Source organism: Streptomyces sp. NBC_01471 (assembly GCF_041438865.1).
Lineage (GTDB): Bacteria > Actinomycetota > Actinomycetes > Streptomycetales > Streptomycetaceae > Streptomyces.
The window spans coordinates 7565517-7680859 of sequence record NZ_CP109450.1 but is presented as its reverse complement, the minus strand read 5'-3'; the positions used below and the strand labels follow the sequence as shown (position 1 = coordinate 7680859).

Annotated in this window: 101 protein-coding genes and 2 pseudogenes (2 of these 103 cut by a window edge); 46 read left to right on the top strand and 57 right to left on the bottom strand. The window is 71.1% G+C overall.

Annotation, left to right across the window (positions count from 1 at the left end):
• From OG285_RS34740 to OG285_RS34710, 7 genes are all read left to right on the top strand, one after another.
• A protein-coding gene (locus OG285_RS34740) for an adenine deaminase C-terminal domain-containing protein (RefSeq protein ID WP_371793313.1) crosses the window boundary here: on the top strand, positions 1-202 show its final stretch. The gene continues 1523 nt to the left of window position 1, outside the view; only the last 202 of its 1725 coding nucleotides appear in the window; its start codon lies off the left edge, out of view; its stop codon occupies positions 200-202.
• A gap of 215 nt (positions 203-417) precedes the next feature.
• The gene (locus OG285_RS34735) at positions 418-1458 is read left to right on the top strand and encodes a glutathione S-transferase C-terminal domain-containing protein (protein ID WP_356832078.1); all 1041 of its coding nucleotides are present in this window, start codon (positions 418-420) and stop codon (positions 1456-1458) included.
• A 75-nt stretch (positions 1459-1533) separates the two neighbouring features.
• Positions 1534-1860 carry a hypothetical protein gene (locus OG285_RS34730; protein ID WP_356832076.1) on the top strand — a complete coding sequence of 109 codons (327 nt, stop codon included), beginning with the start codon at positions 1534-1536 and terminating at the stop codon, positions 1858-1860.
• Positions 1861-1920: 60 nt separating this feature from the next.
• The gene (locus tag OG285_RS34725; RefSeq protein ID WP_356832075.1) at positions 1921-2334 is read left to right on the top strand and encodes a nitroreductase family deazaflavin-dependent oxidoreductase; all 414 of its coding nucleotides are present in this window, start codon (positions 1921-1923) and stop codon (positions 2332-2334) included.
• Between the two features lie 72 nt (positions 2335-2406).
• Positions 2407-2898: a cupin domain-containing protein gene (locus OG285_RS34720; RefSeq protein WP_371793312.1), complete on the top strand. Its 492-nt coding sequence runs from the start codon at positions 2407-2409 to the stop codon at positions 2896-2898.
• Positions 2899-3053: 155 nt separating this feature from the next.
• Positions 3054-4556 (top strand): MFS transporter, encoded by a 1503-nt coding sequence (locus OG285_RS34715; RefSeq protein WP_371793311.1) that lies wholly within the window; start codon positions 3054-3056, stop codon positions 4554-4556.
• Positions 4553-5113: a TetR family transcriptional regulator gene (locus OG285_RS34710; RefSeq protein WP_356832069.1), complete on the top strand. Its 561-nt coding sequence runs from the start codon at positions 4553-4555 to the stop codon at positions 5111-5113. Before OG285_RS34715 ends, OG285_RS34710 begins: the two co-directional genes overlap by 4 nt.
• A gap of 129 nt (positions 5114-5242) precedes the next feature.
• On the opposite strand, the gene OG285_RS34705 is transcribed toward OG285_RS34710, so the two are convergent.
• Genes OG285_RS34705 through OG285_RS34695 form a run of 3 tightly spaced genes read right to left on the bottom strand, consistent with a single transcriptional unit; the run spans position 5243 to position 6932 of the window.
• Positions 5243-5653: a cupin domain-containing protein gene (locus OG285_RS34705; protein WP_356832067.1), complete on the bottom strand. Its 411-nt coding sequence runs from the start codon at positions 5651-5653 to the stop codon at positions 5243-5245.
• A 60-nt stretch (positions 5654-5713) separates the two neighbouring features.
• A complete protein-coding gene (locus OG285_RS34700) occupies positions 5714-6556 on the bottom strand; it encodes an SDR family NAD(P)-dependent oxidoreductase (RefSeq protein WP_356832065.1) in 843 nt (280 codons plus the stop codon).
• A gap of 52 nt (positions 6557-6608) precedes the next feature.
• Positions 6609-6932 (bottom strand): carboxymuconolactone decarboxylase family protein, encoded by a 324-nt coding sequence (locus tag OG285_RS34695; RefSeq protein ID WP_371793310.1) that lies wholly within the window; start codon positions 6930-6932, stop codon positions 6609-6611.
• Positions 6933-7154: 222 nt separating this feature from the next.
• On the opposite strand from OG285_RS34695, the gene OG285_RS34690 reads away from it, so the two are divergent.
• The 5 genes from OG285_RS34690 (at position 7155) to OG285_RS34670 (ending at position 12169) form a co-directional block, all read left to right on the top strand.
• The gene (locus OG285_RS34690) at positions 7155-8051 is read left to right on the top strand and encodes a helix-turn-helix transcriptional regulator (RefSeq protein WP_356832061.1); all 897 of its coding nucleotides are present in this window, start codon (positions 7155-7157) and stop codon (positions 8049-8051) included.
• A 195-nt stretch (positions 8052-8246) separates the two neighbouring features.
• Positions 8247-9497: a chitinase gene (locus tag OG285_RS34685; protein WP_371793309.1), complete on the top strand. Its 1251-nt coding sequence runs from the start codon at positions 8247-8249 to the stop codon at positions 9495-9497.
• Positions 9498-9639: 142 nt separating this feature from the next.
• Positions 9640-10260 carry a TetR family transcriptional regulator gene (locus OG285_RS34680; protein WP_356832058.1) on the top strand — a complete coding sequence of 207 codons (621 nt, stop codon included), beginning with the start codon at positions 9640-9642 and terminating at the stop codon, positions 10258-10260.
• 39 nt (positions 10261-10299) lie between these two features.
• Positions 10300-11067 carry an SDR family NAD(P)-dependent oxidoreductase gene (locus tag OG285_RS34675; RefSeq protein ID WP_371793308.1) on the top strand — a complete coding sequence of 256 codons (768 nt, stop codon included), beginning with the start codon at positions 10300-10302 and terminating at the stop codon, positions 11065-11067.
• A 61-nt stretch (positions 11068-11128) separates the two neighbouring features.
• A complete protein-coding gene (locus OG285_RS34670; RefSeq protein WP_356832054.1) occupies positions 11129-12169 on the top strand; it encodes an NAD(P)-dependent alcohol dehydrogenase in 1041 nt (346 codons plus the stop codon).
• A 160-nt stretch (positions 12170-12329) separates the two neighbouring features.
• On the opposite strand, the pseudogene OG285_RS34665 reads toward OG285_RS34670, so the two are convergent.
• A pseudogene (locus OG285_RS34665) lies at positions 12330-12716 on the bottom strand (hypothetical protein); the annotation flags it as partial.
• Positions 12717-13361: 645 nt separating this feature from the next.
• On the opposite strand from OG285_RS34665, the gene OG285_RS34660 reads away from it, so the two are divergent.
• Positions 13362-14810, top strand: a complete 1449-nt coding sequence (locus OG285_RS34660) for a PP2C family protein-serine/threonine phosphatase (RefSeq protein WP_371793307.1) — start codon at positions 13362-13364, stop codon at positions 14808-14810.
• Between the two features lie 46 nt (positions 14811-14856).
• Here OG285_RS34660 and OG285_RS34655 read toward each other — a convergent pair whose 3' ends face one another.
• Positions 14857-16356, bottom strand: a complete 1500-nt coding sequence (locus tag OG285_RS34655) for a hypothetical protein (RefSeq protein WP_371793306.1) — start codon at positions 16354-16356, stop codon at positions 14857-14859.
• Between the two features lie 233 nt (positions 16357-16589).
• Here OG285_RS34655 and OG285_RS34650 point away from each other — a divergent pair, with 233 nt between their 5' ends.
• Positions 16590-17729, top strand: coding sequence for an aminoglycoside phosphotransferase family protein (locus OG285_RS34650; RefSeq protein WP_356832048.1), 1140 nt, complete (start codon positions 16590-16592; stop codon positions 17727-17729).
• Between the two features lie 99 nt (positions 17730-17828).
• On the opposite strand, the gene OG285_RS34645 is transcribed toward OG285_RS34650, so the two are convergent.
• The 6 genes from OG285_RS34645 to OG285_RS34620 all read right to left on the bottom strand — a co-directional run bounded on the left by OG285_RS34645 (position 17829) and on the right by OG285_RS34620 (position 24289).
• Positions 17829-19160 (bottom strand): N-acetylmuramoyl-L-alanine amidase, encoded by a 1332-nt coding sequence (locus OG285_RS34645; protein WP_371793305.1) that lies wholly within the window; start codon positions 19158-19160, stop codon positions 17829-17831.
• 261 nt (positions 19161-19421) lie between these two features.
• On the bottom strand, positions 19422-19922 hold the full coding sequence (locus tag OG285_RS34640; RefSeq protein ID WP_356832044.1) for a hypothetical protein: 501 nt from the start codon (positions 19920-19922) through the stop codon (positions 19422-19424).
• Positions 19923-20162: 240 nt separating this feature from the next.
• Positions 20163-21362 (bottom strand): thiolase domain-containing protein, encoded by a 1200-nt coding sequence (locus OG285_RS34635; protein ID WP_371793304.1) that lies wholly within the window; start codon positions 21360-21362, stop codon positions 20163-20165.
• The gene (locus OG285_RS34630; RefSeq protein ID WP_356832040.1) at positions 21359-22405 is read right to left on the bottom strand and encodes a thiolase domain-containing protein; all 1047 of its coding nucleotides are present in this window, start codon (positions 22403-22405) and stop codon (positions 21359-21361) included. Before OG285_RS34630 ends, OG285_RS34635 begins: the two co-directional genes overlap by 4 nt.
• A complete protein-coding gene (locus tag OG285_RS34625) occupies positions 22405-23379 on the bottom strand; it encodes a Zn-ribbon domain-containing OB-fold protein (RefSeq protein WP_371793303.1) in 975 nt (324 codons plus the stop codon). Before OG285_RS34625 ends, OG285_RS34630 begins: the two co-directional genes overlap by 1 nt.
• Positions 23380-23488: 109 nt before the next feature.
• Positions 23489-24289 (bottom strand): crotonase/enoyl-CoA hydratase family protein, encoded by an 801-nt coding sequence (locus OG285_RS34620; RefSeq protein ID WP_356832036.1) that lies wholly within the window; start codon positions 24287-24289, stop codon positions 23489-23491.
• 206 nt (positions 24290-24495) lie between these two features.
• Between OG285_RS34620 and OG285_RS34615 the strand changes: the two genes are divergently transcribed.
• Positions 24496-26118 (top strand): acyl-CoA synthetase, encoded by a 1623-nt coding sequence (locus OG285_RS34615; RefSeq protein ID WP_371793302.1) that lies wholly within the window; start codon positions 24496-24498, stop codon positions 26116-26118.
• Between the two features lie 210 nt (positions 26119-26328).
• On the opposite strand, the gene OG285_RS34610 is transcribed toward OG285_RS34615, so the two are convergent.
• Complete coding sequence (locus OG285_RS34610) at positions 26329-27540, bottom strand: NAD(P)/FAD-dependent oxidoreductase (protein WP_371793301.1); 1212 nt, start codon at positions 27538-27540, stop codon at positions 26329-26331.
• Positions 27541-27960: 420 nt separating this feature from the next.
• Between OG285_RS34610 and OG285_RS34605 the strand changes: the two genes are divergently transcribed.
• From OG285_RS34605 to paaK, 4 genes are all read left to right on the top strand, one after another.
• Complete coding sequence (locus OG285_RS34605; protein WP_356832030.1) at positions 27961-29067, top strand: phage tail sheath C-terminal domain-containing protein; 1107 nt, start codon at positions 27961-27963, stop codon at positions 29065-29067.
• Positions 29068-29663: 596 nt separating this feature from the next.
• Positions 29664-29897 (top strand): hypothetical protein, encoded by a 234-nt coding sequence (locus OG285_RS34600; protein WP_371793300.1) that lies wholly within the window; start codon positions 29664-29666, stop codon positions 29895-29897.
• Between the two features lie 330 nt (positions 29898-30227).
• Entirely contained in the window at positions 30228-30881 is a 654-nt protein-coding gene (locus OG285_RS34595; RefSeq protein WP_356832026.1) for a TetR/AcrR family transcriptional regulator, read from the top strand.
• Positions 30882-31037: 156 nt separating this feature from the next.
• Entirely contained in the window at positions 31038-32339 is a 1302-nt protein-coding gene (gene paaK / locus OG285_RS34590) for a phenylacetate--CoA ligase PaaK (protein ID WP_371793299.1), read from the top strand.
• On the opposite strand, the gene OG285_RS34585 is transcribed toward paaK, so the two are convergent.
• The 4 genes from OG285_RS34585 to OG285_RS34570 form a co-directional block, all read right to left on the bottom strand.
• Complete coding sequence (locus OG285_RS34585; RefSeq protein ID WP_356832022.1) at positions 32293-33822, bottom strand: fatty acyl-CoA synthetase; 1530 nt, start codon at positions 33820-33822, stop codon at positions 32293-32295. The genes paaK and OG285_RS34585 overlap by 47 nt on opposite strands.
• A gap of 101 nt (positions 33823-33923) precedes the next feature.
• Positions 33924-35021: a calcium:proton antiporter gene (locus tag OG285_RS34580; protein WP_371793298.1), complete on the bottom strand. Its 1098-nt coding sequence runs from the start codon at positions 35019-35021 to the stop codon at positions 33924-33926.
• 126 nt (positions 35022-35147) lie between these two features.
• Positions 35148-36710, bottom strand: a complete 1563-nt coding sequence (locus tag OG285_RS34575) for an acyl-CoA synthetase (RefSeq protein ID WP_371793297.1) — start codon at positions 36708-36710, stop codon at positions 35148-35150.
• Positions 36710-37816, bottom strand: coding sequence for a nitronate monooxygenase (locus OG285_RS34570; RefSeq protein ID WP_356832016.1), 1107 nt, complete (start codon positions 37814-37816; stop codon positions 36710-36712). The genes OG285_RS34575 and OG285_RS34570 overlap by 1 nt, the downstream gene beginning before the upstream one ends.
• 170 nt (positions 37817-37986) lie before the next feature.
• Between OG285_RS34570 and OG285_RS34565 the strand changes: the two genes are divergently transcribed.
• Together OG285_RS34565 and OG285_RS34560 are read left to right on the top strand one after the other, a co-directional pair.
• A complete protein-coding gene (locus OG285_RS34565) occupies positions 37987-39828 on the top strand; it encodes a serine hydrolase (RefSeq protein WP_371793296.1) in 1842 nt (613 codons plus the stop codon).
• A gap of 166 nt (positions 39829-39994) precedes the next feature.
• Entirely contained in the window at positions 39995-40741 is a 747-nt protein-coding gene (locus OG285_RS34560) for a DUF4232 domain-containing protein (protein ID WP_371793295.1), read from the top strand.
• A gap of 117 nt (positions 40742-40858) precedes the next feature.
• On the opposite strand, the gene OG285_RS34555 is transcribed toward OG285_RS34560, so the two are convergent.
• From OG285_RS34555 to OG285_RS34540, 4 genes are all read right to left on the bottom strand, one after another.
• Positions 40859-43096, bottom strand: a complete 2238-nt coding sequence (locus OG285_RS34555) for a serine/threonine-protein kinase (RefSeq protein WP_356832010.1) — start codon at positions 43094-43096, stop codon at positions 40859-40861.
• Positions 43078-44025 (bottom strand): oxygenase MpaB family protein, encoded by a 948-nt coding sequence (locus OG285_RS34550; RefSeq protein WP_371793294.1) that lies wholly within the window; start codon positions 44023-44025, stop codon positions 43078-43080. The genes OG285_RS34555 and OG285_RS34550 overlap by 19 nt, the downstream gene beginning before the upstream one ends.
• 380 nt (positions 44026-44405) lie before the next feature.
• On the bottom strand, positions 44406-44792 hold the full coding sequence (locus OG285_RS34545; protein WP_371793293.1) for an excalibur calcium-binding domain-containing protein: 387 nt from the start codon (positions 44790-44792) through the stop codon (positions 44406-44408).
• Positions 44793-44796: 4 nt separating this feature from the next.
• A complete protein-coding gene (locus OG285_RS34540; protein ID WP_371793292.1) occupies positions 44797-45516 on the bottom strand; it encodes a hypothetical protein in 720 nt (239 codons plus the stop codon).
• A gap of 32 nt (positions 45517-45548) precedes the next feature.
• On the opposite strand from OG285_RS34540, the gene OG285_RS34535 reads away from it, so the two are divergent.
• Complete coding sequence (locus tag OG285_RS34535) at positions 45549-46661, top strand: type IV pilus twitching motility protein PilT (RefSeq protein WP_371793291.1); 1113 nt, start codon at positions 45549-45551, stop codon at positions 46659-46661.
• Between the two features lie 80 nt (positions 46662-46741).
• Here OG285_RS34535 and OG285_RS34530 read toward each other — a convergent pair whose 3' ends face one another.
• Positions 46742-47932, bottom strand: a complete 1191-nt coding sequence (locus OG285_RS34530) for an acyl-CoA dehydrogenase family protein (RefSeq protein WP_371793290.1) — start codon at positions 47930-47932, stop codon at positions 46742-46744.
• 221 nt (positions 47933-48153) lie between these two features.
• Here OG285_RS34530 and OG285_RS34525 point away from each other — a divergent pair, with 221 nt between their 5' ends.
• On the top strand, positions 48154-48987 hold the full coding sequence (locus OG285_RS34525) for an aldo/keto reductase (protein ID WP_371793289.1): 834 nt from the start codon (positions 48154-48156) through the stop codon (positions 48985-48987).
• A gap of 103 nt (positions 48988-49090) precedes the next feature.
• Here OG285_RS34525 and OG285_RS34520 read toward each other — a convergent pair whose 3' ends face one another.
• Positions 49091-50152: a medium chain dehydrogenase/reductase family protein gene (locus OG285_RS34520; protein WP_371793678.1), complete on the bottom strand. Its 1062-nt coding sequence runs from the start codon at positions 50150-50152 to the stop codon at positions 49091-49093.
• A gap of 104 nt (positions 50153-50256) precedes the next feature.
• Between OG285_RS34520 and OG285_RS34515 the strand changes: the two genes are divergently transcribed.
• On the top strand, positions 50257-50877 hold the full coding sequence (locus OG285_RS34515) for a TetR/AcrR family transcriptional regulator (protein ID WP_371793288.1): 621 nt from the start codon (positions 50257-50259) through the stop codon (positions 50875-50877).
• Positions 50878-50917: 40 nt separating this feature from the next.
• Here OG285_RS34515 and OG285_RS34510 read toward each other — a convergent pair whose 3' ends face one another.
• The gene (locus OG285_RS34510) at positions 50918-52969 is read right to left on the bottom strand and encodes a SpoIIE family protein phosphatase (protein ID WP_371793287.1); all 2052 of its coding nucleotides are present in this window, start codon (positions 52967-52969) and stop codon (positions 50918-50920) included.
• Positions 52970-53089: 120 nt separating this feature from the next.
• On the bottom strand, positions 53090-53596 hold the full coding sequence (locus OG285_RS34505; protein WP_356831973.1) for a DinB family protein: 507 nt from the start codon (positions 53594-53596) through the stop codon (positions 53090-53092).
• A gap of 284 nt (positions 53597-53880) precedes the next feature.
• Between OG285_RS34505 and OG285_RS34500 the strand changes: the two genes are divergently transcribed.
• Positions 53881-56310, top strand: coding sequence for a GH92 family glycosyl hydrolase (locus tag OG285_RS34500; protein ID WP_371793286.1), 2430 nt, complete (start codon positions 53881-53883; stop codon positions 56308-56310).
• A 146-nt stretch (positions 56311-56456) separates the two neighbouring features.
• On the opposite strand, the gene OG285_RS34495 is transcribed toward OG285_RS34500, so the two are convergent.
• From OG285_RS34495 to OG285_RS34480, 4 genes are all read right to left on the bottom strand, one after another.
• Positions 56457-56885 (bottom strand): hypothetical protein, encoded by a 429-nt coding sequence (locus OG285_RS34495; RefSeq protein WP_356831969.1) that lies wholly within the window; start codon positions 56883-56885, stop codon positions 56457-56459.
• Between the two features lie 236 nt (positions 56886-57121).
• Complete coding sequence (locus OG285_RS34490; RefSeq protein WP_356831967.1) at positions 57122-57793, bottom strand: DNA polymerase ligase N-terminal domain-containing protein; 672 nt, start codon at positions 57791-57793, stop codon at positions 57122-57124.
• Between the two features lie 20 nt (positions 57794-57813).
• Complete coding sequence (locus OG285_RS34485) at positions 57814-59313, bottom strand: MFS transporter (protein WP_356831965.1); 1500 nt, start codon at positions 59311-59313, stop codon at positions 57814-57816.
• 250 nt (positions 59314-59563) lie between these two features.
• Positions 59564-59767 (bottom strand): cold-shock protein, encoded by a 204-nt coding sequence (locus OG285_RS34480; RefSeq protein WP_164262258.1) that lies wholly within the window; start codon positions 59765-59767, stop codon positions 59564-59566.
• A 494-nt stretch (positions 59768-60261) separates the two neighbouring features.
• On the opposite strand from OG285_RS34480, the gene OG285_RS34475 reads away from it, so the two are divergent.
• The 3 genes from OG285_RS34475 (at position 60262) to OG285_RS34465 (ending at position 63687) form a co-directional block, all read left to right on the top strand.
• Complete coding sequence (locus OG285_RS34475; RefSeq protein ID WP_371793285.1) at positions 60262-61425, top strand: S1 family peptidase; 1164 nt, start codon at positions 60262-60264, stop codon at positions 61423-61425.
• Positions 61426-61761: 336 nt separating this feature from the next.
• Positions 61762-62595, top strand: coding sequence for a PP2C family protein-serine/threonine phosphatase (locus tag OG285_RS34470; protein WP_371793284.1), 834 nt, complete (start codon positions 61762-61764; stop codon positions 62593-62595).
• A 96-nt stretch (positions 62596-62691) separates the two neighbouring features.
• The gene (locus OG285_RS34465; protein ID WP_371793283.1) at positions 62692-63687 is read left to right on the top strand and encodes an MASE1 domain-containing protein; all 996 of its coding nucleotides are present in this window, start codon (positions 62692-62694) and stop codon (positions 63685-63687) included.
• A gap of 49 nt (positions 63688-63736) precedes the next feature.
• Here the strand turns inward: OG285_RS34465 and OG285_RS34460 are convergent, their stop codons facing one another.
• The 3 genes from OG285_RS34460 to OG285_RS34450 are packed head-to-tail and all read right to left on the bottom strand — an operon-like array spanning position 63737 to position 66503.
• Entirely contained in the window at positions 63737-64303 is a 567-nt protein-coding gene (locus OG285_RS34460; RefSeq protein ID WP_356831957.1) for an isochorismatase family cysteine hydrolase, read from the bottom strand.
• Complete coding sequence (locus tag OG285_RS34455) at positions 64300-66045, bottom strand: MFS transporter (RefSeq protein WP_371793282.1); 1746 nt, start codon at positions 66043-66045, stop codon at positions 64300-64302. Before OG285_RS34455 ends, OG285_RS34460 begins: the two co-directional genes overlap by 4 nt.
• Positions 66045-66503, bottom strand: a complete 459-nt coding sequence (locus OG285_RS34450; RefSeq protein ID WP_356831953.1) for a MarR family transcriptional regulator — start codon at positions 66501-66503, stop codon at positions 66045-66047. Before OG285_RS34450 ends, OG285_RS34455 begins: the two co-directional genes overlap by 1 nt.
• Before the next feature lie 327 nt (positions 66504-66830).
• Here OG285_RS34450 and OG285_RS34445 point away from each other — a divergent pair, with 327 nt between their 5' ends.
• The 3 genes from OG285_RS34445 to OG285_RS34435 all read left to right on the top strand — a co-directional run bounded on the left by OG285_RS34445 (position 66831) and on the right by OG285_RS34435 (position 71635).
• Positions 66831-68708, top strand: coding sequence for a hypothetical protein (locus tag OG285_RS34445; protein ID WP_371793281.1), 1878 nt, complete (start codon positions 66831-66833; stop codon positions 68706-68708).
• 401 nt (positions 68709-69109) lie between these two features.
• On the top strand, positions 69110-70978 hold the full coding sequence (locus tag OG285_RS34440) for an APC family permease (protein WP_371793677.1): 1869 nt from the start codon (positions 69110-69112) through the stop codon (positions 70976-70978).
• A gap of 171 nt (positions 70979-71149) precedes the next feature.
• Positions 71150-71635 (top strand): hypothetical protein, encoded by a 486-nt coding sequence (locus OG285_RS34435; protein WP_371793280.1) that lies wholly within the window; start codon positions 71150-71152, stop codon positions 71633-71635.
• An 18-nt stretch (positions 71636-71653) separates the two neighbouring features.
• Here the strand turns inward: OG285_RS34435 and OG285_RS34430 are convergent, their stop codons facing one another.
• From OG285_RS34430 to OG285_RS34415, 4 genes are all read right to left on the bottom strand, one after another.
• Positions 71654-72238, bottom strand: a complete 585-nt coding sequence (locus tag OG285_RS34430; RefSeq protein ID WP_371793279.1) for a hypothetical protein — start codon at positions 72236-72238, stop codon at positions 71654-71656.
• A gap of 105 nt (positions 72239-72343) precedes the next feature.
• Entirely contained in the window at positions 72344-73249 is a 906-nt protein-coding gene (gene htpX, locus OG285_RS34425; RefSeq protein WP_356831945.1) for a zinc metalloprotease HtpX, read from the bottom strand.
• A 192-nt stretch (positions 73250-73441) separates the two neighbouring features.
• Positions 73442-74656, bottom strand: coding sequence for a cytochrome P450 (locus OG285_RS34420; RefSeq protein WP_371793278.1), 1215 nt, complete (start codon positions 74654-74656; stop codon positions 73442-73444).
• 52 nt (positions 74657-74708) lie between these two features.
• Complete coding sequence (locus OG285_RS34415) at positions 74709-74900, bottom strand: ferredoxin (protein ID WP_356831941.1); 192 nt, start codon at positions 74898-74900, stop codon at positions 74709-74711.
• Between the two features lie 221 nt (positions 74901-75121).
• Between OG285_RS34415 and OG285_RS34410 the strand changes: the two genes are divergently transcribed.
• Entirely contained in the window at positions 75122-75583 is a 462-nt protein-coding gene (locus OG285_RS34410) for a MarR family transcriptional regulator (protein WP_356831939.1), read from the top strand.
• Positions 75584-75740: 157 nt separating this feature from the next.
• Here OG285_RS34410 and OG285_RS34405 read toward each other — a convergent pair whose 3' ends face one another.
• From OG285_RS34405 to OG285_RS34395, 3 genes are read right to left on the bottom strand one after another with little or no spacing between them, the layout of a single operon-like run.
• A complete protein-coding gene (locus tag OG285_RS34405) occupies positions 75741-77078 on the bottom strand; it encodes a M20/M25/M40 family metallo-hydrolase (RefSeq protein ID WP_371793277.1) in 1338 nt (445 codons plus the stop codon).
• On the bottom strand, positions 77075-78451 hold the full coding sequence (locus OG285_RS34400) for a cytosine permease (RefSeq protein WP_371793276.1): 1377 nt from the start codon (positions 78449-78451) through the stop codon (positions 77075-77077). The genes OG285_RS34405 and OG285_RS34400 overlap by 4 nt, the downstream gene beginning before the upstream one ends.
• Positions 78452-79405 carry a DUF1177 domain-containing protein gene (locus OG285_RS34395; RefSeq protein ID WP_371793275.1) on the bottom strand — a complete coding sequence of 318 codons (954 nt, stop codon included), beginning with the start codon at positions 79403-79405 and terminating at the stop codon, positions 78452-78454.
• 129 nt (positions 79406-79534) lie between these two features.
• Between OG285_RS34395 and OG285_RS34390 the strand changes: the two genes are divergently transcribed.
• The 3 genes from OG285_RS34390 to OG285_RS34380 all read left to right on the top strand — a co-directional run bounded on the left by OG285_RS34390 (position 79535) and on the right by OG285_RS34380 (position 82000).
• Positions 79535-80347 (top strand): IclR family transcriptional regulator, encoded by an 813-nt coding sequence (locus tag OG285_RS34390; protein ID WP_356832131.1) that lies wholly within the window; start codon positions 79535-79537, stop codon positions 80345-80347.
• An 81-nt stretch (positions 80348-80428) separates the two neighbouring features.
• Positions 80429-81157 carry a dipeptidase PepE gene (gene pepE / locus OG285_RS34385; RefSeq protein WP_371793274.1) on the top strand — a complete coding sequence of 243 codons (729 nt, stop codon included), beginning with the start codon at positions 80429-80431 and terminating at the stop codon, positions 81155-81157.
• A gap of 195 nt (positions 81158-81352) precedes the next feature.
• Complete coding sequence (locus OG285_RS34380; protein WP_356831929.1) at positions 81353-82000, top strand: phosphatase PAP2 family protein; 648 nt, start codon at positions 81353-81355, stop codon at positions 81998-82000.
• Positions 82001-82037: 37 nt separating this feature from the next.
• Here OG285_RS34380 and crcB read toward each other — a convergent pair whose 3' ends face one another.
• Both crcB and OG285_RS34370 read right to left on the bottom strand, forming a co-directional pair.
• On the bottom strand, positions 82038-82412 hold the full coding sequence (crcB, locus tag OG285_RS34375; RefSeq protein ID WP_371793273.1) for a fluoride efflux transporter CrcB: 375 nt from the start codon (positions 82410-82412) through the stop codon (positions 82038-82040).
• Positions 82409-82963, bottom strand: coding sequence for a CrcB family protein (locus OG285_RS34370; protein WP_356832129.1), 555 nt, complete (start codon positions 82961-82963; stop codon positions 82409-82411). The genes crcB and OG285_RS34370 overlap by 4 nt, the downstream gene beginning before the upstream one ends.
• A 338-nt stretch (positions 82964-83301) precedes the next feature.
• On the opposite strand from OG285_RS34370, the gene OG285_RS34365 reads away from it, so the two are divergent.
• Positions 83302-83997, top strand: a complete 696-nt coding sequence (locus OG285_RS34365) for a DedA family protein (protein ID WP_356831925.1) — start codon at positions 83302-83304, stop codon at positions 83995-83997.
• A gap of 18 nt (positions 83998-84015) precedes the next feature.
• Here OG285_RS34365 and OG285_RS34360 read toward each other — a convergent pair whose 3' ends face one another.
• Positions 84016-85317 carry a PP2C family protein-serine/threonine phosphatase gene (locus OG285_RS34360; RefSeq protein WP_371793272.1) on the bottom strand — a complete coding sequence of 434 codons (1302 nt, stop codon included), beginning with the start codon at positions 85315-85317 and terminating at the stop codon, positions 84016-84018.
• Positions 85318-85408: 91 nt separating this feature from the next.
• Positions 85409-86293 carry a hypothetical protein gene (locus tag OG285_RS34355; RefSeq protein WP_371793271.1) on the bottom strand — a complete coding sequence of 295 codons (885 nt, stop codon included), beginning with the start codon at positions 86291-86293 and terminating at the stop codon, positions 85409-85411.
• Positions 86294-86583: 290 nt separating this feature from the next.
• On the opposite strand from OG285_RS34355, the gene OG285_RS34350 reads away from it, so the two are divergent.
• On the top strand, positions 86584-86793 hold the full coding sequence (locus OG285_RS34350) for a hypothetical protein (protein WP_356831919.1): 210 nt from the start codon (positions 86584-86586) through the stop codon (positions 86791-86793).
• 109 nt (positions 86794-86902) lie between these two features.
• Here OG285_RS34350 and OG285_RS34345 read toward each other — a convergent pair whose 3' ends face one another.
• Positions 86903-87565: a DUF305 domain-containing protein gene (locus tag OG285_RS34345; RefSeq protein ID WP_371793270.1), complete on the bottom strand. Its 663-nt coding sequence runs from the start codon at positions 87563-87565 to the stop codon at positions 86903-86905.
• Between the two features lie 97 nt (positions 87566-87662).
• On the bottom strand, positions 87663-88127 hold the full coding sequence (locus OG285_RS34340; protein WP_371793269.1) for a hypothetical protein: 465 nt from the start codon (positions 88125-88127) through the stop codon (positions 87663-87665).
• A 197-nt stretch (positions 88128-88324) separates the two neighbouring features.
• Here OG285_RS34340 and OG285_RS34335 point away from each other — a divergent pair, with 197 nt between their 5' ends.
• The 3 genes from OG285_RS34335 (at position 88325) to OG285_RS34325 (ending at position 92210) form a co-directional block, all read left to right on the top strand.
• Positions 88325-89413 carry a cation diffusion facilitator family transporter gene (locus tag OG285_RS34335; protein WP_371793268.1) on the top strand — a complete coding sequence of 363 codons (1089 nt, stop codon included), beginning with the start codon at positions 88325-88327 and terminating at the stop codon, positions 89411-89413.
• A 158-nt stretch (positions 89414-89571) separates the two neighbouring features.
• Positions 89572-89838, top strand: coding sequence for a heavy-metal-associated domain-containing protein (locus OG285_RS34330; protein ID WP_371793267.1), 267 nt, complete (start codon positions 89572-89574; stop codon positions 89836-89838).
• A gap of 110 nt (positions 89839-89948) precedes the next feature.
• Positions 89949-92210, top strand: coding sequence for a heavy metal translocating P-type ATPase (locus OG285_RS34325; RefSeq protein WP_371793266.1), 2262 nt, complete (start codon positions 89949-89951; stop codon positions 92208-92210).
• A 231-nt stretch (positions 92211-92441) separates the two neighbouring features.
• Here OG285_RS34325 and OG285_RS34320 read toward each other — a convergent pair whose 3' ends face one another.
• The 8 genes from OG285_RS34320 to OG285_RS34285 all read right to left on the bottom strand — a co-directional run bounded on the left by OG285_RS34320 (position 92442) and on the right by OG285_RS34285 (position 103210).
• Positions 92442-93260 carry an MBL fold metallo-hydrolase gene (locus OG285_RS34320; protein WP_371793265.1) on the bottom strand — a complete coding sequence of 273 codons (819 nt, stop codon included), beginning with the start codon at positions 93258-93260 and terminating at the stop codon, positions 92442-92444.
• A 44-nt stretch (positions 93261-93304) separates the two neighbouring features.
• On the bottom strand, positions 93305-94582 hold the full coding sequence (locus OG285_RS34315; protein ID WP_371793264.1) for a PP2C family protein-serine/threonine phosphatase: 1278 nt from the start codon (positions 94580-94582) through the stop codon (positions 93305-93307).
• Between the two features lie 325 nt (positions 94583-94907).
• Complete coding sequence (locus tag OG285_RS34310) at positions 94908-95888, bottom strand: TIGR03557 family F420-dependent LLM class oxidoreductase (protein WP_371793263.1); 981 nt, start codon at positions 95886-95888, stop codon at positions 94908-94910.
• Between the two features lie 3 nt (positions 95889-95891).
• Positions 95892-96839, bottom strand: coding sequence for an NrfD/PsrC family molybdoenzyme membrane anchor subunit (gene nrfD / locus OG285_RS34305; protein ID WP_371793676.1), 948 nt, complete (start codon positions 96837-96839; stop codon positions 95892-95894).
• A gap of 71 nt (positions 96840-96910) precedes the next feature.
• Positions 96911-97933, bottom strand: a complete 1023-nt coding sequence (locus OG285_RS34300; RefSeq protein ID WP_371793262.1) for a 4Fe-4S dicluster domain-containing protein — start codon at positions 97931-97933, stop codon at positions 96911-96913.
• Positions 97930-101175 (bottom strand): formate dehydrogenase, encoded by a 3246-nt coding sequence (gene fdh, locus OG285_RS34295; protein WP_371793675.1) that lies wholly within the window; start codon positions 101173-101175, stop codon positions 97930-97932. Before fdh ends, OG285_RS34300 begins: the two co-directional genes overlap by 4 nt.
• A gap of 269 nt (positions 101176-101444) precedes the next feature.
• Positions 101445-102011, bottom strand: coding sequence for a DJ-1/PfpI/YhbO family deglycase/protease (locus tag OG285_RS34290; protein ID WP_356831899.1), 567 nt, complete (start codon positions 102009-102011; stop codon positions 101445-101447).
• A 200-nt stretch (positions 102012-102211) separates the two neighbouring features.
• The gene (locus tag OG285_RS34285) at positions 102212-103210 is read right to left on the bottom strand and encodes a YihY/virulence factor BrkB family protein (protein ID WP_371793261.1); all 999 of its coding nucleotides are present in this window, start codon (positions 103208-103210) and stop codon (positions 102212-102214) included.
• 509 nt (positions 103211-103719) lie between these two features.
• Here OG285_RS34285 and dhaK point away from each other — a divergent pair.
• The 3 genes from dhaK to OG285_RS34270 are packed head-to-tail and all read left to right on the top strand — an operon-like array spanning position 103720 to position 105743.
• Positions 103720-104712, top strand: coding sequence for a dihydroxyacetone kinase subunit DhaK (dhaK, locus tag OG285_RS34280; RefSeq protein WP_371793260.1), 993 nt, complete (start codon positions 103720-103722; stop codon positions 104710-104712).
• Between the two features lie 33 nt (positions 104713-104745).
• Complete coding sequence (gene dhaL, locus OG285_RS34275; RefSeq protein ID WP_356831893.1) at positions 104746-105342, top strand: dihydroxyacetone kinase subunit DhaL; 597 nt, start codon at positions 104746-104748, stop codon at positions 105340-105342.
• A complete protein-coding gene (locus OG285_RS34270; RefSeq protein WP_371793259.1) occupies positions 105339-105743 on the top strand; it encodes a PTS-dependent dihydroxyacetone kinase phosphotransferase subunit DhaM in 405 nt (134 codons plus the stop codon). The genes dhaL and OG285_RS34270 overlap by 4 nt, the downstream gene beginning before the upstream one ends.
• 165 nt (positions 105744-105908) lie before the next feature.
• Here OG285_RS34270 and OG285_RS34265 read toward each other — a convergent pair whose 3' ends face one another.
• Positions 105909-106535 (bottom strand): LAETG motif-containing sortase-dependent surface protein, encoded by a 627-nt coding sequence (locus OG285_RS34265; RefSeq protein WP_371793258.1) that lies wholly within the window; start codon positions 106533-106535, stop codon positions 105909-105911.
• Positions 106536-107007: 472 nt separating this feature from the next.
• On the opposite strand from OG285_RS34265, the pseudogene OG285_RS34260 reads away from it, so the two are divergent.
• A pseudogene (locus tag OG285_RS34260) lies at positions 107008-107877 on the top strand (family 16 glycosylhydrolase); the annotation flags it as partial.
• 166 nt (positions 107878-108043) lie between these two features.
• Here OG285_RS34260 and glsA read toward each other — a convergent pair.
• A complete protein-coding gene (glsA, locus tag OG285_RS34255) occupies positions 108044-109366 on the bottom strand; it encodes a glutaminase A (protein WP_356831887.1) in 1323 nt (440 codons plus the stop codon).
• 97 nt (positions 109367-109463) lie between these two features.
• Here glsA and OG285_RS34250 point away from each other — a divergent pair, with 97 nt between their 5' ends.
• A complete protein-coding gene (locus OG285_RS34250; protein WP_371793257.1) occupies positions 109464-110600 on the top strand; it encodes a chemotaxis protein in 1137 nt (378 codons plus the stop codon).
• Here OG285_RS34250 and OG285_RS34245 read toward each other — a convergent pair.
• Positions 110594-111088, bottom strand: a complete 495-nt coding sequence (locus OG285_RS34245) for a DUF5709 domain-containing protein (protein WP_371793674.1) — start codon at positions 111086-111088, stop codon at positions 110594-110596. The genes OG285_RS34250 and OG285_RS34245 overlap by 7 nt on opposite strands.
• A 446-nt stretch (positions 111089-111534) precedes the next feature.
• On the opposite strand from OG285_RS34245, the gene rho reads away from it, so the two are divergent.
• Positions 111535-112683 (top strand): transcription termination factor Rho, encoded by a 1149-nt coding sequence (gene rho / locus OG285_RS34240; protein WP_371793256.1) that lies wholly within the window; start codon positions 111535-111537, stop codon positions 112681-112683.
• Between the two features lie 33 nt (positions 112684-112716).
• Here the strand turns inward: rho and pgm are convergent, their stop codons facing one another.
• The gene (gene pgm, locus OG285_RS34235; RefSeq protein ID WP_371793255.1) at positions 112717-114357 is read right to left on the bottom strand and encodes a phosphoglucomutase (alpha-D-glucose-1,6-bisphosphate-dependent); all 1641 of its coding nucleotides are present in this window, start codon (positions 114355-114357) and stop codon (positions 112717-112719) included.
• A gap of 352 nt (positions 114358-114709) precedes the next feature.
• A protein-coding gene (locus OG285_RS34230) for a glycosyl hydrolase family 18 protein (RefSeq protein WP_356831879.1) crosses the window boundary here: on the bottom strand, positions 114710-115343 show its 3' end. 1121 nt of this gene lie beyond the right edge of the window; only the last 634 of its 1755 coding nucleotides appear in the window; the start codon falls outside the window, past its right edge; it ends in the stop codon at positions 114710-114712.

Here is a 115343-nt window from a genome sequence, read left to right as displayed (position 1 = left end):
GGCACCCGCCGAGGAGATCGCCGCGCAGTCCGGTGCGGTACGGACCGCGCTGACGGAGTGGGGCTGGGACCACCTCAACCCGTTCATGAGCGTGTCGACCCTGACGCTCGCGGTGTCACCCAGCCTCAAGATCACGGATCTCTCGCTGGTGGACGTGGTCCGCAGGGAGCCGGTGGGAGCGACGGTGCCTGCTTCCTCCTGACCCGGGGCCGCGGCCCAGGAGGCGGCGCTGCGGCGGCCGCGGCCGCCTCCCGCTGCGCGGTCGGGGCGAACGGTGTCAGCCTGGAGGGGTCGCGTGGTTCCCGCGGGGTCCGTCGGCGGGCCCCGCGGCGTCCTCGCGGGACGGGCGTCCGTGCGGGCATCGCTCCGCCGTACGGACGCGACACCGGGCACCCGCCAACGGGAAGGATCACAGTGATGAACCACCCCAGCGACAGCGGCGACGACGGCAACTCCGGATACGGCAGGAAGCCGTTCAAGCGGTCGAGGAGCCACTTCGCCGACCGCGTCACGGCCGACGGCCGCGACGGCTGGCCGGTCGAGGCCGGGCGGTACCGGCTGGTGGCAAGCAGGGCCTGCCCGTGGGCGAGCCGCGCGCTCGTGTCACGGCGGCTGCTCGGGCTGGAGGAGGCGCTCTCGCTGGGCATCACCGACCCGGTCCAGGACGACCGCAGCTGGCGCTTCACCCTCGACCCGGGTGGCCGGGACCCGGTGCTCGGCATCCGCTTCCTCAGCGAGGCCTACGACGCACGGGAGGCGGGCTACCCGGGCGGTGTCAGTGTCCCGGCGATCGTCGACGTACCCAGCGGTCAGCTGGTCACCAACGACTTCCAGCAGATCACGCTGGACCTGGCCACCGAGTGGTCCGGGCTGCACCGGCCGGGCGCGCCGGACCTCTATCCGGAGCGGCTGCGCGGCGAGATCGACGAGGTCATGGAGGGGATCTACCGCGACGTCAACAACGGGGTGTACCGCGCGGGGTTCGCTGCGGAGCAGGGCGAGTACGAGGACGCGTACCGCGATGTGTTCCGGCGTCTCGACCTGGTCTCCGAGCGGCTGACCGGGCAGCGCTATCTGGTGGGGAACACGATCACCGAGGCGGACATCCGGTTCTTCACCACACTCGTGCGGTTCGACGCCGTCTACCACGGCCACTTCAAGTGCAACCGGTCGAAGCTGACCGAGGACCCGGTGCTCTGGGCGTACACCAGGGACTTGTACCAGACACCGGGATTCGGCGACACGGTCGACTTCGACCACATCAAGCGGCACTACTACGGCGTCCACCGGGGCATCAATCCGACCGGCATCGTGCCGCTGGGCCCGGACCTGAGCGGCTGGCTCACCCCGCACTACCGGGAGGAGCTGGGGGGCCGCCCGTTCGGGGACGGCACACCGCCGGGACCGGTCGCAGCGGCCGAGGAGGTCCCGCCGGCCGGGCGTCCGCCGGAGCACTGACCGGGCCCGCGGTGGCGTCACCCCTGCGCGCGCCTCCAGCGAGCGCGCCACCGGGCATGCGGTGACTATGGGACGGTGACGAATTCTCAGAAACTGGATCATCTCGCCCAGGTGACGACAGGCTGGGTCGCGCGCGATCTCAGCTCTCCGCACGGCCGGCTCCGGGACGCTCTCGTCAACTGGCGCCAGGCGTTTCCGCCGTCCTTCACCACGGACTCGGCCGGTGCGAGCACCGCGCGGCTGGTGATCGCCCCGCCCGGCCCCGCGCATCCCGAGGACGCGATGCTCCTCCATCTGACGCGCGCCGAGGCGGACCGGCTGATCGGACTGCTGCACCAGGACACGGCACAGCAGCTGGACACACCCGGCAGTGTTCCCGCGCGGCTGGGCGTCGGTGGCTGAACCGCCCGCGTACCCGCGTAGCTTGGTGACACGGGGGCACCCGGAGGGTTCCGACAACAGATGGGGTCAGAGATGCTGTTCGGCAAGGAACACGTCGAGCGTTACGTCGCAACCGACGGCGCCGAGGGACACGACTGGCAGGGCACGACGACCCTGATTCTCACCACCACCGGGCGCAAGAGCGGTCAGCAGCGCAGCACCCCGCTGATCTACCAGGCGTACGGGGACGACCTGCTGGTCGTAGCCTCCAAGGGCGGCTCCGACGAGCCGCCGGCCTGGTATCTGAACCTCCAGGCCGAGCCCGAGGTGCGGGTGCAGGTGAAGGGCGACCGGTTCACCGCGCACGCGCGGACCGCCGAGCCCGGCGAGAAGCCGGGCATGTGGCGGACGATGGCGGCGGCCTGGCCCGCGTACGACGAGTACCAGACCAAGACCGACCGCGAGATCCCCGTGGTGGTGCTCACCCGGTCCTGACCGCTGCGGGCCGGCCCGGGGCGGGCGTACCATCTGCCCGCCCCGGCCGTACGTCCGCAGCAGGAGGATCCGTTGTCCCGCACCCCCGCTCCCGGTGCCGTCACCGATACCGCCCGTCTCTTCCGCGATGCCGCCGACGGGGACCGAGGTGCGCTCTGGCGGCTGGCCGAGCCGGGCCGGCAGCTGGACTCGAACGTGATCCGGCTGGCGCCGGAGGCCGGGGTCGCCGGTCATGTGGAGCCGGACCTCGATGTCCTCGTGTGCGTGGTCGGCGGCAGCGGGTGGCTGGAAACGGCCGGGGGATCCCAGCAGCTTGCGCCCGGCGCGGTCGTCTGGCTGCCGCACGGCGTCCGGCGCTCACTCGCCGCCGGACCGGACGGGCTCTGCTACCTGACCGTGCACCGTCGCCGCCCCGGTCTCACCATCGCGTCCGCCCCCGCCGAGCACGGAGGCGGCGAAGCGGCGTGTCTGCTCCAGCTGGTCTGCCCCGGCTGCGGGCACCTCGCGCAGGAGTCCGGCGCGCGTTTCTGCTCCCGGTGCGGTGAGGAGCTGCCGCCCCGCTGAAGCCCGCAGGCCCGCTCCGTCCAAGCCGTTTCCCCGATTCGGCGCAGACGGAGCGCCCCCATGGATGTTCACGTCGGCAGAGGTGAGAGACTCACTTGTCATCGCCTGATGACATCGGTTGATGACAACGCCCGACGACAGGAACGGTCCGCCCCGTGCATCCGATATCCGGCCCCGCCCCCTCCCCCTGGCAGCAGCGGGCGCTGGTCCCCGTACTCGTGTCCCTCGGCATGCTGGTCGCGATCATCAGCAGCCTCGGCGCCCCACTGATCCCGACCATCGCCTCCGTGGACCACGTCTCCGTGGCCGACGCGCAGTGGTCCCTCACCGTCACCATGCTGGTCGGGGCCGTCGCCACTCCGGCCATGGGACGGCTGGGAGACGGGCCCCACCGCAGGAAGGTGATCCTGACCGGTCTCGCCGTGGTCCTCATCGGGAGCCTGCTGGCGGCTCTGCCGCTGGGGTTCTCCTGCCTCATCACAGGGCGGGCGCTCCAGGGCGTGGGGATGGGTCTCGTTCCGCTGGCGATCGCCACCGCACGGGACTCCGTGCCGCCCGAGCGGGCCCGGTCGGCGCTGTCGACGCTCTCGCTCACGACGGCAGCCGGCGTCGGTATCGGCTACCCGGTCACCGGACTGCTCGCCCAGAGCCTCGGGATGTACGCCGGGTTCTGGTTCGCCGTGATCGCCACCACTCTGGCTCTCATCGCGGCGGCCGTCGTGCTCCCCGCGTCTCCGCAGCGTCCGGCGCACCCGATGGACGTACCGGGGGCGCTGCTCCTCACGCTCGGCATGACCGGGCTCCTGTTCGCCCTGACCCAGGCGGAACACTGGGGCTGGGGATCGCCCCGGCTGCTCGTGCTCGCCGCGGTCTCGGTGCTTCTGCTGGCCGGCTGGGTGCTGCAGGAGCTGCGTACCGCCCATCCCCTGGTGGATCTGCGGCTGGTCCGTGACCGTACGGTCTTCGCCGCGCACCTCACGACCATGATGGGCGGCATCGGCATGTATCTGCTGATCTCGCTCGTGACCCGGTACGTGCAGACGCCGTCGAGCGCCGGATACGGCTTCGGGTCCTCCGTGGTGGTCACCGGTCTGATCCTCGTGCCGTTCTCGGTGGGCAGTCTGGTGGCCGGCCGCGTGGTGCGGGTCCTGGTCCGTACCCAGCCGCCGGTCCGCCTGCTGCCCGTGAGCTGCCTGCTCTCCCTCGCGGCCCTGCTCACCTTCGTGTTCGCCCACGGCGGCCTGTGGGAGGTGTTCGTGACGATGGCCCTGGCCGGACTCGGCGTCGGCGTGAACTTCGCGGTCACCCCGGGACTCGTCGTCGGAGGCGTCCCCGCGCACGAGACGGGGAGCGCCATGAGTTTCAATCAGGTCGTGAAGTACATCGGTTACTCGACCGGCAGCGCCCTCAGCGCCGTGATCCTCCAGGCCGCCACCACGTCCGGGCGGGGTCTTCCTCCCGAGAGCGGTTACCGAACGGCCGGACTGACGGGCTGCGCGGTCTGGGCCGCCACCGCCGTGGTGGCCTACTTCCTGACCCGGTCGAGCGCGGGCCGCACGTCGGCAAGGGTCCGGGGCGGGCATCCCGCGCTCGCGGCCGACAACGGCCCGGTTCCGGACGGCGGGAGCCTCGTCCGGCCCACCGGGGCGGAGCAGTGAGCGGCGGCACGCAGGGGCGCCGCCGTGACGCGGCCCGCAGCCGCGACCTCCTGCTCGCGGCCGCGAGCGGCCTGTTCGCCGAGCGGGGGTTCGACCGCACCACCCTCCGCGACATCGGCGAGCGCGCGGGAGTCGACCCGGCGCTGATCGCACGTTACTTCGGCAGCAAGACCCTGCTGTACGTCGCAGCGCTGCACGCCGAACAGGGCGACATGGCTCCGGCCGACCTCTTCGACGAAGAGCGGCTGCGCGAGGTCCTCGACCGGGCCGACCGCCGCGGCCCCGTCCCGCTGCTCCAGGTCGCGGTGCAGCCACTGAGTGACCCGGCGGCACAGGAGGCCGCACACGCGGCGCTCCACACGCGACTCGTCGAGCCTCTTCACGAGCGCTTCGCGCGTGACGGGGCGGACCGGCCACAGCTGCGTGCCGAGCTGGTGGTGGCGGCCGTGACCGGCGTCCTGCTGGGCCGGCACTCCGGAGCCTTCGACGAACTGGCGCGGGCCGATTCCGGGGACCTGGTCGACCTGCTCCGGGACACTCTCCTGAGCGAGGGCTGACCCGCTTGCCGCGCAGCGGGTCAGGAGGCGGCGGCAGGAGGGGGTGTCGAGGCCGACGGTGGCTGCGGCCCGGTCCAGGCACCCGATGCCGGCGAGGTGGCGTCGACGCGGTCGGCGGGCCGGGCCCGGTCAGTGGCTGTCGGCGAGGGCGGCCGCGTACTGCTCGTCGGTGACGGGCTCCAGCCAGGTGGTCCCGTCTCCGTTGCCGTCACCGACCACGAGGGCGATGTGCGCCATGAGGGTGGTGTCGGTGGCGCCGTGCCAGTGCTCTTCGCCTGCCGGGCACTTGAGGGTCTCGCCGGCACTGATCCGCACGACACTGCCGTCTCGCGTGCCGACCAGGCCGACACCGTCGGTGACGTACAGGACCTGCCCCAGCGCGTGGGAGTGCCAGTTGGTACGGGCGCCGGGGGTGAAACGCACCAACCCGGCCGCGAGACGGGCGGGTTCGGTGGGGGCCTCGATCATGTTGAGGTACACGTCGCCGGTGAAGCGCCCGGCCGGGGCCTTCATGGTGGGGGTGGAGGTGATGTGCTCCATGGCTCTTTTCCTTGATCGTCAATGGTGAGGGGAGGCGGGACGGGGGTGGCGGGCTGACGCTCAGGCCGCGTCGCCGTGTGTGAGGTCTGCGCCCAGTTCGCGCGAGGCCTCGGCCTGCGCGAGCAGTTCCCTGGCTTTGGCGGCGACGGCCTCGATGGCATCGGAGCCGGCGACGAAGCGGGCCGGGGGCTGCTGCTGTCCGGCGATCGCCAGCACGGCGGAGGCGAGCTTGGCCGGGTCTCCGGACTGCTGCCCGTTCATGGACTGCCACTGCTTCCTGGCGGCTGCGGTGCGCGCGGCATAGTCGTCGACCGACAGCTCCGCCCAGGTGGTGGAGGCGTCCACCAGCAGCTCGGTGCGGAAGAAGCCCGGCTCGACGATCGTCGTACGGATGCCGAACGGCTCGACGTCGTAGCGCAAGGACTCCATGAAGCCCTCGATGCCGAACTTGGCGGCGGCGTAGGCAACGCAGAACTCCAGGCCGACGGCTCCGGCGAGGGACGACAGGGTGATGATGTGTCCGTCGCGCCGGGCGCGCATCACGGGCAGGGCGGCGCGGGTGACGTTCATCGGGCCGAACAGGTTCGTCTCGATCTGGGCGCGCATCTGCGCGTCGGAGATCTCCTCGAAGTAGCCGGCGTAGAAGTTGGCGGCGTTGTTGATCAGTACGTCGATGCGGCCGAAACGGTCGACGGCGGCGGCCACGGCGCTCTGTGCGGCGGCGGGGTCGGTGATGTCCAGGGCGGCGGCCAGCAGGTTGTCCTGCTCGCCGCCGAGGGCTTCGAGGACGCGTTCGGGCCGTCGGCCGGTGGCGACGACCTGGTGGCCTGCCCCGAGTGCCTGACGCGCGAGGTCCGCGCCGAGACCGCGCCCGGCGCCGGTGATCAGGAAGACCTTGCTCATGTGGGAATGCTCCGTTCCGGGTGAGGGGGTGAGAGGGCGAGGGGGACCGGGATCAGCCGGCGTTGCGGTCGTCGGCGATCCTCTTCAGTTGGTTGATCGCGGTCATGGCGTTGGGCCAGCCCGCGTAGAAGGCGAGGTGGGTGATGGCCTCGGACAGCTCCTCGACGCTCAGGCCGTTGTCCAGGGCGACGCCCAGGTGATAGCCGAGCTGCTCGGAGCGGTACAGGGCGGCGAGCACGCTCACGGTGACCAGGCTGCGGTCGCGCGGGGACAACCCGGGCCGCTCCCAGACGTCGGCGAAGAGGACATCGTTGGTGACCTCGACGAGCTTCGGTGCTATTGCGGCCAGTTCCTGGGGTGCGGACTGCTTCGGCATGGGAATTTCTCCTGGCGCGAATCGGGATGAATCCATCGGGGCCAGTCTCGGGTGGAGACCGCCCTCCGGGCAGCTTCCGCGTTGCGCACCGGTCTCGTGGCGCAGCCCCGCAGTCGCTGCCGATATCGAGGAAACCGCAGATGAAAGGGGTGGGGGAGGGTCTGACATAACAGGTACTGGCAGGACCCCCCACCCGTGCGACAGCCGACTTAGCCTTGATACGTGAGCACCGAGAGCGACATCCGTGAATTCCTGGCCACCCGCCGCGCCAAGATCACCCCCCAGCAGGCCGGGCTGCCCGCCTACGGCGGCAACCGCCGCGTGCCGGGACTGCGCCGCGAAGAAGTCGCCCTGCTCGCCGGCGTCAGCATCGACTACTACGTCCGACTGGAGCGCGGCCACATCGCGGGGGCCTCGGAGAGCGTTCTCGACGCCGTCGCGAACGCCCTCCAGCTCGATGACGCCGAACGCGCCCACCTCTACGACCTGGCCCGCGCTGCCGCCAAACGCCCCGCCCGCCGCGCCAAGCGCACCCGAGGACCGCTCCCGGACAGCGTCCTGCGCGTCCTGGATTCCATGACCGGCTCACCGGCGTTCATCCGCAACGGCCGCCTGGACATCCTCGCCGCGAACCCCCTCGGCCGGGCCCTGTACGCACCCCTGTACACCGACGACGGTCCGCGACCGGTCAACATCGCCCGCTACCAGTTCCTGCATCCCGGCGGCCGCGCCTTCTTCCCCGACTGGGACGAGTCGCTGAACACCACTGTCTCCCTGCTGCGCACCGAAGCCGGCCGCGCCCCCCACGACAGCGAACTGACCGGACTGATCGGCGAACTCGTCACCCGCAGCGAGGACTTCGCTGCGGCGTGGGGCAAGCACAACGTGCGCCTGCATCTCACGGGCAGCAAGTCGTTCCGCCACCCCGCCGTCGGCGAGATCACCCTCGACTTCGACGCCATGGAACTGCCCGCACAGCCCGGCCTCACCCTCACCGCGTACAGCGCCGCGCCCGGCACCCCCGACCACGACGCCCTGCAACTCCTCGCCAGCTGGGCCGCCACCGAGAACAATCCGCCCGCCACCAGCCCGGACTCGGCCGACCGGCAGAACCGGTGACCACGGCGCCACGATCACCCGGCGCCCGAAGACCTCCCCCGAACGACCAGGTGCGGGGCATCCGCCGGACGCGGGAAAAGCCGCCCGGCACTCCGGGCGATCCCCAAGGATTGGCAATGGTCTAGTCCAAGTCGTTGACGCGCACCCGACAGGCATCGATTCTGGCGGCCACTCCCCCATTCAGGAGACCGTCAGATGAAACGCATTCGCATCCGTGCCCTCTTCTGCGGTGTGGCGACCGCCGCACTGGCCGCCGCCGGGCTGGCCGCAATCGGCACCGGCCAGGCGGCCGGAGCGACCACCGGCACCAAGGCCGCCACCGCGCTCAGCAACCGCTGGTACGCGGCGGCCCCGTATCTCATGCCCACCGACAACAACCCGCCCGACGCCGGGGCGATCATGGACGCCACCGGGCTGAAGGCCTTCCAGCTCGCCTTCATCCTGGCCCCCAACGGCGGTGGCTGCAGCCCGACATGGGGCGGCACATCGGCCGTGTCGTCGGACACCGCGGTGAGTTCCGTCATCAGCGCGATCCGCGCCAAGGGCGGCGACGTCTCGGTCTCCATCGGCGGGTACGGCGGCACCAAGCTCGGCCAGGCCTGCTCCGACTCGGCCTCCACGGCCGCCGCCTACCAGCAGGTCATCACCAAGTACCAGCTGAAGGCCATCGACTTCGACCTGGAGGAACCGGAGTACGAGAACACGGCGGCTGTCGCGCACGAGATCGGCGCGGCGAAGATCCTCCAGCAGAACAACCCCGGCCTGTACGTGTCCGTCACCACAGCGGGCACGGCCGACGGCACCGGCTGGTTCGGCAAGCAGATGCTGAACGAGGCCAAGTCACAGGGGTTCACACCCAACAACTTCTCGATCATGCCCTTCGACGGAGGCTTCAGCGGGGCCGCCGCACAGACGAGCGCCCTCACCAACTTCAACACCATCCTCCAGTCGACCTTCGGCTGGGACGAGGCGACCGCCTACGCCCACGAGGGCTTCTCCGGCATGAACGGGCGCAGCGACACCGGTGAGTACTTCAGGCAGGCCGACTTCCAGACCGTCCTGGACTTCGCCACCAGCCACCACATGGACCGCTTCACCTTCTGGTCGCTCAACCGCGACCGCCAGTGCAGCCCGCCGGACAACGGCACCACGTCCGGAACCTGCAGCAGTGTGCCGCAGGCGGACTGGGAGTTCGCCAAGTACTCGGTGACATTCGCCGGTGCGACACCGCCCACCACGCCCCCGACGACACCGCCCGTCTCCACCTCCCCCACCCCGCCCGCCGGCACCTGCACGGCGGCGGCCTGGAGCAGCACCGCCACGTACACGGGAGGCGACACGGTCTCCCACGGCGGGCACACGTGGCAGGCCCAGTGGTGGACCCAGAACGAAGAGCCCGGGACCACGGGCGACTGGGGCGCGTGGCGGGACAAGGGAGCCTGCTGAACGGCCACGGCCCGAACAGCCCCCCCCCCAGCCCCCAGACCCCAGCCACCTGAGCACCTGAGCACCTGAGCACCTGAGCACTCAGAAATGTCCCACTGGGCATCATGTCCCAGTGGGACATTTTCAGGTGTACGGTGAAAGCATGAACGATGAGGGAACAACCGGTGACCGGCGGGTCCGCAAGGCCCGCCGGACCCGTGAAGCGCTTGCGGAAGCCGCGTGCACCCTCGTGTGCGACCGTGGACTCAAGGCCGTCACCGTCGAGGACATCGCCGACCGCGCCGACGTCGCCCGCCGGACGTTCAGCCGCTACTTCTCCAGCAAGGAGGACGCGGTGCTGGACTCCGTACGGGCCGACGGCGACCGGATCAACGCTGCCCTGCGCACCCGGCCGGCCGACGAGACCCCGCTCGCCGCCTACCGCAACGCGGTGGACGACTGGCTCACGGACGACGCGCACCCGGCCTGGCACCGGCGCCCGCGGATCTTCGAACTCATGCGGATCGCGGACCGCGAGCCGACGCTCTACGCGGCCTTCCAGCACATCCGGGTGGAGGCCCAGGCGGACTCGATCCGGATCCTGGCAGCCCGGATGGGCGTCGACGACGAGCACGACCTGCGCCCCGCCGTTCTGGTGGGCGCGGGTGCGGGAGCCCTCGTGGCGGCCCAGTCCGCCTGGGTCCGCGGCTCCCGTGAGGACGCTCTCCCCGGCATCGTTCATGCCGCGTTCGCCGCACTCACCGGCGAACTGCCGCAGTCGTGACACCGCTGCGGCGCACAGCTCGAAAGGAACACAGACACCATGAGCAACACCACCCCCACAGATGAGTTCGCCGGCCGGACCGCGCTGGTCACCGGCGGCGCGTCCGGCATCGGCCTGGCCATCGCCGGCCGGCTCGCCCGCGGCGGCGCCGCGGTCGTCGTGGCCGACCACAACGAGGAAGGCGCGCGCCAGGCCGCCGCCGGCCTTGAGGCGTCCGGAGCCCGCGCCACCGCCGTCGCCGTGGACGTCACCGACCCCGCGTCGGTGGAACGCGCCGTGCGCCACTCCACCGACACCTTCGGCGCACTGCACCTGGCCGTGAACAACGCAGGCATCGGCGGCCCGAGCCTGCCGACCGGTGAGTACGAGGTGGCCGACTGGCAGCGCGTGATCGACACCAACCTCAACGGCGTCTTCTACTCGCTCAGGTACGAGGTGCCCGCGCTGCTCGCGGCGGGCGGCGGCGCGATCGTCAACATGGCCTCCATCCTCGGCACCAACGGTTTCGCGGGTTCCCCCGCCTATGTCGCCGCGAAGCACGGCGTTGTCGGGCTCACCAAGACGGCGGCACTCGAATACGCCGCACAGAACATCCGCGTCAACGCCGTGGGTCCCGGCTTCATCGACACTCCGCTGCTGCGCGACACGGACAACCCGATGCGGGAGCAGCTCGTCTCGCTGCACCCGGCGGGCCGCCTGGGAACGGCCGATGAAGTGGCGGAGCTGACAGCGTTCCTGCTCTCGGACCGCGCCTCGTTCATCCACGGCAGCTACCACCTCGTCGACGGCGGCTACGCCGCGCGCTGACCGAACCACCCCGGCGGGCCGGTGTCGGGGACCGTCCCGCCGCTCAGCTGAGGAGCACACCATGAAGGCAGTCCAGTACCGCACCATCGGCGCCGCACCCGAGGTCGTCACCGTCCCCGATCCCGAGCCGGGACCGGGCCAGGTCCTGCTGAAGGTCACCGCCGCCGGTGTCTGCCACTCGGACATCGCCGTGATGAGCCGGCCCGCGGAAAGCCTGCCGTACGACCTTCCGCTCACCCTCGGGCACGAGGGAGCCGGTACGGTCGCCGCGCTGGGCGCCGGCGTCACCGGGCTCACCGTGGGCGAGTCCGTCGCGGTCTACGGACCGTGGGGCTGCGGCACCTGCATCAAGTGCGCCGAGGGCAAGGAGAATTACTGCCTGCGCGCCGCCGAACTCGGTATCCACCCGCCCGGCCTCGGTGCCCCCGGCGCGATGGCCGAGTACATGGTCGTGGACAGCCCGCGCCATCTGGTGCCGCTCGGCGATCTCGATCCGGTCGGAGCCGTGCCGCTCACCGATGCCGGCCTGACTCCGTACCACGCCATCAAGCGCTCACTGGCGAAGCTCACCCCGGGCTCCACCGCGGTGGTCATCGGTACCGGCGGGCTCGGACACGTGGCCATCCAGCTGCTGCGGGCGATGACCGCCGCGCGGGTCGTCGCGCTGGACGTCACGGAGGACAAGCTCGCGCTGGCGAGGACGGTCGGCGCCCATGAGGCCGTGCTCTCCGACGAGCACGCGGCCGGAAAGGTCCGCGCGCTGACCGGCGGGCTCGGCGCCCAGGCGGTCTTCGACTTCGTGGGTGTCCCGGCCACGGTGGCACTGGCCGGTGCGGTGGCCGGAATCGAGGCCGATGTGGCGCTGGTCGGGATCGGCGGCGGCACGCTGCCCGTCGGCTTCGGGGCGCTCCCCTTCGAGGTCTCCGTGGCCGCGCCCTACTGGGGTTCGCGTCCGGAGCTCACCGAGGTGCTCGATCTCGCACGCGCCGGATCGGTGGACGTCCACGTGGAGACGTACCCGATCGACGAGGCCCCGCTCGCCTACGAGAGGCTGCACGCCGGGAAGATCAACGGACGCGCGGTCATCCTGCCGCAGAGCTGAACACCACGGTGGAGCTGTTCAACGTGGCCAGCAGCACGGCCCCGGAGGGAAGTCCCGCCAATTCCACGGAACCGATATCGCCGCGCCCTCTGCCCGGTGCGTACGCCGGCAGAGGCCTGCGGTGCTCCGCCACTGATTCGGCGCCCGACGGGACGGGCGAAGGAATTGCGCGCTGCATCCGCAGTGCGTCGACCGATTCCGCGAGCAGTTCGTACTCGGTGGTGTCGTCATTGATCGCGAATCGCATGAGACCGCCGCTGGCCAGCACTTCAGCGGCCTTTTCCTGCTGCGGACCGCCGTCCCGCCAGGCGCGGAAGGCGCCCGGTACGTCGGGGGCGTCGGCGGGCAGTTCGAAGAGCGCCCGGACCGGGAAGCAGCCTCGGCCGGGGCTGGGATCGAGCCGCTCCGAGATCCAGGTCGCCCGGTCCCTCAGCCACCACAGGGCCAGCGGGAGAGTGGGTGCGCGGTAGGTGCCCAGCGGCACTCCGACGCGTCGCCCACCGCAGACTCCGTACGCGGTGACATGGCACAGGAATTCGTCGTGCACAGCCACTCCCCCAGGGCAGTTCGCGGCCAGGGCCCTGCTCCAGGACCGGTCGTTCCCGGGCCGGAGCGCGTGGGCCTTTCACTGGTGGATCACGGTTGAATCGAACGGAATTCAACCTTCCCAGTCAATGAGTATCTGCACTCCGAGCGCATTGTCACCATAGGGTTCTGGCCATATCTCTGGCATATTCGCTGTCGACCATGGCCGAAAAGATTCCGGCCACACGCCGACCGGTCGCACCGGGCGGAACGGGATGCGGCGGCGGAATACGGCGCCGGACACAGAAGAGCCCCGGCTGGTCGGGGGAGGCCAGCCGGGGCGGTCCGTGTGCGGGGACGGAGGGCCGGCGCCAAGGCGCTCCGCTCCGTTCCCACATATAGGTGAACGATGAACCAAGCCGGAATGTTCCAGCCATCTCCGGATGGAGGATGTGAGCTGCGGCACCTCGTGACTGCCGGTTCCCGGGGCTCGGCGCCCCCGGGCCCGCCCCACCACGACCCCACTCCCGTCGGCCGGTGGCATATGCCAGAAGCACCACCGCATCGAGTGTTGCCAATTCCCTTACGGGTCTTCGCTCCCTGTGCAACAGTCGTAACCGGTCCATTCCGCAGCCCTGGCCGCGCCGCGCCCGTATCGGAGTACGTCATGCCGTCCCATGTGTTCGCGGACCGTCCCGCCCCCCAGCCACCCGAGCGGGGCACGGTTGACGCACTCATCACCCGTACCCTCCTGCTGCGCGGGGACATGGACGCCGTACGGCGTGACGCCGTCGCGGACGACGACGATGTGCAGGGCCGCTGGCAGCGCGCGCTGTGCGATCTGGCCGTCCACCATCTCGACGACCTGGGCGCGCATCTGGGTCAGCTCAAGGAAGGACTGCCGGCGGCCGGGGCGGAGCCGCTCGCCGGTGAACCCTCCGGGCACGGCGCGCACGCCCACCCCGGGACCGGCGGCGGGCCGGGCTCCTTGCTCAGCCGTGTGGGCAGCGCCGAATGGGACCTGCTCACCGACGAGGTCAGCTGGTCGGACGAGCTGTACCCGATCTTCGGCCGCCCGCCGGAGAGCGGGCCGCTCTCCCTGGACGAACTCCCCTCCGTGGTGCTGCCGGAGGACCAGTCACGGCTCACCTCGATGGTCACCGACTGTCTGGTCGACGGAAAGCCGATCGACGGCGAGTTCCGGATCAGGCGGCCCGACTCGACCGTGCACACCCTGCACATGATGGGCGAGCCCGTTCTCGACAGCGACGGCTGCACGGCGTCCATGTGGGCCGTCCTGCGCGATGTCAGCGATCTGCGACGCAGTGAGCGCACCGTGCGCGAGACACAGGACTCTCTCCGGCGCAGGGAACAGATCGCCCGGACGGAGCGTCAGGTCGCCGTAGAGTTACAGGAGGCCGTACTGCCGCCCTGGCGCGGCCCGGTACGGCTCCCGCAGGGCGGCCCCGCGGCGCTCGATCTGGCGGCCCACTATCTGCCGTCCGCCGCACCCTCCCGTATCGGCGGTGACTGGTACGACGCGATGGCGCTCCCCGACGGCCAGTCGCTCCTCACGGTGGGAGACCTGACCGGCCACGGCGTGGGTGCCACCTCCGCGATGGCGATGCTGCTGGGCGCGCTGCGCGGAATGGCCGTGGCCGGGATCGCCCCCGGCACCCTCATGGGCCATCTCAACGAACTGCTGGACGCGTCCGCGCAGCCCGCTCTGGGCAGCGCGGTGTGCTGCCGTTACGACCCCGCGGCCCGGACACTGACCTGGTCCCAGTCCGGCCACCCCGCCCCCCTGCTCTTCCGCGGGGGTACGGGGCGCGCCCTCACGCCACCGAGCGGAGTGCTGCTCGGGGCGATGCCCGGAACGGCGTACGGACAGGCAGAGGAGCGGCTGCGGACCGGAGACGTGCTGGTCCTGCACACCGGCGGGCTGACCGCGCACCGCGGCGCGGACGCCGGCGAGGACGGACTGCTCGCGCTGGCACCGCGGTTCACCGGTGCCGGCACCGCACAGGAGTGCATGCGGGTGGTCGTCGAGGAGTACGGCCACACGGAGCGCCAGGAAGACGCCTGTGTGCTGATCGCCCGCGTCGGCGCCCCGTAGCGCCACTCCCCCGGCCGCCGCCCTCGCCTCCGCCCGCCTTCCCCGGCTACGCCTGAGCGTTCCGGTGCCGCTTCATCTGCTGGGGCATGGCGAGTTGGATCTCCTCCCGCAGCTCCTGGATGTTCCCGTGGCGCGCGTACTGCCCGGTGAGCCGGTACATCTCACGCAGCCGGTCCCAGGTGCGGTGCGACGAGGTCTCCCCCATCGACACCAGCGCGAGCCGGGCGTAGCGGTCGGCCTGTTCGGGGTCGTCCGCGATGAAGCAGGCGGAGGCCAGCGAGATGTAGTCGAAGATCTTCGACCGCTGGCGGCCGTTGTTCCGCAGTTCGAGTGCCCGCTTGGCGTGGCGCTGGGCGGTGCCGGCCGCGGACGGCTCGTGGTCCGCGAGCGTGCGGTACGCCAGTGCCTGCATCCCGTGCAGGTCCGCCTCGTCGAACATCTGCATCCAGCTCGGCACGGGCTCGTCGCCGCGGTCCGAGACGAACAGTTCCTCGGCCTCGCCGAGCGTGCGCCGCATCGCCTGGCCGTGGCCCAGCGACGCCTGCGCCCAGGCTTCGATGGTGTGCAGCATGGCGCGGGTGCGCGGCAGGTTGCGTTCACCGGAGCCGGTCTGCGCGAGCTTCATCAGATCCAGTGCCTCGTCCGGACGGCCCAGGTGGACCATCTGACGGGCGGCGCGCGACAGGGCCTCGCCGGCCCGCGGGCGGTCGCCGCCCTCGCGCGCCGCGTGGGCTGCGATGACGAAGTACTTCTGGGCCGTGGGTTCGAGGCCGACGTCGTGGGACATCCAGCCCGCGAGCACGGCGAGGTTGGCAGCGACACCCCACAGGCGCCGCTGGAGGGAGTCGGGGTGGTGGTAGGAGAGCATGCCTCCCACCTCGTTCAGCTGGCCCACGACCGCCTTGCGCTGGAGTCCGCCACCGCGTGAGGCGTCCCAGGCGCGGAAGATCTCGACGGAGTGCTCCAGCGCCTCGATCTCCTGCGACCCGATGGGCGCGGCCTCGTAGCGGTCGAAACCGGCGGGCTCGGCGTGCAGGGGGCGTTCGGAGCGTGGGGCGTCCGACGCGAGGGCCGGATCTGTGTGGAGCCAGTCGTGCAGGGCGCTGCTGAGTGCGGAGCCTGCGGCAAGCGCAGCGCCTGCGCCCGCCAAGCCGCGTCGGTTGAGCATGAGGTCCATTCCCGTGAATTCGGTGAGGACCGCTGCCGTCCGTTCTGGCGCCCACGGGAGGCCGTCCGGGTTCGCTGTCTCTTCCGCGTTCCCGGTGGCCTGCCGTTTCCCAGCGCGCCCAGGCCGCACGAACCCGAGGTCCTCGATGGTCACGACACGGCCGAGCCGCTCGGTGAACAGGGCTGCCAGCACCTTCGGCACCGGGTCGCGCGGGCTCTCGCCCATGTCGATCCAGCGCCTCACACGCGAGGTGTCGGTCGCCAGCTGCTGGTGGCCCATGACGGCCGCCTGCCGGTTCACGAGTCTCGCGAGTTCGCCCTTGGACCAGCCGGCCAGGCCGAACAGGTCTGCTAGGCGGGTGTTGGGTTCTCCGGTCACGTCAAGCCCCCAGGTTCTCGGCTGGTTTGACAGTAACCCCGTGTCAGATGCCTTGCGACTATTCGCCAGGGTTCGCCAGGGTCCGCCAGATGGTGTGCCACCCGCGGGCCGTTGTGAGGTAGGAACGCGCCACCCCGACCCGGTGGCCGGACGGTACTCCCCAGGGTACGCACCGGTCACCGGGGCGGGCAGCGCACGTAACCCGTCGGCACACGAAGGGATCTGTATCCCCCATGTACACAGCATCGTCCTCCGTGTCCGCCCCATCCCGGCCGCACCGCCCCGTCCCTGCCGGTGGCGGACCGTACCTGGACCCCTCCCACGCCGCTGCGGCACTCGGCACCGGACGGGTCCGGCGAGCGGCGGGACCGGGCACCCAACCGCTCAGCGGGAGACTCGACTTGTCCGGTCCCCAGGGCGCACAGCTGCGGATGGCGATCGCTTCGGTGCAGCGCATCTGCCCGGAGTTCAACCCCGTGCAGATGCTGCGCCGGAGCAGTCGCTCGGTCCTGCTCGTCGGAACGACCGGGCGGGCGACGGCGGTTGCCAAGTGCCTGATCGACCAGTCCCCCGCCTGGGCGGAGAGTTTCCGCCACGAAATAGCTACATACCGCACGTTCGTGCGGCAGCGTCCGCCGGTCCGGGTGCCGCGGCTCATCGCCGCCGACCCCGAGAACTGCACGCTGGTGATCGAGCGGATGGCCGGGCGGGCGGCGGCACTTCAGCGCCACCCCGTGGAGACCCCGCCGCGTGCGGATCTGCGGGCCGTCCTCGGCGCGGTCGCCCGGGTCAACGCCTGGCGCCCGCCGGGCGGGACGTTCGGCCAGCCCCTCGACTACGCCTCCCGGATCGCCAGGTACCACGAGCTCGGTCTCTTCACCGACCGGGACCTCGGCGACCTCCAGAAGCTGCTGCACGGCCTCGCGCACTCCGGCGGCCGGCAGGGCATGGGCCAGTTCTGCCACGGTGACGCGCTGCTCTCCAACATCCTGCTGTCACCGGCGGGCCCTGTCCTGGTCGACTGGGAGCACGCGGGCTGGTATCTGCCGGGGTACGACCTGGCGACGCTGTGGTCCGTGCTGGGCGAAGCGCCGGTGGCGCGACGCCAGATCAGCCAGCTGGCGCAGGCCGCGGGCCCCGCGGCCAGGGACGCCTTCCTGGTGAACCTGATGCTGGTGCTGACCCGCGAGATCCGTACGTACGAGACGGCCGTCCAGCGCACCATTCGCGAGCCCGCGCCGACCGGTGCGGGCCACCAACCGCAGCCCGGTGTGCTGTCCCACGGCGAGGAGCAGCGGCTGCTGCTCAGGCGGCTGCACGACGACTGCGCCCTGGCCCGCCGTGCCGTCCGCGCGGCGGTCGGCACCCGCTGAACCACGGTATCCGCGCCGGTTCCCGAGGAGGAGGCGTGGTGCCGCGCCCGGTGCCGGCACACCGGGCGCGCACCGCGCTGTCCGTTGACCGCCGTGTGGTCAGTGCGGGCGCACGATGTCGACGTCGGAGGCCTTGACGAAGGCCACCCGGTGACCGATCTGCACGGTCACGTACTTCGTGGCGCCGGGGAAGTACGTGTGGTCGTACGGGTAGGAGGCATCGATCGTCGGGGCGTAGTAGTAGCCCGTCGGCGCCTCGCCACCGCCGGGGTACGCCTGGCCCTGCTTGATCGTGTACGGGAGGGGCGTGCCCAGGTGGGCCGCGGTGAAGTCCGCCGGGTACTCGCCCTTCTCCGGGTAGGCCACCCCGTACACCGGCACATCGGTGCGTCCGGCCTTCGGCCTGACCACGTATCCGGACGTCGGCGTGGTGGTCCGGGTGTGCGCCGGGCTCTGGAACCAGGCCTTCTGGCCGTACCACCAGATCGCGGTCCAGCCGGGTGCGCGCCCGGCGACCACGGCCTGCTGCGATGCGCTGATCTTGCTGCCCCAGTCGGCGGCGCAGTCGGTGCCGGGCTTGCCGTCGGTGTGCAGCGCCGGGTCGGAGAAGAGCGGTGATCCGGTGGAGGGCGCGGTGTACAGCGGCACGGCGCTCGACGCCTGCGCCGGGAGGTCGACGTTCTTCTCGCAGTCCCGGAACTTCTGGATGTTCTCCTTGAACACCGGGCTCACGGTGACGAGTTGACTGTGCGGTGAGGCGGTGGGGACGGTGGGCCTGCCCACCAGCTTCATGAAGTAGTCCCAGTCCCAGTAGGTTCCCGGGTCCCAGTGCATGGCCGCCGTGCCGGAGGTGCTGGTGGGCGGGACGTTGTCATGGCCGATGATGTGCTGGCGGTCCAGCGGGATGTCGTACTTGGCCGCGAGATAGCGTACGAGCGTGGCGGTCGAGCGGTACATGGCCGGGGTGAACCACTTGGAGCCCTCGGTCGCGATGCCTTCCTGCTCGATCCCGATGGACTGCTGGTTGATGTACCAGTTGCCCGCCTGCCAGGCGATGTCCTTGTCCTTGACCATCTGCGCCACATGGCCGTCGCTGGAGCGGACCACGTAGTGCGCGGACGTCTGGTTGTGCGGGTCCTGGAAGATCTGCAGCGTCTTGTCGAAGGTTTCCTCGGTGTCGTGCAGGACGATGTACTTGATCTTCCCGGTGTGCGGCCGGTCGGCGGTGTCGTAGTTGCCGTACGTCTCCTTGTCGGCGGGATCACCGGTCTGCTGGTAGGCGGCGGGGGCCCACTCGCAGTCGAGGGTGCGGGGGCACTCCGGCCGGGTGTCCTGGGGGCTCGCCTGTGCCGCCGGGCCGGCCAGGGCGAGGCCGAAGGTGCTCGCGGTGGTCAGCGCGAGCGCGAGTCTGATCCTCTGCTTGGACGTCATGACGGCCCTTCTTGCCGGGAGTTGCGCCGTGGTGATCTCTCGAACGGTATGGGCGCACTCTCTGACCTGAGGTGATGGCACGTCAAGAGTGCCGCACAGGGCGGCTGTTGAATCAGTTGTCCAGACCACTGGCATGGCCGATGACCAGCGCGAAGGGCGCGGCAACCATGCTCTGGCGGAGCCGTGTTACCCGGCTTTTACGTACGGGGGCAGTGCTGTGCCCGGCCCGGCGGGTCCGGTCCGGGCCCGGCCGGCGGGGGTTCAGCCCTGCTGGAACATCTCGGCGGGCAGCGGCTTCAGGAGGGCGTAGAGGTCGTCCGTGATCGGCCGGTCCCAGCTGGCGATGGTGACCAGGACCTTGTCGCTGCGGTCGAACTGGACGCAGGAGATCCGGCTCTCGGAGAGCTTCAGGCGGCGCACGATGAGGAGGTTGTCGCCCTGCATCACCGGCATGTCCTCGGCGTCGAGCACCTCGATGGGCTCGTCGTTCTCCAGGGCCGCCAGCAGCTGCGCCACCTCGAACGGGATCTGCCCGTCGGCGACCTCACGGGCGGGTGAGCCCTCCGGCAGATTCCCGATGATCATCGCGGGGCCGCGGCCGCCGAAGAGGTCGTACCGCAGGAAGACGCCCTGGCAGGTCCCGTCGGGGGCGGGAAGGAGTCCGGCGCCGAGGTTGCCGGGCCAGTCACCCGGGTCCATGGCCAGGACATCGAAGTCCGGGCCCGCGGGAGTGGCGGCGCTGCGGCGGCGGAGGAAGGACATGCAGCCATGGTACGTGGCCCCGGCGGTCCGCCGAAGCCGGGGCCGGGGCTGTGAGGCCGGTCCTGACCGTCCCGGCGCCCGCCGCGCGGCCGCTGAGCGTGGGCCGGCGGACACACGCTGCGCACCGGGGTCTGCGGGCTCTCCGCCGGCCCGCAGCCCCCGGTCCGAACGACGGGACCCCGGCCGTCCGTGCGGAGCACGGACAGGTCGCAGCGGCCCGGCGCCCGCCTCCCGCCGCGGTCAGCCGGTGGGCGGTTCGGCGCCCACCAGCCACATGGAGAAGAACTGCGAGCCGCCGCCGTAGGCGTGCCCGAGCGCCTTGCGGGCGCCGTCCACCTGGTGCTCCCCGGCCGCCCCGCGCACCTGGAGCGCGGCCTCGGCGAACCGGATCATGCCGGAGGCCCCGATCGGGTTGGTGGAGAGGACTCCGCCCGAGGGGTTCACCGGAAGGTCGCCGTCCAGCTCGGTGGCGCCCGACTCGGTGAGTTTCCAGCCCTCGCGCTCGGCGGCGAAGCCGAGGTTCTCCAGCCACATCGGCTCGTACCAGGAGAACGGGACGTACATCTCGACGGCGTCGATCTCCCGGCGCGGGTCGGTGATCCCCGCCTGCCGGTAGACGTCGGCGGCGCAGTCCTTGCCCGCCTGCGGCGAGACGAAGTCCTTGCCCGCGAAGAGGGTCGGCTCGCTGCGCATCGCGCCGCCGTGCATCCAGGCGGGTGGCCGGGGCGAACGGGCCGCCCCCGTGCGGTCGGTGAGGACCATCGCGCAGGCTCCGTCCGACGACGGGCAGGTCTCGGAGTAGCGGATGGGGTCCCACAGCATCGGGGACGCCTGGACCTTCTCCAGGGTGATGTCCTTCTCGTGCAGATGCGCGTAGGGGTTCTTCAGCGCGTTGCGGCGGTCCTTGTAGGCGACGAGCGAGCCGACCGTGTCGGGCGCCCCGGCCCTGCGCATGTAGGCCCGCACATGAGGGGCGAAGAACCCGCCCGCTCCGGCGAGCAGGGGCTGCTGGAACGGCACGGGCAGCGAGAGGCCCCACATGGCGTTGGACTCGGACTGCTTCTCGAAGGCGAGGGTGAGCACCGTCCTGTGCACCCGGGAGGCGACCAGGTTGGAGGCGACGAGCGCGGTCGATCCGCCCACCGAGCCCGCGGTGTGGACGCGCATCATGGGTTTGCCGACGGCGCCCAGCGCGTCGGCGAGGTAGAGCTCCGGCATCATCAGGCCCTCGAAGAAGTCGGGGGCCTTGCCGATGACGACGGCGTCGATGTCCGCCCAGGTCAGCTCGGCGTCGCTCAGGGCGCGCTGGGCCGCCTCGCGGACGAGTCCGGCGATGGACACGTCGTGCCGGGCGGCGACGTGGTGGGTCTGGCCGATCCCGACGACGGCCACGGGTTCCTTGCCGGCCGCACCTCGGTGGTTCGCGGGCTGGTTACTCACTGGGCCTCTCCTTCGAGGACGGCGACCAGGTTCTGTTGCAGGCACGGGCCGGAGGTCGCGTGCGCGAGGGCCCGGTCGGACTCACCGCGCTGGATCCGGGCCGCTGCCTCGCCGAGCCGGACGAGACCGGCTGCCATGACGGTGTTGGCGGCGAGCGCGCCGCCCGACGGGTTGACGCGTACGCCGTCGCCGAGCCGGAGCGCCTTGCGCAGGACGACCTCCTGGGAGGTGAAGGGCGCGTGCAGTTCGGCGGTGTCGACCGGGCGCTCGAAGGCCCCGGCCCGCTCCGCGGCCAGCCGGGCGGACGGCGAGTCGGTGAGGTCACGCACGCCGAGGCTGTGGGCCTCGATCCGGTGGTCCATGCCCCGGATCCAGGCGGGGCGCTGGCACAGGGCCCGCGCCCGGTCGCCCGCCGCGAGCACGACGGCCGCAGCCCCGTCGCTGATGGGCGGGCAGTCACCGGTACGCAGCGGCCGGACCAGGTAGTCGCCCTGCGGCCTGGGGCCGGGCAGTTGGGCGTGCGGGTTGCCGGCCGCGTCGCCGCGGCTGCGGGCGGCGACCCCGGCGAGCGCGGGCTCGTCGGTCTCGCCCGCGTCGATCAGTGCCTGCGCCTGGAGGGCGGCGAGCGCGACGGAGTCGGGCCAGAGCGGGGCCACGTAGTAGGGATCGAGCTGCCGGGTCAGCACGTCCCTGACGGAACCGGGCGAGGACTTGCCGTAGGAATACACGAGGGCGGTGTCCGCCTCGCCGGTCAGCAGCTTCACCCACGCCTCGTACAGGGCCCAGGCCCCGTCCATCTCCACATGGGACTCGGAGATCGGGGGCCAGGCTCCGACGCCGTCGAGGGTCATCGTGAAGGAGAAGGCCCGGCCGGCGAGGTAGTCGCTCGACCCGGAGCAGGTGAAGCCGATGTCGCTGGTCCTGAGCCCGGTCTGCGCGAGCACGCTGTGCAGGACCGGCATCACCATGTCGACCTCGGAGCACTCGTCGGTGCGCCGCCGGTGGTCGCTCTGCGCGAAGGCAACGATCGCGACGTCCCGCATCAGATCAGCTCCTTGTACGTGTCGTAGTCGGCGTCGGGCTCGCCGGTGGGCCGGTAGTGGTCGGGGAAGCGGGCGCCCTCGGTCCACACGGGCTCGACGCGCAGCCCCATCCGTACCTGGTCGTACGGGATGCCGCCGATCCGGCCGTGCAGTGCGAGGCCCGCGCCGTCCAGCGCGATGTGCCCGTAGACGTAGGGCACTTCGATGTCGAGGCCGCGGGCCTTGATGTTGACGATGCAGTACGTGGTGAGGGTGCCTGCGGGGCCGACCTCGACCCGGTCGGTCGTCGCGACCCCGCAGGTGGGGCAGGCGCCGCGCGGCGGTACGTAGACCTTGGCGCAGGAGGGGCAGCGCTCGCCGACCGTCTTCCGTTCGGCGAGCGCGTTGATGTAGTCGCTCTGCGCGCGGCCGGGACTGTAGACGTAGTCGAGGCGTGCGGGGGCGGTGATGCCGGTGACCGCGTCGTCGAACAGTCCGCTGTGCGCGGTCGCGGGGGCGCTCCCGGCAGCGGTCCCGCTCTCGCTCCCGTACGGCTCGAAGCAGGCGATGTCCGTGATGGCCCCGGTGCGCTCGGCGGCCCAGCGGATGCGGACGCGCTGCCCGGAGTGCACGGTGTCGGGTCCTGGGGCGTCGAGCACATGGAGCAGGGCGGTGTCGGCTCCGTCGAGTTTCACCAGGACCCAGGCGAACGGTGTCGTGAGCGGCTGGCCGCGGCGCGGGGACGCCTCCCAGGCCCAGGTGGTGACGGTGCCGGTGGGGGCGACCTCGACCAGGTCGCGTATCTCGTCGGCGGTGACGGGGTCGTACTCGACCGGTGGGACGAGGACCGTGCCGTCGCCCGTCCGCACTCCCAGTACGGTGCGCTCGCGCAGCCCGGTGAGGAAGGCGCTCTGCACGGGTCCGAGGGAACGGGTGAAGGGGAATTCGACGACGAGGGGGGCGCGGAGCACCTCCGGTGAGGGAGCGGCTGTCATGGGTGGGCTCCAAATTCTCCGCTGCGGGCGGGGGCTCGTCCGGCGGGTGCCGGAGCGTCGGAAGGGAAACCTGTGCCGGCCCCGGGCCGGCGCGGGATACGGCGCGCGGTCAGGCCCTGCGGTAGACGGGTGGCCGCTTCTCGGCGAAGGCGCGTGACCCCTCCTTCGCGTCCGCGGTGTCGAACACGGGCCAGCCACGGGCCAGTTCGGCCTTCAGCCCCTCGGCCTCGGTCAGTTCGGCCGTCTCGTAGACCGAGGCCTTGACGGCCTCGACGGCGAGCGGCCCGCAGGCGTTGATCTGGGCGGCGATCTCCAGGGCCTTCTCCAGCGCGGTTCCGTCGGGCACCACATGGCCGATGAGGCCGATGGCGGCAGCTTCGGCCGCGGTGTACGGGCGGCCGGTGAGCAGCATCTCCAGTGCGTGGGTGCGGGGGATCTGCCGCTGCAGGCGCACCGTGGAGCCTCCGATGGGGAACAGCCCGCGTCTGACCTCGAAGAGGCCGAAGGTGGCGCTCTCGGCTCCGACCCGGATGTCGGTGCCCTGGAGGATCTCGGTGCCTCCGGCGACGCAGTACCCCTCGACCGCCGCGATCACCGGTTTGCGGGGCCGGTGGTGGCGCAGCATCGCCTTCCAGTGCAGATCGGGGTCGTCCTTGAGCCGGTCGCGGTACTGCTCGCCGTCCATCCCGGCGCCGGCCAGGGCCTTCAGGTCCATGCCGGCGCAGAAGGCGCCGCCCGCTCCGGTGAGCACCACCGAGCGGACCTCGTCGTCCTCGTCGGCCGCCAGCCAGCCGTCGTAGAGCCCGACCAGCATCGGCAGCGAGAGTGCGTTCTTGGCCTCCGGCCTGTTCAGTGTGAGCACCAGCGTGGCGCCTTCACGCCGCACGGTGAGGTGTTCCGTACCACCCATGTCCGTCCTCCCGTCTCAAGGCCTGGGCGCCCTCTGGGGATCTGAGCCGGATCGGCGAGCGGCGCGTAGACAGGTTGCAGGAGGCGGGGTCGCAGTTCAATAGTTTTCTGACACTCAGTCAGATTTCTTCGCGGGAGCCCTTCCCACTTTCCGTACGCGGCGCTGTAATGACGCCGGGTCACTGGACGCCGGCGTCAGGAGATGTGGTGGAGTACAACCTTGCCGACCTGTTCGAGTCCGTCGTCGACGCGGTTCCGGACCGCGAGGCGCTCGTGTTCATCGACCATCCCGGTACGGGAGCGGAGCGCAGGCTCACGTACGCCGCGCTGGACACGGCGGCCAACCGCATCGCGCACCATCTGACCGACAGCGGCATCCGCCCGGGCGAGCACCTGGGGCTGCACCTCTACAACGGGGTGGAGTATCTGCAGACCGTGCTGGCCTGCCTCAAGGCGCGCATTGTGCCGGTCAATGTCAACTACCGCTATGTGGAAGAGGAGTTGGTCTACCTCTATCGGGACGCGGACCTGGCGGCACTGGTCTTCGACGGCGAGTTCACCGAACGGGTCGCGGCGGCGCTGCCGAAGACGGAGAAGCTGCGCCACCTGATACGGGTCGGCGAACCTCCGGAGGGCGCACCGGAGCCCGGCGTACGACCGGTTCCGTACGCCGGGGCGGAGGCCGCCGGTTCACCGGAGCGAGGTTTCGGACCCAGGTCCGCCGACGACCAGTTCATCATCTACACCGGCGGCACCACCGGAATGCCGAAGGGCGTGATGTGGCGCGCGGAGGACCTGTTCTTCTCCGGCCTCGGCGGCGGCGCCCCGACGGGCGAGCCGGTCAGTACACCGGAGGAGCTGGCCGAGCGGGTGGCCGCGGGCGGCGACGGGATCACCTTCTTCCCCACTCCCCCGCTGATGCACGGCACGTCCACCCTGACCGCCTTCATCGCCTTCAACTTCGGCCAGCGGGTCGTGATCCACCGGAAGTTCGCTCCGGATGAGGTGCTCCGCACCATCGAGAAGGAGAAGGTCACCAGTGTGTCGCTGGTCGGCGACGCGATGCTGCGACCGCTGATCGACGCGCTCAGCGGGCCGCTCAGCGGCACCGACTGCTCCTCGCTGTTCAGCGTCTCCAGCTCCGGCGCCATCATGTCGGACACGGTGCGCGCGCAGTTCCAGGAGCTGGTGCCGACGGCGATGCTGCTGAACAACTTCGGCTCGTCGGAGTCCGGGTTCAATGGCACCGCGACCCCCGACTCCGGCCCCGACAAGGGGTTCAGGCTCCGGATGAACTCCCGTACGGCCGTGGTCGATCCGGTCACGTACCGGCAGGTGGCCGTCGGCCAGGTGGGCCGGATCGCGCAGCGCGGGCACGTCCCGCTCGGCTACTACAACGACCCGGAGAAGACGGCCGAGACCTTCTTCCAGAACGACGGCGAGCGATGGGTGCTGCTCGGCGACATGGCGACCGTCGACGAGGAGGGCATCGTCACCGTCCTGGGACGCGGCTCGCAGTGCATCAACACCGGTGGCGAGAAGGTGTATCCGGAAGAGGTGGAGCAGGCGCTCAAGTCCCACCCCGACGTGTACGACGCCCTGGTCGCCGGGGTGCCGGACGCCCGGTGGGGCAACCATGTGGCGGCCGTGGTGCAGGTACGCCCCGGGGCCGACGATCTCAGCCTGGACGACATCCAGGCGCACTGCCGCAGCAGGATCGCCGGGTACAAGGTGCCCAGGCAGTTGGTGATAGCGCCGGAGATCCAGCGCTCGCCGAGCGGCAAGGCCGACTACCGCTGGGCACGCGGGGTGGCGGTCGCCGCCGACTGAACCGTGCCGGGGCGCCCGGACGGGCCGGGCCCGGCTGCCCCGCGGAAGGCGGGGCGGAAGGTGGCGTGGTGGACGGTCCCGTGCGCTGCCCGCGCCGGTCATCGCGCGGCCGTCGCCGGGTGCGGTCTCGTGGCGGGTCAGGAGCCCCGGTGACCGGGGCTCCGGCTCTCCTCGTCCGCCGGGGACGGTGACGCCCACGGCGGACGGGGGTCAGGCCCCGGCTCCCTGCGCCGCGAGTGCCTCCGCCCACGGCGTGCGGGCGGCGACCAGAGGACGCAGGGCGCGCAGCGGACGGATCATGGACACGCCCACCGCACCGCAGACCTGCCCCGCACGGGCGAAGAGCGCGGCGAACCTGCGCTCGGCGAGGCTCCCTTCGACGATCTGCACCAGGTCGGCGCCCCGGGTCCTGCCGTAGATCTGGACCTTGAGGCCGTACTGGTCCGACCAGACGTAGGGCACGGTGGTGAAGGGGGTGGCCGCCTCTCCGGCGAGGATGTTGCGGGCGACCGCGAGGCCCTGTTCGGACGCGTTGGTGCGGTGCTCGATCCGCAGCCGGTCGCCGGTCACCGGGTCGGGCCAGGACGCCACGTCCCCGGCCGCCCAGATGTGCTCGGCCGCACGGAGGGTGGCATCGCACTCGACGCCGTCGCCGAGCCGGAGTCCGCTGCCCGCGAGCCATTCGGTGTTGGGCCGCGCCCCGATGCCGACGAGCACGGCGTCCGCCGGGAGGGTACGGCCGTCGGAGAGGCGTACGCCCGTCGCACGGCCGCTTTCGGTGACGACGCTCTCGACGAGGGCCCCGGTCACGGTCCGTACGCCGTGTTCGCGGTGCAGGTCCGTCAGCATCGTCCCGATGCCGTGGCCGACCGCGTCGGCGAGCGGCACCGCCCCGTCGGTCACCAGCGTGACCTCGCAGCCGGCTTCCCGGGCGACGGCGGCCGCCTCGGCGCCGATGAAACCACCGCCGACGATCACCAGATGGGGACGGGCGGCCAGGGACTCGCGCAGGGCGGTCGCGTCGTCCAGCGTGCGCAGGACGTGGACGCCCGCGACACCCTCCGTGCCCGGCAGCACCCGGGGCCGGACTCCGGTCGCGACGACGAGCGCGTCGTAGCCGATGGCGCCGCCCTGGGCGGTGCGGATCTCCCGGGCGACCGGGTCGAGGGCCTGCGCCCGGGTGCCGGGACGCAGTTCGATGTCCAGGTCGGCCAGCGCCGCGGCGCTCCGCAGCAGGACCCGGTCGGCGTCCCACTCACCGGCGAGCAGCTGTTTGGAGAGCGGCGGGCGGTCGTACGGAAGGTGGTCCTCCTCGCCCACGAGCACGAGTTCGCCGTCGTAACCGGAGCGGCGCAGCCCTTCTGCCGTGGCGAGGCCCGCGGCGGAGGCGCCGACGACCACGACCCGGCGCGGACCGCTCACGCGAGGCTCCCGCGCAGTTCGGCGCCGCGGCGCCCGCCCTCTTCTTCGGTGGTGATGCGCATGGCCGCTCCGATGGTCACGGTGCCCGGCGGCGCGCCGTACACCACGGTGAAGTGAACGTCCGAAAATTTACACCCGTTTACTTATCCCGCCAATCCCACCCCGCTCACCCGTGCGGTAGTTGACGCTTCGCCATTGCGACCGAGGATTTTACTTGGCGGATGAGCGCAGTAGTTGGCGGATCTTGCTTCCGTAACGCGGCGTGGTGGTCAGTTCTGGCTTAGCCCCGCCGGCGCGGTCGCTCGGGTGCATTACCTGACGTGCGGTGGGGCGTTGGTCAGAACAGACGAACAGCCGCGGGTGCTTCGGTCTCGGTCGATGATCACTCGCGTCGTGTACACCACAGTGGAGGAGAGTCCCATGGCCGATCTGCAGAACTTCCCGGGCGTCTACGTCGATGAGGTGTACAGCCTCAGCCTGTCCGTCCAGGCCGGGCAGACGGCGGTGACGGCGTTCGTCGGTGACTTCCCCGGCCTGCCCGCGGGCGGGACGCGGGTGAACAGCTGGCCGGACTTCACCAAGCTGGCCGACGCGGACGGCAACGGGGACATCCACAAGGCACTGGGCCCTGCTCTCAAGAGCTTCTTCCAGAACGGCGGCCTGTACTGCCATCTGGTCAGCACCGCAGGATCCTCCCTCACCAAGGCCCTGGAGGCGGTGACCGCGCTCGGTGACGTGACGATCGTGGCCGCCCCCGGACTGTGGGACCAGGGCTCACAGACAGCCGGGGAGTGGGCCCGCGCGCTCGCCGGCTGGGCCGCACAGAACAAGGCGATGGCCATCCTCCACACCGACCGCGACCACACCCCAGAGCAGGCCGCCACGGCCGTCGACGCCTGGGGCCTGGACGAGAAGGCGCGACGCTACGCGGCGGTGTACTTCCCCTGGCTCAAGCCGGGCGGCGAGGCCGAGCCGGTCGCACCCAGCGGGGCGGTCGCGGGCGCCTGGTGCGCGCTCGACCGCGAGCGCGGTGTATGGAAGGCCCCCGCCAACATCGCCCTGCGCGGCACCGTCGGCCCGCTCCAGAAGGCCACTGACACCGAGCAGGCCGCCCACCCCAACCTCAACTTCATCCGCACCTTTCCCGAGCGGGGGACGCTGATCTGGGGCGCACGAACCCTGTCCGCCACCGACGACTGGCGCTACATCCCCGTCCGCCGCCTCTTCAACACCGTCGAGCGTGACGTCCAGAACGCGCTGCGCGTCGCGGTGTTCGAGCCGAACACCCCGCCCACCTGGACGCAGGTGCACGCCGCTGTCGACACCTACCTGCACGCCCTGTGGAGGCAGGGCGCCCTCCAGGGCAACAATGGGAAGGAGGCGTACTTCGTCCAGGTCGGCCAGGGCGTCACGATGACCGGGGACGACATCGCGGCGGGCCGGCTCATCGTCAAGGTCGGCCTCGCCGCCCTGCGGCCCGCCGAATTCATCATCCTGACGCTCACTTTGGAGATGAACCCGGCCTGACCAGCCCCGCCGAACCTTGGGGCTGCCACAGGAAGCACACGGTGGCAGCCCCAGGGAGTCACACAGGACTGCGAACAACCCGAACACGCAGATCTGGTGGCGGGCCCCCGAGAGCCGGGCATGGTCTCCCAGATGCTCCACGGAGCGTCGGGCAGGGCGGCCGTCTGCAGGTGCTCGTTGCAGCCGAAGCTGCAGCGGAAGGTGTCCTCCCCCTGTGCCACGTCCACGGCGCTTCCGATCCGCATGGGTGTGGCCCGCCGAACCCCTTCACCGCTGGAAACGCCGTCGACTCAGCAGTCCGGCACAGCCGGGCTGTGGCATTCAGCCTGGACAGGTGCGATTTCAGCCGATCAGGGCAGTGCGGCGGGATGGTGCGGCCTCGCCTCGGTGTCCGCTGCAGCGTCGAAGCGATCTTGATGTTCCCGGCCCCGGCCGCCTACGAGAGGAACTGACATGCCTGTACCAGGACGGTACCCATCATCGAGTTCTACGGAAAGCGCGGCGAGAACGACAGGAAGGGCCAGCCGAGCCTGACGGAAGGACTGCACAGTCTTAAGGACACGGACGTCCCCGACGATGCCGTCTACGCCTTCGCGGTGAAGAACCCGCAGCCCGGCTACACCATCACCTTCTTCGATGACGCCGAGGGCTCCGAGGATGCGGTGTCGGCCTCCTACAAGCTGAAAAGCCCGTTTCCCAATGACCCGACGATGCGGATGACCGTCGACGCCGGCTGCCAAGTTTCCCCCGGCAACGAGATCGTGCCCGGCGTTCACGCGAACGGCCACAGCAGCTTGCCCGAGCTGAATAGCGTGAACCGGGTCGATTAATCAAGCTGGCTGCTGTGCTTTTGCCCCGTCCTTTCCACGGAGGACGGGGCACAGCCGTACCCCCGCAGGTGACTGAGATCCGGCCTCTGCAGTCCCCACCCGGCACAAGACGCTGACACCCCCGGTGACAGAACCACTGACGTTCTCGCAGCAGACGACAGCACTCACGTTCTGAGCCGGTGACGGCATGATCCGCCAACTATCACCCTCCAAGATTCGCCAACTAGTTTTCTCCGCACCGCCCTGACCTGCGCCGGAGCGAGGGTGATCCGCCACCTATAGGTCTCGGTCACAGCCATCCGCGGACGCCCCCTGTGTCAGGCTTGGCGCATGCCCAGACACTCCGAGCCGCGGTCGACGGCCGTGCCACCGAGCTCCGGACAGCGGCCACGCAACGCCCGCGGCGAGGGCGAGAGGCTGCGCACGGAGATCATCGAGGCGATGGTGCGGCTCATCGGCGATCAGCAGCGGATGCGCCCGGTGCCGCTGTCGCTGCGGGAGGTGGCGCGGGAGGCGGGCATCACCGCGCCCGCCATCTACCGCCACTTCGCGGGCAAGGACGAACTCACGCGGGCCGCACTCGGCCACCTCTTCGGGGAGCTGCTGGCGTGCCTGGACAGCGCGGACGGAGCGGTGGCCGCACTCTCCCCGGCCGCGCGGCTGGCGGCGCTGGCGCACGCGTACGCCCGGTTCGCCGAGGAGAACCCGACGAGCTTCCGGGTGATGTTCAACGGCGCGGGCCCGCAGGACGAGGGACCGGCCGAGGTCGCGGCCCGCTGGCGCACGGCGGTCGGCCGGCTCGCGGACACGGGCATCCGGCTCGCCCAGTCCCCGGAGGCGGCCGCCGTATCGGTGTGGTCGTCGGTGCACGGCAGGCTGCTCCTGGACCGTCCGGCGGGCGGCGTCTGGCGGCTGGGCGACGTCCACGCCTTCATCGACGACCTCACCCGGTCGCTGTCGGCGGGCGCGTTCCCGGACCGGTGACCGCGGAAGCCCTGCGGACGCCCGGGAGCGGGGCGGCTCTCCCCCATCCGTGGTGCACAGCTCTTGACGGTCCGGCCCTCTCCTGAATTACTGATCGCACACAGGTCGACCGAATGATCGGTCGGCTGGTTGACCGGCCGGGACGGGAGTGACCACATGACAGCCCTGCTGGACGCGGCGGAGCGGCTCAGCCGCGACGAGCTCGAAGCCCTTCAGACGGAGCGGCTGCGCGCGACGCTCCGGCACGCGTACGAGAACGTGCCGTTCTACCGCGAGTCCTTCGACAAGGCCGGGCTGCGTCCCGAGGACTGCCGCACCCTCACCGATCTGGCCCGCTTCCCGTTCACCGTCAAGGCCGATCTGCGCGACCAGTACCCGTTCGGGATGTTCGCCGTGCCGCAGTCCGACGTACGCCGCATCCACGCGTCCAGCGGCACGACGGGCCGCCCCACCGTCGTCGGCTACACCGAACGCGACCTGTCCACCTGGGCCGACGTGGTGGCCCGGTCCATCCGCGCGGCGGGTGGCCGGCCCGGCGACAAAGTCCATGTGGCGTACGGATACGGGCTGTTCACCGGCGGCCTCGGAGCCCACTACGGCGCCGAACGCCTCGGCTGCACGGTGATCCCCGCGTCCGGAGGGATGACAGCCCGGCAGGTGCAGCTGATCCAGGACTTCCGCCCCGAGATCATCATGGTGACACCGACCTACATGCTCACACTCCTGGACGAGTTCGAGCGCAGGGGCATCGACCCCAGGTCCACTTCCCTGCGGGTCGGGATCTTCGGCGCCGAACCGTGGACCGAGGAGATGCGGCGCGAGATCGAGGAACGCTTCGCGATCGACGCCGTCGACATCTACGGGCTCTCCGAGGTCATGGGGCCCGGCGTGGCGCAGGAGTGCGTGGAGACCAAGGACGGCCTCCACATCTGGGAGGACCACTTCTACCCCGAAGTGGTCGACCCGCTCACGGGTGAGGTCCTGCCGGACGGCGAGCGGGGGGAGCTGGTCTTCACCTCGCTCACCAAGGAGGCCATGCCGGTGATCCGCTACCGGAGCAGGGATCTGACCCGGCTGCTGCCCGGCACCGCCAGGGTGTTCCGGCGGATGGAGCGGATCAACGGACGCAGCGACGACCTGGTCATCGTGCGCGGCGTGAACCTCTTCCCCACCCAGGTCGAGGAGATCGTGCTGCGCACCCCCGGTCTCGCCCCGCACTTCCAGCTGCGGCTCACCCGGGAAGGCCGGATGGACGCCCTGACGGTACAGGCGGAGGCCAGGCCGGACGCCTCCCCGGAGGTACGGGACACCGCGGCCCGGTCGGTCGCGGCAGGCATCAAGGACTCCATCGGAATCACGGCCGCCGTCGAGATCGTCGACCCCGAAACCCTCGAACGCTCGGTGGGCAAGTTCAAGCGGATCGTGGACCTGCGAAACGGTCCCGCAGCTCGCGCTTGAGGATCTTCCCGCTGGCGTTGCGCGGCAGGGAGTCCACGAACAGGACCCGCTTCGGGGCCTTGAAGTGCGGGAGCACCTCGCGGCCGTGGGCGAGCAGTTCAGCCTCGGTGACCTCGGCGCACACGACGACCACTGCCGTGACCGCCTCGATCCAGCGGTCGTCGGGCAGTCCGACGACCGCAGCCTCGGCGACGCCGGGGTGAGTGTAGAGCGCGTCCTCGACCTGGCGTGAAGCGACCAGCACACCACCGGAGTTGATGACGTCCTTCACCCGGTCGACCACCGTGAAGTACCCCTGGTCGTCGCGGACCGCGAGGTCGCCGGAGTGGAACCAGCCGTCGCGGAAGGCTTCCGCGGTCTCTTCCGGCTTGCCCCAGTAGCCCTCACACAACTGCGGTGAACGGTAGACGACTTCGCCCGCGATGCCGTCGGGGACCTCGTCGCCGTTCTCGTCGACGACCGCGGCCTCCACGAAGAGAACGGGCCTGCCGCAGGAGTCCATCCGCCCCTCGTGCTCACCCGGCCCCAGGACCATGGCGAGCGGGCCGATCTCGCTCTGGCCGAAGCAGTTGTGGAAGGCCAGACCGGGCAACCGCTCCCGGAGCCGTTCCAGCACGGGCACCGGCATGATCGACGCTCCGTAGAACGCCTTGCGGAGTCCGCTCAGATCACGGGTGGCGAAATCGGGGTGGCGGGAGAAGCCGATCCACACGGTGGGCGGCGCGAAGAGGGTGTCCGCGAGCCCCGCTTCGACCAGCCGGAACACCTCGGCCGCGTCCGGAGCGTCCAGGATGGTGTTCTCGGCGCCCACCGCCAGGTACGGCAGCAGGAAGACATGCAGCTGGGCCGAGTGGTAAAGGGGCAGCGAGTGCAGCGGCCGGTCCGTCTCCTGGAGGCCGAGGGCGGTGATGGCACTGACGTACTCATGGATGAGCGCCCGGTGCGTCATCATCGCGCCCTTGGCCAGTGCGGTGGTGCCCGAGGTGTAGAGCAGCTGCACCAGGTCCTCGGAGCCGGGCGGGCGTTCGGGGGTGAAGGGCCGGGGAGTGCCGAGCGCGGTCAGCAGCGAGTCGTCGTCCCCGCGCAGCAGGCGCACCGGGAACCCGTCCGGAACGGCGTCGGCGAGGCCGTGGTCGGCGAGCACCAGCGCGCTGCCCGACTGGCCCAGGATGTAGGCCAGTTCGTCACCGGCGAGGTTCTGGTTCACCGGGACATGGATCAGTCCGGCCCGGGCACAGGCGAGGAAGCCGATGAGGTAGACGTCGGAGTTGTCGCCGTAGGAAGCGACCCGGTCGCCGGCCCGCAGACCGTGCCCGGTCAGGACGGCGGCCGCCGTGGTGACCGCCTCGTCGAGCGCGGCGTAGGTCCAGGCGCGGTCCCCGTACCGCACCGCGGTGCGCCCCGGCACCCGCCGCGCACTGCGGCGCAGGATTCCGTCGACGGTGTCGGCGCGTACACCCGCTGTGGCGTGGTCCTGTGTCATGGCGTGATCCTGCGGTTCGCCGGGGGCCTGGTCAAGGGCGGCGTACCGGACGGGTGGAACCGGCGGGAGACAGCACGAGCCGGTCCGGCGGCACCCCGGGCTCAGGGACTGACGGCCAGGAACACGAAGGCAGCGAAGATCGCCAGGTGGATGCCGCCCTGCATCAGGGTCGCCCGGCCGGGGACGATCGTCAGGGCGCCGACCACCACGGTCAGCGCGAGCAGCACCATATGGGTGGCTCCGAGCCCGAGCAGCAGTGGTCCGCTGAGCCAGACCGAGGCCAGCGCGATGGCCGGGATCGTCAGACCGATGCTCGCCATGGCCGAGCCGAGCCCCAGATTGAGACTGGTCTGGATGCGGTCGCGGCGCGCCGCCCGTACCGCGGCGAGCGTCTCGGGAAGCAGCACGAGCAGCGCGATCACCACGCCGACGACCGCATGCGGCAGCCCGGCCGACGCGACGCCCGACTCCAGGGCCGGCGAGATGGCCTTGGCGTTGCCGACCACGGCGATCAGCGCGACCAGCAGCAGCCCGAGGCTGAACAGGGCGGCCCGCCGGCCGGGCGGCGGTGCGTGGCCCTCCTCGTCCTGGATCTCGCCCTCCTGGGTGACCGGCAGGAAGTAGTCCCGGTGACGCACCGTCTGGACGGCGACGAAGAGGCCGTACAGACAGAGTGAGGCGATGGCCGCGAAGGCCAGCTGCGGGCCGCTGAACTCCGGCCCCGGCGTCTTGGTGAACCTCGGCAGGACCATGGTGAGGGTCGCCAGCGCGGCCACCGCGGACAGGGCGGTGCCCGATCCCTCGGCATTGAAGACGGCGACCCCTCGGCGTACCGCGCCGACCAGCAGGGAGAGGCCCACGATCCCGTTGCAGGTGATCATCACCGCGGCGAAGACGGTGTCCCGCGCCAGGGAGGAGTACTTGGAGCCGCCGTCGGCCATCAGGGTGACGATGAGCGCCACCTCGATGACGGTGACGGCGACCGCCAGCACCAGCGAGCCGAAGGGCTCCCCCACCCGGTGGGCGATCACCTCGGCGTGGTGCACGGCGGCCAGTACCGCTCCGGCCAGGCAGAGCGCCACCAGAACTACGGCGAGGACCGGCAGATCGCGGCCCCAGCTGAAGATCAGGGCCACGACAGCGACCACAGGGACCACGGTGGTCCACTGTGCCGCCAGGACCCGGCTCGGCGCTCTCATGGGGCCACGCTGACAGAGATGATCAGCGACTGCCCGGTGGGCGCGCCCGGACCCGGGGCCTCACGTTCGGGTCAGGTGCCGGGCGGCAGGCTCCGCGCCGAGGCGCACAGGCTCCGTGCGGCGAGGTCAGAGGGCGCGCTCGTGTCCCTCCCAGTACGGTTCGCGCAGCCGGCGCTTGTAGAGCTTGCCGTTGGGGTCGCGGGGCATCGTCTCGATGAAGTCGACGGTCCTGGGGCGTTTGTACCCGGCGAGCCGGGCCTCGCAGTGCGCGAGGATCTCGGCGGCGAGCGCCTCGCCGGGCTCGGCGCCCTCGGCCGGTTCGATGACGGCCTTGACCTGCTCGCCCCAGTCGGCGTGGGGGATGCCGAAGGCGGCGGCGTCGGCGACCGCCGGGTGGGTGAGCAGCGCGGACTCGATCTCGGCCGGGTAGATGTTGACCCCGCCTGAGATGATCATGTCGATCTTGCGGTCGCGGAGGAAGAGGTAGCCGTCCTCGTCGAGGAGGCCCAGGTCGCCGACGGTGAAGAAGTCACCGATGCGGTTCTTCGCCGTCTTGGCATCGTCCTTGTGGTAGCTGAAGCCGCCGGTGGACATCTTCATGTACACGGTGCCGAGTTCGCCGGGCGGCAGCCGGTTGCCGTCGTCGTCGTGGACGGCGAGTTCGCTGATGGGCCAGGCCTTCCCGACGGTGCCCGGCTTCTTCAGCCAGTCCTCGGCGGTGGCGAAGGCGCCGCCGCCCTCGCTGGCCGCGTAGTACTCCTCGACGCAGTGGCCCCACCACTCGATCATCGCCCGCTTGACGTGGTCGGGGCAGGGCGCGGCGCCGTGGATGGCGTGGCGCATCGACGTCACGTCGTACCGCTCCTTGACCTCGTCGGGCAGGGCGAGGAGGCGGTGGAACTGGGTCGGGACCATGTGGGTGTGGGTGCACCGGTGCGCGTCGATGACGCGCAGCATCGACTCGGGCGTCCACTTGTCCATCAGGACCAGCGGGTGGCCGATGTGCAGGGCCGCGCCGGCGAACTGGAGCACGGCCGTGTGGTAGAGCGGCGAGCACACGAGATGCACGTTGCCCTCGAAGGGCCTGATCCCGAAGATTCCGAGGAACCCGCCGAGGTAGGTCTCCTCCGGCAGCTTGCCCGGCAGCGGGCGGCGGATACCGCGGGGCCGCCCTGTGGTGCCCGAGGTGTAGTTCATCACCCAGCCGAGGGTGCGGCCCTCGGGTACGGATCCGGGCTGCCCGCCGGGGAGTTGGGCGTACGGACGGAAGCCCGGTATGGCGCCGACCGCGTACCGGTGGGTGGCGGGGAGCCCGGCCTCGTCGGCCGCCGCCGCGGCCGCTTCGGCGAACCGCTCGTGCGCGATGAGGACCTTGGCCCCGGAGTCGGAGACGATCCAGGCGATCTCCGGTCCGACGAAGTGGTGGTTGACCGGCACCAGATAGAGACCGGCCTGGGAGGCTGCGAGATACGCGGTGAGGAACTCGACGCCGTTCGGCAGGACGACCGCGAAGGCGTCCCCGCGCTCCAGACCCGCGTCCCGCAGTCCGTGCACCAGCTGGTTGACGGCCGTGTGCAGCCGTCCGGCGCTCCACTCCTCGCCGTCGGGTGCGATCACGACCGTGCGGCCGGGGTCCGCGGTGGCCTGGGCCCAGAAGCCGTTGGGGGTCTGGCTGTCCGTCGCTGCCATCAGTGACTCCGTCCTGCGATGCGGTTGATCCGGTCGACGGCCCGCTCGAAACCGCGGGTCAGCTCGTCGAAGACCTCCTGGACGCCGCGTTCGGAGTTCATGCGGCCGACGATCTGGCCCACCGGGGTGCCGAGCAGCGGGGCGATCTCGTACTTCTGGATCCGGGAGACCGCGTCGGCGACGAGCAGACCCTGGAGCGGCATGGGGAGGGTGGCCGGTCCTGCGGGGTCGTCCCAGGCGTCGGTCCATTCGGTACGGAGCTGACGGGCGGGTTTGCCGGTGAGGGCGCGGGAGCGCACGGTGTCGCCGGAGCCCGCTTCGATGAGCTTCCGGGTGAGGGCGCGGGAGTGCATCTCGGCCTCGGTGGTGGTGAGCCAGAGCGAGCCGAGCCAGACGCCCTGGGCGCCGAGTGCGATGCCCGCGGCGATCTGCTCCCCGCTGCCGATCCCGCCGGCGGCCAGCACCGGCAGCGGGGACACGGCGTCGACCACGTCGGGGGTGAGCACCATGGAGGCGATGTCGCCGGTGTGGCCGCCCGCCTCGTACCCCTGGGCGACGACGATGTCGATGCCGGCGTCGGCGTGGCGCCGGGCGTGCTTGGCGCTGCCGGCCAGTGCCGCGACCAGGACACCGTGGCGGTGGGCGCGCTCGATGACGTCGGCGGGCGGTGAGCCGAGGGCGTTGGCGAGCAGTTTGATCGGATAGTCGAAGGCGACGTCGAGCTGGTTTCGGGCGACCTGCTCCATCCACCCGGTGATCCGCCAGCCGGAGGGCTCGCCCTCGGGGAGCTCGGGGACCCCGTGTTTGGCGAGGGTCTCCTCGACGAACCGGCGGTGCCCCTCCGGGATCATCGCCTCGACCTCGGCCTCCGTCACCCCCTCCACCTTTTTCGCGGGCATGACGACATCGAGGCCGTACGGCAGTCCGCCGGTGTGGTCCTGCATCCAGTCGAGATCACGCGCCAGTTCGTCGGGGGCGGTGTAGCGGACCGCTCCGAGTACCCCGAATCCGCCGGCCCGGGTGATGGCGGCGGCCACGGCGGGAAAGGGCGTGAAGCCGAAGATTGCGTGCTCGATCCCCAGTTTCTTGCTCAGCTCCGTCTCCATGGGGCGCAGGATGCCCCAGCGGAGCAGCCGAGGGAAGAGCTTTTCTGATGCTGTGTCAGATTCTTTGGAGCGCCGGGGACACGCGGCACGAGGGTTGACACCCCCGGACCGATGGCAGAAAGTTTCCGCAGTCGATCGAGCCCCGAAAGATACTTTCAAGGAGTGCTGGGATGAGCGGCAACGCTGCGGGCGGGGAGATCAGCAGGCGCCGGCTGGGCGGCGGGATGCTGGCCCTGGGAGGGGCGCTCGCGCTGGCCTCCCTCCCGCTGGGTCCGGCAGCCGCAGCCGCTGGACGGGCTGCGGGTCCGGGGTCCGGCTCGGCGGGCTCCGGCGCTGCGGGGCCCGGCTCCCGGTCCGGGCGTACGGTGCTCCGCCGCGGCACCCCCGAGCAGGCCGGACTGCTCCCCGGCCAACTGCGCCAACTGGTCGGTGACGCCAGGGCGTTCCTCGGCCCCTCCCCCACCCATCCGTGGTACGCGAGCGCCGTACTGCTCGCCGGGCGCGGCGGCACGGTGGCACTTCACGAGCCGATCGGGCAGGCGGTGCGCTATTCGGCGTACGACGAGAAGTCCGACACAGGTGTGGAGTTCCCCCCGGACCAGCAGATCGCGGCGGACCGGGACACCCTCTACGACCTGGCCTCCGTCTCCAAGCTCTTCACGTCCCTCGTCGCGGTGCAGCAGATCGAACGGGGCGCACTGGAGCCGGCCGCGAAGGTCGCCTCGTACCTCCCCGGGTTCGGCGCGGCCGGCAAGGCGGACATGACGGTACGCCAGCTGCTCACGCACACCTCCGGTTTCCGCGCGACGCTGGCGCTGTACAAGGAGCCGACGCGGGAGGGGAAGCTGCGGATGCTGTGGAACGAGGCGCCGATCAACGCCCCCGGCACCGCGTACCTCTACTCCGACCTCAATCTCATCTCGATGCAGCTGGTCCTGGAGAGGATCACCGGGCGCACGCTGGACGTGCTGGTCCGTGAAGGGATCACCGCTCCGCTCGGGATGCACCGCACGCGCTACAACCCGCCCGCATCCTGGAAGCCGGAGATCGCGGCCACCGAGGATGCCAGACCACCCTGGTCGGGCCTCGACCGCGGGCTGGTCTGGGGCGAGGTGCACGACGAGAACGCCTACAGTTTCGGCGGCGTGGCCGGTCACGCCGGAGTCTTCTCCTGCGCCTGGGATCTGGCGGTCCTGGCCCGCACCCTGCTGAACGGCGGCGCGTACGGGCGGGCCCGCATCCTGCGGCCCGACTCCGTCGACCTGCTGTTCACCGACTTCAACACCGCGTTCCCCGGGGACAATCACGGCCTGGGCTTCGAGCTCTACCAGCACTGGTACATGGGCGCGATGGCCACTCCGCGCACCGCGGGCCACACCGGGTTCACCGGTACCAGCCTGGTGCTCGACCCGTCCACCGACTCCTTCCTGATCATGCTGGGCAACTCGGTCCATCCGGTGCGCAACTGGCGTACGGGGAGCGCTCCCCGGGTCCAGGCGGGCAACAGCCTGGCGCGGGCGGTGCCGGTGCGGCCCGCGCACGGGCACACGGCCTGGTTCTCCGGTATGGCGAGCTCGGCGACGGCCACCCTGACCCTGCCCGTGGTCGTCCCGGCGTCCGGGCGGGCGCGTCTCGGCGCCTCGGTGTGGTGGGACAGCGAGCCGCACGCCGATGTCCTGTTCCTGGAGGCCTCGGTGGACGCGGGTGCGGCCTGGCATCCAGTGCCCTTCTCCACCACCGTCGGGGGTCAGGCGGCCGAGGCCCGTCCGGCGGGCTCGGTGGACGGCTGGTCGGGGCGCGTCTGGCACCGGCTGGACGCGGATCTGACGGCGTGGCGCGGCAGGGAAGTCCGGCTGCGCTGGCGCTACACGACCGATCAGCTGTACGTGGGCCGCGGGGCGTACGTCACCGGCATCGTGGTGGGCGACGGCCGCCGTACGGTCTTCGACGAGACCCGGGCGGCCGACGCGGCCCGGATCGAGGCGGCCGGCTGGGTACGTTCCGAGGACTGATCCGGTGGGTGACACCTGGTCAAGGGCGTTCAGCGCGGCCGGTCCTCCCTGGCAGCGAGATCCATGTCACATACAGGGATTCGCATCTCCCTGCAACTGACCCCACTGCCACGGCGTGGTAAAAGGGCGAAGATCACTTACTCACGATGCCAGGGGCCCCACACTCATGACAACACAGCTGAACCGACTCCCGCGCCGGATGGCTGCCCTCCTCGCCGTCACCGCGCTCAGCCTGGGCGCCGCCGCCTGTTCGTCCTCGTCCGACGACAAGGCGTCGGATGCCAAGGACTCCTCATCGGCCTCCTCTTCCGACAGCGCCACCTCGGGCAAGAGCGCGGCCGGCGACGGCTCGGACAGCTCCAGCAGCTCGGCCTCCGGCAGTTCGGGCGCCGGCGCCTCCGCGGTCAACGGCGGTACGAAGGCGTCGAACAGCTCCTCCTCCACCGGCGGCAAGGCCGCGGCGGCGGGTGCTTCCGCGTCGTCGCGCTGCCGGACGGCCGGTCTGAAGGCGGCCTTCGCCACGGGCGGCGACGCCGTACCGGACATGAAGTCCGACAACCAGACGCAGGCGTCGGTGGCGTTCACCAACATCGGCAAGCGCACCTGCACGCTGACCGGCTTCCCCGGCGTCGACCTGGTCGGCAACCAGGCGTCCGACGGCACGTGGTCGCTGACGCGCTCCACGAAGCCGGTCACCACGATCTCGCTTTCGCCGGGTGACACCACCGACTTCAGCATCACGCTCGGCGCGACCACGGAGAAGGGGTCGGGCACCTTCCAGCCCGGCCTGGTACGGATCACCCCGCCCAACGAGGAGAGCCAGTTCTCGCTGAAGTGGCCGTTCGGCGGCGCGATCACCAAGCAGGACGGCGCCACCCACCCGGCGACGTACGTCAACCCGATCGGGTCCTGACGCCCGGCCCTGTCCGGTTCTTCGATCTCCGCGCCGACTTCGCCGTGTTGGCGGACGTCACGGACCGGGCAGGGCCCTGTCCTTCTCACTGCTGAGCGGGGACCGCACGGCGCCGCCTCACAGACCGGGCGCGCTCCGCTGCTGCCGTCGCGCGGCGACCTGGCGGTACAGCCCGGCGGCCTCGTCGCCGCGGCCCAGCTGCTCCAGGCAGTGCGCCTCGTCGTTGCGGCTGGCCAGCGCGTCCGGGTGGTCGAGGCCGAGTACCCGCTCCCGCGCCACGGCGACCGCCCGGTAGACCGTGAGCGCGTCCGGCCAGTGGCCGAGCCAGCCCAGCCCGACAGCGATCTCGCGGCGGCTGACCAGGGTGTCCGGATGGTCGCCGCCCAGCACCTGTTCGCGCAGTGCGCAGACCTCGCGCGCCTCGGCGAGCGCCTCGTCCCACCGGCCGAGGCGGCCGAGGTTCACCCCGAGACCGTGGCGGGCCCGCAGCGTCTCCGGGGCGGCCGGCCCCTGGGCCCGGGTGCGGTCGCCGACCAGCGCGCCGAACCGTTCGAGCGCCTCCGCGCTGCGACCCAGCCGGCCCAGGCTGATGGCCACCTCGTAGCGGGTGGCGAGCGTGTCGGGGTGGTCGGCGCCCAGCGCCTGTTCCCGCGCGGCGGCCACCTCGCGGTAGATCTCCAGAGCCTCCGGCCAGCGGCCCAGCTGTCCCAGCGCGTAGGCGACTTCGTACCGGGTCGACAGGGTGTCCGGGTGCGCGGCACCGAGCACGGCCGCACGTGCCGCGGCGACCTCGCACGCCATCCGGTGCGAGTCCTCCAGCCGGCCGAGCCTGCTCAGGTTGAAGGCGAGGTTGTGCCGGCAGCGCAGGGTGTCCGGGTGGTCAGGACCGACGGTGCGCTCCCGGGCCGCGAGCACCGCCGCGTACACCTGGTGCGCCTCGAAGTGCCGGCCGAGCTGCCCCAGTACGTACGCCGTCTCCTGCCGGGCGGTGAGAGTCTCCGGATGGTCGGCGCCCAGGGCACGCTCCCGGCCGTCGGCGACCCGCCTGAACTCCCGCAGCGCGTCGCCCGCCCGCCCGGTGCGGCTCAGTGTGAAGGCCACTTCGTAGCGGCTGGCCAGGGTGTCCGGATGGCCGGGGCCGAGGACGTACTCACGCTCGGCTGCCACGGCCCGGTGCACCTCCCCCGCCTCCTCCCAGCGGCCCAGCCTGCTCAGGCTGAGCCCGGCGTTGTGACGGCCCGCCAGCGCGGCCACCAGACCGGGCGGCGGGGTGGGCCGCTGCCCGGTGGACACCGCGGGGACCACTGCGGCCCCGCGCGGGGGCCCGGCGGTCGTCCACTCGCCGGTGAGCGCGGTCGCCCGGTCGGTCGGGGTGGAGGTGACCGTCCAGGTCCCGGTGGCCTTGTGACCGGTGGTCATGGACCGGGTCCAGGGTGGCAGCGGCGGCAGACGCGGGGGCAGTTGCACCGCGGGACCCAGCACGGCGGTCGCGGACAGCCCGGCGGCGGGTGTCTCCGGGCCGAGCAGCAGGCCGAACTCCCTGGCGTCCGCCGGGCGCTCGTCGGGGGTCTTGGCGAGCAGGTCGAGGACGGCCCGGTCGAGGAACTCCGGCAGTTCGGACCGGTGGCTGCGCGGCGGCTCGGGCACCGTGTCCCGGTGGCCGACGAGCACCGCCCAGGCGTCGTCGAGGTCGAACGGCGGCGCCCCGGTGGCGATTTCGTACAGCACGCACCCCAGCGAATAGAGGTCGCTGCGGTGGTCGATCTCGCCGCCGCCGATCTGCTCGGGAGACATGTAGTGCGGGGTGCCCATGGCGATGCCCGTACCGGTGAGCCGGGAGGTGAAGCCGATGTCGTGGCCCAGGCGTGCGATGCCGAAGTCGCAGATCTTCACCGTGCCGTCCCTGAGCCGCATGATGTTGGCGGGCTTCAGGTCCCGGTGGACGATGCCCTGATCATGGGTGTACGCGAGGGCTGACGCGACCTGCCGGGCGATGTCGACGACATCGGGCACCGGCAGCGGCCGCTGCTCGTTCGCCTCCAGGAGCTGGCTGAGGTTCTGGCCGTCGAGCAGCTCCATGACGAGGTACAGGACGCCCTCGTACTCGCCGAAGTCATGGACGACGGTGACCCCGCGGTGCTGGAGCGAGGCCGCGACCCGCGCCTCGCGGCGGAAGCGCTCGCGCAGCACCCGCGTGAAGGACTGGTCGTGCTGGGGTCCCAGCGGCTTGAGGCATTTGACGGCGACGTGGCGGCCCAGCGACTCGTCGCGCGCCCGCCACACCTCGCCCATGCCCCCGCGCCCGATCGGTTCGAGCAGCCGGTACCGGCCGTGGATCAGCCTGGTGTCCGCCATCTCGTGCTGTCGCCCCCGTCGCGTCGCTGCACCGTCCCCGGCCCGTCCAGTATGGGGTCCGGTGTCCGGAGTTGGTACGGCGCCGGACGGCTGCCCGGGCCCAGGCGCGCCATTGCCCTCAGAATATGGCCAGGTGGCAGCTGCCAGCGCAGCCGGCCGGGGATGCAGCGCAGGGCGTTGCCGGTGGCGGTGAGCCGACGGGTCACGGTCTCCGGGCCGGGTGCCGGTCTCCCGTAGAGCTCATGGGCGTACGGAGGCAGAGCGGCGTACGCGAGGGCGGCCACCTGCCGCCAGAGTGCCTCGCGCGCCGGAGCGAGAACGGCGGGAACGGGGGGCCTGCGCAGGAATGCCTCGACCTCACGCGACTCCGTGGTCGCGGCGAGCTCGGGGCGTACGGACTCGAAGTACGCGGCGAGTGAGGCCCGGTCCGCCGGCGCCTCCGCCGGGTCGAGCCCGACCAGCCGGGCGCTCTCCCGGTTCTCGTCGATGTAGCGGTCGGCCTGTGCGTCGCTGACGGGGACGCCGGAGCGGCGCAGGACGCTGAGGTAGGAGTCGATCTCGGCGCAGTGCACCCAGAGCAGCAGCGCCGGTTCTCCCACGCCGTACCGCTCCCCGGTCGCGGGGTCGGTGGCACCGAGGAAATCGTGGATCCGGCGGACCCGGGCGCCCGCCTGTTCTGCGGCCTCGGTCGTGCCGTACGTGATGGTGCCGACGAAGCTCGCGGTGCGCAGCAGTCGCCCCCAGGCGTCCCGGCGGAAGTCCGAGTTCTGGATGACGCCGCGGACCGCGCGGGGGTGCAGTGCCTGGAGGTAGAGGGCGCGGACACCGGCGATCCACATGACCGGGTCCGCGTGTGCCTGCCAGGTCACCGATCCGGGGCCGAAAAGGCCGGGGTCCGGTCGGTCCGCCGCCCGCGGTCTGTCGCTCATGCCGCTCCGCCGCTCGTCGTCCCGCTCCCCCGGCTCTCCGCTCCGTCCGCCGCCGGCCTCTGCGTTCCGGGTACGGCACGGACTAGCCGGGCACATGTACGGGATGCCCCGGTTCGCAGCGCATCACTCCTCCCGACGGCCATCACCCGCGCCCGCACCACCCCGGCCGCCGGCACCAGCGCCGAGCCGCCGAAGCCGACCGCGGACGGAGCCACATCACCGCGACCGCTCCGACCTGACCGGCCCCGATGCCCTGTCGATCAAGGACCGCGGCTGCCGTGTCCACGCATCTCCCTCCCGCAGGCAGGAGGGAGATGCCCCATGACCCGCTGTGCGCGCCGGCAGGATATCCGTGCCGAGCCTGACTGCTTCCACCGTTGCTACGCCGACGGCGACCTGAGCGGCTCGATGACCGGCGCGCCGTCCTTGTCGGTCATGAAGTCGCGGTGGACCGGCTTCTTGTCCGTCGGCTCGGGGCGGCTCGGGCACGCGATGCCGTCACCGTCCCGGTCGAGTGCGTTCGGGTCGAGTGCGTCCGCCCGCAGCACGGCCTGCGCGTCGGCCTGGGTCTTGAACACGTCGCAGTTGACCACGTGCCCCTTGTGCACATACGGAGCGACGTCGAACGCACGCTTCGGGGGTCCGTTGTCACCGCACGCGGTCAGCGTGACCGACGCGATCACGCTGACCACCACGATGGCGGTACGACGCCCCAGCCGTAGCCGGCCGCCCGGGCCCTTGTGGAGGGTGCGTGGCTGGTCGGGCATGGTGCTAGGCCGATCCTGTCCGAAACACCGCGACCGTCCCGTTGACCGGATCGACCGCGTACACCTTGCCCGTGGTGTTGTTCGCGGCCAACGCGCCGAACTGGGGCCCCGCGTCGAGGGGAGCTCGACCCAGCAACGTGCTGCCGTCGGCCACCCCGAGGCCGCCCGGCGCTCCGCCGTAATTTTGCTGTGCGAAGAAGATCCTGTTGAGGTTTCTCAGCACGGTGAGCTTGTGATCATTGTTCCCGGTGGCAGCTGACGCTGCGCAGGCTGGTGCTTCCCCCGTGACCTTCGTCCCGACGATTCGGTCGATGCGGCCCCCACCACCGCCGCAGTTCGTTCCACCGTTCAAGTAGACGTAAGCCGACCCTGCGGCGGCGTTGTAGACCACGGAATTGGAACCGTAGGGCGTTCCCGCCGGGTCGTTGATCGCTGTCGAACTGCCGTCGCTGGGGTTGATGGCGATCGTTGTTGCGATGGGTTTCCACGAGCCCGAGGGATCCGCGGGGTTCGGAGCGCACCTGTTGGCAAGGAGGTAAACGAGGTTGCGGCCGGGATCGACAGCGGTGACGGACCGAGCTGAGCCTGAGGCGAGCAAGCTCCCGTCCTTGGTGCGGGCGCAGTTCGGCGTCGTCGGGAAGCCCGCTGCCGTCTCCTCGGTGGCACCCGGATCGACCTGCTGTCCGGCCCGCTCGTCCAGGCCGCCGTGTCCTTCGACGGCCACGCCGGCACCGTCAAGCAGTGGACGGTGCTGCCATGACCAAACACGCCACCTTGGAGGCCACCATGCCCGGGCCCAGTTCCGCGATCATCGACCACCTGCTCGGTGAGCTGTGGGAGCGGGGCGGCAGCGACCTGCTGCTCACCGCCGGATCGGCGCCGTTCCTCCGCGTCGACGGCGCCCTGCGACCGGTCGAGGGGGCCGCGCTGGCCGAGCCGGAGGTCGATCGCCTGGTGACCGGGGTGCTGGGCAGGGAACTCACGGAACGGTTCCGACGGGAGAAGCAGGTCGATTTCGCCTTCAGCTGGGGGGAGAAGGCAAGGTTGCGCGGGAACGCATTCGTGCAGCGCGGCGCGTCGGCGCTGGCGCTGCGGATCATCCCGTTCGACGTGCCGTCGTCCGGGCAACTCGGGCTCCCCCCGGCCGTCATCGGATGGGCGGGGCTGCCGCGGGGGTTCGTGCTGGTCACCGGGCCGACCGGGTCGGGGAAGTCGACAAGCCTGGCGGCGCTCCTCGACTACGTCAACACGCACCGGTCGGTGCACATCCTCACCATCGAGGACCCGATCGAGTACCTGCACCGGCACAAGCGCTCGGCGGTCAACCAGCGCGAGGTCGGCACCGACACCGACTCGTTCCCCGCCGCGCTGCGCTCGGCCCTGCGCGAGGATCCCGATGTCCTGCTCCTCGGCGAGATGCGCGACCCGGAGAGCATCTCCGCGGCCCTGACGATCGCCGAGACCGGACACCTGGTGTTCGCCACCCTGCACACCAATGACACGTCGCAGACACTGGACCGCATCGTCGACGTGTTCCCGGCCGAGCAACAGCCGCAGATCCGGCTGCAATTGGCGCACACCCTGGTCGGCATCCTCAACCAGACGCTCATCCCCCGGATCGGCGGGGGCAGGGTGGCCGCCTTCGAGGTACTGGCAGGCACGTCGGCGATCCGCAACCTGATCCGCGAGGGCAAGACCCGCCAGATCCGCAACATGGTCTCGACCGGCCACCGTGAAGGCATGCAGACCCTTGAGACCAGCATCAACGCCCTCGTCGCGGCAGGCACCATCGCCTACGAGGAGGCCGTGGCGTACACGGCCTACCCGGAGGACATCCAGCGGCCCCACGTCCCGGCCGGCCGCACCTGACCGTCCGATGGATGGCTCTCGAAGAGTCGGTGCCGACTGTCGTCAGTATGTGACTAGTCGCGTCCGTGGTCACAGACGGCCTAACGCCGGACGCGCGGCATCCCCAGCCCGATCCAGGAGATGATCTCCCGCTGGATCTCGTTGTTGCCGCCGCCGAAGGTGAAGATGACGGCCGAGCGGTAGCCGCGCTCCAGTTCGCCGTGGAGCACCGCGCCCGCCGATCCCTCCTTGAGGGGACCCGCCGCGCCGATGACCTCCATCAGCCAGGCGTAGGCGTCCCTGCGGGCCTCCGATCCGTACACCTTGACCGCGGACGCGTCCTGCGGGGTGAGCGTGCCGTTCTGTACGGCGTTGACCATCTGCCAGTTCAGCAGCTTCATCGCGTCGAGCCGGGTGTGGGTACGCGCGAGACGGCCGCGTACCCAGCCGAGGTCGATGACCCGGCGTCCGCCGTCGATCTCCGTCTCCGAGGCCCACCGCTGCACGTTGTGCAGCGCCCGGATGGCCATCGTGCCGTGGGCGGCGAGCGTGACGCGCTCGTGGTTGAGCTGGTTGGTGATCAGCCGCCAGCCCTTGTTCTCGTCACCGACCCGGCGGGAGGCGGGGACCCTGACGTTCTCGTAGTAGCTGGCGGTGGTGTCGTGCGAGGCCAGGGTGTTGATCAGGGTGCAGGAGTAGCCGGGGTCGTCGGTCGGTACCAGCAGCATGGTGATGCCCTTGTGCGCGGGGGCCGCCGGGTCGGTGCGGACGGCGAGCCACACCCAGTCGGCGGTGTCCCCGTTGGTCGTCCAGATCTTCTGGCCGTTGACCGTGTAGTGGCCGGTGGTCTCGTCGCCCTCGCGCACGGCGCGGGTCTTGAGCGCGGCGAGGTCGGTCCCGGCGTCGGGCTCGCTGTAGCCGATCGCGAAGTCGATCTCGCCCTTGAGGATCTTCGGCAGGAAGTACGACTTCTGCTCGTCGGTACCGAACTGCATGATCGTCGGACCGACCGTGTTGAGCGCCATGAGGGGCAGCGGCACACCGGCCTGCGCGGCCTCGTCGAAGAAGATGAACTGCTCCATCGGGGAGAGCCCTCGTCCCCCGTACTCCTCGGGCCAGCCGACACCCAGCCAGCCGTCACCGCCCAGACGGCGGACGGTCTCCCGGTAGAAGCGCTTCTGGGCCGCCGGGTCCGCGTACCGCGCATAGGCGTTGTCCGGTACGAGGCCGGCGAAGTACGCGCGCAGCTCGGTACGCAACTGCTGCTGTTCGGGGGTGTATTCGAGGTGCACGGCCCCTCCTCGGTGCGGCATCGGATCGAGGGGCACAGTAGAACGTGTTCCATTCTTTTGGAATGGTGATGACCGTCCCGTCTTCGCCGCCTCCCCCGCATGGGGGCAGCGGCACGGGGCAGCCGATGCGACAGGGGGCTCCGGTCGTTGCACCCTGGATCCAGGGTGCGGCGCCAGCCGCCCCTGACCGAGGCATCATCCGGACGAGGCAAGGAATGATTGTGAACGCGGTTCCCACCATCAGCCTGAACAACGGCGTCCAGATCCCCCAGCTGGGCTTCGGTACGTATCAGATCGAGCCGGCCGACACCGCGGCGGCGACGCTGGCCGCTCTGGAGACCGGTTACCGGCACATCGACACCGCCGAGATGTACGGCAACGAGAAGGAGGTCGGCCAGGCGGTGCGTGACTCCGGCCTGGCCCGCGAGGACCTCTTCGTCACCAGCAAGCTGAACAACGGCTTTCACGCCCACGACGACGCGCTCAAGGCCTTCGAGGGGACTCTCGGCGAGCTGCGTTTCGACTATCTCGACCTGTTCCTGATCCACTGGCCGCTGCCCGGTGTCGGCGATTTCGTCGAGACATGGAGGGCCATGGAGGAGATCTACCGCTCGGGCCGCGCGAAGGCGATCGGGGTCTCCAACTTCCAGCCGCACCATCTGCGGCGGCTCCTCCAGGAGACCGAGATCGTGCCGGCCGTGAACCAGATCGAGGTCCACCCCTATCTGGCACAGGACGAGGTGCGCGCGTTCGGCGCCGGGCACCGGATCGCCACCGAGGCCTGGTCGCCGATCGCCCAGGGCAAGGTCCTGGACGACCCGACGATCACCGGGATCGCCCGCCGGGTCGGCCGCACGCCGGCCCAGGTCACGCTGCGCTGGCACATCCAGCGGAACGACATCGTGTTCCCCAAGTCCGTCACGCGCTCGCGCGTCGAGGAGAACTTCGCACTCTTCGACTTCGAGCTCACCGAGGCCGACATGGCCGTCATCACCGGCCTGGACCGCGGTGAGCGCACCGGCCCCGACCCGGACACCTTCAACTACGTCCCCTGACCCGGTGGAGCCGCGGCGGTCCGGGGCCCGGGCGGTCGTGGCGGCCGTACCGCCACGACCGCCTGGCCCTCTGGGACCACGCGCCCCCCATATTCCGGTGGGTCTAGGGCACCGGGGTCAGGACGACCTTCCCCGCGACCGTCCCCGACTCGGCCAGCCGCAGCGCTTCGGCCGCGCGGTCCAGGGGGATGCGGGCCGCGACCGGGGCCGTGAGCGAGCCGTCGGCGAGCAGGGCCAGCACCTGGATCAGGTCGGCCCGGGTGCGGGACCGGAACTGTGCGGCACGCCGCTTCCCCGCCCAGATGTTGTAGAAGGTGGCGCGGCGGCGGTTGGGCAGCACATTCCAGAGGGCCAGCCGTCCGAACAGCAGGAACACGGGCAGCCTGGAGGATCCCGGCGTGTCACGGGTGGCTGCTGTGCCGTACGAGACGAGGGTGCCACCGGGCGCCAGCAACCGGAAGGAGTCGACGATGCCGGCACCGCCGACATGGTCGAAGACGGCGTCCACGCCGTGCGGGGCGGCGGCCCGCAGCCGGTCCGCAAGGCCGGGCGCCCGGTAGTCGACGGGGACGACGCCCCGGGCACGGAGGGCCTCGTGGTGGCGGGGCGAAGCCGTACCGATGACCCGGGCCCCGGCGAGCAGCGCGAGCTGGACGAGCGTGGAGCCCACACCTCCGTTGGCGCCGTGCACCAGCACCGTCTGCCCGGCCCGGATCCGGGCGTCGCGGTGCAGCATCTGCCAGGCGGTGATTCCGTTGACGACGAGGGTCTCGGCCTCGGCCGGGTCCACCCCGGCGGGCACCGGGACCAGATCGACGGCGGTGACCAGCAGACGGTCCGCCCAGCCCCCGGTCTTGAGCATCGCGGCGAACCGCCGGCCGAGCAGCCCGGAGTCCACGCCTGGCCCTGCCTCCACGACCGTGCCCACCACGTCGTAACCGGGCACGAAGGGGAACGCCGGCTGGTCGTAGTACTTGCCGCGGCGCATCTGCTGCTCGGCGAACGACACGCCGGTGGCCTCCATCTGCAGCAGCACCTCACCGGAGCCGGGGGCGGGCATCGGGCGGGTCCGCACTTCCAGGCCCTCCGGCTCGACGACGCCCGGCAGGACGACCTCGGTGACCGTGGCGTTCCTGCGGGAGCGGGTGTTCTCGGCGTGCGTCATCGCGCCACTGCCCTTCGTTATCGCTTCATTCATTAGTTACAACCTTTTACTGAAGAGTGAAGCTGTTACGATCGATTGTCAAGCGCGGCACGAAAGGACCCCGTATGAGCGAAGCGACCACGTCCCCCACACCACCCGACCGGCGCGCGCGCCTTCGGGAACAGACCAGGCGGGAGGCCAAGGACATCGCCCTGGACCAGCTGGCCAGGACGGGACCGGCCGGTATCTCGGTCAACGCCATCGCCAAGGCGATGGGCATGACCGGTCCCGCGCTCTACCGCTACTTCGCCAGCCGCGACGAACTCCTCACCGCACTGATCGCCGACGCGTACACCGACCTCGCCGACACGCTGACCCGCGCCGGCGACGGGGAAGCCCCGGAAGGCGCTGCGGGGAGTGCCCGGGGGGCGCGGCTGCGCCGGTTCGCGTACGCCTGGCGCACCTGGGCGAAGGAGCATCCGGACCGCTACCTGCTCATCTACGGGACCCCCGTGCCCGGCTACTCCGCACCGGAGGAGACCAGGACCATCGCGTCCGGGATGATGCGGAGCGCGGTTGCCGCCTGCGAGGAACTGGGCCCGGCGGGGACGGCGGAGGACCGGGCACTGCGGGCCTGGACCCGGATGCACGGCCTGGTCGGCCTGGAGATCGCGGGCCACTTCGACGGCATGGACTTCGACGTGGACCGGCTCTTCTCCGAGGAGGTGGAGAGCCTCATCCGGTGATCCGCTTCTCCTCAGCGCACCGCAGGAGCCCGGGAGTCGCTCAGGTGGCGGTGCCGGACGGCTCGAACTCGCACCAGACGGCCTTGCCGTCGCCGCGCGGTTCGACACCCCAGCGGGCCGCCACCGCGTCGATCAGCATCAGGCCGCGCCCCGAGGTCGCCGCCTCCCCCGGGGTGCGGCGCCGCGGCCAGGCGCTCGACCGGTCCTTGACCCAGAGCCGGATCCGCCGCACCGGTTCGGGCAGTACCTCAAGGGTCAGGACGGCGCCGCCCTCCGTGTGCAGCAGCACGTTCACCAGGAGCTCCCCCGCGGCGAGTTCCACGTCGTCGACCAGCTCTTCGAGCCCCCACGCCTCCAGTGCGCCGCGCAGCACGGCGCGGGCCTCCGCAAGGCCCTCGGGGTCCGCCTGGTGGATGTACTGGTGGATACGGGGCGCCTGCGGGGTCCCGGGGTCGGGCGCCCGGCGCAGCACCAGCAGGGCCACGTCGTCACTGGTGCCCCAGCGCTCCCGGAGCCGGGCGGCCAGGTCGTCGGCGAGCGCCTCCGCCCCGTCGGGGCCTTGGCGCACCGCCTCGGCGAGCGCCTCCATCCCGACACCGATGTCCGTGCCGGGCTCCTCGACCAGGCCGTCGGTGCAGAGCAGAAGGGTCTCACCGGGCACCAGGTCGAGCCGGGTCTCGGGATACTCCTCCTGCCCGAACTCGGTGCCCAGGCCGAGCGGGAGGCCGCCGCGCACGTTCGGCCAGCCGACCCGCCCGTCGGTGTGGCGGATCAGCGGTCCGAGGTGCCCCGCGCGGACCGCTCTGACCGCACCCGATGCCAGATCGACCTGGGCGTAGGTGCAGGTGGCGAAGCGGTCGGTGTCCAGCTCGGCGAGGAAGCGGGAGGCCCTCGCCAGCACGGTGCCCGGGGCGTGCCCCTCCCCCGCGTACGCGCGCAGCGCGATGCGCAGCTGGCCCATGATGGCGGACGCGTGGGTGTCATGGCCCTGTACGTCACCGACCACGATGCCCACCCTGCCGCGCGGCAGGGCGACGACGTCGTACCAGTCGCCGCCGACCTCCCTGCCGCTCCACGCCGCGTGGTAGCGCACGGCGATCTCGGCCGACGGGAACCCGGGAATGCGCCGGGGCAGCATCGCGGACTGGAGCCCGGTCGCGAACTCCCTTTCCTGGTCGAAGAGAACAGCGCGCTGCAGCGACTGGGCGACGATGCCCGCGAGACCCAGGCAGAGGTTGCGGTCCTCCGACGAGAAGCGGCTGCGGCCCCGGTAGAAGAGCGCCAGACAGCCGATGGAGCGGGCCTGCGCGATCAGCGGCAGGAAGGCCGCGGCGTCGAGCCCCATCCGCTGGACGTACGGGCGCAGCCGGGGAAACTGCTCCGTGAGGTCGTCGAGCGAGGTGACGAACCGGGGCTGCTGGGTGAGGACCGCCTCGGCCAGCGGCAGCGAGTCGTCGATCCGATGACGCCTGAGGTCGTCGAGTACGTGCGTCGAGTCCCCGGACAGCGCGACGAGTTCCAGTGCCCCGCCCGCGACCAGGCCGAGGACGAGCCCGTCGGCACCGAAGCGTTCGAGTCCGTCATCGCCTGTCAGGACCGCCGTCACGTCGTCGACGGTGACAGCCCTGGACAGCGCGTCGGTGGTGCCCTGGACCATGGTGCTCAGCCGCCGGCGGCCCGCTTCCATGGGGCTGACCGTGGCGAATTCGGTGAGTTCGGTCGTCGCGTTGCGCACGATTCCGATGACGCGGTACGGGGTCTCCTGCTCGTCCCGCAGGATCCGGCCGCGGGCGTGGGTCCACTGCCGGATCCCGTTGCGGCGCCGCAGCTGGAAGTACACCCCGTACGAGGAACGGCCGCTCCGGACGGCCTGCGTCAGCGCGGCGTCGAGCCTGTTGCCCTCCTCGGGCGGGATACGGCTGCCCAGGGACTCGGGGCGGCCGTCGAACTCGTCGGGGCGCAGATCGAACACCGCGAGACCGGGCTCGTCGAACTCCAGCGTCCCGCCGCGCAGGTCCCAGTCGAAACTGCCCATGCGGTTGAGGGCCAGCCGCTCGCCCGGCCCGATCAGGGGAAGATCTCGTCCTGCCATACGGTCGCTCCGGAGGAGGGCTGAGGTGCCCAAAGCTTAACTTTTCGCGGTTGGCCCCGCATCAGGGCTGCTGTCCGGGCGACGCTGTGCCGGGCGGGGCGCCGGAACGGGGCCGCCGCGCTACCGGCGTTCCAGGGCTCCCCGGACGAAGGCGGCCTGCCCCGCGTGCTGCAGATCGTCGCCGATGACGCTGATCAGCCGGACACCGAGCGTGACCGGCGGCGACCACGCCTCGTCCACCACCCGGTCGAGCGCGGCGTCGTCGAGTCCCCGGACGAAGCCCACGGTCTGCTCGTGGACCGCGTCGTAGTACCCGGTCAGCAGAGCGGCGTCGGCCCGTACCTGGGCGACCTGCTCGGCGCTCTGGCCGTAACCGGTCTCCGTCTCGGCGAACGGCAGCCCGAACCGGCCGGCCCAGCCCTGCGCCAGCCAGACCTGTTCGAGACCGGCCGCGTCGGCCACATGGTCGTCCTGCACCCGGGCCAGATGCCAGACCAGCCAGGCGATCGAATTCGCCCCGCCGTCCAGCTGTACGCCGAGATCCCCGGCCGGGAGGCCGTCGACCGCCTCGTGCACGGACTCCTGGACACGGTCGAACGCGTCTGCCAGAACGTCTGCGGTGTTCATCCGCTGCTCCCCGGCCGTACGAGTGGGGCCGCGCCGGTCGGCCGTGCCCGGAACGGTCTTGTGTGCCTGCCACCTTCGCCGGTCACCGGCCCCGGCAGAGTGTTCGACACGCGCCCCGGCGCACAACCCCGTGCGGCCCTTCACCCGCCGTTCACCGAACGGGCCGTCCGTGTCATGTCCCGTACCGCCTGGGCGACTTATGATCGCGTCGCCCCTGCGTGGCGGCAGGACGGCCGGTCGGCGCACGGGCACTGTCCGTCCGCCCCTGCCGGAAGGCCCGTTCCATGCCCCTGAGATCACCCCGCTCCCTGCGCAGGACCTGCGCGTCGGTCGCGGCCGTGGGAGTCGCCACCGCTCTGGCGGCCGCTCTGCTCGCGCCGTCGGCCGAGGCCGCGCCCCTGGTGCAGCGGCCGACCGCCTACGTCGACCCGCTGATCGGCTCGGCCAACGGCGGCAACACCTACCCCGGCGCCACCGCACCGTACGGAATGATCGGCTGGTCGCCGACCAGCACCAGCGGTGACCAGACCAACACCGCGGCCGCCAACGGCTACGACTACAACACGACACGGATGCGGGGGCTGAGCCTCACCCATGTCAACGGCGCCGGATGCGCTCCCGGCGCCGCGGGCGACGTCCCGATCATGCCGTTCGTCGGTGACGTCACATCGTCCCCGTCGGCCGACACCAAGGACGCGGTCTACGCATCCGGCTTCCGGCACGAGAACGAGAGCGCCACTCCGGGGCGCTACCGGGTGGGGCTCGACTCCGGAGCATCGGCGGACCTCGCCGTCAGCCCGCGGGCCGGAGTGGCCGATTTCGCCTTCCCGGCCGGGAAGCCCGCCAGCCTGCTCTTCCGCGTCTCCAACTCGCTCAACGGCAGCGAGGACGCCCATGTCGACATCGACACGGTCCACCGCAAGGTGACCGGCTGGGTACTCACCGGCGCCTTCTGCGGCCGCCGCGCCAACGGCGGCACCAACAACCGCAAGAGCTATTACAAGCTGTACTTCAGCGCTTCCTTCGACCGGTCCTTCACCACGCACGGGACCTGGAAGGACGGGACGCTCTCGCCCGGGTCCGTCTCCGCTTCGGGCGGCGAGGGCTACGCGACCGGAGCGGACCGCGCAGGCCGCGGTTCGGGTGGCTGGGTCGGCTTCGACACGTCGTCCGACAACGATGTCAGGATGCGCCTGGGTATCTCGTACGTCAGCCTCGGCGGCGCCGAGACCAACCTGCGCCAGGAGATCGCACCCCGCGCGGGCGTCGCGGACGTCGCACGGGACACCGGCCGCGCCTGGGACCGTGAGCTGCGTGCGGTACGGATCGGCGGCGGCAGCACCGCACAGCGCACCACCTTCTACACCGCGCTCTACCACTCGCTGATGGAGCCGAACCTGATCAGCGACACCGACGGCCGCTACCCCGGCATGGACGGCGCCCCGCACCGGATCGGACGGGGCCAGCGGGCGCAGTACAGCAACTTCTCCGGCTGGGACCAGTACCGCGCACAGATACAGCTGCTGGCCGTCCTGAAGCCGGAGGTGGCCGGTGACTTCGCGCAGTCGCTGTACAACTTCTCCCGTCAGAACGACGGCGTGTGGGACCGCTGGGTGCACATCAGCGGGGCCACCCATGTGATGACCGGCGACCCCACCGCGGCGACCCTGGCGACCTTCTACGCGATGGGCGTACGGAACTTCGACTACCGGGGCGCCTTCGACTCGCTGGTGCGCCAGGCCACCGTGCCCCGGCCCGACGGCCTGTCGGACGCCGGGTGCCCCGGTCAGTGCACGGGCCAGCGCCCCAATCTCGCCCAGTATCTGGTCTCGCACTACGCACCCCAGGACGTCTGCCACTGCTGGGGCGGCGCCGCCGAGACGCTGGAGGACGCGGTCGCGGACTCGGCACTGGCGAAGTGGGCGGCGCTGCTCGGCCGGACGCGCGAGGCCGCCGAGTTCACCGCACGCGGCGGGTGGTGGCGCAACGTCTTCAACCCCCGGGCCACCGCGGACGCGGGTTACATCCAGGCGCGCGACGCGGACGGTTCCTGGGTGACGCCGTTCAGCGCGGGCAGCGACCTCGGATTCGCCCAGGGCACCAGTGCCACCTACAGCTGGATGGTGCCGCAGGACGTCCAGGGACTGGCCACCGCGATGGGCGGACGGCAGGCCGCGGCCGGGCGGCTCGACGGCTTCTTCCACACGGCGGACGGCGCCTGGTCGGTGAAGGGCGGCGACGCCCTGCGCTACGACCCGACCAACGAGCCCGGTATCCACGCCCCGTGGCTCTACAACGCGCTCGGACAGCCCTGGAAGACGCAGGCCACCGTCCGCCAGATCCTCGACACCGTGTACGGCACGGGTCCGGCGGGCCTTCCGGGCAACGACGACCTGGGCACCATGTCCGCCTGGTACGTGTTCTCCGCGCTCGGTCTGTACCCGCAGACACCTGGCAGCGCGTCGTTGCTGGTGGGCGCTCCGCTGTTCCCGAAGGCGGTCGTCAGCCGTGCGGGCAGGGGCGACATCACCCTCAGCGCGCCCGCGGCTGACGCGTCACATCCGTACATCGGCGGGCTCTCGGTCAACGGCCGCAGCAGTGACCGTTCGTGGACCGGCGCCCGGCTGGTCACGTCGGGCGGAAGCCTCTCCTACCGCCTGTCGGACCGGCCCGACACCACCTGGGCGACCGCAGGGGACAGCCTGCCGCACTGACCGCGGGGTGCGCCGGAAGGAGCCGCCTGGATGCCGGGGAGGTCGGTGCGTGCGGCATCAACCTCCGCGGCTTCCGCATCGGACCCGGCCCCGGTGGGCCGGGCCGGCGGCTGCCCCGGCACCCGGCCGGTCCACGGCTCAGCGGGTCACGCCGGCCTGCCGAGCGACCAGCCGGACACATCGGCGAGCCGCCCCCGCCAGAGCGGAAGCGTCACCGGGTTCACCGCGCCGACGACCAGCGTGGCATCGCGCAGATGGATCCACCGCGGCAGCTGGTGCGGCCCTTCGTCGCCGTGCAGTTCGCTGAGCGCCTGGTCGACGGTCTCCGGGAACCCCGCCATCACATCGGCGCCGGACCCGCCCAGCTCCCGAAGGCTCTTCGACCAGTCGGCCTTCCACGCCTCGTGGGCGATGAGTTCTCCGTACAGCACACCGCCCGGAACGTTCAGCGTGACCGGCAGACTCGCCCGCAGCTGCTCGCCGAGCAGCCGGACCAGCAGCTGGAGCTGGAGATCCGGAACGGGCTCGGTGACGGTCGGTACGGAGTCGTGCTGCGGCTCCGGGGAGCTGTTCATCAACATTTCCTTTCGTGAAGCGGCTCGGCCGCTGCCGACCACCGGTGGGCTGTCGCCACCACACGGATGGCGCCTCCGGTGGCCGCGCGCCGCGCCGCCGTCCGGCGGGACCGCCCGCACCTCCTGCCGTCTGCCCCACCAGCGCGGATCCAGCGCTTCCGCGCTCGGAATTCCCGCGTCAGTTTCGTCGAGGCCCATGACCTTCGCCCGGGGGAAGGGCCGTCGGTGCGCCCGTTTCACCGCGCCCCGCTGTCGCCGTCCGCCGCGTTCTCGGCGACCTCCTTGAGCGTCCTTCCGGTACGGACCGAGCGCGCCCGGCGGGGATCCGTCGCGCCCTGGCTCTCCCGGGACGCCGTTCGCGTCCGGCCGGTCCGGTCCCGCGCCGTGCCGGTCTTCTCCCTCGCCTTGATGAGCAGCCAGGCCTCGGGGTCGGTACTGTCGCCGCCTCCGTGGAAACGCGTCAGCGCGTACTCACCGTGCAGCTTGGCGCCGTCCAGCCAGAAGGTCGCGTGCCCGCGCTCGATGGACTCCCCGAACGGGACGGTGTGGCCGCGACGGTCGTGACTGAGCGGCCGGTACGTCCCCTCGTCCCAGACGATGACCGTGCCACCGCCGTACTCGCCCTGCGGAATGACCCCCTCGAACTCGCGGTACTCCAGCGGGTGATCCTCGGTGGGTACGGCGAGGCGCTTGTCCTTCGGCTCGGCGGACGGCCCCTTCGGCACGGCCCAGGACTTGAGTACGCCGTCCACTTCGAGCCTGAAGTCGAAGTGCATCCGGCGCGCGTCATGGATCTGCACCACGAAGCAGGGCGCGTCGCCCTGACCCGCCGCCCCGCCGCGCGGCTCCGACGTCGTCCCGAAATCCCGCTTGCCGCGGTACTTCTCCAGCGGTTCGTCGCCGCTCATGTCCGGTGCCTTCCTCGCGTTCATACGGCGGGGGCGCTCGGCGGCGCCGCCGGTCCGCCGGTCACCGGGGCCCGCTGGGAGAGCGGGCGTGCGATGTCCTCCAGGGACTTGCCCTCCGCGTCCACCGCGAACAGCACGGCCACCACCCCGGCGGCGACCATGAGCGCGGCACCGATGCAGAACGCCACCACGGCGTCCGAGACCACACCGCTCGATGTGAGACCGGAGAAGATGAGGGGGCCGGAGATACCTCCGGCCGCCGTGCCGAGCGCGTAGAAGAGGGCGATCGCCATGGCGCGGGTCTCCATGGGGAAGATCTCGCTCACCGTCAGATAGGCCGAACTGGCCCCGGCCGAGGCGAAGAACAGCACCACGCACCAGCAGGCCGTCATCGTCGTCGCGTTGAGCCACCCCTGGTCGAAGAACCACGCGGTCACGAAGAGCAGCAGCCCGGAGAGGATGTACGTACCCGAGATCATCTTCTTGCGCCCGACGGTGTCGAAGAGCTTGCCCAGCAACAGCGGGCCGAGGAAGTTGCCGAACGCGATGACCGCGAAGAAGTACCCCGTCGTGCCGCTGGACACCCCGAAGAACTTCACCAGGATGGAGCTGAACCCGAAGGTGATGGCGTTGTAGAGGAACGCCTGGCCGATGAAGAGCGAGAAGCCGAGCGTCGCGCGTTTGGGGTACGAGCGGAAGAGCGTACGGCCGATCTCGACGAAACTGACGCTTCTGCGCTGCTCGATGGTGATGGCCCGGCCCGCTTTCGGCAGCGGGGCGCCGGTCTCCTCCTCGATCTCCTTCTCGACGCCGTCGACGATCGCGTTCGCGCCGTCGGACTGTCCGTGGATGAACATCCAGCGCGGGCTCTCCGGTACGTGCCGGCGGACCAGCAGGATCACCAGACCGAGGACGACGCCGAGCGCGAACGTGAGGCGCCAGCCGATGTTCTTGGGGAAGATGCCGGTGTCGAGGGCCAGGACCGAGAGGAGGGCGCCGCCCATCGCGCCGAGCCAGTAACTGCCGTTGATGATCAGGTCGACCCGGCCGCGGTACTTGCTGGGGATCAGTTCATCGATGGCCGAGTTGATGGCCGCGTACTCGCCGCCGATTCCGAAGCCGGTGAGGAAGCGGAAGAGGAAGAACCACCAGGACGAGAAGGAGAGCGCGGTCATCGCCGTGGCCGCCAGATAGACGGCGAGGGTGATGAGGAAGAGCTTCTTGCGGCCGAAGCGGTCGGTGAGCCAGCCGAAGACCAGCGCACCCGAGCAGGCGCCCGCCACGTAGAGGGCGGCGCCGAGCCCGGTGACCTGGGAGTCGCTGATGGACAGTCCACTGCCGCTCTCCGAGAGCCGGCTGGCGATGTTGCCCACCACGGTGACTTCGAGGCCGTCGAGGATCCACACCGTCCCCAGGCCGATCACGATCATCCAGTGCCAGCGCGACCAGGGCAGCCGGTCCAGCCGGGCAGGCACCTCGGTGGTGATGGTGCCGATGGCGGGGCCTCCGGCGCTGCTCATCAGATTCCTCCTGCGTACGGCGGCTCCGGCGGCAGCCGAGAATCATTCGCTGCCCAGGAGATCATCCACACAAACAGGGGAACGCACCTGCGGAACACGCCCGTACGGTCCATCGCACACCGGCGCGCCCCGGTACGAAGGCCGGTACGGGGGCCGCAGCGGGGGCCTCAGCAGGGGCGAACACTCCGTGAAGATCCGGAAACGGCAGTGCCCGCCTCCGGCACAGGCCGGAGGCGGGCACACGCGTGGATCAGGCGGGAACGATGTTCTCCGCCTGCGGGCCCTTCTGGCCCTGCGTGATGTCGAAGTTCACCTTCTGGCCCTCCTGCAGCTCGCGGAAGCCCTGAGCGTTGATGTTGGAGTAGTGGGCGAAGACGTCCGGGCCCCCACCATCCTGCTCAATGAAGCCGAAACCCTTTTCCGCGTTGAACCACTTAACGGTGCCACTGGCCATGATTGCCCTCCAAGGGGACTCGAAGTCGGCTCCCGCACTTTGCGGGGGCCGGAGGTGATCGCCCTGGTCCTCGGAGACGCCGAACAGCAGACCCGCCCGTGCATGTACGCACGGGCGAGAGGTACTTCGGAACCACGACAGCTGAGTGAGACGCTACACGGCCGAACGCGCGGCGACCCCGTCGGCTCATCCGTTGAGCCCCTCGTGGCACACATCCGGCCGTTTCATTGCGTTCGATATGACGATCAATGTCCCACTCGCCCCCGCCTCCGGGCACACGAAAGTGCGAATGAAGATCGGGACAGAAGAAATTCACGCTCCGCCGCGTCGCGCTCCACCAGGCACCCGGAGAACCGTCATTCATTGGCATGGACCTGATTAACGAGTTCGGCTACGCTCCGCTGCGGCACACTCTGAGAGCGCTCCCAACGGAGCGCGCCCGGACGCCTGCTGTTCCATCCCCACGATGCTGGAACAACAGAAGGGCCAGAACCTTGAGACGCAGCACTCTCACCCGTACCGCGCTGTCCGCACTTCTCGTCGTCGGGACCTGGGCGACTGCCGGACTCGTACCGGCATCCGCCGCCGACACCCCCTCCGCGGCCTCCTCCGCACGCTCCACGCAGCCGGCCTCCGACGGCCTGCTCTCGGCCATGCGGAAGGACCTCGGCCTCACAGCGGCCCAGGCCCGGGCACGCCTGGCCTCCGAACGGACCGCGACAGCACTCCAGGGCACGGCGCGCCGCGCGGCCGGCTCGTCCTACGGCGGCGACTGGTACGACGCGAAGAGCGGAAAACTGACGGTCGCCCTCACCGGCGGCGGGAGGGCGGACGCGGTGCGGGCGACCGGGGCGGCCGTCAGGCTGGTGGAGCACAGCGCCCGCGAACTCGACGCGGTCAAGAAGCGGCTGGACAGGGGCGGCGCGCCCGCCGGAGTCAGCAGCTGGCACGTGGACCCGGGAGCCAGCCGGGTCGTGGTGGACGTCGTCGCTTCAGCAAAGAATGACAACGATGTCCGGTCGTTCATCGAACGCGCCGGGAAGAGCGCGCCCGTCACGGTGAACGAGGTACCGGCGGCGGCCCGGACCCTGTCCGCCGGCACGGTGGGCGGAGATCCGTACTACACAGGCAACGTCCGCTGCTCCATCGGCTTCTCCGTCAACGGCGGCTTCGTCACCGCGGGACACTGCGGGCAGCCGGGAGCCGCGGTGAGCGGCTGGGACGGCTCGGCCGTCGGCAGCTTCCAGGGTTCCTCGTTCCCCGGCGACGACTACGCCTGGGTCAGCGTCGGCAACGGCTGGTGGACGGTCCCGGTGGTCCTCGGCTGGGGTACGGTCTCCGACCAGCTGGTCCGCGGCTCGGCCGCGGCGCCCGTGGGCGCCTCGATCTGCCGTTCCGGCTCCACATCGCACTGGCACTGCGGAAACGTCCTGGCCACCAACGAGACCGTGAACTACAGCCAGGGGGCGGTCAACGAGCTGACCAAGACCAACGTCTGCGCGGAGCCCGGCGACTCCGGCGGCTCCTTCATCAGCGGCGACCAGGCCCAGGGCGTCACGTCCGGCGGCTGGGGCGACTGCACCGGCGGCGGGGAGACCTGGTTCCAGCCCATCAACGAGATCCTGAGCCGTTACGGCCTGACGCTCACCACAGCCTGACGCACGTCACGGCGGCAGGCGGACGCGACTGAGTTCCGCGTACGGAGTTCCTGGTCCGCGGTCCCGGGTACGGAGCCTGCCGTGGCGGACGTGCACACGTCCGGCCGTGGCGGGCGGCGTACCGGCGCGTGGGATCCGTGTCCGCCGCCCCGGGCCCCTTTCTCCACCGCCGGGGGCTGCGGGATCCCGGCTCCGGAAATAGGATGCAGGTGACGGTCTCCGGACCCACGGACCGTGATCGTCGGAGAGGAGAGACCCGACGGGCCGGCACACGGCCTGCTCCGCGACCACGGGCCCCGGTCGCGGTCCGGGAACACACGCACCGCGGAGCCGCTCATGAACCGGCGTCGTCCTCCTCGTTCCGCAAGCGCCGACGAGCTCCTCACCACGCTTCACCAGCTCACCGCCCGGGCCCGGCGGGAAGTGGAACTCCATCAGGCACGGGTCGAACTGGCCGAGGCCCTGCAGCGCGAGATGCTCCCGGCCCATCTCCCCGACCTGCCCGGCCTCCGGACCGCCGCCCGCTACACGCCGGCCCGCAGCGGTCTGGACATCGGCGGCGACTGGTACGACGGGTTCCCGCTCCCGGACGGCTCGCTCGGGTTCGCCATCGGCGACGTCCAGGGACACGACGTCGAGGCGGCCGCCTTCATGGGCCAGATCCGGATCGGGATGCGCGCCATCGCCAGCACCGTGGCGGATCCCGGCGAGATCATCGGCCAGACCAACGACCTGCTGCTCTCGGTGAACTCCACGCTCTTCGCGACCTGCACCTTCCTGCGCTTCGACCCCGTGACCTGGGAGATCGACAGTGCCCGCGCCGGACATGTTCCGGCGGTGTGGGCCTCGGCGGACGGGCGGACAGGCATCATCGACGACGAAGGCGGCCTGCCCCTGGGCATCCAGGAGAAGCAGCACTACCCGGTCACCCGGCGGCGCCTGACGGAAGAGGGCGCGTTCGTGCTGATCACCGACGGGGTCATCGAAGGGCCGTCCTTCTCCATCGAGAAGGGACTGGAGGCCGTCATGCACCGGGCGGGCGCCCATGCGGGTGCCGACGCCGACGAACTCGCCGACGAGATCATCAAGGCCGCGGTGCTCACAGGCCACCAGGACGACGCCGCCGTGCTCGTGCTGTGCCACGACAGTGCCCCCGGCAGAACCGCGTGACAGCCCCCGCGAGCCCGGCCTGATCCACCCGCGAGGCTCCGGGGCCTCGCGTGTCTTGCCCGGCCACCGCCCGGGACACGGTGTCTGATGGGCGCCGTGATCCGCAGCGAGACAGCCAGAGGGGCGACGGCGACCGCCCTGCGGATCGTCGCCGTCGCCATCGCGTACTACGTGTCCGGCCGGATCGGACTGCTACGGCAGGTGACCGTCCACGGCGCCGTCGTCACACCACTGTGGCCGCCGACGGGAGTCGCGCTGGGCTGCCTGCTGTACTGGGGCCTGCGGATCTGGCCGGGCATCGCGATCGGGGCCCTGCTCGCCGTCGCGTGGACCGGCCACTCGATCGACCCCGGCGACATCGCCATCGTCGCGGGCAACACGCTCGCCCCTGTGTGTGCCCTTCTGATGCTCCGCAGGGTCGGCTTCCGGATGGCCCTGTCCCGGCTGCGGGACGGCACCGCCCTGATCTTCCTCGGAGCGCTCAGCTCCATGCTGGTCAGTGCGACGACGGGCAGCACGGTGCTGCTGCTCGACGACAAACTCCCCAAGAGCGGGTTCTGGCCGGTCTGGTTCGCGTGGTGGGCCGGGGACGCCATGGGTGTGCTGATGGTGACCCCGCTGCTGCTCCTGCTGCGCCGGGCCCGGATGCCCCGGCGTACGGACCGATGGGTGGAGGCGGGGGCGCTGGTGGTGACGGCCGCCGTAGTGGTCCCGGTGGCGACCGGAAGCCACTACGCCCTGCTGTTCCTGGTCTTTCCGCTGCTGATCTGGGCAGCGCTCCGCTTCGAACTGGCGGGCAGCGCGCCCTGCGCGCTCCTGGTGGCCGTGCTGGCGGTGATCGCCGCCACCGGGCGGGCGGGTTCCTTCAGCAGCCTCACGCTGTTCGAAGCGATGATCAACCTCACGGCGCTCAACGGATCGGTGGCGCTGACCGCGCTGCTGCTCGCCGCGATCGTCACCGAGCACCAGAACGTACGCCGCCGGATCGAGCGGGCCTGCGAGGAGCTGGCCGACGTGGTCGAGCAGCTCGCGCCCGCGGAGCAGCGCCGCGGATGGCCGTCGTCGGACAGCCGCCGGCGCGACGGCGGCTGAGGAGGCGGGTCTCCCCCGCCTCCGACCGCCGGCGCGGCGCGCGGCGGGATCACCGGCCGAGCGCCGCGACCCACTTCTCGGTGCTGAGGACGTCCGCCTGACGGGGGAACACCTTCCCGGTCAGTACCCGGTGCACCTCCGGATCACCGTCGACGCAGCAGTCCTCCAGCACGGTGAGACCGAAGTCCAGGTCAGCGGCCTGCCGCAGGGTCGACAGCACGACGCCGCTGGTGGCGATGCCGGTGAGGACGAGGCTGTCCGTTCCGCGCGCCCTGAGCACCATGTCGAGGTCGCTCCCGGCGAACGCGCTGACGCGCTTCTTGGTGACCACGATGTCGCCCTCCCGGGGCGCCACATCGGGGTGGATCCGGGCGGCCGGGTCGCCCTCGGCGAATCCGGCAGCGCCCGCGCCCGCGAGCGCGCTGAACGTCTTGTTGCGGGGGCTGATCTCGGGGTGTCCCCTACGGAAGCCGACCACCACGTACATCACCGGAACGCCCGCGGCACGTGCGGCGTCGATCGCCCGGCCGAGCCGCGGCAGGTATTCGGGGTCGTTGCCGAGCCGCTCGACGATGCCCTGCTGGACATCCATCACGAGAAGGGCGCTGTTCGTCATCTCTCGGTACCTTTCGCGGTGTTGCCCCGGTTCGGGGAGCCGGCGGGCCTGTCACCCGGGCCGGCCTTGTAGTGGCGGCCGCGCAGCAGCGAGGCGAGCGCGGCGACCAGTGCCATCACGGTGGCGGCGCCGAAGACCGTGACGAGTCCGTGGTGGAACGGGCCCGAGACGAGTTCGGGGAAGAACTCCTTCCCGGTGAGGGTCATGACGTTGTGCGTGGGCAGTTTGTCGAGCACTCCGCTGGGTTTGAGGAGCTGGCTGATCGGGTTCTTGCCGAGGAAGGTGGCGAACAGCGTGCTCACCGGCGGAAGTCCGGCCACCTGCTGGGCCGTCCCCGCGGGCACGCCCTGGCCCTGGAGTCCGCTGCTCAGCGCGTGCGGAAGGGTCCCCGCGAGGCCGGAGATCATCAGGGAGAACGAGAGGCCGATCGACAGTGCGGTGCCCGAGTTCTGGAAGGTCGAGCGCATCCCCGACGCGACTCCGCGCTGCTCCGGCGGCACACTGCCCATGATCGCCGAGGTGTTCGGGGCGGAGAACATCCCCTGGCCGAGGCCGCTGAGCAGCAGCAGGGCGGCGAAGCCCGGGTACGAGAAGTCCACCGGCAGGAGCAGCAGGCCGACGAAGGCACCGGCCACGAGCAGGAGTCCGGTGGTGGAGAAGAGCCGTGCGCCGTAGCGGTCGGAGAGGAAGCCGGACACCGGTCCGGCGATGAGGAATCCGACGGTCAGCGGCAGCATGAAGATGCCCGCCCAGAGCGGGGTGCTTTCGAAGTCGTATCCGTGCAGCGGAAGCCAGATGCCCTGCAACCAGATGATCAGCATGAACTGGAGTCCGCCGCGGGCGATGGCGGTGAGCAGCGCCGCGAGGTTCCCGGCGGCGAAGGCACGTACCCGGAACAGGCCGAGCCGGAACATCGGTTCGGCGACCCGGGTCTCGATGAGGCAGAAGGCCACGAGCAGCAGCGCTCCGCCGCCGAGCCCGCCCAGCACCATGGGGTTGGTCCAGCCGGTGGGGTGGCCGCCGTACGGCTGGATTCCGTACGTGATGGCGGCCAGCAGGATCCCGGCGCCGCCGGTGAAGGTGATGTTCCCCGCCCAGTCGATGCGGCCCGATGTGCGGGAGCCGGTCTCGCGCAGGCTGCGGTACGACCAGATCGTGCCGAACACCCCGATGGGCACACTGACCCAGAACACCGCGCGCCAGTCGATGGTGGCCAGCAGACCACCGGCCAGCAGTCCGAGGAACTGCCCGGCCAGCGCGGTGATCTGATTGATGCCCAGCGCCATGCCGCGCTGCCGGGCGGGGAAGGCGTCGGTGAGGATGGCCGCCGAGTTCGCGGTCAGCATCGAGCCGCCGACGGCCTGGACGACACGGAATCCGATCAGCCACAGTGCGCCGGGACCGCCCTTCAGCGGATCGAGCGAGAGGGCGAGCGAGGCGCACGCGAAGATCGCGAAGCCCATGTTGTACATCCGGACCCGGCCGAACATGTCGCCGAGCCTGCCCAGCGCGACCACCAGCACCGCGGAGACCAGCAGGTAGCCGAGGATCATCCAGAGCAGATAGCCGATGTTCCCGGGGGCCAGCGGGTCGAGCCCGATGCCGCGGAAGATCGCGGGCAGGGAGATGATCACGATCGAGGCGTCCATGGTCGCGATCAGCACACCGAGCGTGGTGTTGGAGAGCGCGATCCATTTGTAGCGGTCGCCCACCTCGGCGTTCCCGCTGCGGCTGGCGGGCATTACAGCCGCTCCGCGAGCCGGTCGAGCAGCGGTACGACCGAGAGCAGCCGCTGCCGTTCGGCGGGCGTGAACTCCCCGTCGAGGACCTCGGTGAGCCGCTGGACGGACTCCGACCGGCGGTCGATCAGTACTTTGCGGCCGGCGTCGGTCACCGCTATCACCGCGCGCCGGCCGTCCCGGATGTCCGGCTCACGGCTCACCAGCCCGCGCTCCTCCAGGGCGGCCAGCGTGGATGCCATCGCCTGCGGGCGCACGCGTTCCAGTTCGGCGAGCGATCCCGGGGAGTCCGCTCCGTCGCGGCTCAGCCGGGAGAGCACGGACACTTCGGAGAGCGTCACGTCGCCGACCCGGTGGGCCTGCCTGAGACGGCGGGCGATCCGGGCCACCGCAAGCCGTATGGACGCCGCCGCCCCGGCGGCGTCCACCGGTTCCGCGCTGTCACCCATGGGCTCGGTCACGTCATCACCCCCGCTGTCGTTCGCGCCCTCTGCCGGTATCAGTTAATAACAATAGACTTATCAACTGGTCATAACCACTGGGCGTCCGGCAGGCCCCGGCCTCCGGGACAGCCGTTCGGCGCAACGCGGGCGCCGCACGGCTGTCTTACCTCCCACCTGGCCTTTTGCGGCCCGGCATCGGTACCGGTCGCAAGACGTCGCAGCCCCCGGCGCCGACTCCCGGCCTAGCCTTCGAGACACGAGGCCACACGGCGGGCGCCGTCGGCGTCCGTCCGCGCGATGCCCGCCGTTGCTTTCCGGTCCGGGTTCACCATGAAGGAAGCTGCCATGGACGACGGCCTGCCCCCGCCCGGCCGGGCCACCGGAACGCGACGGCCGGCGGGCGGGCCCGTCCGGGTGCTGCGCGCGCAGCGGCTGCCGGACGCCGCGCCGCCGCAGTGGCACCGCGGGCTGACCGTGATCGCGGTCATCAGTCTGTTCATCGGCACCCGCGCCCTCTGGACCCAGGCCACTTCTTCGCACCCGGTCGTCGCGGCGATCGTGACGGTCTGTTACGCGGGGATCCTGACGTGCGGCGTACTCGCCCTCTCCGTACGCGGCCGCCGCGCCCTGGCGAAGGTGGACCTGGCCGTCCTGGGGCTCGCGGTCGCCCTGGTCCTCTGCCACTACTGGCTGGATCACGCCGGTTCCGACGAAGGCGTGCTGACCGCTCAGGCCGCGAACGCGATCCTGCACGGCCGGCCGGTCTACGGGCAGCCGTGGCCGTGGCTGTTCGGCACACCGAAGGTCGGGGTCACCAAGACCATGTCGGGTGGCGCCGACTACACGTACGCCTATCCGCCGCTGACCGCGCTGATCGCCGCCCCGGTCCACGCCGTGGTGCACTCCACGGCCGCGGCGACCCTGGTGACCACAGCGGCGCTGCTCGTCGGCACGGTCACCCTGTTCGCCCTGGTCCCCGCGCCGTGGCGGCCGGGGGTCACCGCCGTCTGTCTGGGCTTCGGCCTGCTGCCCGGGTACGCGAGTTCGGGCTACCCGGCCGTCGTGGCCCTGGCCTTCCTGGTCCCGGTCGTCGTCCGCTGGCCCGGCACCGGCGCGGGCGGACACCTGGGACGGTACGGAGTGTTCCGGGCCGTCTGCCTCGGTGCGGCCTGCGCCAGCCAGCAACTGGCCTGGTTCCTCGTCCCGTTCCTGCTGATCGGCGTCCACGCCGTGCGCCGCGGCGAGCTGGGCGGGCGGGCCGCGCTCGGTGTGGTCGCCCGTTACGCGGGCACGGCGGCCCTCACCTGGGCGGTGCTGAACGCCTACTTCGCCGCCGACGGCTTCCACAGCTGGCTGGAGGGTTCGCTGCTGCCCGTCACGCAGGGCGCGATCCTGCACGGCCAGGGCGCCATGGGCATCTCCTACTACTTCACCGACGGCAGCAGCCGTCTGGACTTCTACTCCTACGCGAGTGTGCTGCTGCTCCTGGGGCTGCTCGGCGCCACCCTGCTCTTCGTACGGCGGCTGGGCCCCGCGCTCACCGTGCTGCCCTGGCTGCCCTTCTACCTGGCCACGCGTTCGCAGGACGGCTACTTCCTGCTGATGACCCCGCTGTGGCTGGCGGCCGCCGCCACCGTCCCGGCCTCGGCTCTGGCGACCGCCTGGCAGCCGCGGATCCCGCGCGTGCGCTCGCACCGGGCCAAAGCCGTGGTGGCCACCGTGCTGGTCGTACCGTCCCTGCTCTGCCTGACGGTGGCGGCCGCGAGCCCGCCGCCGCTGCGTATGAGCGTGACACCGCGGCTCGCCGACCGGCAGCACCGGGGCATCACGTCCGTCCTCGTCCACGCGGTGAACACCACGGGTCACGCGCTCTCGCCGCACTTCGCCAGCCGTACCGGTCAGGGGGCGTCCGGCTGGTGGACCATCCGCTCGGGCCCGGCCACCATCGCCCCGCACGCCTCCGCCTCGTACGTCGTCAGCCCGCCGGGCGGATTCCGCAGGCTGCCCCGCAACGGCGCCCGCTTCTATCTGATCGCGGTGAGCGACAAACCGATGACCATCACCACCGCCACCCTGCCCTCGGCCCCTGCCACCGCCGCCCCACCGGGGCGCTCACCGGGGCCGCCCGCGTACGCCGCCCCGGGGCGCGTCGGCGGCCGCGGCACCACCCCGGCAGGGTGGATCCGTCGCTGCGCGGCGGGCGGCGCGGGCGGTCCGCTGTGAGCCGGGCGCGGGGCCGGGAGCCCCGCCCGGAGGACCGGGGGCAGGACAATGCGGCCGGCCCGCCGCTCGTGTCCGTCCCCGAGCTCAGCGAGGAACAGTCGACACTGCTGCGGCTGGTCGGGCACGAGTGGGGGCGGGTGTCGGCGGCGCCCGCGGCCTGGCGCCATGCCCTGCCCGTCGATCCCGATGTGGGCAGCTTCCCGAAGCCCGCGCAGATCGTGCCGGCCCGCTTCGGGCGTTTCGTTCCGGTGGCCCCGCTCGTCGGCCGGCCGGCCGGTTCGGGCGCCCGCGAGTTCGAGGTCGGCTGGGAGGAAGCGGGCGGGGCCGGCAGGACACGGGCCCGGATCCGGCGCGCGGTCCTGGGGGCTCCGCTGCGGAGTTCGGCGATCGCGCGCGAGCGGATGCGCAAACTGGTGGCGCTGCCGGTGCTGTCGGCGGACGCGCTGTCGTCGGTGGCGTACGGCCCGGAGGCGCTGCTGGCGGTGCTGGTGATGGCCGGCGCCCCGGGGCTCCGGTACTCGGTTCCGGTGGCGCTGGCGATCGTCTTCCTGATGCTGGCCGTCGGGATCTCGTACCGCCAGACGATCCGCGCCTATCCCCAGGGCGGCGGCTCGTACATCGTCGCGACGGACAACCTCGGCCGGCTGCCCGGGCTGGTGGCGGCTGCCGGTCTGATGACCGACTACATCCTGACCGTCGCCGTCTCCATCTCGTCCGGTATGGCCGCGGTGACCTCCGCGCTGCCGGGGCTGGCGGGCGATACCGTACCGATCGGGGTCCTGGTCGTCGCCCTGCTGCTCGCCGGGAACCTGCGCGGTGTCCGGCAGGCGGGTGCCCTCTTCGCGGCGCCGACGTACGCCTTCGTCATCGCCATCGCCGCGCTGGTCGCCTTCGGGCTCTACCATGCGGCGGGCCGGGGTTTCGTCCCGGTGCCCACGCCCCCGCAGCACGCGGTCGAGGGAGTCGGCCTGCTGCTCGTCATGCGGGCCTTCGCCTCGGGGTCGACGGCCATGACCGGTATCGAGGCGATCTCCAACGCCGTGCCGGCCTTCCAGCCCGTCCCCTGGCGCAATGCGCGCACCACGCTCGCCTGGATGATCGGGCTGCTGGTCGCCCTCTTCGCGGGGACGGTCGCCATGGTCCATCTGGAGGGCGTCGTACCCGAGTCCGGGGAGACCGTGCTCTCGCAGCTGGCCCACCGCAGTTTCGGGTCGGGCGGCATGTACGTCTTCACCCAGGCGGCGACCGCGCTGGTGCTCCTCCTCGCCGCGAACACCGCGTACAACGACTTCCCCCGGGTGCTCTTCCTCCTGGCACGCGACCATCACGCGCCCCGGGTCTTCCTGCGGCTCGGCGACCGGCTCGCCTTCAGCAACGGGGTCATCCTGCTCTCCGTGGCAGCGGCGGTGGTCTACGTGGCCTTCGACGGCAAGACCGACTCGCTGATCCCGCTGTACGCCGTCGGGGTCTTCCTCGCCTTCACGCTCTCCCAGAGCGGCATGGTGGTGCACTGGTGGCGCGCGCGCAGCCGGCACTGGCGCAAGAGCCTGTGCTTCAACGCGACCGGCGCGCTGCTCTCCGCCGTCGTCTTCATCACGGCCGGAATCACCAAGTTCACCGAGGGCGCCTGGCTGGCGCTGGTCACCGTGGCGCTGTTCCTGCTGGTGACCACGCGGATCCGGCGCCACTACGACCGGGTGGGCGAGGCGCTGCGGCTGCACCCGCAGACCATCGAGGTCCCCAGCCGCACGATCACACCGCGCTCCGGCAGTTCGCTGCCCGCCGTGCCGCCCCCGAGCCCGCCGGGCGCGGTGGGGCCGGCGTCCGGGGCCGCGCAGGAGGACCGGGAGTCCGAGGACTCACCGGAGTCGATCAGCCACCTCTCCGTCGTCCTGATCGACGCGCTGCACCAGGCGAGCATGCGCGCGCTCGCCTATGCCGCCTCCCTCCAGCAGCCGGTTCTCGCGCTGCACGTCAGCGTCGGGGACGAGGACGCCGACCGCTTCCGCGAGGCCTGGCTCTTGTGGGGCGACCACCTTCCGCTGCGGATCGTCATCTCCCCGTACCGCGCGACCGTCGCTCCGCTCGTCGGCTACATCGAGTCGCTGCACCACCAGCGCCCGGATCTGACCATCACGGTGATCCTTCCGGAGATCGTCGTACGCCACTGGCGGCACCGTCTGCTGCACAGCCCGCTCGGCGGGCGGCTGCGGCGCGCCCTGCGGCCCCTGCCGAAGATCGTGGTGACGACCGTGCCGTTCCACATCTGAGCCCGTGTCCTGGCCCGTGCCGCGCCCGGATCCCGAGTCCGTGTCCGAGCCGCCGCCGTTGCCCTCGCGCGGGGAATACAGTGGAATCGAGGTAGTGATTTATCCGGTTTGTCTACCTGTTGGGGCCGCCCCCGGTGCCCGGGACCACGCCCCAGGGAGGTCGTGCCGCGTATGAACTCCGAACACGCCGAACGGCTGGTGACCGCGCTGCGCGCCCGTGGGGTGATGGCGCACGTCGCCGAGGTGGGTGTCTACCAGTTCGGGGTCCGGGTCGTCATCGACTGGAACATCGAGGCGGTCTGGGACACGGACGGGGCGGCGGGGCTGGACGCGCAGGTGCTCAGCGACGGGATGCTGGTGGGGTTCGTTCCCCACATCGCGGGCTCGGAGGACTTCACCGAACAGCAGCTCGTCGACGCCATCGCGACCACGAGCTACTCGACGGAGGGCCTCCGCCCACCGCCCGGGACCGGGACAACTACGCGTACGAGTCCGACTCCGAGCACAGGTACAGGCACGGGCAGCGCCGCGGGCGGACCGGACCGGCCCGACGGCCAGGGGCAGGAGCCCGCCGCCGCTCCCCCGCCTCCGCCGGCCGGACCCCGGCCCGCTTCCCCCGGCCACCGCAGGCCGAGGAGCCGCTGGTGGCAGCGCTGAACCGGGGGCGGAGCAGCTCTACAGGCCGGGCGCACCCCAGACCGGGAACCACCGGGCGAGGTCCGGCTCGACGCGCAGGTCGTCCCCCAGGACCGCCTTGACCTGGAGTTCCAGCGGGCTGTTCCGCTTCTCCGTACCGTCCGGCATCGGCGCGAAGGGGAAGAACGTGCCCCGCTTGTACAGATAGACCAGCGCGAGCGGCCGCTGCTCGGCGTCCTTGAACGCGACCAGTGAGCACAGCAGCTGCGGGCCGAAACCGCCGTCCTCCAGCAGTGAGTTGACGGCGTGCAGGTCGTTCACGAGCGCCGCCGTGTCATCGGGCGGCTGCTGGGCCAGCAGCCAGGTGTAGCCGTATGAGTCCTGGCTGAACCGGACCGGGGCGCCGCCGCGGCCGGTGTCCGCGTCGAGCAGTTCCTCCACGTCCTGCTTGATCCGGGCGAAGCCGCCGCCCTCGACGCCCGCGAAGCAGACGGACCCCATGCCGGTGGGGGTGAATCCGGCTCCCGCCTGGAGGGTGAGTGCGGCGGACGGCACGGCGAACAGCTGGTCCAGATCGGGGCGGACCGGCTTGCTCCGGCCGAGGATGCTGTCGAGAAATCCCACGGGCGCACTCCTACGGGGTCAGGACGGCCGGACGCCGGACGCCCGCCCGTTCTTCGGTCACGGACGGACGCACCGGGCCCGCACGACGAGCCGCGGGCCCCGGTGTCACGGACGGGCGAGTTCGGTGGAGATACGGGCGAGCTGGTCCAGCCGCTGTTCGAGCGTCGGGTGGGAGGAGAAGAGGCGGCCCAGGCTCTCCTTCGAGGAGAAGGCGGGCATGAAGTAGAAGGCGTTGTACGGCTCCGCCTTCCGCAGGTCCTCGGTCGGGATCCGCGCCATCTGGCCGTTCACCTTGGTGAGCGCCGAGGCGAGGGCAGACGGGCGGCCGGTCAGCAGGGCGGCGGCCCGGTCGGCGGACAGTTCCCGGTACCGGGAGAGCAGCCGGGTCAGCAGGAAGCTGACCACGTACACCGCGGCGCTGATCAGCGGGACCAGCACGATCGCGAGGCCGAGCGGTCCGGCGTTCCTGCTGTTGCGGGCCAGTCCGCTCCACAGGGTGATACGGGTGATGAGTCCGGCCAGCACCCCGAGGAACGAGGCGATCGTCATCACCGCGGCGTCGCGGTGGGCCACGTGGGACATCTCGTGGGCGAGGACGCCCTCCAGCTCTTCGGGCTCCAGCCGGCGCAGCAGACCGGTCGTGGCACAGACCAGTGCGGTGCGCTCACTGCGGCCGGTCGCGAAAGCGTTCGGGATGTCACTCTGGGCGATGGCCACCTTCGGTTTGTCCATGTCGGCCAGCGCGCAGATCCGGTCGATCGCGCCGTGCAGCTCGGGGGCCTCCTCGGCGGTGACCTCCCGCGCCCCCATGGTGAGAGCCGCGATCTTGTCGCTGAACCAGAACTGAGCGACGAAGAGAACACCCGCGACGATCAGGATGATCGGCCAGGCACCACGCAGCAGAACGAGCAGCACGCCGACCAGGACGACATACAGCAGTCCGATCAGGAACATGGTGGTGACCATGCGCGTGGTGAGACCGCGATCGAGGGTGTAGCGGCTTCGTGTCATCTTCGTCTCCTGTAGCGGTTCTCCCCCTTCGGCAATTGTCCTCCTTCCACGTAAAGACGGGGTATGCAGCGGGTTCGGCGAGTTCTCCGATCGGCCGGACACGGGCCGCTGCGCCGGACGCCGACGCCCTCCGCCGAACACCGGTGCCGCGGACCGCCCGACGCCCGGGGCGGTCCGCGGCACCGGCGGGTCTCACCAGGCGACGGGCAGTTCGTGGACGCCGTAGACGGCCATGTCGGTACGGAAGGGGATCTCGTCGAGCGGGCGGTCGAGCCGCAGGCCGGGCAGGCGGCGCAGCAGAGCCGGGTAGGCGAGCTGCAGCTCGACGCGGGCGAGGTTCTGGCCGAGGCACTGGTGGGGGCCCGAGCCGAACGCGAGGTGCCTGCGGGCCTGCCGGTCGATGTCGAGCCGCTCGGGCTCCTCGAAGACCTCCGGGTCGCGGTTGGCCACGTCGGTGGCGCAGATGACCGCATCACCGGCCCTGATGAGCTGCCCGCCGACCTCGATGTCCTCGACGGCGACGCGGCGCCGCCCCAGGTGCGTGATGGTCAGATAGCGCAGCAGCTCCTCGACCGCGCCCGCGACCCGCTCGGGGCTGCCGTCGCGGACCGCGGCCAGCTGTTCGGGGTTCTGGAGCAGCGCGCAGGTGCCGAGGGCGATCATGTTGGCCGTGGTCTCGTGCCCGGCGACCAGCAGCAGCCGCGCCTGTTTGGCGCATTCGTCACGGGTGCTGATCCCGGTCAGCAGATAGTCCGCGGCGAGCCGGCTGAGCAGGTCGTCGGCGGGGTGCTTGGCCTTCTTCTCCACCAGGTCGCCCAGGTAGTCGACCAGTTCCTGCGAGGCGTCCAGGGCGTCCTGCGCACTGCTGCGGGTGTCGATGATGACGGCGCTCGCCCGCTGGAAGAACCCGTGGTCCTCGTACGGGACACCGAGGAGCTCGCAGATGACCAGCGAGGGCAGCGGGAGCGCGAAGGACGTGACCAGGTCGGCCGGCGATCCGGCCTTCTCCATCCCGTCCAGCAGCTCGCCGATGATGCGCTCTATGCGCTCCCGCAGGGCCTGCGTCCGTTTGATGGTGAAGTCACCGGTGAACCGCTTGCGCTGCTCGTTGTGTTCCGGTTCGTCCATCGTGATGAAGGTGCGGTTGTGGGCGCGGGTCGCCTCGCTGCCCGGGCTGAAGCTCGGGTAGGAGGGCCGCCGGTTGTCGGCGCTGATCCGCTCGTCGCGCAGCAGCGCCACCTGGTCCGCGTGCCGGGTCACGTACCAGGCCGTGGCGCCGTTCCAGAGCGTGACCCGGGAGATCGGCTCCGAGGTGAGCAGTCCGGACATCTCCGGGGGCGGGTCGAAGGGACATCCGGCGGCGCGACGGGTGGTGTACGCGGGTGGTGCGGTGGGGACCTCGGTCATCGTCGTCCTTCCACAGTGGGGTGTGAGGTGTTCCGGGAGCCGTGCCGCGCGGTCAGGACAGGGTGATGGCGGCGGCCGGGCAGATCTGCGCGGCCTCCTCCACTGCGGCGTGCTGTTCGGCGGGCGGGCTGCTGTTCAGTACGACGACGATCCCGTCCTCGTCCCGCTGGTCGAACACGTCGGGGGCGGCGAGTACGCACTGGCCCGCAGCACAGCACTTGTCGGTGTCCACGGTGATCTGCACGTCGTTCCTCCAGCACTAGGGCGCGTTACTTAACAAAAGTAACTTCTCATCGCGGACGGTAGTACTCCGCTCACCTCCTGGGGAACCCCCAGTGCATGCATAGGGCATCTTTCTGGCCACTTTCCGGGACCCTCCGCCGGAAGGCTCCGGCCACGCCGTCCGCCCCGACCGCTCCGTGCAGGCGGGGAGCCGGAGCGGGCGGGGTACGGGATCATCGTGGAGTGGACCATCCCGAACCCGGCGACTCCGCCGCCCAAGACCTCTACAGATCACTCGCCGACCTCGCCTACACCATGGCCGGCAACCGCGCGCACATGCGGCTGCGCGTCCAGGCGGAAGTCGCTGTCGACCGCGCCTCCCTCGCCCTGCTGCGCACCCTCACGGCGGCGCAGGCCCCCCTGCGGATGGGCGAGATCGCACAGGCCCTGCTGGTGCAGGCGCCTCATGTCACCCGGGAGATCCGCGGGCTGGAGGAGCGCGGACTGGTGCGCACGGTCCGGGAACCGGGCGACCACCGGGCCCGGCGTATCGCGGTCACCCAGGACGGCCGCGAAGTGGTGGAGCGCGCCGAGGAGGCCGGCCGGCGCTGGCTCGACGACGCCCTGCACGGTTTCGCCCCGAACGAGCTGATCACGGCGGCCGCGGTGATCAGCCGTGTCGTCGAGGCCTACCGCAACCCCTGAGCGGAGGCGGGTGCGCGGCTCCGGGCGGCGCGGACGAATGGCCCGATCGCGGGGTCTGCTCCGTCGCGCGGCCCGGGTGCACGCAGTACGCCCCCGGCGTCCGTGACATCGAGGGCGTACGCGCATACGGACCGGTGGCGGGCCCGTGGCAGTGCGGTCAGGCGCTCTGCCAGAGCCGGGTCATCACCCGTACACCGAACCGCAGTCCTTCGAGGGGCACCCGCTCGTCCACTCCGTGGAAGAGCCGCCCGTAGTTCAGGTCGTGCGGGAGCTTGAGCCCCTTGAAGCCGAAGCACCGGATGCCGAGGTGGGTGAAGGCCTTGGCGTCCGTACCACCCGGATTGCAGTACGGCACCGGGTGGCCGTCCGGGTCCTCGGCACGCACCGCGTCGCACATGGCGTCCACGAGCGCGCCGTCGAAGGTGGTCTCCATCGCGAGGTCGTGGTTGACCCACTCCCGGCTGACCGAGGGCAGCAGCAGGGCGTCGATGGTGTCGATCAGTTCCTGCTCGTGACCGGGCAGGAAGCGGCCGTCGACCCGGGCGGTGGCCCGGCCGGGGATGACGTTCGTCTGGTAGCCGGCCTGGAACATGGTGGGGTTGGCGGAGTTGCGGAGCACCACCTGCATGAAGTCCGAAACCGGGCCGAGCCGGGCGAGACTGCCCTCGATGTCGTCCTCGTCGAACTCGACACCGTAGAGCCGGGCGGCCTCGGCGAGCAGGGCCCGCACCGGCTCGATCAGACGGACGGGGAACGTGTGCCGGCCGATCCGGGTGAGCGACTCGGCGAGATCGGTGACGGCGTTCTCGTCGTTGGGTGACGAGCCGTGACCGGCGCGCCCGGTGGCGGTCAGCTCCATCCAGGCCATGCCGCGCTGGGCGTTCTCGATCGGGTAGAGCCTGCGGGTGTCGTCGATGGCGAACGAGAAACCGCCGCCCTCGCCGATCGCCTCGGTGACCCCGTCGAACAGCTCGGGCCGGTGCTCGACGAGCCAGTGGCCGCCGAACTTGCCGCCCGCCTCCTCGTCCGCGAGGAAAGCCAGGACCAGGTCCCTGGAGGGCCGGGTGCCGGTCCGGGCGAAGTGCCGGGCGGTGGCCAGCATGACGGCCACCGTGTCCTTCATGTCGATGGCGCCGCGGCCCCACAGATAGCCGTCGCGGATCTCTCCGGAGAACGGCGGCACCTGCCACTCGGAGGCGTCCGCCGGTACGACGTCGAGGTGGCCGTGGACCATCAGGGCGCCGCGCTCACGGTCCGCGCCCTCGATCCGGGCGATGACGCTGGCCCGTCCCGGTGCGCTCTCGATCAGCTCGGAGTCGATACCGGCCTCGGCCAGCCGGGCCACGACCCAGTTGGCGCAGGCGCGTTCGTTGCTGATGGGGTTGGAGGTGTCGAAGCGGATCAGCTCGGCGCAGAGGTCGACCACCTCGCGCTGTGCCTCTTCGGAAGCGGGGACGGGTCCGGTCGTGGTCGTGTCGGGGTCAGGGGTGTTCATGCCGCTCCCACGGGGGTGTTGTTGTCGGCGACGGGGAGGTCCGGGGCGGTCTCCAGCGTCGATGTGCCGTACGGCTTGATCCAGCCCAGCAGGCCGAGCACCGCGTACAGCACGAACGCGGTGATCAGCGAGTTGAGTGCGGGGATGCCTCCGTCGTAGAACTTGCCGACGCAGAACGCCGCGATCCAGATGACCAGGGACATCGGGACCCAGGTGGGCGAGGTGGCCGGCAGGGTCTGGGCCTCGCGGGTCTCGTCCAGTGGCTTGCGCATCCGCCGGACGATCCAGTACTCGGCCACGATGATCCCGCCGATCGGCGGGATGGCGACGCCCAGCAGGGACAGGAAGTCCGTGAAGTGGGTCATGATGCCGACCGCGGACAGGAGGGTGCCCGCGAGACCCAGCACGATGGTGACCGCGCCGCGGTGCAGGCGCTTGCCGAAGACGACCTGGAAGAAGTTGACGACGCCGAGTGAGGAGCCGTACAGGTTCCAGTCGTTGACCTTGGCGGTGGACATCAGCACGACGACCACACCGACCGCGCCCGAGGTGCTCAGCACGATCTGCGAGACCTGGTTGCTCTTGACGAGGTGGCCGAGCAGAACGCCCGTCATCCCGACGATGTACTCGGAGAGGATCATCGACGAAGCGCTCTGCAGGAAGACGTGCGAGCCCTTCTTGTTGAAGCGGGTCATCTCCGGCGCGACGATCGCACCGGTCATGAAACCGCCCGCGATGGCGGTGGCGGCCACGGCCAGCGATATGTGCTGGGCCGGCGCGGGCGAGTGGACCAGGTCCATGAAGGAGTGCTTGGTCAGGGTGGAGATGACCGACCAGGCGACCAGCGCGAAGAACAGCGGCGTGACGATCTTGGCGAAGACGGCCATGTACTTGAAGCCGAAGATCACCAGTACCGTGACCGCCAGCCCGGCGATCACGCACCACATCCAGGAGGGGCCGCCGACCAGTGAGGAGACGCTGTCCCCGAAGATCGTGTTCTGGACGCCGAACCAGCCCACCAGGCTGACCGCGATGACGAAGCTGACCAGCGCCGAACCGTTGCGGCCGAAGCCGACCCAGCGGGTGAGCAGCGGGGTCGCAAGACCTTCGCGCATTCCGGCCAGGCCGATGGCGAAGATCACGATCTCCAGGGTCACCGCGCCCAGTGTGAAGGCGAGGAACGCCTGGCCGAAAGTCATGCCGACGCCGATGGTCGCGCCGAGCGTGAACTGGGAGATGGACCCCGACTGGGCCAGCCACTGGAGCAGCATGCTCCCGAAGCCGAAACGCTTGTCGCGCGGGACACGGGAGAGCGCGTAGTCGTCGCTGCCGATTCCCTTGGTGGCCGCGTCAGCGGGTGGTGAAGTTGTCATTCATGACTCCCTGGGCTGGCGGCCGAGGGTCTGCAGGTGCGACAGCGACCCATAGCGGTTGACGAGGTTGTCGAACTCCACCGCGTCGTGGAAGTCGAGGTGCCCGCCGGCGTAGACCTTGGCGGTCTCGACGGCGAAGCGGGCGGCGGACGCGATGTCCGTCTCATGGCTCGCGCCCGTCTGGCATCCGGGCACCGCGGCAGCCGACGTGATCGCGAGACCGACGACCGGAGCGGCGGTCGCTGTGGCGGGCTGCAGGATCGAATTGATGTGGTGTGCCCCATTACCGTACGGAGTGATGTCCTGTGTCGTCACGGGGTAAGTGACCAACGGCTCACCCGTCACGACGGCGAGCAGCTCGCCGAGCTGCTCGCTCACCCGCAGCACCCAGCCCTCCTTCACGGTGGGCGACAGGGCGAGGCCCTTGTGGTTGATGATGCGGTTGCCCTTGGTGGTGTCGATGGAGAGCACCGCCTCCATCTCGTCCGTCACCTCGTGGCGGTTCATGGTGGCGATGTCCACCGGCGATCCCATGAACGGCACCGGGTCGTGCGGTTCGGTGGGCGCGTCCGGGCAGATGTGGGTGGCGACGATCACATCACCGGGCAGCACATCGCCCCGGCGGCGCATGTCGAGCAGTTTGGCGGCCGTGGCCAGCGCGGCGGCCGCTCCGTCGGCGTCCGAGACGAGTCCGGTCACCTCGGGCCGGGCGCCCACTCCCCCGAGCCGGCCGACCACACCGAGGGTGCGGGCGGTGCCGCCCGACGAGCGGCCGTGGCTGCCCGGGATACGGATCTGTACGAAGTCGGTGGATCCGCGCTCACCGGACACCGAGGTGATCCCGGCCCCCGACCCCTCCGGGCCCGCCACCGCGTCGAGGTACTCGACGACGCGCTTGCCGTCGGCCGCGGGATCGTCCAGCAGATCCACGATGTCCAGGACGTACTTCAACATGAGGGGCCTTTCTCGCTGCGTCAGCACCCGCTGAGTTCCGGGGGTGCTGACAGCAGATTCGGGATCCGATAGCGTTGAGCGCAACTGTTTCCCTCTATTTGCAATTCGGGTCTGGATGGTGAGATGACGATGGCCGAGATCGACCTGGACCGTCGCAAACCCGCGGGCGCGCTGCAGACCGTCGACCGGGCGCTGCTCGTCCTGCTGGCCTTCGAGCGGACCCGGCCCGACTGGGGGGTCACCGAGGTGGCCGCCGAATTCGGCTGGGACACCTCCGTCGCCCAGCGTCTGCTGTCGACACTGGCGGGCCGCGGCTTCCTGGTCTCCGACCCTGCGACCAGGCGCTACCGCATCGGCCCCGCCGTACTGCGGTTGAGCCGGCAGTGGGAGCGTTCGGGCTCACTCGAACTGCTGGCGGGACCGGTGCTGGAGGAGCTGTGCCGCACCACCGGCGACACCGTGCTGTTCTGCCTGCCGGACAGCTTCCACATGCGCTGCGTGGCGGCGGAGGAGGGCGATTCGGGGCCGCTGCGGTACTACCCGCTCGTCGGCGAGCTGTATCCGGCGCACGCGGGCGCCACCAGCAAGTCGTACTACGCGTTCCTGCCGGACGATCAGCGCCACCGGCTCTTCCGCGCCCGGCCGATGGCCCGCTTCACCGATCGCACGGTCACCGACGCCGATCTGCTGGAGCAGGAATTCCTGCGCATCCGCGCGCAGGGGTACGCGTGGACGGTCGGCGAGTACGACAACGGCATCGCCACGGTCGCGGTCCCGGTGTTCCTCGGCCGGGAGCCGTACGGCAGCCTCAGCCTGGGCGGCGCCGAGGAGCGCTTCCCGGACGGTCCCGAGGCCCGGCTCGACAGCCTCAGACAGGCCGCCCAGCTGCTGGAGAAGCGGCTCACCACCCCGCCCCAGCGCACCCGGCGCCCACGCGCCTGACCCCGCCGCGGCCCGCCGGGCCTGGCCCCTCAGAACCGAACCTCCCCCGGAACACTGCCCCTCCACTGAAAGAGCGCCACCGTGAATCTCCTTCTGCTGTCCAACTCCACCCAGTACGGGCGCGGTTACCTGGAACACGCCCTGGACACCGTCACCGGCTTCCTGCCGCAGGGTGCCAGGCTCGCCTTCGTCCCCTACGCCCTGGCCGACCACGACACGTACACCGCACGGGTGCGCGGAGCGCTGGAACCGGCCGGGATCTCCGTGCACGGCGTCCACGAGAACAACGACCCGCTGGCCGAACTGGCCGCCGCGGACGCCGTGTTCATCGGCGGCGGGAACTCCTTCCGGCTGCTGAGCGCCCTGTACCGCACGGGTCTGCGCGAGGCCGTGCGCGACGCCGTCCGCGGCGGGCTCCCCTACATGGGCGCCAGCGCGGGCACCAACATGGCCGCGCCCACGCTCCGCACCTCGAACGACATGCCCATCGTGCAGCCGCCGTCCTTCGACACGCTCGGCCTCGTGCCGTTCCAGATCAACCCGCACTACCTCGACCCGGACCCGGGCAGCACGCACAAGGGCGAGACGCGCGCGGAGCGTCTGACGGAGTTCCTGGAGGAGAACGACGTGCCCGTACTCGGGCTGCGCGAGGGCAGCTGGCTGCGGGTGGACGGAGCGGTGGCGACGCTCGCCGGGGAGCGCCCGGGCGTGCTGTTCACCCGGGGCGCGCCCGCCCGCGAACTGCCGGTGGACTCCGATGTCTCCGCACTGCTCGGCACCGAGCCGGCATTCGACTCCCCCGCAGCGTGAGCACGCCCACCGCATGAACACGGTCGCCGGCCGGCGCGGCCGCCGATGAGGGGCCGGACTCCGTGTCCGGCCCCTCACCATGATTTGGCTCCCCCCAGGGCACCGTCTACAGTCCTGTAGATACATTCAGACCGTGGATGCCGCACGTCTCCCGCGGAGCGGGCAGCCCCGACCGAGCTGAGAGTTCCCCGCCTGATGACTGCTGTCTCCCCGGTGCCGCTGGCCTTCAACGGCTCACACATCGACGGTTCGCTGTTCACCACCGTCACGGACTTCGCACGTGACACCCGCTGGCTGAACGCGCCGCTGGAGTCATGGACCAACATCGGCCTCGGCGTGTTCGCGGTCCTCATGATCGTCGGATGGTGGCAGGCGCGGCGCCGCGACAGCGCGTCGATGGCTCTCGCTCTGGCCGTGCCGGTGAGTGTCGTGGTCGCCTTCGGCGCGGCCGAGGTGGTCAAGAAGCTCGTGTCGGAGGTGAGGCCCTGCCGCTCGATGTCCCACGCGTTCATCGTCGAGACCTGCCCGGCCCCGTCCGACTTCGCCTTCCCCAGCGGCCACACCACGACGGCCGCCGCGACCGTCGCGGCCCTCTACCTGCTGAACCGGAAGCTGTGCGCCGTCGCCGCGCTCTTCGCGCTCTTCGAGGGCTTCACCCGTGTCTACGTCGGCGCGCACTACCCCCACGACGTCCTCGGCTCGGCAGTCCTCGCCCTGCCCATCGCGTTCCTGACCAGCCTGGCCCTGCGCCGTCTGGCCACACCCCTCGTCGAGCGACTGCGCACCGGGGTCCTGGCCCCCGTCCTGACCGCAGGACCGGCCGGAGCCCACGCGGCCGGCTGACACCGGCCCGGCGCCCCGTCCGCCGCCGCGCGCGCCCTCAGCCCCAGAACGCCTGGGCCAGGGAGGCTCCCACGAAGGCCGCGCCCAGCCCCGCCACCACACTCGCCGTGACATTGACGGCGGCGAAGAAGCGGGCTCCGTCCTGCGCCAGGCGAAGGGTCTCGTACGAGAACGTCGAGTACGTCGACAGCGCCCCGCAGAACCCCGTCCCGACCAGCAGCTGTACCTGGGACGACGCGGCCCCGGCGGCGACCGCGCCGGTGACCAGCCCCAGGACCAGGCAGGCGGAGACGTTGACGGCGAAGGTCCCCCAGGGAAAGACGGTGTCGTGCGACGCCTGGATCCTGCGGTCGGCGAGATAGCGCAGCGGGGCGCCGACCGCGGCCCCCACGATCATGAGCAGCCAGTTCAACGTTCCTCCTCGCAGCCGGTGAGGTCGGCGCTCTCGCGGGTTTCCGGAGTGGCGGGCCGGGCCATGAGCACCTCCGAGCGCCTCCGTACGCAGAAGCGCCGGGTCAGGGACGCCGTGGTCCGGACGGCCGCCAGTGCCGAGAGCAGCGTGAGCGCCAGATAGGCGAGCGCGGTGCGGGCGTGTCCGCCGTTGACCAGCCCCTGGATGTCCACGGCGTACGTGGAGAAGGTGGTGAAGCCGCCCAGAACCCCGGTGCCGAAGAAGGGGCGTACGAGCGGGTGGACCGACCGGGCCTCGGTGATCACCACCATGAACACCCCGATGACCGCGCAGCCCGCGGTGTTGACCACGAACGTCGTCCAGGGGAAGGCACCACCGGCCGTCGGCCACAGCAGCGCGGCGCCGTACCGTGCGGACGCCCCGGCCATGCCGCCGAGCGAGACCGCCACGAGAACCGGCCACTGGGCAGCGGACCGCACAGTGGCGGGTCCAGGCTGCGCGGGGAGGGAAAGGCCGGCATCGGGGCCGGAGCTGACGGGGTCGTCCACCATCGGGACGGGAGCCTCTGCCACGTGGTTCTCCTACTCGGCGGTCACGGCGCGCAACGGGGCGCGCACCATCGCAAGTAGGGACCGTTGGCGGCTCGGTCGCCGCAGTTCGGGTACGGCGGGCCCCACCGCCGCGCGAGAGGCCACCGGCCCCTCACCGCTTCGGATCATACCGTGCGGCCCGGTGCCCGCTCCAGGGCGGCGGTCCCGTTCCGGCGGCTCCTGTGGTGCGGAACAGCGCGTCGGCTGACAGCCTCGGACATCACGCCCCCCCGACCGCTCCGGGGCCGCGAGCACTCGCCGGGAGAGTGCGATGACCACGACGACAGGGAGGAGATCCGGTGGGCACGATCACCGACTGGCTGTCCGGGCTGTCGGGCGCCGCCGTCTACGCCGTCGTCGGCGGACTGGTCTTCTGTGAGGACGCGCTGTTCTTCGGCTTCGTCATCCCGGGCGAGAGCGCGGCCGTGATCGGGGGCGTACTGGCCGCACAGCACCAGGTGTCCGTCTACTGGCTGGCCGTCGTCGTGGTGGCAGCGGCCATCGCCGGGGACTCCGTCGGCTACGAGATCGGCCGCAGATTCGGCCCGCGGCTGCTGGCCGCGCGGTCGCTGCGCCGCCACCGCGGCAGCATCGAGTCCGCCCGGGACCTGATCCGCCGCAGGGGGCCGGTGGCCGTGTTCCTCGGCCGCTTCGTGGCGTTCTTCCGTGCGGTCATGCCGGCGCTCGCCGGTGCCTCGGGCATGCCCTACCGCACCTTCCTCCTGTTCAACGCGCTGGGCGGCCTCGTCTGGGGCGTCGGCTTCACCCTCATCGGTTACGCCGCCGGCAACGCGTACAGCAGCATCGAGCACTTCGTCGGCCGGGGCGCCGCCCTGGTGTTCGTGGGGCTGGTCGTCATCGTGCTGGTGGTCAGATACGTCCGGCGGCGCCGCAGGGGCGGCGAGGAGAGTGAGGACGGCGGCAGCGACGGCACGTCCGAGGAGCCGGGGGCCGGCGCCACCGACAGCACCGATGGCTCGGACCACGGCGAGTGAGCATCCGGGACGGGCGGACTAGGACTCCGGAGGCACGCGCAGCGCGAGGACCGCGATGTCGTCGAAATGACCGTCCGTGAGCCGCACCAGCAGTTCGTCGCAGAAGGTCTGAAGAGGCTCGCCCGCAAGGCTCGCCGTATGCTGGCGCAGCCTGGTGAGCCCCCTGCCGATGTCCTCACCGGGGCGTTCGATGAGCCCGTCCGTGTACAGCAGCAGGGTGGATCCCGGTTGCAGTACGGTCAGCGCGTCCTCCCGCTCGATGGCCGGATCCACTCCGAGGACCGGGGCAAGGCCCTCCTCCAGCAGTCTGCTGCCCTCGGCGGGGCTGGTCAGCACCGGGGGCGGGTGCCCGGCGTTCGTCCAGTGCACGAACCACGGCCCGGTCGGGGGCGTGTAGACGCGTGCGATGACACCGGTGACCAGTTCGGTGGTGCTCAGGCCCTGCATGACACCGTCGAGGCGGCGCATCACACCGGCGGGTGAGTCCCCGCTGTCGTACGCCAGCGACCGCAGCATGTTGCGCAGCTGCCCCATCCCGACGGCGGCGGCGAGATCGTGTCCGACGACGTCGCCGATGGCCAGCACGGTGGAGCCGTCGCAGAGCCTGAACGCGTCGAACCAGTCACCGCCGACTTCGGCCCCCTCCCGGGCGGGGACATACCGTGCCGCGAGTTCCAGGTGCTCGATCCCCGACAGGTCGGGCAGGAGCGAGCGCTGCAACTGCTCAGCCGTACGCAGCTGGATCGCGTACAGCCGGGCGTTCTCGACGGCGAGCCCGGCCCGGTGCCCCAGGTCGGCCGCGAGGGAGATCTCCTCCTCGCCGAACGGCTCGGTGGACTCGGTGCGGACCAGGCTGAGCGCGCCGAACACCTCTCTGCGCACCTGGAGCGGCACGATCAGCACCGTCCTGGTACCGAGGGCACGGTAGAGCTCCAGCTGCGCGGACTGGAGGGAGCCGGCCGCCGCGTGCGCTCCGAAGCCGGTCACCGTGACCGGTCCTGCGCCGCGCAGCACCCGGGCCAGCGGTGCGGCGAACTCGTCGGACCAGGGCAGGCTCTCCGGCGCCGGTGGCAGCTCACGTGCGGGGTCGCGGTGCACGGCGGTCAGCCGGCGCACCCCGCTGTCCACGACCAGATCCACCACGCACCCGTCCGCCACCTGCGGAACGATCAGCCGGGCCAGCCGGTTGAGCGCCTCGTCCGCGTCGAGAACACTCGACAGGGCGGTACTGGCATCGGCGAGCAGCCGCAGACGGGCGGTCGCCCGCTCCAGATCCTGTCTGACCGCCGCGAGCCGGTCCTCCGCGTCGTCTGTGACCACACCGCCAGTCTGCACGAGACGCACTCCGCCACCACCTGGGACGACGCGGGACAAGGGCCCGCGCACGGCCGGAGGGGGCGGAGCAGGGCGTTCACCCGCGCCCCTGCCAGGAGGCCACCGAGTTGATCGTCGGGTTGGAGTTCGCGTCCCACTGATTGAGGATGCCGTCCCAGTCGTGCATCGCCCCGGTGGTGAAATCGGGGAGCGGGGACTGCTGGTCCCACGGGTTCTGCTGATCCCACGGGTTCTGCTGGTCCCACGGGTTCTGCTGGTCCCACGGGTTCTGCTGGTGGGCCGGCTGGTGCTGGGCAGGGTGGTACCACTGCTGGGACGGCGCGGCGGCAGCCGCCTCGGCACCGGAGCGCCGGTGACGCCCGGAGCGGTCGGCGGGAGGCGGGGCGTACGTGAGACGGCCCTGGGACTCCAGGTAGCGCGCCCTGGTGACGAGGTGGGCCAGGTCGAGACCTAGCTCGTTCGCCAGTACGGAGAGATCGACCCCGGTGCTCCAGGCGCCGACGAGAACGGCGTCCACAGCAGGCGATGACGCGGGTTCCTGGCCCAGTTCCTCGGGAACGGGGGCGATGCCGGGCGCCTGCGCGGGGCGCGGCCCCGGGATGGTGGCGCGGAACGACTGGGCACCGTCCGGTTCGGGCTGCGCCTGACCGGTGTCCACACTGTCGGCGTGGAGTGTTTCGGGCTGCTCGGGCGTGTGCTCCGCCAGGAGCGCCTGCGCCACCGCCCGGGCGTCGTCCTTGCCCACTGTGCGCCGGGCGAGGCGTACTTCACGCTCGGGGAGCCCGAGCAGTCCCGCGACGGTGCCGTCGCTCCCCAGCGTCACCGCGAACGCGGCGAGCGTCCGGGTACGCACCGCGTGCCCTTCGTCCAGCGCTCCCTGAGCACGGCGCACCTCTTCGTCATTGGCGCAGAACGCCTGTGCCAGCACGGCATGGCGCTCCCACAGCTCCCTTGGATCCATGCCCGTATCAACGCCGTATCGCCCGTTTTGAAGCGACTTCCCAGTTAATTGAACCGTAAAAGGTGAAATCAAATCTTATCGTTTCGCACTACACGGAGTTACCCCGACTGGCGCCGGTCGTTACCCCCGTCATGAACGCACGCGCGCCCGCTACCACCACGGCCAGAGGCTCAGCGGTCTTCATCCCGCCTCCCGCGCAGGCCCAGCGGGTACCCACACCACAGCCAATGGCACCTCAAGGCCCTCCTCCGTCACCGGGGAGGCATTCAAGCGCTTACGCATTCGGCCGAATGGAGGTCCGGACGCCGCTGTACTCGGAGCTGGCCGCCCAGTGGGCGGCGCGCGGCGCCACCGTGCCGGGCGCCCCCGACCCCGAATGGCAGCGCCTGACCTCCTACGAAGCCCTTCTCGACGAAGTCGAGTCCGTCCTCAGGGACCTGCGCCCGCACCGGGCCCCGGAGACGCGGCTGCTGTCCGGCCGGGCAGCACCTGGCATCTGACCGGCGACCGGACAGCGACCGGCAGCGCCGTTCCGGGCCCTCCTCGCAGAGGGCCCGGAACAGGGTCACGCGGTGCCGGTCACGGCGTACCGATCGCGGCCGGGGCCGCTCAGAGGCGGTCGAGGATCTTCCGCATCCTGTCGACTTCGGCGCGCTGGTTCTTCACCACGGTGACGGCGAGTTTCCTGGCCGCGGCGTTACGGCCGTTCTTCTGCTCGTCCTCGGCCATGGTGATCGCACCCTTGTGGTGGCCGATCATCATCTCGGTGAACCTCTTGTCGAAGGCCTTGCCCCTGGCGGCCTCAAGTCCGGTCATGTCCTTGCCGGTCATCATTCCGGGCATGGACGAGCCGCCGCCGTGGGCCATGCCCGGCATGCTGTGGTCCATGGACGGGGAAGCGGGCTTGCCCCACGCCGTCAGCCAGCCCCGCATGGTGTTGATCTCAGGGCCCTGGGCCTTCTCGATGTCCACGGCCAGGGTCTTGACCTCCTGGTCCGAGGCCCGGCCGTCGGCCAGTTTCGCCATGGACACGGCCTGCTGGTGGTGCGGGATCATCATCTGCGCGAACGTCACGTCCGCTGCGTCGAACTTCCCCGACGCAGAAGCGGAGGGGCTGCTTCCGTGGTGTGCGCCGGGCTCGGCCGCGTGCTCGTCGCCGGAGCCGCAGGCGGCGAGCCCCAAGGAGAGAGCGGCGAAGAGGCCCACGGCCACGGCCGTCCGCCGGCGGGCGGAGGGGTGCAGGAGAGCGGGCGAGTACGGGAGATCAGACATGGCAGGGTCTTTCCGGATGGGCGCGCCCGGGGCGCGCGGGTGAGCGGGGACCATTGCCGGATCCCTGGCCGTATCGGCCGGGTCCGGCGCGGCCCTGTCACGCCCGCGCGACACACACCTGCAGCAGCAGACTTCGCCCGCTTCTCGGCGGCCCTCTTCGCCCGGTCCGGCCCGGGAGCAGCGGCCGGCCGACCGACGACCGGGCGGCCACGAGCGCGAGGACGGCCAGGCCACCGCTGAGGCCGGCCGGCCCGAGCAGGGTGCGATCACGGGCGGGGGTCGACACACAGACCGCCCCGCGCGTCCCCGGCTCGGTCCCGGCCCGGACCGCGGGCCCGGGGTGAACGGCGATCGGGTGGACGCCTGCGGGCGCCATCGCGGAACCGCCGTGGTCGCCGTGATCGCCGTGGTCACCATGCATCGCGGCGCCCATGGAGAGGGAGCCGTGACAACCGCCGGCCGCCGAAGCCGGAGCGCCGTGCATGAGGAACAGGCCGAACAGCACCGCGCACACCGCGGCCAGCCGGGCCGTGGCCCGTCCGCGTGCGACTCCGGCGCTCACCCGACTCCCCCGTTCTGCGCATTCCGGCGTTCCGGCCTCTGCTCGTTCCGGGCGGTCACGACCGCCCGGCCCGACCATACCCCGGCCTGGTATCCGGAGCGCGGCCGGGCTCCGCCACGTACGGGTGGCCGGCCATCCCCTCCGGCCCGGCGGCCGGTCCGCCGACGCGCCCGTATCGACACTGGTAACCGACATCGATGCAGCCTTTGCACCGAGGGCCCGTACTGAGGTTCACTGCCCGTCTCGGACCGCACAGGGGGCATCACGTGAGCAGCCACGATCACAACCATCCGGGCACGGGTGACCACGGACACAGCCACGGCGTGGCCCAGAACGCCGACCGCCGCTGGCTGGGCGCGGCCCTCGCCCTGATCCTCGCCTTCATGGCCGGGGAAGTCGCCGTCGGGGTGGCCTCACATTCGCTGGCCCTGCTCTCCGACGCGGCCCATATGCTCACCGACGCCGCGTCCATCGTCCTGGCCCTGGTCGCGATGCGGCTGGCCGCGCGCCCCGCCCGGGGCGGCTACACCTTCGGCCTCAAGCGCGCCGAGATCCTCTCCGCCCAGGCCAACGGCATCACCCTGCTCGTACTCGCCGCCTGGCTGGCCTACGAAGCCGTGCGGCGTCTGATCGACCCTCCCCCGGTCGCCGGCGGACCGGTCCTGGTCACGGCTCTCGTCGGCGTCGCCGTCAACCTCCTGGCCGCCTGGTGCATCTCCAGGGCCAACCGCACCAGCCTCAACGTCGAGGGCGCCTACCAGCACATCCTCACCGACCTGTACGGCTTCATCGCCACCGCCGTCGCCGGTGTGGCCGTGCTGACCACCGGTTTCGCCAGGGCCGACGCCGTCGCCACCCTGGTCGTGGTGGCGCTCATGCTCCGCGCCGGTACCGGCCTCTGCCGGGCCTCGGGCCGCATCTTCCTCGAAGCCGCCCCCGCGGGCACCGACCCCGACGCGCTGGGCGACCAGCTCGCCGCCCAGGAAGGCGTCGTGGAGGTCCACGATCTGCACGTCTGGCAGATCGGCTCCGAGCAGACCGCCCTGTCGGCGCATGTGCTGGTCACCCCCGCCGGTGACTGCCATGCCGTACGCCGCGGCCTCGAACGCCTCCTGGCGGACCAGTGGGGCATCACCCACACCACACTCCAGGTCGACCACGCCCACACGGCCGCAGCCCGACAGGACGTCACCATCGGCTCCGCCCCGCCGCCCGCCGCCGGGGCCGCCGCACACTGCGAGGACGCCCACGGCCCCACCCATCACGCGGGCCCGCACGACCACTGAGCCCCGGAGGCGACGTTCTGGGCTGCCGTCCGGTCCAGCAGGAGGGGCCGACGGGCGAGGGAATACCCCCCTTGGGTATGGTGTTCCTGTCTTCGAAGGACAGGGGAGACCCTGTTCCGCCCGACAGCCCCACCCACGGCAACCCTAAGGAAGAAGCAATGACCTCCCAGGCAGAGCCCCGTTCCAGCGCCGCGACCGACACGGCGGGCGGCCCCGTCACCACCGCGTACCGGGTGTCGGGCATGACCTGCGGCCACTGCGAAGGCGCGGTGTCCGAGGAGATCTCGGCGATCGACGGTGTCACCTCCGTCAAGGCCGTGGCCTCCACCGGCGAGGTCACGGTCACCTCCGCCGCGGCACTGGACGACGAGGCCGTCCGGGCCGCCGTCGACGAGGCGGGCTACGAGCTCGCCGGCCGTCTCTGACGTTCCCTCCCGCCCGGGGCTCCTCCGCCCCGGGTCGCGGATTCCCACCGGTCCGTACCGCCCCGCTCATACGGAAGCCGTGCGTACCGGCCTCCCCCAGGAGACACGCCATGACCAGTACGGCCTACGAGGAATCGGTGGCTCCGGCCGCCGCCGAAGTCGAGCTCTCCATCGGCGGGATGACCTGCGCGTCGTGTGCGGCTCGCGTCGAGAAGAAACTCAACCGGCTGGACGGGGTCACCGCCACGGTCAACTTCGCCACGGAGAAGGCGAAGGTCGCCTACGGCGAGGGCACGGACGTCGCCGACCTCATCGCCACCGTCGAGCGAACGGGCTACACCGCCGAGGAGCCCGCGCCGCCGGCCACCCGGGAGTCCGTGGAACCCGGGCCCCCTGCCGCCGGCGGTGAACCGGTCGCGCTCAGGCAGCGGCTGCTGGTGTCCCTGACGCTCTCCGTGCCCGTCGTCCTGATGGCGATGGTGCCGGTCCTGCAGTTCGACAACTGGCAGTGGCTCTCCCTCACGCTTGCCGCCCCCGTGGTGGTCTGGGGCGCGCTGCCGTTCCACCGGGCCGCCTGGACCAACGCCCGGCACGGCGCGGCCACCATGGACACCCTCGTGTCCATCGGCACCCTCGCCGCGTTCGGCTGGTCCCTGTGGGCCCTGTTCTTCGGCCGGGCGGGGATGACCGGCATGCGGCACGGGTTCGAGTTCACCGTGTCGCGCGCGGACGGATCGTCCTCCATCTATCTGGAGGCCGCTGCCGGGGTGACCACGTTCATCCTCGCCGGGCGCTATCTGGAGGCGAAGTCCAAGCGGAAGGCCGGCGCCGCACTGCGCGCGCTGCTGGAGCTGGGCGCCAAGGACGTGACCGTGCTCCGGGACGGCCGCGAGTCGCGTATCCCCGTCTCGGGGCTCGCCGTCGGTGACCGCTTCGTCGTACGCCCCGGAGAGAAGATCGCAGGCGACGGAACCGTGGTCGAAGGGGCGTCGGCCATCGACGCGTCGACGCTGACCGGTGAGTCGGTGCCGGTCGATGTGACCGTGGGCGACGCCGTCACCGGGGCCACTGTGAACGTCTCGGGACGGCTGGTCGTCGAGACCACCCGGATCGGGGCGGACACCCAGCTGTCCCGGATGGCACGGCTGGTGGAGGAGGCCCAGAACGGCAAGGCGGAGGTGCAGCGCCTCGCCGACCGGATCTCCGGCGTCTTCGTACCGGTCGTCCTCGTCATCGCGCTGGGCACGCTGCTGAGCTGGCTGACGGCGACCGGGGACGCGACAGCCGCGTTCACCGCCGCCGTCGCCGTGCTGATCATCGCCTGCCCGTGCGCCCTGGGCCTGGCCACACCGACCGCGCTCATGGTCGGTACGGGACGCGGCGCGCAGCTCGGCATCCTGATCAAGGGCCCCGAGGTACTGGAGTCCACCCGCCGGGTCGACACCGTGGTGCTCGACAAGACCGGGACGGTCACGACCGGGAGGATGACCCTCCAGGACGTCTTCACCGCGCCGGGCGTCGGGGAGAGGGAACTGCTGCGGCTGGCCGGCTCCCTGGAGCACGCATCGGAGCACCCGATCGCCCAGGCCGTCGCGGCGGGCGCGGAAGAACAGGCCGGGCCTCTCCCCGTCCCCGAGGAGTTCGAGAACGTCGCCGGGCTCGGTGTACAGGGCATCGTCGACGGTCACGCGGTGGTCGTCGGCCGGGAGGAACTGCTGGCCGAGTGGGCCATCGAACTGCCGCCCGGGCTGGCGGACGCAAAGGCCGCAGCGGAGGCGGAGGGCCGTACGGCGGTCGTCGTGGCCTGGAACGGCGAGGCACGGGGCGTCCTCACCGTCGCCGACGCCATCAAGGAGACCAGCGCCGAGGCGGTCGCCCAGCTGCGTGCGCTCGGCCTCACCCCCGTACTGCTGACCGGCGACAACAGGGCGGTGGCCGAGTCGGTGGGCCGGGCCGTCGGCATCGACGAGATCATCGCCGAGGTACTGCCGCAGGACAAGGTGGACGTCATCAAGCGCCTTCAGGGCGAAGGCCGTTCGGTGGCGATGGTCGGCGACGGCGTGAACGACGCGGCCGCTCTGGCCACGGCCGACCTGGGCCTGGCGATGGGCACCGGGACGGACGCGGCCATCGAGGCCGGGGACCTGACGCTGGTACGGGGCGACCTGCGCGTGGCGGCGGACGCGATCCGGCTCTCCCGCAGGACCCTCGGCACCATCAGGGGAAACCTGTTCTGGGCCTTCGGCTACAACGTGGCGGCGCTGCCACTGGCCGCCGCGGGGCTGCTGAACCCGATGATCGCCGGAGCCGCGATGGCCTTCTCGTCGGTCTTCGTGGTCACCAACAGCCTCCGGCTGCGCTCCTTCACGTAGCCCCGGCCGCCCGGCCGGAACCCGGTGCTCTCCCGCTCTCGCGTCCCCGGCACCGGGGACGCGGGAGCGCCGGGGCTCTGCCGCCGGGCGGTACCGGAGTAGTACTCGGCGAGCGTGCAGAAGTACTCAACACCCTTGCCCCGCATGGATACTGGCCTTCCAGCCGCTGGAGGGCCAAGGACGCGGCAGCCGTCATGGATGTGGTGCGACACGCCCTCCCTCCCGTTCCGCTCAGCCGGGGGGCCGCTCACCACGCAGCCGTGCGATGTAGCGGTCGGCCGAGCGGCGGACCGCCGCGGCGCCGTCACCGATCACGACGCGTCCCCACCAGCCGCCGTAGACGCGGTCGAAGGTGAAGCGCTCGACCCTGCGGGCGATGTCGTCCACGGTGTGTTCGTCGAGGGGGATGAGGTTGGGGAAGCTCCACATGAAGCTGACCCAGCGCCGGTCCTGGACGACGGCGACGGTGTCGCCGGTCAGCAGCGCGCCTCTGCCTGCGGAGCCCGCGGGCCAGTGCAGAACCGAGGCACCGTCGAAGTGACCGCCGATCCGTGCCAGGGTGACCCCGGGGACCGGCTCGATGTCATCGTCGAACAACTCGATCCGGGGCGAGGGCCGTTGGATCCACCGCTGGTCCGCGCGCGGGATCAGCACACGGGCGTCGAAAGCCTCGGCGAACTCGATGTTGGCTCCGTAGAAGTGCGGGTGCGACATGCAGATGGCGTCGATCCCGCCCAGGTCGGCGATCTGCTGTCGCGCGTCGTCGTCGAGCAGGGGGACGCAGTCCCACAGCACGTTGCCGTGCGGCGTACGGACCAGGAGCGCGCGCTGACCGATCGCGACCGACGGCCTCACACCGATGCCGACAAGGTCCGCCTCCTCGACCCGCAGCTCGTTGGTGTGGTCGCGGCCCAGTTCGCCCATCGTGCTCCAGCGCTGGCCCTCCGGGCCGACGTACTGGCGCTCGTCCTCGCAGACAGGACACCGCGCCGGTGACTGTTCCGTGTCGGGGTACTGCACGCCGCAGGTCACACAGATCCAGGCAGGCATACGTCCGGGTCTCCTCTCCTTCGGCCCCCGTGGGCTTCGGCCCGTCAGTGCCCATGGTCCTCTGTCGCGCCGTCACCTTTCCACCCGTCCGCATGGCCCTTGTCCCGCCCTTCGCGCTCGGCGGGCCCCGGGCCCGGTCGCGCGGGCGGCCGCCACTCGATGAGGAGGATGGTGGCGTCGTCGCGGAGTGTGTCGCTCTGGCGCTCCAGAATGGAGTGGATCAGCTGCCGGAGCGCTTCGGAGGCAAGCTCTCCCGCCGAGGTGGCACGGATGATGGAGCCGGTGAACCCGCTCAGCCCGAACTCGGCGCCGTCCGCGATGCGGGCTTCGGTCACACCGTCGGTGTAGAGCAGCACCCGGTCGCCCGGCTCCAGCGTGATCCGGTGGATCTCCCGTGGAGTGCCCGCCAGCTTGGCAGGCATCCCCAGCGGAGGCTCTCCCGGGTGTTCCAACGCCTGGTCGAGTACCTGCTGGTCACGGATCAGCAGGGGCGGCGGGTGGCCGCAGTTGACCCAGCTCAGGACACCACTGGGCAGGTCCAGCCTGATGGCGATCCCGGTGCAGAACTGATCCGGCAGCCATTCGGCGAGTACGTCGTCGACGGTGTCGACACACTCCTGCAGACCAGCGTCGTTGCGGCGGGAGCTCCTGAAGCCGGCCATGGCGATGGCGGTCGTCAGTCCGGACGCGAGGTTGTGTCCCATGGCGTCGAGGATCACGGCATGCAGCGTCGACTCGGTCAGCGAGTGGTCGAAGGCGTCCCCACCGAGCTCGTAGGCGGGTTCGAGTACCGCTGTGGAGACGGCCCATTCGTTGCCGATGGTGCGCGGGGGCAGCAGGGCACGCACCATTTCGGCCGGGAGGGTCATCGTGCCGCTGCGCGCCCGCTGCACGAGCCGGTCGCTGAAGGCCCGCTTGGACGTGATGACCATCGCCAGGATCGAGGCCAGAGCTCGGCAGCGCTCCAGCAACGTGGTGTCCAGGGAGTCCATGTGCACACCGATGACCCCCAGCCGCTCCACTCCGTCGACGAGGGGAAGCCAGATGACCAGCACACCGTCGGCGGTCGCTTCCACGCGCAGATCGAGCGCACGGTAGGAACGGCCCGCCAGGGACCGGTCCACGTCCAGCTGCTCTCCGCCGGAGAGGGGCGTCAGCTGTCGCTGCTGAAGGTCGACCAGGTGGATGACGACCTTTCGCGCCCCGAGTCTCACGGCGTAGCTGTCGACCAGGGACGGCAGCCCGGTCGGCGCAGTGCTGTGCACGGCGGCCAGGAATTCCTGCAGCAGCCGTTCCTCCTGGCTCACTTCGGGGCTCGTCATCCCTGACGTCCGCGCGGCCGTCTGCGTGCCGCGTCCCCCGGCACTGCCGGAGGCCGGCAGCAGGCGGTGCCCGGAGCTGGGAGAGCGGGTGCGCGGGACATGGTGGTTCTCCACGGAAGGCGGGGCCAGGAGTCAGTACCGACGGTCCGGCACCGAGCAGGCACGGGGCATGCCGGCCTCCAGCCAAGTACCCGTATGGTCACCGGCGCCATCCGGCTGGACCATACGGCGGACAGCTCTGCCCGCGCTCTGCTTCGGAACACCTTCCGCGACTCCGGCCCGGCCGCGGCGGCGGTTCAGCCCCGTCCCGCCGGACTCGGATGGATCAGGGGCCCGTGGTGGCGGGCTTCAGGGCGCGCAACTGCTGGTCGAGCTCGCTGCGGTAGAAGTCCATGAACCCGTCCGGGTCCGGTCCGGCGTTCTGTGTCACCAGCCGGTCGAAGCCCGCGTCCACGAACGGCTGCGCGACCTCCAGGAACCGCGCGGGGTCGGTGCCGCAGGCGAACGTGGACAGGATGTCCTCTTCGCGCACGGTGGAGGTCGCGGCCTCGAAGTTCGCCGGATTGGGCAGTTCGCTCATCACCTTCCACCCGGTCACCGCCCACCGCGAGGTCTCCTGGGCGGCCTGAGCCCCGGCGCGCGCGTCGGGGGCCCAGGCCATGGGCACCTCGGCGTATCTCGGGCCGTCACCGCCCGCACGGCGGTACGCCTCCACCGTCTCGGCCCCGGGCTCGGTGGCGAAGAGCCCGTCCCCCAGTTCGGCGGCGATCCGGGCCGCTACGGGGCCACCCGCGGCCACCGCGATCTCCGGGAGTTCCGGCGGAAGGTCGAAGACGCGGGCGTCGTCCAGTTTCAGGTACCGGCCGTCGTAAGACCGGTAACCGCCGCTCCACAGCAGCCTGATGATCTCCAGTGCCTCCCGAAGCCGTGCGTGCCGCTCCGGCACGGAGTTGGGGAATCCCTCGCCGGTCACGTGCTCGTTGAGCCGCTCCCCCGAGCCGACGCCGAGCGTGAAACGGCCGTCGGACAGCAGGGCGAGGGTCGCTGCGGCCTGCGCGATCACCGCGGGGTGGTAGCGGACCGTGGGGCAGGTCACCCCGGTTGCCAGGCCGATGCGCCCGGTCTTGGCGGCGATGGTCCCGAGGACCGTCCAGGCGAACGGTGAGTGCCCCTGGACATCCAGCCAGGGATGGTAGTGGTCGCTCATCTCCACGAAGTCGAAGCCGGCCTGCTCCGCGAGCACGGCCTGTCGTACCAGTTCCCTGGGGCCGAAGGACTCGGCGGCGAGTTTGTAGCCGATCTGCACGGTTCACTCCTCGTTCGGGTCGTACTCTCCGTCGTTCTCTCGTGCGGCGCGCTCGCGTTCGAGGCGTTCGCGTTGCGGTACGACGGTGTGGCGGGGGTCCTCGGCCGAGGCGATTCCCGCCGCGAAGACCCCGAAGCGGGTGCAGGCCGAGCCGGCGAGCAGGGCCAGCCCGCCGAGAGCCGCGGCGGGCCGTGCGACGCGCCCCAGGGACGGGGCGGTGACGGCGCTCACCGCGCCGCCCACGGTGAGCGCGCGGGCGGCGCGCAGCAGGGTGCCCGCGCGCCCTTGCCGCCAGGTCTCGGCGACACTGCCGAGCCGTCGCTCGGCGGCGGCGCTCGCAGCGAGATCTGCGGCAGCGGCGAGCACGGCGGCGCACCGGGCCGGTCCCGTCTCCCGGGCCGGTCCGGTGACGAGGGCCATCCCGGACGCTGCGGCGGTCGCGGAGGCGGCGAAGAGATAGGGCAGCTCGCGGTACGCGCCGTGCCACGCGGGAACGGCGGTGTCGGCCGCGAGAACAGCGGTGTACGTGGCGACGGCGGGGCCGGTGAGCGCGGCGCCGAGCGTCGCGGCGGCGCCCGCACGGCGGAAGGTGCCGCTGACGGCGGTGGCTGCGGCGACTCCGGCGGCCGGTCCGTAGATGCCGAGCAGCCAGGAGCCGACGCTCATCGGCGAGGTCGGCTTGAACACCCGCAGCATGTGGGTGAACCGCGAGGGGCGCCCGAGGTCGTTGACCAGCGCGGCGGCGGACAGGCCGATGGCGCCGAGTGAGGAAACCTTGAGGGCGGTCGCGGTCACGGGGCGCCCTGTGAAGTGGGCGCCCGCCGCCAGGACCGAGCCGGCCCCCGCGAGCCCACCGAGGAAGAAGTAGCCGGCGATGTCGCGGGGCGCCCAGGACGGCGCCTTGATGATGGGTCTGCCGTAGTAGGACCGGAACTCGGCGCGCGGCACCATGAGTTCCTCGCCCCGGCGCCTTCGGCCGCCGCCCTTGCGGTGCGGGGCACGCGGGCTCTCGGGGGTGGTGGTCATCGGTGTCCCTTCCGCAGGCCGGTGGCCCGGCCGAGAGCAGGCAGTACGTGGGAGAGGGCCCCGGCGGCGAGCAGGGACAGCGCGGCGGCACCCGCGTGTTTCCACATCGCCGGCAGGTCCCGGGTGGTCACAACGGGTGCCGGCGGCAGTCCGTAGACCTCGGGTTCGTCCAGGAGCAGGAAGAAGGCGCCGTCACCGCCCACTCCGTCGTCAGGTTCGTGTCCGTACAGCCGCGCCCCGGGGACGCCGGCCTCCTGGAGTTGCTCCACGCGCAGAGCCGCACGTTCCCGCAGTTCGTCGAGAGGGCCGAACTGGATGGATTCGGTGGGGCACGCCTTGGCGCAGGCCGGTTCCTGCCCGGCACCGAGCCGGTCGTAACACATCGTGCACTTGAACGCCCTTCCGTCCTCGGGGCGTTGCTCGATCACACCGTACGGGCAGGCCGGGACGCAGTAGCCGCAGCCGTTGCAGATGTCCTCCTGCACGACGACGGTCCCGAACTCGGTACGGAAGAGCGAGCCCGTGGGGCAGACGTCGAGGCAGGCCGCGTGGGTGCAGTGCTTGCACACGTCGGAGGACATGAGCCACCGCATCCCGCCAGGCCCCTCGGCGGACCCGGCGGGCGCCGGGGCATCGGCCAGCGGCAGTCGGGTGCGGCCCTCCGGCTCGGGCGGGCCGGTGCTCACGCCTCCCTGCCGCGTGGCCGGGCTCACGGGCTTCTGCTGTTCGATGAAGGCGACGTGCCGCCAGGTGGATGCGCCGAGACCCTGGGTGTTGTCGTACGACATGCCGGTGAGCGAGAGGCCGTCCTCGGGGATCGCGTTCCACTCCTTGCAGGCCACCTCGCAGGCCTTGCAGCCGATGCACACCGAGGTGTCGGTGAAGAAGCCGACGCGGGGCGGGGCGTCCTCGTACCCGGCGTCGCCGGCGGGGTCGGCCTCGGGGCCGGACAGAAGCCCGCCGGTGAGGAACCGGCCCGCGCGTTCCGGACCGGCCTCCGGCTCGGGATCGGCCGTCATGTGCTCTCCTCCACTCCGGTGTGCTCCGTGATGCCCGCGCGGCTCCGGTACTCGGCCACGAGCGCGGGCAGCGCGGGGCCGCGTGGCCGGCGTCCCGGCCTGATGTCGGCCGTGAGCGCCTTGTCCTCCTGGATGTGCGCGTTGGGGTCCATCGAGATGGCCATCAGCTCGTTGGCCGCGTCTCCGGTCACGATGCCGTTGGGCCCCCAGTGGAAGGGCATCCCGATCTGGTGCACGGTGCGGCCGTGGACGGTCAGCGGCCGGAGCCGCTCGGTGACCAGGACACGGGCCTCAACGGCGTTGCGGGCAGTGATGACGGTGGCCCAGCCGCCGTGTTCAAGGCCGCGCTCGGCCGCGAGCTGGGGGGACAGTTCGCAGAAGAACTCCGGTTGCAGTTCGCTCAGATAGGGCGACCAGCGGCTCATGCCGCCCGCCGTGAAGTGCTCCGTCAGGCGGTGCGTCGTGACGATATACGGATAGACCTCGGCGCCCGGTTCGTTGCCGCTGGGGTGGTAGCGGTTGCCCTCGCGGGGCAGGGTCTTGCGGACCGGAGACCGGTCGACGTCCGGGTACAGAAGGTTGGGGAAGGGCGAGTCCTGCGGTTCGTAGTGCGCGGGCAGCGGGCCGTCCTCCAGCCCGGCGGGCACGTAGAGCCAGCCCTTGCCGTCGGCCTGCATGATGAACGGGTCGTCGCCGCGCAGCGCTTCGGGGCCGGTGGCGTCCTCGGGCGGGACATGGGCCGGATCCAGATCGGGGATGAAGTCGGGCACGTCGTGGCCGGTCCAGCGCCCGGAGCCGGCATCCCACCACACGTAGGCCTTGCGGGCGCTCCAGGGGCGTCCCTCGGGGTCGGCCGAAGCCCGGTTGTAGAGGATGCGGCGGTTGGCGGGCCAGGCCCAGGCCCACTCGCGTGCGGTCCAGCTCTGCTCGGTGTGCGGCTTGCGGCGGTCGGCCTGGTTGACGCCGTCGGCGTAGACCCCGCAGTAGATCCAGCAGCCGCACTTCGTGGAACCGTCGTCCCTGAGCTGCGTGTAGGCCGAAAGTGGGGCGCCGTCCGGCCCGTGGCCGTTGATCTCCGCGAGAACAGCGGCGGCGACGGGTTCGCGCAGCGGGCCCTCCACGGGGTACTCCCAGGCGAGGTCCTGGACGGGCCGGTCCCGTGGGTCGGTGGAGTCCTTGAGGAGTTCCTTGATGCGGCGTCCGAGGTGGTACATGAACCACAGGTCGCTGCGGGCCTCGCCCTCGGGCTCGACGGCGGCCCGGTGCCACTGGATCCACCTGTTGGTGTTGGTGAAGGAGCCGGATTTCTCGGTGTGCGCGGCGGCGGGGAAGAAGAAGACCTCGGTGCCGATGTCCTCGGTGCGCATCTCGCCCGTGGCGATCTCGGGGCCGTCCTTCCACCACGTCGCGGACTCGATCAGGGAGAAGTCACGGACCACGAGCCAGTCGAGCTGTGCCATCCCCATGCGCTGAAGGCGGGTGTTGGCGGAGCCCACGGCCGGGTTCTCCCCCATCAGGAAGTACCCCTTGCACTCGCCGTCGAGCTGGGCCATGACGGTCTCGTACGTGCTGTGCGAGCCGGTGAGACGAGGCAGGTGGTCGAAGCAGAAGTCGTTCTCGGCGGTGGCGGCATCGCCGTAGTACGCCTTGAGGAGGCTCACGAAGTAGGCGCGCATGTTGCCCCAGAAGCCCTTGTCGGTGCGGCTGGCGGTGATGAACGCGTCGAGGTTCTCGTGGGCGTGGGCATGCGGCATGGGCAGGTAACCGGGCAGCAGGTTGAAGAGGGTGGGGATGTCACTGGAGCCCTGGATGGAGGCGTGTCCGCGCAGGGCCTGGATACCGCCGCCGGGGCGGCCGATGTTGCCGAGCAGCAGTTGGAGCACGCAGGCAGCCCGGATGTACTGGGAGCCGACGGTGTGCTGGGTCCAGCCGACGGCGTAGCAGAAGGCGCTGGTGCGTTCGCGCCCGGAGTTGGCCGTGAGCGCGTCGCACACCTCGCGGAAGGCCGCCCGGGGGACGCCGCAGGTCTCCTCGACGATCTCGGGCGTGTAGCGCGCGTAGTGCCGTTTGAGGACCTGGTACACGCAGCGCGGGTGCTGGAGAGTGTCGTCGCGCCGCGGGCGGGCGGCGGTCTGTGCGCCGCCCGATCCGTGGGCCTCCGGGCCGCCGGCCTGGCGGACACGTTCCTCGTAGCGTTGGTCGGGGTCTCCCGCCGGGTTCTGTACTTCGGCGCCGTCGTACTGCCAGCTCGCCGGGTCGTAGGTGCCGGTCTCGGGGTCGAAGCCGGAGAAGACGCCTCCCAGGTCCTCGGTGTCGCGGAAGTCCTCACTCACGAGCGAAGCCGCATTGGTGTAGCGCAGGACGTACTCGCGGAAGTCCTTGCCCTCGGTCAGGACGTGGTTGATGAGCGCCCCGAGGAAGACGATGTCGCTGCCCGCCCGGATCGGGACGTGCAGATCGGCGAGGGCGCTCGTACGGGTGAAGCGGGGATCGACGTGAATGATCTTCGCCCCGCGCGCCTTGGCCTCCATGACCCACTGGAAGCCGACCGGGTGGGCTTCCGCGTAGTTGGAACCCTGGATCACGATGCAGTCGGAGTGCTGAAGGTCCTGCATGAAGGTCGTCGCGCCGCCACGTCCGAAAGAGGTACCGAGGCCGGCGACGGTCGAGCTGTGGCACACGCGGGCCTGGTTCTCGACCTGAACGACCCCCAGGCCGGTCATCAGTTTCTTGATGAGGTAGTTCTCCTCGTTGTCGAGGGTCGCTCCTCCGAGACTCGCCAGGCCCATGGTGCGGGACGTGCGCACACCGTCGCGCTCCCACTCCCATCCCTCGGCACGGGTACGGACCACCCGCTCGGCCACCATGTCCATGGCGGTCTCCAGGTCGAGCGGCTCCCAGTCGCTGCTGTGGGGCCGGCGGTGGAGGACCTGGTGAAGCCGCGCCTCGCCGGTAGTGAGCTGGAGGGTGGCGGACCCCTTGGGGCACAGCCTGCCTCGACTGACCGGAGAGTCCGGATCGCCCTCGATCTGCACGACCGTGTCGTCTTTGACGTAGACCTGCTGACCGCAGCCGACGGCACAGTACGGGCACACCGACCGCACGACACGGTCGGCGCCGTCGGTGCGCGGCCGGATCTCCTCCGTCTGCGCGGAGCGGGCAGCGTGCCCGCGTCCGAGCGGGTCGTTCCCGGTGAGCTGCCGGTAGACGGGCCACTCGGTGACCCAGGTCCGCAGGCCCATCTCGTCCACCTCCGCATAAGTGCCCTGCGTGCTCTCCCGGCCGGGGCTCCACCCCTCGGGACAGCCCGCTGCTCCCTCTCAGAGTCGCCCGGAGTGGCCACGACGGCGACCCGGGTGCCGTCCGGTGGCCGAGTACCCGCGCCTGGCTGCTGGGAAGGAGCTGCCCGGCCGAGCGGATGTCACGGTCCTGCCCGGACCGAAGCGCGAGCGTGGCTCGGGCCGTGACCGGCCTCCCGCCGCAACCTCGGCGTCCGCGTGGAGCCGCGAGTTCAAGGACCGACGAGGGCGTGGTGAATCGCGCCGAGGAAGTCGTCGAGGTCCTTCGGTGTCCGGGAGGTCACCAGCGTATAGCCGCCTTCGGGGTCGCTCACCACTGGTTCGTCCACCCAGGACTTTGCTCCCGCGTTGCGGATGTCGGTCCGCAGGGAGGGGTAGGAAGTGAGCGTCTTGTCCCGCAGGACTCCCGCCTCCACCAGAGCCCAGGGGCCATGGCAGATCGCCGCGATGGGGCGGCCGGAAGCGGCGAATGCCCTGACCATACCGATGGCCTTGTCATTCAGCCGGAGGTTGTCGGCGTTGATGGTGCCGCCGGGAATCAGCAGCAGCTGGTGGGCGAGAGGATCCACCGTCTCGAAGGTGGCATCGGGCTGTACGGTCTCACCGGCGTCCTTGTCGCCCACCAGGGTCTGGACGGGCTCCGCCGTGGCAGCCGCGACAGTGACATCCGCGCCGTCCTCACGCAGCCGTCTGAAGGGAACGAGCAGTTCGTCCTGCTCGACACCGTAATTGGTGACGAGTGCAAGAACACGGTGACCATTGAGCGGCTTGTCGGCCATGATGCGCCTTTCCAGGGTGTGGTTCCGTCGGCGGGATGGAGCGTTACGCCCTCTCGACGGTCCGAGGGCCGGGAGTCTTTCGCAACTGCTGTCATGGAACCGGCGAGTGCGGTGCCCGGGGCTTCCGTGCCCGGGTGAGCTCCGCACCCGGTGTGAGGGCGCCATTGGCCCGGGGCCCTCAGGACGTACTCGGGGGTCCCTCAGGACGGAGGGGCCCCCGGCGGTCGGAGTTTGCGGGTGTCGCGTGGCTCGACGTACGGCTCCTTACCGGCGGGGTGCCCTCCTTCGTAAGCCCGGGCCCGCTCGGATTCGGCGCTGTACTCCAGCCCCAGAAGCAGGGCGATATTGGAGATCCAGAGCCAGATGAGGAAGATGATGATCCCGGCGAAGGCACCGTACGTCTTGTTGTAGCTGCTGAAGTTCGCGACGTAGAGGGCGAAAAGAGCGGAGGCGACGATCCAGATGACGACGCTCAGCAGGCTGCCGCGGGTGATCCATGCGAAGCCGTGTCTGACGTTCGGTGCGGCCCAGTGCAGCACCGCGACGACCAGGGCGAACAGGATGACCATGACGGGCCATTTGGCATAGTTCCATACGGTCACCGCCGTATCGCCCAGGCCCAGAACGCTCCCCGTCCTGCGGGCCAGGCTGCCGGTGAACACGATGCCCACCGAGATCGCTGCCAGCACCACGACAATGAAGACCGTGATCGCGAACCGGACGGGCAGCGCCTTCCACGCGGGGCGCCCCTCACCGATGTCGTAGACGGTGTTACCGGCCCGCATGAAGGCGGCCACGTATCCCGACGCCGACCACAGTGCGACCACGACCCCGATGATCAGGGGGATCAGCGCCTTGTTGCCGCCGGCCTGCACCTGCGTGACGATGTCGGTCAGGATGGAGCGGACGGCGCCCGGCGCCACACTGGTGATGTTGTCGGTCAGCGACTTGGCAGTCGGCTTGCTCAGGAGCCCCACGATCGAAACCAGGGCGAGCAGCGCGGGAAAGATCGCCAGGATCGCGTAGTACGTGAGCGCCGCCGCCAGGTCGGCCAGGTTGTCGGCCTTGTACTCCTTGAGCGTGCGCTTCAAGATCCCGCGGGAGGACCCGGCCGGCAGGTCCGACGGCTTCTCGGGCGCCTTCCCCGCTCCGCCGGCTCCCGCGGTGGCTCCGCTGTGCTTCGGCTCGCGTTGGTCCATCGTTCGCCTCCTGGGCTGCCGTATGGGGCCGTATGCGTGCTTCGGGAACGTCGCCGCGCTACGTCGGACACACGATCGGACCGTGGGACGGCTCCTGCCTGCGGAGTAGGTACTTTTGGCCCATTTCGCCAGTATGGTGTGGCCGCCCCGACCCCGCAGCCCGGCCGGAGCGAGGTGAGGAGCGCGCGGCTCCGGTGTCGCACGGGAGTCATGCTCCGCGTCCCTCTCCGGAGGGCCGCTCTTCGTGCGACTCACGCCTGACACATGTCTGTGAGGCGTGACCTTCGGAGACGACCGTTCGATACTGAGTCCCCAGCTGCACGGCCCCCGGAGGGCCGACCGCCGTCGGGACTGACACCCCATCCGGAAAGTGGCATTTGGTCGGCATCCGCACCGCCGGACCCGCCAACCAGCGCCTGGAACCGCCAGGATCAACTACCGTCCGACGCGGTTCACCCCGCTGAAACGCAGGTCAGCACCCGAAGCGCCGGCCTCACCAGGAGGTACACATGCACATGCTCATCAATGTCCCGGAAACCGTGGTGGCGGACGCCCTGCGAGGCATGGCAGCCGCCCATCCGGAGCTCTCCGTCGATGTCGAGAACCGCGTGATCGTACGGAGCGACGCGCCCGTGGCCGGAAAGGTCGCCCTGGTCTCGGGCGGCGGCTCGGGGCACGAGCCGCTGCACGGCGGGTTCGTCGGGCGCGGGATGCTCTCCGCCGCCTGCCCCGGCGAGGTGTTCACGTCACCGGTGCCCGATCAGATGGTGCGGGCCGCGGCGGCCGTGGACAGCGGTGAAGGCGTGCTGTTCGTCGTGAAGAACTACACGGGCGACGTCCTCAACTTCGACATGGCGGCCGAGCTCGCGGAGGACGAAGGCGTGAGGGTCGCCAAGGTACTGGTCAACGATGACGTGGCGGTGAGCGACAGCACGTTCACCGCCGGGCGGCGCGGTACGGGGGCCACTCTCTTCGTGGAGAAGCTGGCGGGAGCCGCGGCCGACGAAGGCGCGCCGCTGGAGCGGGTGGAGGCCGTCGCCCGCCAGGTATGTGCGAGTGCCCGGTCCTTCGGGGTCGCCCTGAGCGCCTGCAGCACGCCCGCCAAGGGCGGTCCGACCTTCGATCTCCCGGCCGGCCAGCTGGAGTTGGGCGTCGGAATCCATGGCGAGCCGGGGCGCGAACGGCGCGCGATGATGACCTCGCGGGAGATCGCGGACTATGCGGTGAACGCCGTCCTGGAGGATCTGCGGCCGGACCGTCCGGTACTCGTGCTGGTGAACGGCGCCGGGGCGACTCCCCTGCTGGAGCTGTACGGCTTCAATGCCGAGGTGCAGCGCGTACTGGCCGAGCGTGGCGTGACCGTCGCCCGTACGCTCGTGGGGAACTATGTGACCTCGCTCGACATGGCAGGCTGCTCCGTGACGCTCTGCCAGGTGGACGAGGAGTTGCTGCGGTTGTGGGACGCGCCGGTGAAGACCGCCGCGCTGCGCTGGGGCTGCTGACCGTCCCGTGCACCGACTCACCAAGGAGGACCTGTGCTCGACGCCGAATTCTTCCGTCGCTGGATGGCCGGGACGGCCGCGGCCGTCGACAGGGAGGCGGACCGGCTGACCGAACTCGACTCGGCCATCGGCGACGCCGACCACGGCAGCAATCTGCGGCGCGGGTTCGCCGCCGTGCGGGACGTGCTGGAGAAGGAGGCTCCGCAGACTCCGGGCGCCGTCCTCACACTGGCCGGACGGCAGCTCATCTCCACGGTGGGCGGGGCTTCCGGACCGCTGTACGGGACGCTCCTGCGCCGCACCGGGAAGGCGCTCGGCGACTCCCCCTCCGTCGACCGGGAACAGTTGTCGGCCGCGCTGAAGGCCGGGACCGAGGCGGTGGGCCGGCTCGGCGGCGCCGCCGCGGGCGACAAGACGATGCTGGACGCGCTGCTGCCCGCCGCCGCCGCGCTCGGGGAATCCTTCGCGGCCGCGGCCGAGGCCGCGGATGCCGGTGCGCTCGCGACCGTACCGCTGCTGGCGCGCAAGGGCCGGGCGAGCTATCTCGGTGAGCGCAGCGTCGGCCACCAGGATCCGGGGGCGACGTCGTCGGCGCTGCTGTTCGGCGCCCTGGCAGAGGCGGCCGCGTGAGCGCGCTGGTGGGGATCGTCCTGGTGTCCCACAGCGCGCCGGTCGCGGCGGCCGTGGCCGAGCTGGCGACCGGGCTGGCGGGCGGGGCGACGACCGCGCCGGTCGCGGCCGCGGGCGGGACTCCTGACGGGGGCCTCGGTACCAGTTCGGAGCTGATCTCGTCGGCAGCCGCGGCGGTCGACCGGGGTGCGGGTGTGGCGGTCCTCGTCGACCTCGGCAGCGCGGTGCTGACCGTGAAGGCCCTGCTGGCCGAGGGTGACGAGCTCCCGGACAACACGAGACTGGTGGACGCCCCGTTCCTGGAAGGGTCGGTGGCGGCCATGGTCACCGCTTCGGCAGGCGGTGATCTGGACGCGGTGGAGGCCGCGGCCGTGGAGGCGTACGACTACCGGAAGGTGTGAGGGCGGCACTGGGTCCCTCCTCGGCTCCGGCACCCGGACTGGCTTCAACGCCCAGGAAAATGAAGGGCTTTGAGGTACGGGGAGAGGCTGTCTCCGGGCCGGAGGCCCGCACACACACCGGCCGGCGCCTCGCACCGAGGCGCCGGCCGGTGTGGTCGTGGTGGATCAGTTCTCGCTGCTGCGACGCTTGCGCGCGGCGAACATGATGCCGCCACCGGCGAGGATGACCACGGCAGCCGCGCCCGCGATGAGCGGCGTGGAGCTGGAGGAACCGGTCTCGGCCAGGTCGGACGGCGCGGTGGCGCTCGGCGACGGCACGGGGGCCGCGGCCGCGGGACTGCTGGGTGCGGAGCTCGGCGCCTTGCTCGGGGCGGGGGCCGCGGAGCTCGGAGCGTCCGTCGGGGTCGGCTTGGCGGACGGCGGCGGGGTGGACGGCGTGTCGCAGACAGGCGCCGTCTTCGTGTCGTCCTTCGAGAACTGGTCGCTGTCGCCGGCCTTCACGACCAGGTGCACGGTGAGCGGCTCCTTGTGCTCACCCAGCGGCAGCGTCTTGCTGATCGAGGAGCCGAACTTCTCGGTGGGAAGGATGTCCTTCCCGTCCACGCTGACGGTCACGGTGTTGGTGACGCCAGGGTTGTACGCCGTCAGGTCAAGGGTGACCTGGGAGCACGTAACGCCCCACGTCGGGGTGTGCGCCTGAGCCGGGACAGCACACAGACCGACGCCGACCACGCTCGCCGCCGCGGCTATGAAAGCCCCCCGGAGCCGCCACGATCCATTGGAAACGGTCACAAATTCCTCCACACTTGCTGCGCCGCCCGTTTGGCGGTGCGCGCGCAGGGTACCGCCCCCGCGCCACTTGTCACACAGGCGCCCCGCACTTCACTCCGGTAACCAACCATCGGGGATCACCGTCCAGTTGGCGCCCCGGGTTCCGGCCGCTGTCGCCCCGGTGAATTCCGGGCCCGGTCCGGACCGGCCGTCACTTCCTGCCGGTCCGCGGTCCTTTCGATTCCCGAACACACAACTCGGACACACATCCCTTTTCACTTCCATGCGTTCAGGCATGAATTCACCTGTGCACGGAGTGGTACATACCAAGACCTTGACAGCGGGTTGGTTCACTTCTTAAATCTCGAAGTGAAACGCGCGCCCCCCACCCCGGTCGCCGCAACTCCCGGGCGACCCCGTTGCGCATGTCTGTCATATCCATGTCAAACATGCCCGTTCAGTGCACCTGATCCGTGCACCGGAAGGGAGAACCATGGCCTCCACACGCCTGACCCGGCGCCTCCTCGTCGCCACCGCGTCCGCCCTGCTCCTCGCCCCGGTCGTCGCGTCCACCGCGAGTGCCGACAACCCCTCCCCCACCGGCCGTCCGGCGGCGAAGACGGCCGCCGGGGCCTTCTCCGACACCTTCGACGGGCCGGCGGGTTCCGCCGTCGACGGCAGCAAGTGGCAGACGGAGACCGGCGACAACGTGGACAACCACGAACGCGAGTACTACACCCCCGGCAGCGCCAATGCCGCGCTCGACGGCCAGGGCCATCTGGTCATCACGGCACGCAAGGAGAACCCGGGCAACTACCAGTGCTGGTACGGCTCGTGCGAGTACACATCGGCGCGGCTGAACACCTCGGGCAAGTTCTCGGCCGCGTACGGCCATGTCGAGGCCCGGATGAAGATCCCCAAGGGGCAGGGCATGTGGCCCGCCTTCTGGATGCTGGGCGACGACATCGGACAGGTCGGCTGGCCCAACTCCGGTGAGATCGACGTCATGGAGAACGTCGGCTTCGAACCGTCGACCGTCCACGGCACCATCCACGGCCCGGGCTACTCCGGTTCCGCGGGCATCGGGGCCCCCTACACGCTCCCGGGCGGCCAGGCGTTCTCCGACGACTTCCACACCTTCGCCGTCGACTGGGCGCCCGACTCCATCAAGTGGTCCGTGGACGGGACCGTCTACCAGACCCGCACGCCCGCCGATGTGGGCGGCAACCAGTGGGTGTTCAACAAGCCCTTCTTCCTGATCCTCAACCTGGCCGTCGGCGGATACTGGCCCGGCGACCCGGACGGCAGCACCGCGTTCCCGCAACAGCTGGTCGTCGACGACGTGCAGGTCACCACCAGCAACGCCGCACCCGTTTCCGGCCCGGCCCGGCACCACTGAGACACCGAAGCACCGGGACAGCGCAGTACTGGGACACCTCAGGACGGAGAAACCGCAGGGGCGGACCCGCGACCGCGCGGGTCCGCCCCGACCGGCTCGCCGTGCGACGCCGGGAACGCCCTTGTCCTCCTCAATTCGCCCCTGGCACAGGATCGTTCGCGCCCCCTGCGGACCGCCCCCGCTCGCACCAGGCGACGGCTTCCTCACGGGACGGGAACCTCATCCAGGGCGTCAGCCGGGCTCCGCCCGGCGCGCGCGGATCGACCACGACAGCCACCCGGTGTCCCTCCCCCTCAAGACGGGCCAGCGCGGAGGCCACGACCGACGCGCCCGAGGGTTCCACGCTGGTGACGTCGAGCAGGTCGAGCACCACCCAGCCGCCCGACTCCGGGACCACTTCGGACAGACCGTGCAGCAGCCGTTCGGCCGCGGTGAAGTCCAGGGCGCCCTGTGCGGCCACCAGTCCCGTCCGCGTCCCGTGGTCCGCCTCCGTGATGGTGGGGGCGGACAGCGTGGGGTGGCGCATCAAATGGAGACCGAACCGCTCGGACAGCTCACGCAGGGCCTCGATACCGCGTACCGGCGTGCCCGTGGCGTCGAGCGGCGGGCTGTGGACGGCGACTCCGAACCGGGCCGGGCTCACGGCGATCAGCCCGCCGGACACCCCGCTCTTCGCGGGCAGGCCCACCCGCAGCAGCCACGCGCCGGACGCGTCGTACATCCCGCACGACGCCATCACCGCGAGGACCTGGCAGGCGACGGTCTCGGACACCACCGTCTCGCCGCTCACCGGGTTGACACCCCCGTTGGCCAGGGTCGCCGCCATCACCGCGAGGTCTCCGGTCGTGACCCGTACCGCACACTGCCGGAAGTAGGTGTCCACGACCGAGGGCGGACCGGGCAGTGCTCCGAGGCTGCTCATCAGATACGCGAGGGCGCGGTTGCGGTCGCCGGTCTCCGCCTCCGACGCGTACACGGTCTCGTCGACGTCGAGACGGCGGCCGGCGAAGCGGCTCAGGCAGTCCAGGATGCGATCGAACCGCTCCCCGTCGGTGGCGCCGGGCACCAGGGCCGTCGTGGCGATGGCCCCCGCGTTGATCATCGCGTTGTCCGGCCGGCCCGTGTCCGGCTCCAGGCTGATCGCGCTGAACCCCTCGCCGCTCGGCTCCGTACCCACCCACCGGGTCACCTCGTCGAGCCCGAGCAGTGAGAGGACGAGCGCGTAGACGAACGGCTTCGACACCGACTGGATGGTGAAGGGAAGTTCCGCGTCGCCCGCCCGGTACCGGTGTCCGTACATGCTCACCAGCGAGAGCCCGAAGGAGTCCGGGTCCGCGAACGCCAGCTGCGGGATGTAGTCGGCCACCGCGCCGTCCCGCAGCGCGCCGAGCCGGTCGTGGAGCTCCGCCAGGGAATCCGTCACCACATCGAGTACGGGACTGTCCTTCGCCATTCGCCATGCTAATCACGGATACCGGCGGGCCGCGTCCGGATGCAGCCGTGCGACGGCTGGTGGATCGTGAAGGGGCACCAGTACCAGAAAGGGAGTCATGGAAACCAACGCTCTGACGCCTGCGGTCCTGCAGAGCCTGCGCAGGAAGCAGCCCCGTCCGGTGGTGTCCGTCAGTATGCCGACGCACCGGCGCGAGCCCGACAACGCCCAGGACGCGGTGCGGCTGCGCAATCTCGTGGCCGAAGCCGGCCGCCGGATCGACGGCTGCACCGACGACGGCGAACCGCTCTCGCGGGAGGTGCGGGCCGGGCTCAGGGCCCAGCTCGACCGGGCGCACGCGGAGGTCGATCTGCGGTACTCCCTGGACGGGCTGGTGATCTTCGCGAGTACGGACGAGTACCAGACCTGGGTGCTGCCCAGGGAGGTTCCGGAGCGCGTGGTGATCAGCGACAGCTATCTGACCAGGAACCTGGTCGCCGCACGGGCCCGGGCCACCCCCTACTGGGTGCTCGTCGTGGCCGCGACCCGTGCCACGCTCTGGCACGGGACCCAGGAGACGGTGCGCGAACACACGGGCAACAGCTTCCCCGTCACCCCCGACGAGCTCCAGACCGATGTGGAGCGCGAGGAGCGGATCGGCGACGTGGCCAGCACGTTCCAGGACGAGGAGACCCGGCGGTTCTTCCGTCACGTGGACAGCGCACTCGCCGCGGTCCTCGCAGCGACCCCCAGGCCGCTCCACGTGGTGGGTCTGGCACCCGCGCTGAGCCTGCTCGACGACGTGGGGACCGCCACCCGGCACGCGGCGGGCAAGGTCACCACCGGCGGACTGGTGAACGGTCCGGCGCCCGAACTGCACAAGGAGCTGGAGCCGAGCCTGCGTGAGTTCCGGGAGCGGACGGCTGAACGGACCGCGGACCGGCTCGACGCGGCGCGCGGCAGGCGGACCTTCGCAGCGGGCCTCGACGAGGTGTGGGAGTCGGTCCGGGAGCGCCGGGTCGCCCTGGTGGCGGTCGAGGAGAACTTCCAGCGGACCGTACGGGTGAAGGACGGCCACCTCGTCCCGGTCGATCCGGAGGAACCGGAGGCGCCCGGCCCGGACGGCGAGACCGTCCGTGAGGACATCGTCGACGAGCTGGTGGAGCTGGCCCTCGACACCGGGGCCGAGGTCGTCTTCGTCCAGGACGGCACGCTCGCCGACCACGACCGCATCGCGGCCGACCTGCGCTACTGACCCCGCGGCCGGCCGCTGTCGGCCGACGGCTCCCCGACGACGTGCACCGCGGCCTCCTCGGCGGAGGCCGCGCCGCCGTCGACGCCCACGTCCTCGGCGAGCATGTCCTTCTCGGCCTCCTCGTGCGCCCCTTCGTCCGGCGCGACCAGCCTGCCCGACCTGCCGTCGCCGACCTCGTCGTCGAGCGGCTCGCCGTCGCTGTCGGACGCGTCGCCGATGCCGTCGCCGCCCCGGGCGCGGAGCAGCGCCGGGTCGGGCAGCTCCTCGGCCAGGCGCTGGTCCAGCGTCTCGCCCGCCTCCTGCTCCTCCTGGGTGGTACCCGCGTGGTCGACGCCCAGCGGCCGTTCCGGCGGGGACCAGCCCTCGTCGTACGGATCGGACGCACGGCCGGTGAGTGTGTCCTCGCGGTCGAGAATGCCCGAGTCCTCGGTGACTTCGGTGCCGTCCGGCTGGTAGACGTCATCACCCCTGGCGTCGTCCGCTCCCATCGCCACGGTGTGCTCCTTCGTCCGTCCCTCGGTGCGTCCGTTCGTGCCTCCGGGCCGTTCGCCCGGCAGGACCGTTCGCCCTTCCAGCGTGCTCGCATATCCGTGCCACGACAACGCCAGAGGTCCCGGACGGCCCAGCGGGCAGGCGCAGCCCACCGGCGGCCCGCGGCCCGATGCGGCCCGTCGGCACCGCGCGGGATGTGTGGTACGGTGCGGTCAGCACTTGTGTACGCCCCTCGATGGGCGCCGGTGCCAGTTATCGCATCTACCGCATAGCGCGTTCTCCTGCTGCTGCGCCGTTCTTCTCATGATCGGCGATCCGGCTCACAAGCACCACCTCTCCCGGCCCGGGCTCTTCCGCCCGTCGCACGGGGCGTGACGACTCCGCCCCGCCGGGTCTCTCCTCCGCATGTCCGCGAGACGGCATGCCCGCGAAAGGATTCGTCATGACCACCACACTCGAACGCCCTCCTGTCCAGCAGGACCTGTCCGTCGCGTCCTCCGGTGTCCTCGATGTGACCGCCCGGGGACACGGCCTGCTGCGCACCCACACCGGGCCGGGCTCCCGCCCGTCGCCCGACGATGTCCAGGTGACCGCCGCCCAGATTCGTCAATTCGGCCTGCGTACGGGCGACTTCGTCGAAGGAACCTGCGCACGGCCGGGCGCCCCGGCCCGGGTCGACCGGGTCAACGGCCGCCCGCCCGAGGCCCTTCGGGGCCGCCGTCGCTTCCGCGACCTGACCCCGCTGCATCCCCGTGAGCGGCTGCGGCTGGAAACGCCGGGCGGCGCTGCGGCGACCCGTCTCATCGATCTGATCGCCCCGATCGGCAAGGGGCAGCGCGGCCTGATCGTCGCCCCGCCCAGGACCGGCAAGACCGTGCTGCTCCAGCAGCTCGCGGCCGCCGTCGCGACGAACCACCCGGAGTGCCATCTGATGGTGGTGCTGCTCGACGAACGCCCCGAGGAGGTCACCGACATGCGCCGCTCCGTACGGGGCGATGTCCTCGCGTCGACCTTCGACAGGCCGGCGAAGGAGCACATCGCACTCGCCGACCTGGCCGTGGAGCGCGCCAAGCGCCTTGTCGAACAGGGCGAGGACGTCGTCATCCTGCTCGACTCGCTGACCCGGCTCTGCCGGGCGCACAACAACGCGGCCGCCTCGGGCGGCCGGACTCTGTCCGGCGGTGTCGACGCCGCGGCGGTGCAGGGTCCCAAGCGGCTCTTCGGCGCCGCGCGCCTCGCCGAGGAGGGCGGATCGCTGACCATCCTCGCGACCGCCCTGGTCGACACCGGCTCCCGGGCCGACGACTACTTCTTCGAGGAGCTGAAGAGCACCGGCAACATGGAGCTCCGGCTGGACCGCGCACTGGCCGACAAGCGTGTCTTCCCTGCCGTCGACATCACCCCTTCGGGTACGCGCCGCGAAGAACTGCTGCTTGCCGAGAACGAGTTGGCCGCTGTACGGGGGCTGCGGCGGGCGCTCCGCTCCAGGGACGGGCAGACGACGCTCGAAGCGCTGCTGGACAAGATCCGGCACACCCCCGACAACGCCGCGTTCCTGCGCCAGATCCACCGCACGGTCCCGGGCGCCTGACCTCCAGGTGCCCGGGGTTCCCGCTGCGGAGCCTCAGCCCGCCAGGGCCGCGGAGACGACGGCCTTCGCCTCCTCCTGGACCTGGCCGAGATGACCGGCCCCAAGGAAGGACTCGGCGTAGATCTTGTAGACGTCCTCGGTGCCCGATGGCCGGGCCGCGAACCAGGCGTTCTCCGTGGTCACCTTGATGCCGCCGATGGGCGCGCCGTTGCCCGGTGCCTCGGTGAGCACCGCCGTGACCCGCTCCCCCGCCAGGGTGTCCGCGGTGATCTGCTCGGGCGAGAGCCTGGCGAGCACCGCCTTCTCCGTCCGGTCGGCCGGGGCGTCGATCCGGGCGTAGGCGGGAGCGCCGAACCGCTCGGTGAGCGCCGTGTAGTGCTCGGACGGCGTCTTCCCGGTGACCGCGAGGATCTCGGAGGCGAGCAGGGCCAGGATGATGCCGTCCTTGTCGGTGGTCCACACCGACCCGTCACGGCGCAGGAACGAGGCGCCCGCGGACTCCTCGCCGCCGAAGCCCAGCGAACCGTCCACCAGACCGTCCACGAACCACTTGAAGCCGACCGGTACCTCGACCAGTTCGCGGCCGAGATCGGCCGCCACCCGGTCGATCATCCCCGATGAGACCAGTGTCTTGCCGATGCCCGCACCCGCCGGCCACTGTTCCCGGTGCGTGAACAGGTACGAGATCGCGGCGGCCAGATAGTGGTTGGGGTTCATCAGCCCGGCGTCCGGGGTGACGATGCCGTGCCGGTCGGCGTCCGCGTCGTTGCCGGTCGCGATCCGGTACGCGTCGCGCCGCTCGATCAGCGACGCCATCGCGTACGGCGACGAGCAGTCCATCCGGATCTTCCCGTCCCAGTCCAGGGTCATGAACCGCCAGGTCGGGTCGGCGAGCGGATTGACGACGGTCAGGTCGATCCGGTGCTGTTCGGCGATCCGGCCCCAGTACGCGACGGATGCGCCGCCCAGCGGGTCGGCGCCGATGCGCAGTCCGGCGGCGCGTACGGCGTCCAGATCGAGGACGGCGGGCAGGTCGCTCACGTACGTACCCAGGAAGTCGTGGCGCCCGGTGGTGGAGGCCGACAGCGCGCGGGTGTACGGCACCCGGTGTACGTCCTTGAGACCGGCGGCGATGATCTCGTTGGCGCGGTCCTGGATCCAGCCGGTGGCGTCCGACCCGGCCGGGCCACCGCTCGGCGGGTTGTACTTGAACCCGCCGTCGGCGGGCGGGTTGTGCGAGGGGGTGACCACCACGCCGTCGGCGAGTCCCGAGGTCCGGCCGCGGTTGTACGTGAGGATGGCGTGCGAGACGGCCGGGGTCGGGGTGTAGCCGTCGGCCGAGTCGATGAGCAGGGTCACCTCGTTGGCCGCGAAGACCTCGATGGCGGTCACCCTGGCCGGCTCGGAGAGCGCGTGGGTGTCGGCGCCGAGGAAGAGCGGGCCGTCGGTCCCCTGCCGGGCACGGTACTCGCAGATCGCCTGGCTGGTGGCGGCGATGTGGTCCTCGTTGAACGCGGTGGCGAAGGACGACCCGCGGTGTCCGGAGGTGCCGAACGCCACGCGCTGGGCTGGCTCTTCGGGGTCCGGGTGCAACGCGTAGTACGAGGTCACCAGCCGGGCGACATCGGTCAGGTCCTCCGGTCGCGCCGGCTGCCCCGCTCGTTCGTGCGCCATCTGCCCACTCCTCCGCATCGGTCGTCACACCCAGTTTGTCAGCTCATCCTCCCGGGTCCGCGGCCTGTTCGGCGGATGCCCCGCCGGACAGTGGGCCCGGCCGGCGGCAGAGACGGGATCCCGTACCTTAGTCACCGGCCGGACCGGGACAGCTCGGCTCATGGAGCGGGATACTCACGGTCATCGACGACGCAGCGCCCGTAACGATGTCCCGGCCCCGCAGGTGATGGCGGCCCAGGCGGGCAGGACGTCGCTCATTCGTCCTCCCCGGGGGCTGGATCGAGGTGGGCGCGTTCACCCGGCTTCCGCCGGATGAACGCGTCCACCTCCCGGGCGGGTTGGTCAGCTCAGCTCAGCTCAGCGAGAAGTCGTCGCCGTAGACCGTGCCCTGTCCGTACCAGCCGTGCAGATAGACCGTGGCCGCGCCCGAGGCGTCCGTGGTGAACGGGACCGTCAGTTTGGACCAGCCGCTCGCGCTGGTCCAGGCGCTGCCGGTCGCCCCTCCGCGTACGCCCAGGTAGGCGTAGTCGCCCTGCACCCAACCGCTCAGCGTGTACTTGGTGTTGGGCGCCAGCTTGACCGTCTCGGCGCACTCGCCGAGCTGCGACGCGGTCGGGGCCGCCTTCAGCGCGTGCGTTCCGCCGTGCGCCGGGGTGGCGACGACCGAGCCACCGCTCTCGCAGGTCCAGGGCGCCAGGGAGCCGCTCTCGAAGTCACCGTTCACGAGCGAGCCGCCTCCGCCGCCCGGTCCTGACACCGTCAGCGTGAAGGTGCTGGAGTGGCTGACCTTGCCGGCCGTACCGGTGACCGTGATCGGATACGTGCCGGGTGCGGCCGAGGCCGAGGCACTGACCGTGAGCTTCGCCGTGCCGCCCGCGGTGACCGTCGCGGGGCTGAGGGACGCCGTCACTCCGGCCGGTGCGCCGGTGGCCTTCAGCGCGACGCTCTGGGCGGAGCCGGAGGTGACCGCCGTGCTCACCGTCGCG

Coding starts and splice junctions, on each gene's coding strand:
- OG285_RS34500 (WP_371793286.1), top strand. CDS start 53,881: ATGCCCCTGAGATCACCCCGCTCCCTGCGCAGGACCTGCGCGTCGGTC.
- OG285_RS34725 (WP_356832075.1), top strand. CDS start 1,921: ATGGGGTCAGAGATGCTGTTCGGCAAGGAACACGTCGAGCGTTACGTC.
- OG285_RS34650 (WP_356832048.1), top strand. CDS start 16,590: ATGTACACAGCATCGTCCTCCGTGTCCGCCCCATCCCGGCCGCACCGC.
- OG285_RS34675 (WP_371793308.1), top strand. CDS start 10,300: ATGAGCAACACCACCCCCACAGATGAGTTCGCCGGCCGGACCGCGCTG.
- OG285_RS34335 (WP_371793268.1), top strand. CDS start 88,325: ATGCAGCCTTTGCACCGAGGGCCCGTACTGAGGTTCACTGCCCGTCTC.
- paaK (WP_371793299.1), top strand. CDS start 31,038: ATGACAGCCCTGCTGGACGCGGCGGAGCGGCTCAGCCGCGACGAGCTC.
- OG285_RS34550 (WP_371793294.1), bottom strand. CDS start 44,025: ATGAGCGACAGACCGCGGGCGGCGGACCGACCGGACCCCGGCCTTTTC.
- OG285_RS34455 (WP_371793282.1), bottom strand. CDS start 66,045: ATGCCCGCCAGCCGCAGCGGGAACGCCGAGGTGGGCGACCGCTACAAA.
- OG285_RS34330 (WP_371793267.1), top strand. CDS start 89,572: ATGACCTCCCAGGCAGAGCCCCGTTCCAGCGCCGCGACCGACACGGCG.
- OG285_RS34290 (WP_356831899.1), bottom strand. CDS start 102,011: ATGGCCGACAAGCCGCTCAATGGTCACCGTGTTCTTGCACTCGTCACC.
- OG285_RS34405 (WP_371793277.1), bottom strand. CDS start 77,078: ATGAACACCCCTGACCCCGACACGACCACGACCGGACCCGTCCCCGCT.
- OG285_RS34495 (WP_356831969.1), bottom strand. CDS start 56,885: ATGAACAGCTCCCCGGAGCCGCAGCACGACTCCGTACCGACCGTCACC.
- OG285_RS34685 (WP_371793309.1), top strand. CDS start 8,247: ATGAAACGCATTCGCATCCGTGCCCTCTTCTGCGGTGTGGCGACCGCC.
- OG285_RS34245 (WP_371793674.1), bottom strand. CDS start 111,088: ATGGGAGCGGACGACGCCAGGGGTGATGACGTCTACCAGCCGGACGGC.
- OG285_RS34580 (WP_371793298.1), bottom strand. CDS start 35,021: ATGAGAGCGCCGAGCCGGGTCCTGGCGGCACAGTGGACCACCGTGGTC.
- OG285_RS34660 (WP_371793307.1), top strand. CDS start 13,362: ATGCCGTCCCATGTGTTCGCGGACCGTCCCGCCCCCCAGCCACCCGAG.
- OG285_RS34575 (WP_371793297.1), bottom strand. CDS start 36,710: ATGGCAGCGACGGACAGCCAGACCCCCAACGGCTTCTGGGCCCAGGCC.
- pgm (WP_371793255.1), bottom strand. CDS start 114,357: ATGGCGCACGAACGAGCGGGGCAGCCGGCGCGACCGGAGGACCTGACC.
- OG285_RS34700 (WP_356832065.1), bottom strand. CDS start 6,556: ATGAGCAAGGTCTTCCTGATCACCGGCGCCGGGCGCGGTCTCGGCGCG.
- fdh (WP_371793675.1), bottom strand. CDS start 101,175: ATGGGCCTGCGGACCTGGGTCACCGAGTGGCCCGTCTACCGGCAGCTC.
- OG285_RS34250 (WP_371793257.1), top strand. CDS start 109,464: ATGGAAACCAACGCTCTGACGCCTGCGGTCCTGCAGAGCCTGCGCAGG.
- OG285_RS34470 (WP_371793284.1), top strand. CDS start 61,762: ATGAACCGGCGTCGTCCTCCTCGTTCCGCAAGCGCCGACGAGCTCCTC.
- OG285_RS34395 (WP_371793275.1), bottom strand. CDS start 79,405: ATGTTGAAGTACGTCCTGGACATCGTGGATCTGCTGGACGATCCCGCG.
- OG285_RS34645 (WP_371793305.1), bottom strand. CDS start 19,160: ATGACGTCCAAGCAGAGGATCAGACTCGCGCTCGCGCTGACCACCGCG.
- OG285_RS34670 (WP_356832054.1), top strand. CDS start 11,129: ATGAAGGCAGTCCAGTACCGCACCATCGGCGCCGCACCCGAGGTCGTC.
- nrfD (WP_371793676.1), bottom strand. CDS start 96,839: ATGGTGCCGCGCGCCGAGTTCCGGTCCTACTACGGCAGACCCATCATC.
- OG285_RS34640 (WP_356832044.1), bottom strand. CDS start 19,922: ATGTCCTTCCTCCGCCGCCGCAGCGCCGCCACTCCCGCGGGCCCGGAC.
- OG285_RS34705 (WP_356832067.1), bottom strand. CDS start 5,653: ATGGAGCACATCACCTCCACCCCCACCATGAAGGCCCCGGCCGGGCGC.
- htpX (WP_356831945.1), bottom strand. CDS start 73,249: ATGACACGAAGCCGCTACACCCTCGATCGCGGTCTCACCACGCGCATG.
- OG285_RS34380 (WP_356831929.1), top strand. CDS start 81,353: ATGACTGCTGTCTCCCCGGTGCCGCTGGCCTTCAACGGCTCACACATC.
- OG285_RS34400 (WP_371793276.1), bottom strand. CDS start 78,451: ATGACAACTTCACCACCCGCTGACGCGGCCACCAAGGGAATCGGCAGC.
- OG285_RS34570 (WP_356832016.1), bottom strand. CDS start 37,816: ATGGAGACGGAGCTGAGCAAGAAACTGGGGATCGAGCACGCAATCTTC.
- OG285_RS34735 (WP_356832078.1), top strand. CDS start 418: ATGAACCACCCCAGCGACAGCGGCGACGACGGCAACTCCGGATACGGC.
- OG285_RS34370 (WP_356832129.1), bottom strand. CDS start 82,963: ATGGTGGACGACCCCGTCAGCTCCGGCCCCGATGCCGGCCTTTCCCTC.
- OG285_RS34535 (WP_371793291.1), top strand. CDS start 45,549: ATGACCAAACACGCCACCTTGGAGGCCACCATGCCCGGGCCCAGTTCC.
- OG285_RS34680 (WP_356832058.1), top strand. CDS start 9,640: ATGAACGATGAGGGAACAACCGGTGACCGGCGGGTCCGCAAGGCCCGC.
- OG285_RS34445 (WP_371793281.1), top strand. CDS start 66,831: ATGGACGACGGCCTGCCCCCGCCCGGCCGGGCCACCGGAACGCGACGG.
- OG285_RS34695 (WP_371793310.1), bottom strand. CDS start 6,932: ATGCCGAAGCAGTCCGCACCCCAGGAACTGGCCGCAATAGCACCGAAG.
- OG285_RS34285 (WP_371793261.1), bottom strand. CDS start 103,210: ATGGACCAACGCGAGCCGAAGCACAGCGGAGCCACCGCGGGAGCCGGC.
- OG285_RS34485 (WP_356831965.1), bottom strand. CDS start 59,313: ATGAGCAGCGCCGGAGGCCCCGCCATCGGCACCATCACCACCGAGGTG.
- OG285_RS34520 (WP_371793678.1), bottom strand. CDS start 50,152: ATGACGCACGCCGAGAACACCCGCTCCCGCAGGAACGCCACGGTCACC.
- OG285_RS34460 (WP_356831957.1), bottom strand. CDS start 64,303: ATGACGAACAGCGCCCTTCTCGTGATGGATGTCCAGCAGGGCATCGTC.
- OG285_RS34560 (WP_371793295.1), top strand. CDS start 39,995: ATGACAACACAGCTGAACCGACTCCCGCGCCGGATGGCTGCCCTCCTC.
- OG285_RS34320 (WP_371793265.1), bottom strand. CDS start 93,260: ATGCCTGCCTGGATCTGTGTGACCTGCGGCGTGCAGTACCCCGACACG.
- OG285_RS34325 (WP_371793266.1), top strand. CDS start 89,949: ATGACCAGTACGGCCTACGAGGAATCGGTGGCTCCGGCCGCCGCCGAA.
- OG285_RS34585 (WP_356832022.1), bottom strand. CDS start 33,822: ATGACACAGGACCACGCCACAGCGGGTGTACGCGCCGACACCGTCGAC.
- OG285_RS34555 (WP_356832010.1), bottom strand. CDS start 43,096: ATGGCGGACACCAGGCTGATCCACGGCCGGTACCGGCTGCTCGAACCG.
- OG285_RS34315 (WP_371793264.1), bottom strand. CDS start 94,582: ATGACGAGCCCCGAAGTGAGCCAGGAGGAACGGCTGCTGCAGGAATTC.
- OG285_RS34630 (WP_356832040.1), bottom strand. CDS start 22,405: ATGCGGGACGTCGCGATCGTTGCCTTCGCGCAGAGCGACCACCGGCGG.
- OG285_RS34435 (WP_371793280.1), top strand. CDS start 71,150: ATGAACTCCGAACACGCCGAACGGCTGGTGACCGCGCTGCGCGCCCGT.
- OG285_RS34355 (WP_371793271.1), bottom strand. CDS start 86,293: ATGGATCCAAGGGAGCTGTGGGAGCGCCATGCCGTGCTGGCACAGGCG.
- OG285_RS34440 (WP_371793677.1), top strand. CDS start 69,110: ATGCGCAAACTGGTGGCGCTGCCGGTGCTGTCGGCGGACGCGCTGTCG.
- OG285_RS34620 (WP_356832036.1), bottom strand. CDS start 24,289: ATGGGTGGTACGGAACACCTCACCGTGCGGCGTGAAGGCGCCACGCTG.
- rho (WP_371793256.1), top strand. CDS start 111,535: ATGACCACCACACTCGAACGCCCTCCTGTCCAGCAGGACCTGTCCGTC.
- OG285_RS34510 (WP_371793287.1), bottom strand. CDS start 52,969: ATGGCAGGACGAGATCTTCCCCTGATCGGGCCGGGCGAGCGGCTGGCC.
- OG285_RS34490 (WP_356831967.1), bottom strand. CDS start 57,793: ATGAGCGGCGACGAACCGCTGGAGAAGTACCGCGGCAAGCGGGATTTC.
- dhaK (WP_371793260.1), top strand. CDS start 103,720: ATGCACATGCTCATCAATGTCCCGGAAACCGTGGTGGCGGACGCCCTG.
- OG285_RS34300 (WP_371793262.1), bottom strand. CDS start 97,933: ATGACGGCCGATCCCGAGCCGGAGGCCGGTCCGGAACGCGCGGGCCGG.
- OG285_RS34545 (WP_371793293.1), bottom strand. CDS start 44,792: ATGCCCGACCAGCCACGCACCCTCCACAAGGGCCCGGGCGGCCGGCTA.
- OG285_RS34625 (WP_371793303.1), bottom strand. CDS start 23,379: ATGACAGCCGCTCCCTCACCGGAGGTGCTCCGCGCCCCCCTCGTCGTC.
- OG285_RS34565 (WP_371793296.1), top strand. CDS start 37,987: ATGAGCGGCAACGCTGCGGGCGGGGAGATCAGCAGGCGCCGGCTGGGC.
- OG285_RS34345 (WP_371793270.1), bottom strand. CDS start 87,565: ATGTCTGATCTCCCGTACTCGCCCGCTCTCCTGCACCCCTCCGCCCGC.
- OG285_RS34420 (WP_371793278.1), bottom strand. CDS start 74,656: ATGACCGAGGTCCCCACCGCACCACCCGCGTACACCACCCGTCGCGCC.
- OG285_RS34605 (WP_356832030.1), top strand. CDS start 27,961: ATGGCCGATCTGCAGAACTTCCCGGGCGTCTACGTCGATGAGGTGTAC.
- OG285_RS34595 (WP_356832026.1), top strand. CDS start 30,228: ATGCCCAGACACTCCGAGCCGCGGTCGACGGCCGTGCCACCGAGCTCC.
- OG285_RS34350 (WP_356831919.1), top strand. CDS start 86,584: ATGGAGGTCCGGACGCCGCTGTACTCGGAGCTGGCCGCCCAGTGGGCG.
- OG285_RS34480 (WP_164262258.1), bottom strand. CDS start 59,767: ATGGCCAGTGGCACCGTTAAGTGGTTCAACGCGGAAAAGGGTTTCGGC.
- glsA (WP_356831887.1), bottom strand. CDS start 109,366: ATGGCGAAGGACAGTCCCGTACTCGATGTGGTGACGGATTCCCTGGCG.
- OG285_RS34515 (WP_371793288.1), top strand. CDS start 50,257: ATGAGCGAAGCGACCACGTCCCCCACACCACCCGACCGGCGCGCGCGC.
- OG285_RS34390 (WP_356832131.1), top strand. CDS start 79,535: ATGGCCGAGATCGACCTGGACCGTCGCAAACCCGCGGGCGCGCTGCAG.
- OG285_RS34505 (WP_356831973.1), bottom strand. CDS start 53,596: ATGAACACCGCAGACGTTCTGGCAGACGCGTTCGACCGTGTCCAGGAG.